Below are 115,343 nucleotides of genomic sequence, written 5' to 3'. Positions count from 1 at the left end.
TGCACCAGCCCCGCGCGCTCGCCGGCATCGACGCGGCCCGGCAACTGCTGCCCGACGTGGCGCAGGTCGCGTGCTTCGACACCGCCTTCCACACCACGATGCCGGCCGCGGCGACGACCTACGCCGTGCCCGCGGCGTGGCGGCGCAAGTGGGACCTGCGCAGGTACGGGTTCCACGGCTTGTCTCACGCCTACGCCTCTCGCCGGGCAACCGAACTCGCGGCCAGGCCCGGCGCTCGCGTGGTGAGCTGCCACCTCGGCTCCGGGGCGTCCCTCGCCGCTGTCGCCGACGGACGTTCGGTCGACACGACGATGGGCTTCACCCCGCTGGCGGGGCTGGTGATGGCCACCCGCAGCGGCGACGTCGACCCCGGCCTGCTGGTGTGGCTGCAACGCTCCGGACTGACGCTGGACGACCTGGAGGACGGCCTCGAACACCACTCCGGGTTGGCTGGCCTCTCCGAGATCGGCGGTGACCTCCGAGACGTGCGCAAGGCTGCGAACAACGGCGACGAACGCGCCGTGCTCGCGCTGCAGGTCTACGTCCACCGGTTGCGGCAGAGCATCGCCGCGATGACGACCTCCCTCGGCGGAATCGACGTGCTCGTCTTCACCGGCGGAGTGGGCGAACACGACGCCGCGCTCCGAGCGGACACCGCCGCTGGACTTGCGTTCCTCGGCATCGACCTCGACACCGGACGCAACGCGGAAGTGGCGGCGGACAGCCGCGTCAGCAGCGACGCCTCGACCGTGGAGATCTGGGTCGTCGAGGCACGAGAAGACGTCGAGATCGCCACACAGACCCGCGCACTGTTGAACAAGAACGAATGGAGGAAACGATGACTGGGATCAGCAGGCCGGTGGTCGTGGGAGTGGACGGATCGAGCTCTGCCTCGCACGCGGTGCGCTGGGCCGCCGAAGAAGCCGCCAGGCGCGGCACAAACCTCGTGATCACGCATTCATGCATGGTCGTCCCGGTCCACGCGCCACACGTGGCCCCATCGTCGGAAGCCTTTGCCGAGGCGGTGTACGACCACGGCCGGGTGGTGCTCGCCGAGGCCACCACCGTGGCGAAGGAGGCGGCCCCGGAGGTCGAGGCGACCACTGAGCTGACCAGCGGTGGTGCGGCCGAGCAGCTCGTCGGCCGGTCGGCGTCCGCCCAGCTGGTGGTGCTGGGGTCACGCGGACTGGGAGGGTTCACCGGGCTGCTCGTCGGCTCCATCGCAGTCGCTGTGACAACCCACGCGTTGTGCCCGACCATCGTCGTGCGCGAACCGTCCCCTGACGCAGTTCCGGACCGCGACGCGCCCGTCGTGGTAGGTCTGGACGGATCGCCCTCCAGCGACGCCGCTCTGGCGTTCGCGTTCGAAGCAGCCACACTGCGCGGTGTCGCCGTGCACGCGGTGCGCACCTGGTGGGACCTCACCGCCGAGACCGCGTGGCAGCGAGGGCTGACCGCGACGAACCTCGCGTCGATCGAGGCCGCAGAGCAACGGCTGCTGGCTGAACAGCTGGCCCCCTGCACGACCAAGTACCCCGACGTGCCCGTGCACCGGTCGCTCACCCGCGACCGGCCGGCGCACACCCTGGTCGAACAGTCCGCGAAGGCCCAGTTGGTCGTCGTCGGCACCCGAGGACGCGGCGGATTCCGCGGCCTGCTGCTGGGATCAACGAGTCAGGCGCTGATCCACCACGCGCACTGCCCGGTCGCGGTGGTCCCGTTGGCACGGCACTGATTTCGAGGACCTTGGTCCCTGAACTCCAAGCCGCTGGCAGCGCATCGTTGAGTCATGAGCACACTTCGAACATCCAGCACCACTGCGACGCGCCCGTTGCGGGCGTGGTGGACGAACGGGGTCACGTGGCTGCTGGCGCCCGTTCTCGTCACCGCGACGCTGTACGGCCTGTTCTCCGACCGCGCCTACCGGCTGGACCGCACGGTGCACCTCGAGTCGCTGGCGCAGGACGTACTGACGCTGGCGATCGTGCCGGTTCTGGTCTGGGCGGGCCGTCGCAGCAGCGCGGGATCGCTGCGCGGACACCTGCTGTGGCTCGGGCTTCTCGGCTACATCGCCTACACATACCTGATCTACGCCTTCGGCGTGCCGCACAACTCCGCGTTCCTGCTTTACCTCGCGGCGCTGACGCTCTCGATTGCCGCTCTCATCGACGGCATCGCACGCATCGACGTACGCCGGGTTCCGCTCAACGCCCATGCCGGCGTCGGCTGGTTCCTGATCGTGATCGGCCTGGCGTTCGCAGGCTTGTGGCTGTCCGACATCGTGCCGACCATCGGTGGCGGTCTGCCCGGCACGCTCAACGTGGGTGAACTGCCGTACCCGGTCTACGTCGCCGACCTCGCGGTCGCGCTGCCCGCCGTCATCGCCACCGGTGTCGCGCTGGTCAGAGGTCACGTGGCCGCGCCCGTCCTCGGTGCCGTTGTCCTGATCAAGGTGCTGACCATGGGCCTCGCCATCTGGGCGATGGCCATCGCCTTGCTCATCAACGGTCAGCAGCCCAACTGGCCGGTCGCGGGACTGTTCGCCGTCATGATCGCCGTGTGCGCGACCGTGCTGTGGCGTGGCGCTCGAGAGCTCGGAACTCCAGCTCCTGATTGGCTTCGTCCCTCCCTCTGGAACTGAACAACCGGCCCAGGAACGCACGGTATTGCGCACCGGTCGAATGGGGACGTTGGTCCCTCCACTTAGAACGCTTCAGCGCGCAACGTTGGTGTATGAGAACTGAACTGGCCACAAGCACGGTCTGGCGGTCGTGGTTCCGCTGGACGACAGCGGGAGAGTTCGCGGGCTTCCTCGCGCCCGCACTCGTCGGCGCACTCACATCGTCACCGCAGCTTCTCGTTCTCGCCGGAGTGGTCGAGGGTGCCGTTCTCGGCGCGGCGCAAGCCGTGGTGCTGCGTCGCGTCGATCGCACCCTGAACAGCTACAGCTGGATCAGCGCCACCGCCCTGGCAGCGGGATTCGCGTGGGCGCTCGCAATGCTCGTCGTGCACAACGGCGATCGGCTCAACGCGCTGCCGCTCACGGCCGTGCTGCCCATCGCCGCGGTGGCGGGCATCGGTGTGCTGCTGTCGCTGGGAACCGCGCAGTGGCTTGTGCTGCGCAACCATCTCCCTCACGCCCATCGGTGGATCTGGGCCAACGCCTTCGCGTGGGGAGCTGGCCTTCTGGTGTTCACCGCGGTCACCACTCCCCTGTGGCAGCCAGGTCAGCCACCAGAACTCATCGCGCTCATCGGCGCCCTCGGCGGCTTGCTGATGGCGGCCACGATGGCGGCCGTCACCGGCGCAGCACTGACCCGCATCATGAGGGATCGTGGTGCACAGGAACGGCCTGAGGGTGTTCCCGCCAAGGCCGTCCGGTCGTAAAGCCACGGGACGATGGTCCCGACTCGGAAGCGACGTTCTCACCTGCGTTCGCCTGCCCCTGATCGCGCAAGCTCAAGAGGTGATCGCGCGCCACCGCGCCGTCAGTTCCACCTCGGATTTCGTCCTCAGGAGCTACTTGTGCTTTCCGCTGCGTCAGCTGCCGTGGTACGTGCGACCTTGCCCGTCGTCCGCGACCACGCCGCCGAGATCACCGCCGAGTTCTACCCGTCGATGTTCGCCGCGCACCCGGAACTGCTGAACCTGTTCAACCGCGGCAACCAGGCCAGCGGCAAGCAGCAGATCGCGCTGGCCGCCGCGGTGGTCGCCTACGCCCAGCACCTGCTCGAGGGCACGCCGTTCGGCCCGATCGCGGAACGCATCGCCCACAAGCACGTTTCGCTCGGAGTGCGGCCCGACCAGTATCCGATCGTCGGCAAGCACCTCATCGGCGCCGTCGCCACCGTGCTCGGCGACGCCGTCACGCCGGAGGTCGCGGCCGCCTGGGACGAGGTCTACTGGCTGTTCGCGGTCTCGCTGATCGCCGCCGAAGCAGGTCTGTACCAGAAGGCGGGCGTCTCCCCCGACACGCTGTGGCGCCCTTGGCGCATCGCCAAGCGCGACGAGGAAGCAACCGACACGGTGTCCTTCACCCTGCTGCCCGACGACGGCGGACCGGTCCCGGCGTTCGAGCCGGGGCAGTACGTGTCGATCGCCGTCGACCTGCCGGACGGGCACCGGCAGCCGCGCCAGTACTCCCTGTCGCAGGCACCCGGCCGCGGCGAGCTCCGCATCACCGTGCGACGAGTTCGCGGCGCGGACGGCGCCCCGGACGGCGCGGTGTCGAACTTCCTGCACGACCACGTGCACGCGGACGACGTCGTGCTCGTCGGCCCGCCGGCCGGTGAGGTCACGCTCAAGCCCGGCGACCGGCCCGTGGTGCTGATCAGCGCCGGCATCGGAATCACCACGATGCTGTCGATGCTCGACCACATCTCGGCCGCGGAGCCCGCTCGCGCGGTCGTCGCCGTGCACGCCGAGGCTTCGCCCGATCGGCACGCACATCGCGCCGAGTACGCCCGCCTCGCCGGCTTCCAGCACCTCACCTGGTACGAGAACGGCGGTGACGGCGGGCAGGCAGGACTCGTCGACGTGAACGCGATTCCGTTGCCGCCCAATGCCATCGCCTACCTGTGCGGGCCGATCACGTTCATGCGCGACATGCGCGCGGGACTTCTCCGCCGAGGCGTGCACACCGACGACATCCGATATGAGGTGTTCGGCCCTGGCATGCTGGACAGCACGTCATGACGGTTCTGTCGTGCACCGGCCTGAGTCGCCGGTTCGGCGAGGTGCTGGCCGTCGACGACGTGTCGTTCACGATCGCCGAAGGCGAGACCTACGGGCTGCTCGGCCCGAACGGCGCGGGCAAGACGACCACCATCTCGATGATCACGGGCGTCCTCTCGCCCGACGCCGGTGAAGTGCTCATCGCCGGCCAGCCGATGTCGACACGTGCCACCGCCGCCAAACGACTCGTCGGCTACGTGCCCCAAGAACTCGCGCTGTACCCGGACCTCAGTGGACGGGAGAACCTGCGGTTCTTCGCAAGCCTGTACGGCGCCAAGCGGTCCCGCGTCGACCACGTCCTCGACGTCGTGGGCTTGAGCGACCGCGCCAACGATCTGGCACGCGAGTACTCGGGTGGCATGAAGCGCCGGCTCAACGTGGCGATCGGACTGCTGCACGAGCCGAAGTTGCTGGTGCTGGACGAGCCGACAGCAGGCGTCGACCCGCAGAGCCGCAACCAGATCATGGACAACGTGCGGGCACTCGCCGCGGACGGCATGGCAATCCTCTACACCACGCACTACATGGAGGAGGCCGAACGGCTCTGCGACCGCGTCGGCATCATCGACTCCGGCCGGCTGGTCGCCGAAGGAACGCAACGCCAACTCGTCGAGCGCCTGGGAGAGCACGACCGGATCTCGTTGCAGCTGGACGGAGACCTCTTGCACGCCGCCACCATGCTCGGAGCCGTTCAGCACGTCCGCCAGGTGGCCGCGCACGGGCAAGGCATCGAGCTAGTGGTCGACGACGCACGTGAATGCCTGCCCGTGGTGCTGTCCGCGATCTCGTCCAACGGTGTCGTGGTGCGGTCAGTCGAGGTGACCGAACCAGACCTGGAGACGGTCTTCCTGCACCTCACCGGCAAGGCGCTACGGGAGTGATCATGCGCCACGCACTGCTGATCGCCGCCCGAGACCTGCGCGAGCGGGCGCGGGACCGGACGGCGTACGTGCTCGCCTTCGTCCTTCCGCTCGGGCTCGCCGGCATCTTCACCCTCATCCTGGGCAATGTCGGCGGCGACAGCGAACTGTTCCGCTACGCCGTCGTGGACTCCGACCGCGGCGCGATCGCCACGACGTTCACCGGCGAGGTGCTGAGAGGGGCCGCGAGCTCGGGCGCGATCGAGATCCGGACGGTGTCGTCCGAGCAGGAGGCCCGCGCGTTGGTGGACAACGGTGAGGCCACGGCGGCGTTCCTGCTGCCGGCGGGGCTGACCGAGGACGTGCTCGCGGGCCGCGCGGCCCGGATCGGGGTCGTCGGTGACGTGGATGCCCCGACCGGCACCCAGGTCGCCCGGTCCCTGGCGCAGGCCTACGCGGACCGTCTCACCGCGGCACGCCAAGCGGTCACCGCGACCCTCCACTCCGGACTCGCCGCGTCACCGGCCGAACTCGCCGCCGAAGCCGCGGCCTCCCTGCCGCGCGTCGTCGTGGCAGAGGACACCACAGCCACCCGGCAGCTTGACCCGAAAACCGGCTATGCCGCGGGTATGGCGGTGTTCTTCCTGTTCTTCGCTGTGCAGCTGGGGGTGACCGGTCTGTTGGAAGAGCGTCGCCTCGGTACGATGGCACGTTTGCTCGCCGCACCGGTGCGTCGGTCCTCAATCTTCGCGGGCAAACTGCTGACGAGCGTGGTGATCGGCGTGCTCAGCATGACCGTGCTGGTCGTGGCGAGTTCGTTGCTCATGGGCGCTCACTGGGGAAACGCCGCAGGTGTCGCCCTGCTCGTCGTCTCCGGCGTACTGGCCGCTACCGGGGCGATGGCGGTGGTCGCGTCGATCGCGAAGACCGCGGACCAGGCGGGTGGTTGGCAGGCCGTCGTCGCGATTGTGCTCGGCTCGCTCGGCGGCGCGTTCTTCCCGGTCGGCCAAGCCGGAGGCTTCCTGGAGATGGTCAGCTTGATCGCACCTCACCGGTGGTTCCTGCGCGGCCTCGCCGACCTGGCGGGTGGCGAGGTCACCGCCGTGTTGCCCTCGGTCGCAGCAATGACCGTGTTCGCCGCGGTCACGTGCACAGCAGCGGTGCTGCTGTTCCGAAAGGCGGTGCAGCGGTGAAGATCTGGGCGATCGGCTGGATCAACGTCCGTCGCGCTCTGCGTGATCGCACCGGATTGTTCTTCCTCGTGGCGCTGCCCCTGATGCTGGTGTTCATCATCGGCATCGCGTTCGGGGGCACGAGCACGCCGGTGCTCGGCGTCGTCGGCCAGGCCGGTGCGCTGAGTGCGGAACCCGGACTGCGGGTGAGGGACTTCACGAACGAGGCCGATTTGCGCACAGCAGTGGAACACGGCGAGGTCAGCGCCGGCCTGATCCGTTCCGCACAAGAGACGCCAAGACTGCTCGTGCGCGCTGATCGGACCGGTCAGCAACTGCAGATGCTCGTCACCACGGTGCTGACGAGCGAGGCGAACCGGCTGGCAGTAGGCGAGTTCGTCTCATCGCGTACCGGGCTCGACCGCGGCTCCGCACTGTCCCTCGTGGACTCGACACGGGTGGAGCCGATCGAGGTGAGCACGACCACGGCCGGCGCGGCGCTGTTCCCCGAGGGTTACTCGGGGTTCGACCTCGGCGCGGCCAGCCAGCTGATCGTGTTCACCTTCCTCAACGCGCTCACCGCGGCGGCCGCACTGGTGGAGACCCGCACACTCGGTGTCACACGGCGGATGCTCGCCACCCCGACTCCCCCGCGGACGATCATCGCGGGCGAGGCACTCGGCCGAGTGGCGATCGCGCTGTTGCAGGGCCTGATCGTGGTCGCCGGCTCGGCGTTGCTGTTCGGTGTGCAGTGGGGCGACCCGCTCGCTTCGGCCGCACTGGTGTGCGCGTTCGCGCTGGTGTCCGGCGGAGCAGGACTGCTCCTCGGGGCGATGTGCCGGACACAGCAGCAGTCCGCGGGTGCGGGAATCCTGCTCGGACTGGGCCTCGCCGCCTTCGGCGGGTGCATGGTGCCGATCGAGTTCTTCAGCCCCGCCCTGCGGACAGTCGCTTTCGCCACCCCGCACGGCTGGGCCAACGACGCGTTCGCAGCGCTGACCCGGCGCGGCGGCGACGTCCTCACGGTGCTGCCGCATTTGGGTGTGCTGCTGGGGTTCGCGATCGTGCTGTTCACGTTGGGCGCGTGGCGGCTGCGCCGCGCCGTGACGACGTGAGGTCCGACCACCTCTGACGGCCTTACCGGATCGGGTCCTACGACTCTGAGCAAGACGAACTCGCTGAAGCACCGTAGAAGTCATGAGGACAAGCAAAATCGCGGTAGTAACAGTGGGTGCCGCCCTCGCGGCGGTGGCGTCGTATCCGCTGTTGTGGCGCGAGTGGTGCCAAACCTGGGGCGCGACCGAGCAGGAGGCCCAAGCCGCGTTGCCCGGTGACGAATTGCTGCCCCGGCCCGACCTGCTGACCACCCGCGCGATCACCGTCGAGGCGCCTCCTGGCCGGATCTGGCCGTGGCTGGTGCAGATGGGCAGCGGGCGCGGCGGTGCCTACACCTACGACTGGATCGAGAACCTGTTCGGCCTGAACATGCACAGCGCCGACGAGATCCTCCCGCAGTTCCAGGACCTGCACATCGGGGACGTCCTGCCGGTCGGCGAAGGAGGCCCCAAGCTACTGGTGGAGGTGCTCGAACCCGATCACGCGCTCGTGCTGCGCTCCGACGACGGGCGGTGGATCTGGTCGTTCGTGCTGCACGAGGTCCCCAGCGGCACCAGGCTGATCAGCCGCAACCGCATCGCCGTCCCTGACGCGTCACTGCTCGTCCGGTGGTTCAACCAGCTCGTGATTGAGCCGGGAAGCCTGGTGATGGAGCAGAAGATGTTGCGCGGCATCAAACAGCGGGCCGAACGGCATGGCCGATGATCGACCGGGCGAGTTCCGACGACATGGTGTCGCTGGCCTCCGGTATGCAGGTCGGCGCGATAGTGGTGCTGGAACGAGATCCCGGCAGCGTCGAGGCCCTGCTCGCCGACCGTGTCCGGACTGTCCCGCGGCTGCGCCGGCGCCTGGTCAGAGCGCCTTTCGGCTGTGGCCGTCCCATCTGGATCGACGACGCCGAGTTCGACATCACCCGACACGTGCGCCGCGTGGTCTGTCCAGCTCCTGGCGACGAGGCGGCACTGCTGGACGTCGCCTCCTCGCTGGTGATACGCCCGTTGCCCCACTCGTCACCACTCTGGTCAGCGACGCTGGTCACCGGGCTGGCAGAGGCCGGAGCGGCGCTGATCCTGGTGTTCCACCACGTGCTGTCCGACGGCATCGGCGGCCTGGCTGTACTGGCAAACCTGGTCGACGGTGCGCCTCATGCCGAGATCGCGCCCTTTCCCACTCCCGCGCCTTCCGGTCGTGAGCTCGCGAAGGACGCCTGGACGGCCCGGCTGAGACTGCCTGGGCATGTCTCGTTCCCCAGGTTGCGGTGGCCATCACGCGGTACGCGCTGTTCCCTGAACCAACCGACCGGCCCACGGCGGCAGCAGACCACGGCACGGGCCAGCGTTTCCCGCCTGCACGCCGCCGCACACCGCTACGGAGGCACGGTCAACGACGCCCTGCTCACCGCCGTCACAGGTGCACTGGACACGGTCTTGACCGGACGAGGTGAGCACCTCGACGAGCTGGTCGTCTCGATCCCCGTGTCGACTCGTCGCTCGACCACCGCCGCCCACCTCGGCAACAGCACCGGCGTCATGCCCGTCGCACTGCCGACCGGCGGCGACCGCTGGTTACGCCTGACGCGAATCGCCGCCATCACGCGGTCACACAAGAAGTCGGTGGTGTCGGCCACGCCGATCTTCCGGGCGTCGAAGGCCTTCGGAATGGCGGACTGGTTCACGAACCACCAACGCATGGTGCACACCTTCGTGACCAACTTGCATGGCCCTGACCACCCCGTGCGCCTAGCCAGCGCGCAGGTCGTCGGCCTCATCCCGCTATCGGCGACCACTGGCAACGTGACGGTGGCGTTCGCGGCACTGTCCTACGCCGACGCGTTCACCATCACGGTGGTCGCCGACCCTGACCACGTGCCCGACCTGTCCGCACTCGCTGAGGCGCTGCAGACCGAGCTCGACCTGCTCGCTGAACGCGACCAGCATTCGAGATGTCCGGCCACGGCATGCCCGAGCAGCGAGCCCCTGCCCTCTGGGCAGTCCTGTACGCGCGGCTTGCCATGATGACCCGATGGACGTGAACGAGGTTCTGCTGCCCGGCGTCGGCCTGCGCTACGAGTTCACCAACGCCGACGGTGACCGCATCGGCATCATCGCGCGCCGCGAGGGCAACTTCGAAGTGATCTCCTACGCGGCCGACGACCCGGACGAGGCGCAGCCGCTGTTCCGGCTCACCACCGCCGAGGCCGACACCGTCGCCGAGATCCTCGGCGCCCCGCGCATCGCCGAGCGGTTCGCCGACCTGACCAAGGAGGTCCCGGGGCTCAGCGCCGGCCAGGTGGTCGTGCCCGCCGAGTCCGCGCACGCGGGCGCACCGCTGGGCCACACCCGCGCCCGCACCCGCACCGGGGCGTCGGTCGTCGCGATCGTGCGCGGCGAGGACGTCATCGCCTCCCCCAGCCCCGACGAGGTGCTGCGCGCGGGCGACGTGCTCGTCGTGATCGGCACCCACGACGGCATCAACGGCATGCGCCGGATCATCGAAGGCTGACTGTGCACACGTCTCTGGCGCTGCTGCTCGAACTCGGCGTCATCCTCGTCGGGCTCAGCGTCCTCGGCGCGGCCGCGAGACGGTGGTCGTTCTCCCCCGTCCCGCTGTACCTGCTCGCCGGTCTCGCGCTCGGCAACGGCGGCATCGCGCCGGTGCCGGCCGCCGGCGACTTCGTCGAGGTCGGCGCCTCCATCGGCGTCGTGCTGCTCCTGCTCACCCTCGGGCTCGAGTTCAACACCGCCGAGCTCACCCACAGCCTGCGCCGCCACGTTCCCTCCGCGCTGGTCGACCTAGTCCTCAACGCGGCACCAGGGCTGGTCGCGGGATGGCTGCTGGACCTGCCGTGGCCCGGCGTCCTGGCGCTCGCGGGCGCCACCTGGGTTTCCTCCTCCGGCATCATCTCCCGGCTGCTGGGCGACCTGCGCCGTCTCGGCAACCGCGAGACGCCGGCGATCCTCTCCGTCCTGGTGATGGAGGACTTCGCCATGGCGATCTACCTGCCGGTGCTCGTGGTGCTGGCCTCCGGCGGGAGCTGGTGGCAGGCCCTGCTCGGCGTCGTCATCGCGATCGCCAGCGTGACGGCGGCCTTCGCCGCTTCCCACCGCTGGGGCCACCACGTCAACCGCTGGCTCGCCCACCCCGACGACGAACAGCTCATGCTCCGCGTCCTGGGCAGCACCCTCGTCGTCGCCGCACTCGCCGAACTGGTGTCCGTCTCGGCCGCCGTCGGCGCGTTCCTGGTGGGGCTCACCCTCACCGGCGCCACCGCCGAACGGGCCCGCGCCGTCCTCGCGCCCCTGCGCGACCTGTTCGCCGCGGCGTTCTTCCTCGCCATCGGCTTCGCCGTCAGCCCGGCCGAGCTGCTCCCGGTGCTGCCCGTCGCACTCGCACTCGCCGCGGCGGGCATCGTCACGAAGATCGCCACCGGCTGGTACGCCGCCCGCCGCGACGGCATCGCCCCACGCGGCCGCCTGCGCGCCGGCACCGCGCTGATCGCGCGCGGCGAGTTCTCCGTCGTCATCATGAGCCTGGCCGGCGCCACCAGCACCGAACTGGGGCCTGTGGTCACCGCGTACGTACTCCTCCTCGCCACGCTCGGACCGCTCCTCACCCGCTGGGCCGGCAACTGGCTTCCGCCACAACGACCACAACCACCAGACAGCTCCTGAAAGGAGCACCTTGCACAGTCGCCGCAGGTCAGGCAGCATATGAGAAGTCAGAGCATGACTCACCGGGCTTACCTGAGCACGCACGAGCCGCCGGTGATGCCGGAGTCCGGCTGTCCGTCGGCCGTAAGGGGCAATGCTGGGACAACGCGGTCGCCGAGTCGTTTTTCGCCACCATCAAGACCGAACTGCTCGACCGGCAGTCCTAGCCCACGAAAGCCAAGGCGCACAAGGCAATCTTCGAATACATCGGGCTGGTACAACACCCGCCGCCGGCACTCCAGCCTCGGCTACCTCAGCCCCGCCACCTACGAAGCCACCCAATACCAACCAGTCGATCAGGTAGCGTGATCACACCTCATCGACCCTGTCCGTCAAAACGGGGCAACCCCACACCGACACGGCGCAGGTCGGCAACACCACCCGGTCCGGTGCCGGTGCCGTGGAGGCCGAGGGACAATTCGAAGCCTTCCGTCCGGCCTGCTGACGAAGCGCGAGCAATCGGATCAAACGCTTGTGGTCACACCATCTCGTGGTTGTCTGCTGATTCGATCGACGCAGAGTTCAGCGCATCCGCCGTGTCAGGACGAGCGTGATCGGACGCGCAAGCGTCATCGATCTACGCGAGCTCGTCCGGATCGCAGCACGCGGCACTTCGTGATACCCCGCCGTACGACGCTCTGACTGCTGGGAATCGGCGGGTGCTCGACGGTGACGCCAGTTGGTCGTGTGCTCTTCGAGGTCTACGGTGGGATGCCGGGCTGGCCGGTGCGCCTTGAGTCAACAGGGCGGCAACCGTGAGGCGGTCCGCGCGTGAGCGTCGAGAACGATCCCGAACCGCTGATCCTGGGCTTGACGACCGAACAGATGCCGCCACTGGTGCAAGTACGGCGGTGGACGGCCATCGCCCTGGCGGACTTGGACGACGACCACCTGCAAACGGTGCTGCTGATCAGCACCGAGTTGTTGACCAACGCCTACGAGCACGGCAGCAGCCCGTACGGGGTCCGCCTCAGACGCGGCCGGTCGCCGTGCCGGGTGCGGGTCGAAGTCGACGACACCTCACCGGAGCAACCGGTGGTCGGACGGTCCAGGATCGCCGACACCCGCGGCAGAGGCTTGATCATGGTGGACAAGCTGTCCTGGAAATGGGGCGTTTCCCCTCTGCCCGGCGGAGGCAAGACCGTGTGGGCGACGATCTCCTGTGAGCAGGAAGGCTGGATCCCCTGCGCCGGGAGCACATGAGCGCGCCGAGCTCGGCGAGGATGTCGGCCGGAGTGGGCTCTTCGTCCGGCTTGGCTTTGTCGGCGCACTCGATGAAGCCGGCGACGCGCTTGCAGGCGTGAGGCCTGCAGCGGAAGGCGTGGAAGGTGCGGCGTCCAGCGGACGGAGAACCGGTCGTGCGGCACCAAGTCCGATGCGCCGTGTGCGCGCGTGAGTTGACGTTCACCGTGCACAGCGTCGCGGCGACCGAGCGCAGGCGCGTGCGGTGGCGGTTGGGGTGTGGGCAGGTGGCGTTATGCGTGCCGAAAATTACGTCCGCACAGATCAAGCGGCCTGCCGATACTCGTGGAGGACTCCACCGGGACGGTCCCGTCGGAGTACCGCGTGTGGGGTGCCAAACACGAACCAACGGGCCTGACCTGCGGATCAAGCAGCTGCAGGTTCGTACTCGTTGATCAATCCGCCGAGCACTCGCCGACGACGTACGGATCTACAACCTGGCCCTGCGATGGGGTGATCCGGTACCGGCGGAGTCTGGTCCCGCGCCCTGTGTGGCCGTCGGTGGTTGTAGTGGGACACGTAGCGGTTCAACACTGACGTCAGGTGACGCTCGTTGATGATCAGTAGTCGGTCTGTGAGCTCTCGCCGTACGGTGCCGACGAACCGCTCGGCGTAACAGTTGGCCCGTGGACATCGCGGCGGAATCTTCACGATGGCGATGCCGGCGTCCGCGAGAACGGAACCGAACGACGCCGTGAACTGGCCAGCCCTGTCACGAACCAGGAACCGATACTCGCTGGCCCGGTCATACAGCTCCATGACGAGGTTGCGAGCTTGCTGTGTGGTCCACGGACCGTCGGGGTTGGTGGTGGTGCCGAGAATGTGGACGTAGCGGGTGCCGACCTCCATCACGAAGAACACGTACACCCGCTTCAACGTGACGACGCAGTCGACACGGAAGAAGTCGCACGCCAGCATGCTCGCCGCCTGAGCACGCAGAAACCGCCGCCACGACATGTCGGTGCCCCGAGTCGGCGAAGGCGGAATCCGAAGCCGCGTGAGCACCCGGCGAACAGTCGACGCGGCCGTCCGGTGGCCGAGCTTGAGCAGTTCACCTTGGATACGGCGGTAACCCCAGCCCGTGTTCTCCCGCGCCATGCGCTCGATCAACACCACGACAGTCTCATCGACCCGCGGTCGACCAACCCGCTCGGATACGTCCATTTCTTCGCGACCAATCGCCGATGCCACCGCAGCACGATGCCCGGAGACACCAACCGGTGCTCTCGCAGCCAAACCGGTAACCGCCGCGTCAACGCGGACAGCACCGCGCGATCAGCCCGATCAAACCTCGGACGCCGATCGCCACGACGCAACACCGCGACCTCATGCCGCAACACCAGCAGCTCGACGTCCTTGGCTGCCGAGGACCGGCCGAGCAGAACCAGCCAGCCACCCAGCTGGATCAGAACGACCGAGCCCGACCACCGCAGGTCAGCGCGTGAGTTCTGGCACCCCACAGGACAACTGATCCGCGGACGGTCAGTCGTCGGTTCCCGCGACGAGGGACTCCAGCCGCACCTCGGGGTGCAGGCGCCGCAGGACACCCAGCGCGGTGGAGTCGGGGAACAGGGCGAGATCAACGCCGTCGGTGCGGGTGAGCACCTCGGTGCGGTTGCTGTCCACGATGGACCGCTGCCTGGGGTCGGCCAGGCGGCGCACGACGGTGTAGGGCAACGGTTCGAGCCGCACCGGCGACTTGAACTCCGCGTCGAGGCGATGTGCGGCGACCTCGAACTGCATGGGGCCCACCGCGGCGAACACCGGTGCCCCGTCGCCGCGGCGCAGTGAGCGCAGGATCTGCACGATGCCTTCGGACTCCAGTTGTTCGATGCCCTTGCGGAACTGCTTGGAGCGGCTGAGGTCCGCCGGTCGCGCGACGGCGAAGTGCGCCGGCGCGAAGCTGGGCAGGCCGGGGAAGCGCACCACGGGTTTGCCGGCGTGCAGGGTGTCGCCCACGTGCAGCGCGTTGGCGTTGACCAGCCCGATGACGTCGCCGGGAAAGGCGGTGTCCAACGTGGAGCGTTGCTGGCCGAACATCTGTTGCACGTACTTGGTGGCGAACGGCTTGCCCGTGGCGGCGTTGGTGACCACCATGCCTCGCTCGAACACACCGGAGCACACGCGCGCGAACGCGATCTGGTCGCGGTGCGCGCGATCCATGCCCGTCTGCACCTTGAACACGAACGCCGAGAACGGTGTGTCCAGCTCACGCGGATCGCCGGCGGCGTCCAGCCGCGCGGTGGGACGTGGTGCGATCTCGACGAGGAGATCGAGCAGCTGCCGCACACCGAAGTTGAGCACGGCCGACCCGAACAGCACCGGTGTCGCCGTGGCGTCGAGGAACCGCTCGAGCTCGAACTCGCCGCCGGACGCGCCGAGCAGCTCCGCTTCCTCGCTGGCGCGCGTCCAGCCCGCGCCCTCCTCGGCTTCGGCCTGGCTCGGCGGCAGGTGCTCCTCGCCCGCGGCGGTGGCTCCGCCCGCGGTGCGCTGGTAGCGCACGAACTGTCCGCTGCGCCGGTCGAGCACACCGCGGAAGTGGCCCGCGTCGCCGACCGGCCAGGTCAGCGGCATCGCCTGCAGTCCGATCCGCTCACCCAGCTCGTCGCACAGGTCCAGCGCGTTGCGGCCAGGGCGGTCCCACTTGTTGATGAACGTGATCACGGGGATGCCGCGGTACCGGCAGACGTCGAACAGCTTGAGGGTCTGCGGTTCCAGGCCTTTGGCGGCGTCGAGCAACATCACCGCGCAGTCCACCGCCGACAGCACCCGGTAGGTGTCCTCGGAGAAGTCGGCGTGGCCGGGGGTGTCGAGCAGGTTGATCACGCAGTCGCGGTAGGAGAACTGCAACGCGGCGGACGTGATGGAGATCCCGCGTGCCTTCTCCATCTCCATCCAGTCCGACACCACACCGCGGCGGCCGGCCTTGCCGTGCACCGCGCCCGCCTCGGAGATCACCTTCGCGTGCAGGGCCAGCGCCTCGGTCATGGTCGACTTGCCCGCGTCGGGGTGGCTGATCACCGCGAAGGTGCGCCTGCGTCCCGCTTCCGCGAGCACGGTCGCGGACGAGGCGGTCACCGGGGTGGCGGTGGTCATTCGCGGTCCTTCGGGGTAGGCGACATCTCGCCGAACCCTACCCTCACGTGACGGTAATCTGGGCCTGACCCCGGAGGCACGAGCGGGATACGAGCACCTGGCGTGGTGCCAGAATGGCCGGTGATCGTGGCGCGGTTCAGAAGGGATGTCGTGGGCGGGCACATGCAGATCGGGGAGGTGGCCGAGAGGACCGGTCTGTCGTTGCGCACGATCAGGTACTACGAGGAGGTCGACCTGGTGGTGCCGAGCGCACGCAGCCAGGGCGGGTTCCGCCTCTACACCGAGCCTGACGTGCAACGCCTCGACGTGATCAAGCGGATGAAACCGCTCGGCTTCCAGCTCGAGGAGATGCGCGAGCTGCTCGGCATCCTCGACGCGCTGTCCGCCGGTGACGATCCCGATCGCGACAAGCACCTCGACCGCCTGTCCGGGTTCTGGACCGCCGCCGACGAACGGTGCCAGCAGCTGCGCGCGCAGCTGCGCATCGCCGAGGACTTCGCCACGACCCTGCGGTCCCATCTGCCCTCGAACTGACGGACGTCACGCCTGGCACGCGCCGCCGATTTCCTCTCACCAGGAACTCTCACGTAACGTGAGGGTGTGACCATGGCTCGAACGTCCACCCCTCCGCCCGCACTCGCCCCGGATGCCCTGCGGGTCATCGCCCTCGGCGGCCTCGGCGAGATCGGCCGGAACATGACCGTGTTCGAGCACGAGGGCAAGCTGCTCATCGTCGACTGCGGGGTCCTGTTCCCCGAGGAGCACCAGCCCGGCGTCGACGTGATCCTCCCGGACTGGAGCTGCATCCGGGACCGGCTGGCCGACGTGGTCGCCATCGTGCTGACCCACGGTCACGAGGACCACATCGGGGGCGTGCCGTACCTGCTGCGGGAACGACGTGACATCCCGGTCATCGGCTCCCGGCTCACGCTGAAGTTCCTGGCCGCCAAGCTGGCCGAGCACCGGATCAAGCCCGTCCTGGTCGAGGTCAAGGAAGGCGAACAGGTCACCCGAGGGCCGTTCGACCTGGAGTTCCTCGCCGTCAACCACTCCATCCCCGACGGCCTGGCCATCGCCATCCGCACCAACGCCGGTCTCGTGCTGCACACCGGCGACTTCAAGATGGACCAGTTCCCGCTCGACAAGCGGATCACCGACCTCCGGGGTTTCGCCCGCCTCGGCGAGGAGGGTGTCGACCTGTTCCTCGTCGACTCCACCAACGCCGACGTGCCGGGCTTCACCACCTCCGAACGCGATCTCGCCCCCGCGATCGACGAGGTGTTCCGCACCACGCCGCGCCGCGTGATCGTCTCCAGCTTCGCCAGCCACGTGCACCGCATCCAGCAGGTGCTCGACTCCGCCGCGGCACACGGCCGCAAGGTCGCCTTCGTCGGCCGCTCCATGGTCCGCAACATGGGCCTGGCCTCGGAGCTTGAATACCTGAAGGTGCCCGACGGGCTCGTCGTGGACGTCAGGGACGCCAACCGGCTTCCCGCCCACGAGGTGACCCTGGTGTGCACCGGGTCGCAGGGCGAGCCGATGGCCGCCCTGTCCCGCATGGCGGCCGGCGAGCACGAGATCGTCATCGTCGAGGGCGACACCGTCCTGCTGGCCAGCTCCCTGATCCCCGGCAACGAGAACGCCATCTACCGGGTGATCAACGGCCTGACCGACCTCGGCGCCAACGTGGTGCACAAGGGCAACGCCAAGGTCCACGTCTCCGGGCACGCCAGCGCCGGCGAACTGGTCTACTGCTACAACATCGTGCAGCCCACCAACGTCCTGCCCGTGCACGGCGAAGCGCGCCACCTGCGAGCCAACGCCGAGCTGGCCGTCCGCACCGGCGTCGACCGCGACCGGGTGCTCGTCGCCGCCAACGGCCACGTCGTCGACCTGCACGACGGCCGGGCCTCGGTCACCGGCCAGGTCGAGATCCACAACATCTACGTCGACGGCCAGACCGTCGGCGGCGTCACCGAGGACTCCCTGGCACAGCGCCGCACGCTGGGCGAAGAGGGCATGATCACCGTGGTCGCCATCATCGACACCGACACCGGCCGGCTCGACGACGCACCCGACTTCATCGCCCACGGCTTCGAACACGACGCCTCGACGTTCCAGCCGGTGATCCCCGCCATCGAGAAGGCCCTCGTCGGCGCCGCGGAGAAGAACATCAGCGACGTGGCGGAGCTCGAACGCCTCATCGCACAACAGGTGCAGATGTGGGCGCAACGCACCTACCGCCGCCGCCCGGTCGTCATCCCGATCGTCATCGAAGCCTGATCCGCACGCGGTGATGACGACCGCGGTCGTCATCACCGCGGCCGCCGCGGCCCGTCATGTGAGCGAACCCGAGAAGTTCGCGGCACCAGGACACAACACTTCACGCCGACGACGACGGCGGTGTCGGCGTCGGCGTCCTTCCGCGCGCCCCGGGGCGCGCGGACCCGAGTCCCGTTCATCACGCGAGCCTCCTGTCTGCTCGCGCGCACAACCCTGAGGTGTCGCTTGTCCTCACACGTGGCTGCGCCGCGTCCCTCACTGCTGTCGAGGGTGCGCACGACCTGGTTCTCCAACCCCCGCGCCGACCTGCTCTCCGGCCTGGTCGTCGCACTCGCGCTGATCCCCGAGGCGCTGTCGTTCTCCATCATCGCGGGCGTCGACCCGAAGGTCGGCCTCTACGCCTCGTTCACCATCGCGATCATCATCGCGTTCGCGGGCGGCCGTCCCGGCATGATCTCCGCCGCGACCGGCGCGATGGCCCTGGTGCTCGTGGGGCTGGTGCGCGACCACGGTGTCGAGTACATGTTCGCCGCCACGGTCCTCACCGGCGTGTTCCAGATCCTCTTCGGCCTGCTCGGCGTGCACAAGCTCATGCGGTTCGTGCCGCGCACCGTCATGGTCGGCTTCGTCAACGCCCTCGCGATCCTGCTGTTCGCCGCGCAGGTCCCCCACATCACCCAGGGCGGCTGGCCGGTCATCGCCCTGGCGCTGCTCGGCCTGGGCATCATCTACCTGCTGCCGAAGCTGACGAAGGCGATTCCCGCGCCACTGGTGGCCATCGTGGTCATCACCTCGCTCACGGTGTTCCTGCACATCGCCGTGCCCACCGTCGGAGGAATGGGTGAGCTGCCCACCGCGCTGCCCGGTTTCGGCCTGCCGATGGTGCCGTTCACGCTGGAGACCCTCACGATCGTCGCGCCCTTCGCGCTGACGCTGGCGGTCGTCGGACTGATCGAGTCGCTGCTCACCGCTCAGCTGCTCGACGACCTCACCGACACCCCGTCGAAGAAGGGCGTGGAGGTGCGCGGGCAGGGCATCGCCAACATCGCCACCGGCTTCCTCGGCGGCATGGCGGGCTGCGCGATGATCGGCCAGTCCATCATCAACATCAAGTCCGGCGGCCGCACCCGGCTGTCCACCCTCGCGGCCGGCGTCTTCCTGCTGGTCCTCGTCTTCGCCCTCGGCCCGGTCGTCTCCCTGATCCCGATGGCGGCACTCGTCGCGGTGATGGTCTTCGTGTCGATCAGCACCTTCGACTGGACCAGCGTCAAGCTCTCCACGCTGCGCCGCACCCCCAAGACCGAGACCGCCGTGATGGTCGTGACCGTCGGCACGGTCGTCGCCACCCACAACCTCGCACTCGGCGTCATCGCGGGCGCCCTGCTCTCGGCGATCTTCTTCGCCCGCCGCGTGGCACATCTGGTCGACGTCTCCAGCGTCCTCGACCCGGACGGCACCATCCGCGTCTACGCCGTCACCGGCGAGCTGTTCTTCGCCTCCAGCAACGAGCTGATGCACTCCTTCGACTACACCGACACGGTGTCCAAAGTGGTCATCGATCTCTCCGGCGCACATGTGTGGGACAGCTCCGCCGTCGCCACGCTCGACGCCGTCACCGCGAAGTTCACCTCGCGCGGCATCGAAGCCTTGATCATCGGGCTCGACCCGCACAGCGAACGACTGCACACCCGCCTGTCCGGCCAGCTCACCGGATCACACTGAGAACGCGGAGGAGCGGGCATTCAGTGGCTGTCGCGCGGGGTCGGCGTGAACTACCCTGTGCGAAGGTGTGCCGGGAAGTCTGGTCGGCGTGACGTATCCCCGTTCGGAAGGGAGCGGTCATGCCCACCAGAAGGGCTCTTGTCGTCGGCGCGGGCATCGCCGGACTGGCCACCGCGCTGCGCTTGTGCCGCAGCGACTGGGACGTGGTTCTCGTCGAACGAGCCGAGCAGTCTCCGGACCCCGGATTTCCCCGTGCGCTGCGCGGCATCGGCCATGACGCGGCCACCAGGCTGGGACTGATGCCGGCGTTGATCGCCCACAGCCAACCGCGGTGCGACACGGTCGTGGTCGACGTGGCGGGAACTCCGTTCGCGTTGTACTCCAAGCCGTCCACGGCGACGCCCGTGCTCCGCCGCGCCGACGTGGTGACCGTCCTGCGGGGCGCGATCGGTGGTGTCGAAGCGCGCAGGAGCACCGGCGTGCTGGGACTGGCCGAGGACGACTGCGGAGTCACGGTCACCTTCTCCGACGGGGACGAGGACTGGTTCGACCTCGTCGTCGGCGCGGACGGTGTCGGTTCCGCGGTGCGTGGTGCCGCCTTCGTGGAACGCCGAGAGCACAGCCGGGCCGAGGTGTCGGTGTCGAGCCGCCTGGGAACGGCCTCGGCGAGCGCGGTCCGGATGGACCTCGCGGGACGATCGGTCCGCGTCCACCCGTTGAGCGACGGCAGTTCCGCGGCGCTGTTCGCCTGGCACGGCGACGCTTCCCTCCCCCTGCGGAAGGCTTTCGGTGATCTCCCCTGGCTCGCGCCCGATCTCCTGTCCCAGGTGGACGCCGGCCCGGTGACGCGGCGCGCGAGCTTTCAGGTGCATGCGGACCGGTGGGTGTCGGGACAGATCGCGCTGGTCGGCGACGCCGCGTGGTGCACGGGCCGGCCCGGTGGCGAGGGCGCGTCGCTCGCGATCGGCGGCGCCGAGCTGCTGGGCGACGCGCTGGACATCTTCCCCCGTACCGCCGAGGCGTTGGTGTGGTGGGAGGAGCAGATGCGGCCGATCGTGCGGCACCGGAAACAGCACTCCGCAGACAGGACGACGAGACGAAGGCTGCCGTAGAAACAACCAGTGCCAGCGCTGAGCCGCGTTCGGCCAAGATCACATCAACACAGCCCGATGCCCGAGCGTGGGGTACGGTCGGGCTGTTGCCGTGACGAGCGGCATGGTGTGCCGGGAAGTCTGGTCGGCGATGCGGCCGACGACACCCGGAGTGAGCTGTGGAACCCGTGAAGACCCGGCTGTTCAGCCGCGCGTCCTGGCCCGAGGCCAAGCGCATCGCCGACCTGCTCCGCCTTGAGACCGTCGGCGGCGTAATCATGCTGGTGGCGGCGGTGGTAGGCCTGGTGTGGGCCAACTCGCCCTGGTCGTCGCTCTACGAGACCTTGCGCTCGGTGGAGATCGGCCCCGAGTCGCTGCACCTGCGGCTCAGTCTCGCCGAATGGGCCTCCGACGGCCTGCTGGTGATCTTCTTCTTCGTCGCGGGCCTGGAGCTCAAACGCGAGTTCGTCGCCGGCGACCTGCGTGATCCTCGTCGTGCCGCCGTTCCGATCGCGGCGGCGTTCGGCGGCGTGCTCGTGCCGGCGTTGATCTACACCGCGGTCAACCTCGGCAGCGGGCCCGCGCTGTCCGGCTGGGCCATCCCCACCGCCACCGACATCGCGTTCGCACTCGCGGTGCTCGCGGTGATCGGCAGGTGCCTCCCGTCGGCGCTGCGGACGTTCCTGCTGACCCTCGCGGTCGTCGACGACCTGATCGCGATCGTGATCATCGCCCTGTTCTACACCGACGACCTGGCACTGCAGCCGTTGCTGCTGATGTTCGTCCCATTGGCGTTGTTCACGGTGCTCGTGCAGCGACGTGTGCGGTCATGGTGGCTGCTGATCCCCTTGGCGGTGGCGACGTGGGCACTCATGCACGCCTCAGGCGTGCACGCGACCGTCGCCGGTGTGCTCCTCGGGTTCGCCGTGCCGGTGATCCGCCGGTGCGGCGAAGGTCCTGGTCTGGCCGAGATCTTCCAGCACCGGTGGCAGCCTCTGTCCACGGGTGTCGCCGTGCCGATCTTCGCCTTCTTCGCCGCCGGTGTCTCGATCGGAGGCCTGAGCGGCTTCGTCACCTCGCTCACCGACAGCGTGACGCTCGGCATCGTGCTCGGCCTGCTGGTGGGCAAACCGATCGGCATCACCGCCGCCACCTGGCTGGTCGCGCGGTTCACCAAGGCCGATCTGGACGACGACCTGGCGTGGATCGACGTGGTCGGCCTGTCGATCCTCGCCGGCATCGGTTTCACCGTCTCGCTCCTGGTCAGCGAACTGTCGTTCGGCGAGGGCAGCGCGGGCTACAGCAACGCGAAGGTGGCCGTGCTGCTGGGTTCCGTTCTGTCCGCGTTGATCGCGACGGTGGTCCTGCGCGTGCGCAACAGGGTGTACCGCCGGATCTACGAGGAAGAGAACCGCGACGCGGACAACGACGGCATCCCGGACGTGCACCAGGCCGATCAGCCGCGCGCGGACCGGTCGGGCTAGTTCTGGAGACCTCCCTGCGACCTGGCGGCGATCTGCCCTGCTCATGTCCTCTTTCGGGTGGTCGTGGCGTCGTCGGTGAGGATTCGGCTCTCCACCGGCTACCCCTCGTGCAGTGAGGCGGACCACCTGTTCACATAGGACGGTTGACGTGCTGGAACGCGCTGATCACAGGTCTTCTGGAGCCGTTGCGCCGGTGCGGAAGCGCTGGCACCTCGCCGTGGTGATGTCCGTGCTGGTGTCAGGCTGCACCGCGGGGCCGTTCGGACTCACGGCCGAGGGGCCGGGCGGTGCGCTGAGGGCCGACGTGGCCGCACCGCCTGAGAAGACCGTCGTGCTGAACGCCGAGCCTGGTGCGGAGTCGGCGATCGCCGTGAGTTCAGCCCTCTTTCGCAGCGCCCCCGTCGTGGTGGTAGCCGCGGAGACGGACCGCGCGGCCTCCGCCGGAGCGGGCCCCCTCGCCGAGCGGCTGGGGGTACCGGTGCTCCAGGTCCCCGCCTCGAAGGACACGCCCGAGCGGGGCGGCCCGTCCGTGCGGGACGAGGTGGGGAGGCTGTCGCCGCAGGTGGTGCTCGCCGTTGGCGCCGACGCGCGCCGTGAGGTCGAGGCGTGGTCCGGCAAGGCCAAGGTCGTCGGGATCGACGCACCGGCGGACGGTGCCACGATCACGGATCTGCCCGCCGGGGTGCCGGCCGTCGAGCCCGCCCAGCCGGCGGACGTGACGGTGCTGGCGGACACCCGCCGTGACGACGTCGCCGCGGTCGCCACGGCACGGGCCGCGGGCGCGCAGATCGTCGCGCTGCACGGCGCCGATCCGAGGAGCGACGCGGCAGCGATCGACGCGTTGCGCGCGAAGCCGTCCGCCGCGGTGCTGGCGCTGGGCGAGGACTTCGGTCCGCCGGATCGGCTGCGCAAGCGGGTCGACACGGTGGTCCGCGGTGGCCTGCTGCCCGGCGGCGGGCAGGTGCTGTTCCCCGGCAGGCTGCTGGTCTGCCTCTACGGCCATCCGGACGGGCCGGCGCTCGGCGCGCTCGGCGAGCAGGACCTCGAAGGTTCCATCGCACGCGCCAAGAAGCTGGCCGCCGAGTACGAGCCGCTCAGCGACGTTCCCGTCGTGCCGACCCTGGAGATCATCGCCACCGTCGCCCAGGGCTCCCCCGGCCCGGACGGCGACTACTCGGGCGAGACCGATGTCGAGGTGTTGCGCCCGTGGGCGGAGAGGGCCGGGAAGGAGGGCGTGTACGTGATCCTGGACCTGCAACCGGGCAGGGCCCGGCTGGTGGACCAGGCCAAGCGGTACGCGTCCCTGCTGGAGATGCCCCACGTCGGCCTGGCCGTCGACCCCGAGTGGAAGCTCGGGCCGGACCAGGTGCCGCTGCAGCAGATCGGCGGTGTCGACGCCTCGGAGATCAACGAGGTCTCGGCGTGGCTCGCCGAGCTGACCGCCGCGAAGTTCCTGCCGCAGAAGTTGCTCGTGGCGCACCAGTTCCAGCTGTCGATGATCCGCAACGAGCAGTCGCTCGACACCACCCGCGACGAGGTGCAGCTGCTGATCCACATGGACGGGCAGGGCACGACGGGCCAGAAGGTGTCCACTTGGGACTCCGTGGTGGGAGCCCGGCCCGGTGACCTGCCGATGGGCTGGAAGAACTTCTACGACGAGGACAAACCGATGCTCACGCCGGAGCAGACCATGACCTATGAACCGAAACCGTCGATGGTCTCCTACCAGTGACCCTGGTCAGTCCGTCTGGGACTGGGTGCGGCGGGCGTAGGCACGGGCGGCTCGTGCGCGGTCGCCGCACCGGGTGGAACACCACTGGCGCCGACCGTGGCGGAGCAGGTAGCGGTTGCACGGACTGGACTGGCAGGCGGTGAGCCGTTCCGCGTCGAGGCCCGTGAGCAGGTCGGCCGCGTTGGCGGCGAGGGTCGCGAGGGCGTGGTCGACGATCTCCGTGGTGGGGTGGGGCGTCGCCCGGTAGGGACCGTTCTTCTCGTCCCAGTGCAGCAGCGGTGCCGTGGGCACCCTGGTCAGCGCGTCGTTGACCGCCGACAGGGCGGCGGGAAGGGCGGGCAGCCCGGCGACGCGGGCGTCGAACAAGGCCCTGATCTGTTCCCGCAGCGAACGCAGCTGCGTCGCGCACATCTCCCGCATCCCGATGTCGACCGGCGCGAGGCCGTGTTCGGTGAGCCAGAGGTTCGTCTGCGCGGGAGTGCCGAGGAGGTCCAGCACGCGCCCGCCCGGCAGTGCGATGGCGCTGTTGGCCAGAGCGAGCGACGAGTACTGCTCCTCGCCCGGCACGGGCGGCCAGGCGGCTTCCGCCGTCGTGCTCTCATTCACAGACCTCATGGTACGGCTTGCTTCAGTCCGTGAGAAACACTACCGTCAGCCTCACGGATAACGCATACCCAAACCGTGAGGAACCTTCTCGTGACTTCCGCTCCCCTGGCCGCAGACCAGTTCCCCGTCCAGACCTTCGGCGGCCCGACCGCCCTCTTCGAGTACGGCGGCCTGCGGTTCCTGACCGACCCGACCTTCGACGGACCGGGCGACTACCCGGCCGGCGGGGGCGCGGTCCTGACCAAGACCGGGCACTCCCAGGTCGCGCCCGCCGACTTGGGCCGCATCGACGTGGTGCTGCTCTCCCACGACGAGCACGCCGACAACCTGGACAACGCCGGACGGGCCCTCCTCGCCGACGTCCCGCTCACGCTCAGCACTCCCGGTGCCGAGCAGCGCCTCGGGGCCGGGACCAAGGGGCTGGCCGACTGGGAGTCCGTCCAGCTGGACCGTCCTGACGGCGGCACGGTGACCGTGACCGGCGTGCCCGCCGTCCACGGTCCCGGCAGCCGTGAGGACATCGAACCGTTCACCGGCCAGGTCGTCGGTTTCGTCCTGACCGGGGACGGCCTGCCGGCGGTCTACGTCAGCGGCGACAACGCCTCGCTCGACGCCGTCGAGCAGATCGCCGAGCGGTTCGGCCCGATCGACACCGCCGTGCTCTTCGCGGGTGCCCCGCGCTTCGCCGGTCTCTTCGACGGCCGACCGCTCGTCCTGGACAGCGCCCAGGCCGCACAAGCCACCAAGACCCTCGGCGCTCGCCGGGTGGTTCCGGTCCACTACGAGGGCTGGGCCCACTTCACCGAGGGCCGCGACGACCTCACCGCCGCCTTCGCCGCCGCGGGCCTCTCCGACCGTCTGCAGTGGAACTGAGCGGACCGGACGCGGGACGGCGACCATCCCGGCTGGTCGCCCGAGGCCGCCTCAGTTCAGGACGAACGTCCTGATGCTGCGGGCAGGCAACTGAGCGTTGAACGACCCGTTCGACATGGTGAAGTCGTTGTAGTGCGCGAGAGTCGCGCTTGCGCTCGTCAGCCAGGTCGAGATCGTCGCGGAACCGGTGTCCCGGATGGTGAACACGTGGTCCACCGGTGACGTGTTCTTGTTGATCGCGACGATCACGATCCTGGACCCGCTCCTGAACGCAGAGATGTAGACGTTCGACTGCGGGTTCGCGGTGGCGGTGATCCGCGAGTAGCCGGGGCGAACCCACTTCGAGAAGTGCGCCATGTTGGCGCCGCGCTTGCTGATCTGCCCGTCCTCGCGCATCGGACCGTAGGAGCGGCGGATGTACCACCACACGTAGGTCTGGAACCGGCCGTCCACCAACGCGCGGTGGACGTGCTCGCCCACGTCGAGCGCCTGCGGCCACAGGTCGGCGGAGTCGCTGCTGTTGGGGTGGTAGACCTCGGTCATCCACAGCTCCTTGCCGTTGCCCTTCTGCCGGAAGAGCGGGTACGGGAAGTCCGCGGTCTGGGTGCCGTAGAGGTGCGCGCCGATGATGTCCACGTTCGCCAGCGCGGCGGGGTCGTTGAGGATGGGGTCGGAGAGGTTCTTGCGGTACTGGAACGACTCGGGGGCGATCACCCTGGTGTTGATCGCGCCCGCGTTCTCGCGCAGGAACCTGACGATCTCGCCCGGGGTCCACGCCGTCCATTCCTGCGCGTAGTCCGGCTCGTTCTGGACCGAGATGCCGTACAGGTTCACCCCGTTGTTCGCCATGAACGCGGAGAAGTCGTTCAGGTGCTGCGCATAGGCGCCGTAAGAGGCGTAACGCAGCCGCTTGCCGCCGGAGAAGGTCTCGGTCATCGAGGCGGGCGGGTTCCACGGCGAGGCGATGACCTTGGCCCCGAGTTCGACCGCACGCCTCGCCGTGGCGACCTCACGACTCCAGTTGGCCCGGTCCTCGTGCACTGGAATGCGCAGCACGGTGAATCCGAGCTGGCCCGCGCCGTTGCCGAACGCCGTTTCCCGTTGAGCGGCGGTGAGATCGTTGATCCAGACGGTGTGGTTCATACCGCCGAAACCCAGGATCGTCTGCTGCACGTTCGACGGCTCGACGACCACCGAGGTGGCCGCCGCGGCAGGTGTCCCCACCGCCAGCACCGGTAGCGCGGCGCCGGCCGCGAGCAACGTCCGCCGGCTCAAGGGCTGCGAACCAGGGGTTTTTGACTCGTCTCGACGTGCTGTCATGGCATCTCCACGAAGTTGATCTCGCTCAGGGTTGAGACAACATTCCGGGAGCGCTCCCAGCGATCAGTCCTAACAGTGCTCGTCCCTCACGGTCAAGAAACGACGATCGAACGCATCGAATGGTGGGAGCCGGCTCGGCGGGTGCCGGCGAGCTGATCCGCACTACCGGCCGGCTGTGCTGTGGGACGCTGACGATCTCGTCGGCGTCGGAAGGATTCGCCAATGGCGTTACTCGACCGGGATCGCACGCCGGCGCGCTTCACCGTGGTGACTTCGGTGGCGAGCGGGCTCATCGTCGCGGGAACCGTCGCGCTGGCTCGCAGCGGACTGCTGACGAGCTCGGTGCCGCTGTGGTCCTTGGCCGTGGCCGCTGCGCTGGTCGCGATTTCCCTCGTGCTGCTGCGAAAGGTGGGCCGCGGACGTGGCCGGGCGCGGCAGGTCTTCGTGGTGGTGCCCGCCTTCGAACAGAAGTACTGGCTGGCCGGTCTGGTCCGGCGCCTGCACGGCAGGCTCGACCGCGATGGCGTCGACATGGTGCTCAAGCTGCCCGCCTGTGACTACGACGCGTCGGCGCAGACCCATCTGCTGAACAGGGTGCAGGACCGCCGCACGGCCTACATGGGCGGCATCGTGGTCGCCACAGCGGTGGACCAGCAGCGGGCGACGCTGACCGAGTTCTGCGCGGCGTCGGGTCTGCCGGTCGTGTTCACCGACATCGAGCCGTTCGAACACGAAGACGAGTATCCCGCCAACGCCGTGTACGTCGGGTACCGGAGCGCTCAGCTCGGTGACCTCGCGGGCACCTGGCTGGTGGAGCACCTGCGGCAGCGCGGCCTGACGCGACCTCATGTGCTGATCATCGCCAGCCGGGAGCACGCCGCCAGGCAGGAGCAGTGCCGCAAGGTGCTGCAGAGCGCCATCCCGGACGTGTCGATCACCGAACTGCCCGACTGCAGCTTCCAGCGTTCTCGCGCACACGACGCCGTTCGTGCCCAGATCCGCCGTCTCGACGCGCGGGAACTTCGGCTGGACGCGGTGTTCTGCACCAACGACGAGATGGCGCTGGGCGCGGTGGACGCCATCGCATCGACTCCGTCGACAGCCACCCGGGACACCGCGGTGATCGGCATCGACGGCATCGCCGAGGCCAAGGCGCTGATCGACAAGGGCACCAGCCCGTTGCGCGCCACGGTGGTCCAAGACGCCGACCGGCTGGCGGAGACGACGGTGCTGATGCTGGAAGCGATGCACAGCGGGAAGAAGGTCGCGAAGCGGACCTACTTCCAGGGGCAGCTGCACCCCGCCGGATGACGCCGCGAGCGGGCCCCTTGCTCAGAAGGCGTACCGGACCCGCAGGTACGGGGCGTGTGCCTCGGCCAGTGCGAGGAAGGAGTCGAGGAGTTCCCGCTTCAGTCCCCGCCGGTAACGGACGTTGACCCCGCCGCCCTCGCTGCGTTTGACCTCCTGCAGCTCGGGGCGCCACAGGAGGTCCTCGGCCCGCGGGTGCCAGCGCAGGTTCACCTCGTGCAGCGGCCGGTTGTGGGTGAGCATGATGACTTCGGCGGCCAGCTGCTCGCGAGTGGCCGCGGAGGTCGCGTCCCCGAGCGACTCGAGCAGCTGCCGCCAGTCCTCGAGCCAGCCGTCGTACACGACGATCGGGCTGAGGTTCACGTGCACCTCGTAGCCGGCGGCGTGGAAGTCGTCGAGAGCGGCGAGGCGTTCCGCGACGGGGGTGGTGCGGATGTCGAGCAGTTTCGCGGCGCGTTCGGGCATCAGTGAGAACCGGATGCGGGTACGGCGCCGCGGATCCCACTCCAGCAGGTCGCGGTTGACGTACTTCGTCGCGAAGGACGCCTTCGCGGTGGGCAGGTCGCGGAACAGCCGCACCAGGTCCCTCACGTTGTCGCTGACCATCGCGTCCACCGAGCAGTCGGAGTTCTCACCGATGTCGTAGACCCACGCCTGGTCGTCGATCTGGCCGGGCTCGGTCATCGGGCCCTGCCTGGCGACGTGGCGGGTCAGGTAGCCGGTGATCTGCTCGATGTTCGCGAACACCGTGATCGGGTTCGAGTAGCCCTTGCGCCGGGGCACGTAGCAATAGGCACAGGCCATCGCGCACCCGTTGGCCGTGGACGGGGCGATGAAGTGCGCCGAGCGCCCGTTGGGCCGCGCGCTGAGGGACTTCTTCACCCCGAGCACCAGCGCCTCGCTCTTGATCCGCACCCAGCGCCGCGCGTTGGCCTCGTCGCCGTGCAACTCGGGAATGCGCCAGTGGCTGTCGACCTCGACCCGCTCCGCGCCGGGGAACCTGTCGAGCACCTCACGACCTCGTGGCAGCAGCGCCGCGGCGGGCTCCACGTAGATGCGGGTCGGGTTCAGCAACGGTGTCGAGGTGCTCACTCCTCCAGTGTCCACACGACACTGACAAAAACCACCGCCGACGCATCCGCTCGACCCGTTCCGGTGAGGGTCCGTGGCGCAGCTCACCAACGGCTCGTGGGTTCGCGCTCGTCGACCAGTCGCGAGGACCGGTCAACGAGTACCGACCGCCTCGTCGAGGAAGCCGCCGGACTGGTGGCGCCACAGCTTCGCGTACGTCCCCTCGGCGTCGAGCAGCTCCGCGTGGGTGCCCTGTTCGACGATCCGCCCCCGGTCGAGCACGATCAGCCGATCCATCCGCACGACCGTGCTCAGCCGGTGCGCCACGACGATCGCGGTGCGGCCCTCCATGAGCCGCCACAGCGCCTCCTGGACCAGCACCTCGCTCTCCGAGTCCAGCGCGCTGGTCGCCTCGTCCAGCAGCAGGATCGGCGCGTCACGCAGGATGGCGCGGGCCAGCGCGACCCGTTGCCGCTGTCCGCCGGACAGTTTGATGCCGCGCTCGCCGACCATCGTGTCGAACCCGTCGGGCAGCGCGTCCACGAACTCGGTCACGTGCGCGGCGTGCGCGGCGCGGTGGATCTCGGCGTCGGTCGCGCCAGGCCGTGCGAACGCGATGTTCTCGCGCAGCGTCCGGTGGAACATGGCCGGGTCCTGGGGCACGTACCCGATCAGGCCGCGCAGGTCGGCCTGACTCAGGCGGGCGATGTCCTGGCCGCCGATGAGGACGCGGCCCCGATCGACGTCCATCAGCCGCAGGAGCAGCCGGGTGAGCGTGGTCTTGCCGCCGCCGGAGCGGCCGACGAGCCCTATCCACGTGCCCGCGGGGATGTCCAGGTCGAGCCCGTCGAACAACGGCTCGCCACCGCCGTGCGTGAACACGACGTTCTCGAACCGGACCTGGGAGTCGTTCACGCGCAACGGTTCCGGGTGCTTCGGGTCGAGCACGGTCGGCGGGTCGAGCAGCAGTTCGGTGAACTGAGCCGCCTCGGTGAGCGCACTCTCCACCTGCCGGTAGATCTGGTTGAACTCGAACATGATCCGCGTCGCGTTCCCGAAGTAGGCGAACGTCACCACGATCGCCTCCACGCCGAGCCCGTCGCTGACCCCGATCGCGACCACGAGGCCGAGCACGTTGGTGAGCACGGACAGCGGCGCGATGACGGTGTCGATGCGCAGGTTGTTGTAGTCCCACGACCGCAGTGCCAGCGTTCGCTGCCTGGCGGCACGGGTCCGGTGCTCCGCGCCCTCGCGCCGCTCGGCGGCGAACGCCCGCACCGTCTCCATGTTCGTGAGCGTGTCCGAGACGTGGCCGGACACCTGGGCGATGGCGGCCTCGCGCTGGTCGACCAGCCGCTGGCGGTGGCGGATGAGCGGCGCGACCACACATCCCGTGACCAGGATCAGGCCGATCAGCACCGCGACGAGCACCGGGTTGTAACTCCACAGCACGACGCACGCGAAACCCAGCGGGATGACGTTGGCGAAGATCTTGAACGCCAGCGTGTCCACGAAGTCCTCGAAGCGGAACGCGAAACTCAGCACCCGTTTGGTGAGCGACCCGGCGAAGTTGTCGTGGAAGAACGCCGCGTCCTTTCCCAGCAGCTCGTCCATCGCGAGGGCGGACAGGTTCTCGATCCCGCGGCCGTCCACGCGGTTGAGGCAGTGCAGACCTATGCGCCACAACAGTTCCGACAGCAGCATGAAACCGCCGAAGGCCAGCACGTACGGCAGGACGGCGCCGAGGCTCGTGTCGCCACCACCCGCGAGCTTGCCCACGAGCCCGCCCACCGCCAACGGCGCGAGATAGAGCTGACACGTGACGCCCAGCGCGGGCGACACGAGTGCTCCCGCGGACATGAAACCGTGGCGCCGCAACTCCTTTGCGTACAGCCGCAGAGCGAGCGGCACCGCGTTCTTGCGGACCGGCCTCTCCGATTCTGGCACCACCATCCGACCCCCTCCGGACACCCCAGCTTCCTCATGCTGCCGCAGAGGGCCGGGTGGCAGCGATCGAATATCGCCGCGTGGACGCGGCCGGTGGAGTGCCTCGCGATGCCGTGCACGAGCACGACTTGTCTGTGTCGAGGAGCGATCAAAATGCGTTGCGGCTCGGGTCGCGCGTGGCGAAGAGGTGCAGTCCCGCCCGACCGGATCGTCAATGGTGCCGTTGATCCGCAGCCGCCAGTGGGTGACCGTCGCTCCGGTGGACACGGCCAAGCTCGACCTGGACGGCGTCCTGCGCAAGAACATCGAAGGCAAGGCCGTTCACAGCGACCCGGCCGACAACACCTGACTCATTCTTCCTTTGCCGCAGGTCATGTGCCGGCTGATGTGCGTGCGGGGCTCGGGATCGCAACAGCGATGAGTTTCGCCGTGGTGTCCCGTCTGTCTTCCTGTACACCCGATGCGTGACTCTCTGGCAGCGCGTCACGACGGCTACGTACAGGAGGCAAACGTGAGGCTTCTTCTCACGTCCGCAGGCGTCACGAACCCGAGCATCCGCGATGCGCTGGTCGACCTGCTGGGCAGGCCGATCGCCGACTCCAGCGCTCTGTGCATTCCCACGGCGACGTACGGCAGCCGTTACGGCGGGCCGGCCTCGGCCTGGAACTTCATCACCGGCCAGTCGCCACTGCCCATGTGCGATCTGGGGTGGAAGTCGCTGGGCGTCCTGGAGCTGACGGCGTTGCCCAGCGTCGGTGAACAGCGGTGGGTCCCCTGGGTGCGGGAGGCCGACGTCCTGCTGGTGGGCGGCGGTGATGCGCTGTACCTGTGCCACTGGATGCGGCAGTCCGGGCTGGCGGACCTTCTGCCGTCGCTGCAGGACACCGTGTGGGTGGGGCTGAGTGCCGGCAGCATGGTGATGACTCCCCGGATCGGTGACGACTTCGTCGGGTGGACATCACCTGACGGGGGTGACGGCACTCTCGGGGTCGTCGACTTCTCGATCTTCCCGCACCTGGGTCTCGTACCGGAGAACACCATGGCCGCTGCCGAGAAATGGGCAGCCGAGATCGCGGGTCCGGCGTACGCGATCGACGACCAGACGGCCATCAAGGTGGCCGGCGGCACCGTCGAGATCGTCTCCGAGGGGCACTGGAGGCCGTTCCCCTCATAGCCGCGGCCAGCGCGCTCCGAGGCGGACCGAGTCCAGGGCCGGAGTTGCGGCGGCAGCGGGCGGTCGCGCGATGTACGGTCCCCTCCGGAGCCGACTTCAGGTCATCATCGCGAAACCGCTGAGGCGAGCGCGGCCGACTCGCTAAGTTGGTGTCCGTACTTTCGGGATGCGTGCGTGTGTCCTTCGACAGTCAGGGGAGGGGACACATGAGTGACGCTGCCGCGCGTAGGGCTGAGCTGGAAGCGCGCAACGCCGCCATGCGGGAGAACGTCGACAACTTGATGGCCGACCTGCGTCGCCGCACGAGCGAGTTCGCCGGTGCGCAGGCCCGTGCGGCCGCCGTGACCGGGGCGGCCACCTCGCCGGACGGGCTGGTCCAGGTCCAGGTGAATCCGGCCGGGGTGCTCACGGACCTCCGGTTCGCTCCTGCCGCGTTTCAGCGGTCGACGCCGGAGAAGCTGGCGCGCTCGGTGATCGAGACCGCGCAGACCGCGGCCCGGTCGGCGCGTGAGCAGGTCGAGGGCGTGCTCGCGCCGCTGCAGGGTCAGACCGACCTGTCCGAACTGGTCGAGGGTGCGCCCTCCTTCGCCGACCTGTTGCGGCCGCCTCCGCCTCCGCCCGGTGCCGAGGCACCGCCGCAGCGGGGCAGGCGAGCGCGCGATGACGATCCCGACGACGACGAAGGCTTCGGCAGCGTGCTCAAGGGTCCGCGATGACCGGCTCTTTCCGGATTCAGCACGACGAGGTCCGGGCGGGCGCCGGCGCGTTCGGAGTGGCCGCGGAGATGCTCTCCGAGGCGGGCGGCACGCTCTCCAGCGCGCTTTCCGCGCAGGGTGCCTGCTGGGGCGGCGACGAGTCAGGGCAGCAGTTCTCCAAGGAGTACCTGCCCGCCGCGGAGGGCACGCTCAAGGCGTTCAGCCAGCTGAGCGAGGCGATCCAGGCGATCAAGACCGCGCTGAACGAGACCGCCAACACGCATCAGGACACCGACAAGAACAGCAGCGGTGGCCTCGGCGCGCTGTAGGGGGTTGAACGGGGATCATGTCGATCACCATTCCATCGGAGATCACCTGGCTGTTCCCCATCGTCGTCGGCGAGAGCTGGCCCGAGGGCGATGAGGACAAGCTGAGAGCACTCGGCGAGGCCTGGCGGGCGGCGTCCGCCGACATCGACGAGGTCATCACGCAGGCCGGAAACGCCGCCACGAAGTCGTTCGGCGCCATGGAGGGCCAGGCCGCCGACGCCTTCCAGGAGTACTGGAAGAAGTTCGTCGACGGCGCGGACGCCTACCTGGTGAAGCTGAAGGAGTCCTGCGACGGCCTCGCCGACTCGTGCGACAACACCGCGCTGGAAGTGGAGTACGCCAAGTACGCCATCATCGCCGCGCTGATCATGCTCGCCATCGAGATCGCGGCTCTGATCGCGGCGGCCTTCGGCACGTTCGGCGCGTCCACGGCGGGCATCCCGATCGCCCAGGCGGCCACCCGCATCACCGTCCAGATGATCTTCCGCAAGCTGATCACCGCGATCCTGCGCGAGATGCTCACCGAGGTCGCCATCGACGCGGCGATCCAGGGCATCCAGTTCGCCAAGGGCGACCGCAAGAGCTGGGACTGGAGCAAGACCGGCGGCGCCGCGCTCTCCGGAGCCATCTCCGGCGCGATCGGTGGCGGCATGGACTTCGTCCCGACCAAGGCGACCGGTCTCGGCGGCAACGTCGTCGAGGGCGCCGTGCGCGGTGGCGTCGAGGGTGTCGCTTCCACGGTGGCGAACGCGGCGGTCACCGGCCAGGACATCACCGCGGGCGACCTCGCGCGCAGCGGCGTCTCCGGTGGCGTTTCCGGCGGCATCGGCGGGGCGAAATCGCACTACGACACGCCGACGGCACCGAACATCGGTGACGGACCGGGTGAGCCGCCGGGAGGTCCGCCCGGTGGGCCGTCCGGTGGGCCGCCCGGCGGACCGCCCGGCGGGCCTTCCGGTGGACCCTCGGGCGGGCCGTCCGGCGGCCCCTCTGGCGGCCCCTCTGGCGGACCGTCCGGCGGGCCGTCGGGCGGGCCTTCCGGCGAGCCATCGGCGCCCTCGAACGCTCCGAGGGGTACCGGCACGCATTCCGAGACCAGTGCCGCGGCCGCTGCTCCACCAGCTCCGCCCGTTCCGCACGCACCGGCATCGCAGCCCCAACCCGGCTCCCCCGCCTCCGGTGGACCCGCGCCGTTCGGAGGTGGCGGGATGCCCGTGGGCGGCGTTCCGTCCGGCGGTGCGCCGGGCGGGAACCCGGCCGGTGGCAGCCCGTCGGGTGGCAGCCCGTCAGGCGGCAGCCCGTCAGGCGGCAGCCCGTCAGGCGGCACCTCGCGACCGGCCGGCTTCACGCCGACGGGTCCGAGCGGCCTCGGCGGTCCCACGCCGGGCGGCACCGGGGGCGGCGCACACGGACCCGGCACTCACAGTGCTCCGGGAAGCCACTCCTCGTCAGGTGGTCCCGGCCCGAGCGGACACGGAAGCCACGTCTCGAACGCACCGGGCGGCCCTGGTGGCAGCGCTCCGGGCGCACCGGGTAACGCGGCCTCGTCGAGCACGCCCGGATCTCACGGCACCGGCGGACCTGGCTCGTCAGGCGGATACGGCTCCCCTGCGCCGGGCAGCCACGGGAGCCTGCCCGGACACGGCGGGCCGGGCACCCCCGGTGGCTCAGGCGGCCCGAGCGGCACCGGTGCACCCGGAGGCCCAGGCGCACCGGCCAACTTCGGCGGACCGGGCAACTCTGGTGGGCCGAGCAATCCCGGTGGTCCAGGCAACTCCGTTGGACCGGCCAACTTCGGTGGGCCAGGCAACTCCGGTGGACCGGGCAATCCCGGCGGACCCGCCAACTTCGCCGGGCCAGGCAACCCCGGTGGACCAGGCAACCCCGGTGGACCAGGCAACCCCGGTGGACCAGGCAACCCCGGTGGACCGGGCAACCCCGGCGGACCGGCCAACTTCGCCGGGCCAGGCAACCCCGGTGGGCCAGGCAACTCAGGTGGACCGGGGAACTTCGGCACGGGCGGACAGGGCGTTCCCGCGGGGCCTGCCCCGGCCGGTGGGCCGGGCAGCGGCGGGTTCGGTGGCACGGCAACGCCCGGCAACGCGCCAGGACCACTGGGCGGCGGTCCGGGATCGGGAACAGCCGGTGGAGGAGTCCCGGCGAACGGTCCCGGCGCCCACCCGGCGCCGAGCGGCAACGGCCCGCAGGGCGGGTCGCCCACGGGTCCGGGTACCGGTTTCGGGATGGGTGGGCCCTCCCCCTCCTTTGCCGCGGCGGGCGGGTCGCCGCGCCCGGACGCGGGCGCGACCTCCAGCAGCCGAGCGGACACCACGCCGCCGCAGGCCTTGTGGAACACGGGACGCACCGACGGCGGGATGCCGCCCACCGGAGCCTCCGAGCAACGCGGTGGCGCACCGGGCACGTTCGGCGGGCCGAATGCCTTCGGCGGGCCCTCTGCGTTCGGAGGGTCGCCGACGGCACCTGGGACGCCACAGCAGGGTGGCCCAGCTCGCCAGTCCCCCCACCCCGACGCGGGCGGCCACCGCCCCGAACCGCGCCCGAACCAGCTCAGGCCCGACACCACGAGGGCACCGGACGGTCAGCGGCCGATCTGGACCCCGCCTGGCTCCACTCGGCCCGACGTGCCCGCAAGGCACGACACCGCTGGTCTGCCGGACGCCGGCCGCTCCCCTGAACGGACGGACGGCACCACCAGGCCCGCACCCGCTGCCCGCCCGGACACCGTCTCGCCCACCCGCCCGGACACGGCCCCACCGACCCGGCCAGACGCGGTCTCCCCCACCCGGCCCGACACCGTCTCGCCCACCCGGCCGGACACACCCTCGTCTGCTCGCCCGGACACGACCCCACCTACCCGGCCAGACGCCGTCTCCCCCACCCGGCCCGACACCGCCCCGCCAACCCGGCCCGACACCGTCTCCCCCACCCGAGCCGACACCGCCCCGTCTCCCCGCCCGGACACCCCCGCGCCTGCCGAGCCCGCGCCAGCGACCCGACCGGCCGAAACGGGTACGAGCGAGCCTGGCCGGGACCCCGCGGCCGGACCTGATCAACCGTCCGGCGTCCACACGGGACCGTCTCCGGACGGGCTCGGTGACGTGGACCGGTCCGCACCGGACCTGTCCGGAGAGGCCGGAGACGGGCCCGCGCCCGACGCGGACGCGGACGGTCCGGCCACGGACAGCGCCGACGGCCCCGCTCCGACGCCCGGACCGCGGGTGGACGAGAACGGCGTTCCGCTCACCTATTTGGGGACGCGCCAGGGTGAGCACCCCTTCGCCGACATGGGCGAGTACGTGCCGATGGGCGGGGACCGCTCCAACGGCATGGGCAGCTACGACCAGCGCACCCGTGACCTCATCGGCGACCACGACCCGTGGGGGTCGCACAGCGATCGGGACGACTTCAACCAGCACCACCGGCCGGACGGGACGTACCGGACGAACCAGTGGCCGCCGCACGGTGGCGCGGTTCCGGGGTCGCAGCGCGACATCACCCTGCCGCCGGGGACCGTGCTCGACCGGTTCGGCGGGGAGACCGGCCGGTTCCTGTCGCCGATGAGCCCCGACGGGCAGCCCTACCACTACCGCGACCGGGCGATCTTCCCGGACAACGCCGAAGCCGGGTACCACATCTACGTCGTGGCGGACCCGGACGGGTTGCGCGGCGAGCTCGCCGACGTGGCCCCCGCGCTGGGACAGCCGGGTGGCGGGCGCCAGTTCACCCTGCCCGACACCGCGAGCGTCGAGCAGCTGCTCGCCAGTGGCGCGATCCGGGAGGTGCACGTCGCCCCGCCGGGCAACCCGATCCTGCCCGCGGACTTCGGCGACACCCACGGCACGCCGACACCGGACGCCCTCGCGCACACCACGCCGGACAGTCCCGCCGACCCCGGCACGCCGTCCGGCAACGACCCCGGCACGCCGTCCGGCAACGACTCGGGCACGCCCGGCGACACCGACCGGATGCCGAACCTGGACGCCGTTCCCGAAGGGCTGCGGCCGCTGGCCGAGTCCAGCGGGTTCGCCACCCCGGCGGGCGGGGCGCTGTTCGACCCGTCGGACGTGCGCACCAGGAACGCGGCGAACGCGGTCGCGCCGATCCCCGGTCACTTCGTGCTCGACGTGCACAGCGACGGCAGGAGCGCCCACGTCGGCGGGCAGCAGCTCCAAGGTGCCGACCTGGCCGCGCTCGCGAGAGGGCTCGGCTGGAACGGCACCGACCCGATCGTGCTCGTCGGGTGCGAGGCGGGACGGCACCCGGACGGCCTCGCCGCCGACCTGGCGCGCAACTCGGGAGCCACGGTCATCGCGCCCACGGAGCGGGCCTGGTCCGGCGAGGGCAACACCACGCCGTACTCGTCCAGCCCCGACTACGTCGACGCGGACGGGCGCACCTACCCGAGGATCCCGCCGGACGGTGGCTGGAACGCCTTCTCCCCCACCGGGGACATGGCCCCGACCGGGTCGGGCGGGTTGCCCGTCGGCACCCCGTCGGACAGCGTCACCCCGCAGGCCACTCCGGGTGCTCCAGCAGACCCGTCGCGCGGGCTCATCCAGTCGAGCTTCCTCCCGCCGAGGGTCGGCAACCGCAACGACCCGATCCCCATCCCGGTCGACGACCGGGGTGCGGCGGACCCGGCCGCGCAGGGTCAGCCGTTGCGGCCGCTGGCGACGAACGAACCGCTGGTCGGCAGGCCGGGCCTCACCCCCAACACCGCGTACCGAGTGGACGGCCGAGGCACCTACTACACCGACAACCGCGGTGTGATCACGCACGCCGACCTCGAGTCGCCCAACACCCGCGACGGCGGCAACCCCGACGTGGAGCACCCGGCGCCGAACACGACCTACCGGGTGGACGTCGACGGGGCCACGCACCAGTACACGACCGACGACCACGGGTTCCCGCCGCGGTACCAGGAGTGGACGGCGCCCTACACCGTCAACCCGAACAACCCGGTGCAGGTCCCGGCCCCCGGCGCGCAACCGGGCGACCCGCTCGGGCCGCTCGGGCACCGGGAGGCCTTCAGCGATCGCACGAACCTGCCGCCGGACACCATGTTCGAGGTCCCGGGTCGCGGCACGTTCTACACAGGACCGCCGGACGCCAACGGCTTCGGCCGGGTGGTGGCGGTCGAGGCGGTCTCGAGCCCCGGCGGCGTGCGGGACAACGCCAACCCGGACCTCAACAACTTCCACCCGAACTGCCAGTACGTCCTCGACGGCGACTACGTGATCGTGACCAACGACCACGGCATGCCGGGCGAGGCGACCGACGAGCGCACCTACGGTCCCAGCAGGAGAGCGACCCGCAGCGAGTGGTCGCAGGGCATCGTCGCCGACGTGGGCGGCGCCGGCTACGACGGCGGCCACATCAAGCCGAACCAGGTGACCCGGCCCACCCCGGACGCCGTCGGCCAGTTCCCGCAGCTCACCACGCAGAACCAGGGCAAGGGCACGCCGGACAACCGCCAGACCTGGTACGGCGCGGACATGCAGGCCGCCAGGGACCAACGCGCCGGCGACAGGGTCGCCTGGCATGATTTCCAGGCTGACGGCGGCCCCGTCCCGCACACGGTGCACTCGCGCTTCGTGATGGTCGACCGCAACGGATCCCCGCGAATCAAACTCAGGAGATTTGACAATGTCTGATGTGGACCACGCGGCGACCGACGCCGAGAAGGCGCGTCGGTACGAGGAGCTGGTCCAGCAGATCGGGATCGCACTGCTGGAGGCCGCACCGCAGGGGTGGGCCAGGCTCGACCTGATCGCGACGCTGGCGTCCAGCGCGCAGGACTTCGGCCTGGTGGTGTTGCTGGGCAACGGAACCACGGCACAGGTGGATCCCCCGGCCGAGGCGGCGGACGCGTTCGTGGCGCTGCGCGAGCTCATGTACCTGCCCGAGCGGGGCGCGTGGTTCTCGGCGCGGTTCATCATGAACCCGCCCAGCGAGTACCACGTGTACTACAACTTCCAGCACGACCCGTTCTGGAACCCGCCGGTGCCCGACGAGGTGTGGCGCAAGGACCTGGAGCGCTTCCCCAGGCCGGAGGAGGAGATCCCGAACTGGTTGCGCCGCAGGCTCGGCATGCCCGGCCTCCCCCCGGAGACGGAGCCCGCGGGCGTCGGCTCGATGCGGGACCTGGAGAGGCGCGTCGCCGACCTGCTGCTGATGCACGCGCCCAGCGACTGGACCCAGCTCCGGGTCGGCTACCGCGCCGCGGGGTCGTTCGTGGAGATGCCCGGCAAGGTGCTGGGCCTGGACGGGCAGCTCCGGCCGTGGAACCCGCCCGCCGCGGCGGCCGAGGAGTTCGCCTCGATGCGGGCCAGGATGGTCCCCGCCGGCAAGGGTCCGTGGTCCGGCACGCAGATGATCATCGAGTTCCCGGTGCGCACCTCCACGAGCTACACCCTCGAGGACCCGGGCTGGAACACCAGGCCGCCGATGCCCGCCGTGCTGGACGACCTGCGGCGCTTCCCCCGGCCGGCGGAGCTCGTGCCGGACTGGATGCGGGCGATCGTGCCGGACGTCGAGCAGGTGCTGGCCGCCCGCGCACGGTTCCGCGAGGCACGGGTGTTCGATCGCCGCGAGGCGAACGGCCGCCCGGTGGTCGACCGCCCGCCGGTACCCGCCGACGAGGTCGCGGGTGTGCTGCGGTACCTCAACGAGGCCCACGTCGTGCTGGGTGGCCGAGGACACGACACCGACCTCTTCGTGCCCGACAGCGCGGCGGACGTCCCCGCGGGTTTCCACACCGACGGCACCTGGCTGTGGCCCGCGTCGATCCCGCACTACCTGGCCAAGCACGGCGTGCCGCCGGAGCCCGAGCTGGTCGACCACATCCGGGCGGCGAACTTCACCCCGCCGCCGGTCGACACCGCGACCGCGGCACTGGCGCACACCGCGCTCACCGGCGAGGTGCCCGCCGAGCCGGCGCCGGCCGAGCTGTCCGAAGGGGACCGCAAACAGCTGGCACAGATCGCCTTGGCGCTGTCGGAGGCCGGGATCCATCCGAGGGCGTACAGCCTCGACGGACCCGTGGACGAGAGCTGGTGCCTCGAGCGCGCCGGCGACGAGTGGCAGGTGGCGCAGTACGAACGCGGGCGGAGTTTCGCCGCGCGCCGCTTCCCGACCCTGTTCGAAGCCGGGGCGTACCTGCTCGGCACGCTGACGATCCTGCCCGCTCGCCTGCGCGCGGGCGGTGCCGACACCAACACCGTCGCCGCCCTCAACGACTGGCCGATCCAGCCCCTGCCCGGCGAGCCTCCGCTGACCCTGTTGACGCACAAGCGGATGGTGACGCTGATGGCGGGCCGGGAGGTCGTCCGGCACGGCGGTCCCGGCGGGAACCTGGTGTTCACCCCGAACACCGAGTTCCCGGAGATGTCGTTGCGCGCCGAGCGGGAAGCCGAAGGATCACGCCGCTACCGGGTGACGCGCGACCTGCGCGTGCTGGCCGGGACGACGGTGCCCTGGCACGGCCAGCCCGGCGGGGGTCGCGGTTACCTGTTGCCGCGCTCGGTCGGCGAGCACCTCGCCGACGGCAGCCTCGCCGACATCACCGGCGGGGAGTGAGCCGCGCTCCGGACGTGCGTGACACGCCGCAAGTCATGCGGCGTGTCAGTGCTCGACCTGGACAGATCAGTGCGCGCCGGGCCGGGCTGGTGGGATGACGCCGTGCACTACAACGAAGTGGAGCAGGTCGTCCGCGAACTCGTCACGGCCGCCGCCGACGAGAAGCGCCACCGGTTCGGCGCGGAGACCGTGGTCCGGCTGACCACGGGCGGCGACCTCGCGGACGCGGCGGAGGCCGAGTTCGACGGCGACATGGAACCGCAGGTGCTGTGGGCGCTGGAGGCCCTGGAGCACTGGGCGAGCTTCCTGGTCGACCGCGGCCCCGAGTTCGTCGTGCAGCTGGCGATCCGGTCGCTGGAAGCGGTGGACCACGAGGTCTCCGCCCCCTTGGACGACTTCCTCGCGTCCGCGGAGATGGCAGCCGAGTTCGACCGGATCGGCAGGCGCCTTCGCCAGAACACAGCGACGACGTCGAAGAAGCCGAGCTGGAAAGTCGCCCGGCTCTTCACGCCCGCCCGTCCGGCGTCGACCGGCTGAGGCGGCGTCACGACCAGGCGATCTCGCCCTCGCGGAAGACGAAGCGTCCGGTCCCGGCGCCCGGACCTTCCGTGGCGAGGGCGACGATCGCGTCCGTGCCCTCCGTGACGGTCTGGAAGCCGCTGTGTCCGTTGAGGTCGGTCGCGGTGTAGCCGGGGTCCGCGGCGTTGACCCGGACGTCCTTCAGCCCCTTGGCGTACTGCGTCGTCAGCATCGTCAGCGCCGCCTTCGACGCGGTGTACAGCGGTGCGATGACGCGCGACTCGGGCCGGTCCGGGTCGTGGGTGAGGGCGAGGGAGCCCATGCCGCTACCGACGTTGATGATCACGGGGTCGTCCGAGCGCCGCAGCAGGGGCAGGAAGGCGCTCGTGGTGCGGACGACACCGATGACGTTGACCTGGAAGACGGCCAGGGCATCGGCACCGGTGAGGTCTCCGAGGTCTCCCCCCGCGGCGCCGTGCACCCCGGCGTTGTTGATCAGGACGTCGATCCTGCCCTCGTGGCGGCCTACGTCGGCCGCCGCGGCGGCCACGGACGCGTCCTCGGTCACGTCGATGGGAACGTGGCGCGCACCGAGCGCGGCGGCGGCCTCCTCGCCACGGGCCCGGTCGCGAGCTCCGATCAGGACGGTGTGGCCGAGCTCGATCAGGCGGCGGGCGGTCTCGAGGCCGAGCCCCTTGTTGGCTCCGGTGATGAACGTGATCGTCATGCTTTCGATGCTGGCCCTGCGCCGCGCCGTGAACCAGGAACGTCTCGACGGTAGGAAGACCAGTACCAGGACGACCGGCCTCGCAGGCGGAAGGATGGACGTCGTGGCGAGGACATCCGGAAGCGAGCTCGGCGCGATGATCCGCGTGTGGCGGGATCGCCTGCCGCCGTCGGCCGCCGGGCTGCGCTCGGCTCGTGGACGGCGGGCGGCGGGACTGCGGCGGGAAGAGCTGGCCGACCTCGCCGGGGTGTCGGTCGACTACGTCGTGCGCCTCGAGCAGGGACGGGCGACGATCCCTTCGGCGTCGGTGGTGGCGTCCCTGGCGCGCGCCCTGCAGCTGTCCACCGCGGAGCGGGACCACCTGTACCGGCTCGCTCAGCTGGTCGCACCGACGACGGGCCTGATCTCCGACCACCTGCCACCCGGCGTGCAGCGGGTGCTCGCCCGCCTCGGCGACACGGCGGCCGCCGTGTTCGCGGCGGACTGGCAGCTGGTGTGGTGGAACCGCGGGTGGGCGGCCCTGCTCGGTGATCCCGCCCTGTCACCGGCCGGATTGCGCAACTTCGCGCGGGACAGGTTCCCGTTGGACGGCAGCGCCCCTCACCTCGCGCGGTGGCCGGTGAGCGAGACCGACCGCGACGCCACCGATGCCGCGGTCGTCTCCGACCTGCGCCGCGCCACCGGCCGTTACCCGCAGGACCGCCGCCTGGCTGCGCTCGTCGGCGAACTGAACGCCGGCAACAGCCGGTTCGCCGCACTGTGGGCGACCGGCGAGGTCGGCGCGCACCGCGAGGACCGCAAGACGATCCACCACCCGTCGGTGGGCCCGGTCACGGTGGACTGCGACGTGCTGTCCGAAGGCGACTCCGAGCTCAAGATCGTCATCATGACGGCCGCACCCGGTAGCGAGGACGAGACCAAACTGCGGCTCGCGGCCATCGCCGGCCACCCGGCCACCGCGCGGTCCGGTGCCAGGTGAGGGCCGGTCCGGGAGCGTGAACCCCACGAACCGGCCCCTGGCTCGAGCCGTGTCAGATCAACACGGTTTCTCCGATCTACGCCCTGGTCACCTCGCGTAGTGGACGTCCGGCCACGGCGGGGTGACCATGCCGCCGCCGATGTGGAAGCTCGGGTGCGGCGGCTGGTTGTAGGCGGTGTTCTGCCAGGCGATCGCGACCCGGTACTGAGGATCGTGCATCAGCGTCGGGATGCGGCGGTCGGTCTGGTTCGGGGTGCTGTAGATGCGCAGCGCCCGGTTGTCGCTGGTCGGCCAGATGACTTCCTCGCGCCAGTCACCGAGGATGTCGCCGGACAGCGAGGGAGTGGACTTGGTGCCGTTGTTGGAGTGCACGTTCGCTCCGGTGAGCAGGCGGGTGTCGCCACCGGTGCCGTACTTGTCGATGTGGGTGCCGTCGAGCAGCTCACGGGTGGGGTCGCCGTCCCACCAGATCAGGAAGTTCGCCGACGACGGCTTGCGGCCGACCGTCTCTCCCCTGGTGTTGCGCAGCTGGCTGTCCGCGCTCGACCACGACTCGGCGCCGGGGCTGCCGGCGTGGACGTCACCGGACACACCGCGGCCGTTGTCGCCCGCCGGCGCGGTCCGCCAGAGGACCTGACCGGTGCGCGCGTCCGCGAACCACGAACCGGGCTGGCTGCCGTTCTCAGACACCTTGTAGTACTCCAGGCCCGGCCGGGACGGGTCGAGATCACCCAGGTGGGCCGCGTCACCGTGACCGAAGCGGGTGTTCCACAGGCCGCGGCCGTTGTCGTCCACGACCGCCGCGCCGTAGACGATCTCGTCGCGGCCGTCGGCGTCCACGTCACCGATGGTCAGCGAGTGGTTGCCTTGTCCCGCATAGGTTCCGTTGCCGGTGGCGTTCGAGTCGAACGTCCACCGCTTCACCAGCCGGCCGTCGCGGAAGTCCCACGCCGCGATCACCGCGCGGGTGTAGTAGCCGCGAGCCATGATCAGCGACGGACGAGCACCGTCGAGGTAGGCGGTACCGGCGAGGAACCGGTCGACGCGGTTGCCGTAGCTGTCTCCCCACGACGCCACGTTCCCGCGTGGCGGGTCGTAGTTCACCGTGGACAGTGCGGCACCGGTGAGGCCGCTGAACATCGTCAGGAACTCCGGGCCGGCCAGCACGTAGCCGTCACCGTTGCGGTGGTCGGCCGAGGCGTTGCCGATGACCGTTCCGCGGCCGTCGCGGGTGCCGTCGGCGGTCTTCATCGCGATCTCGGCACGGCCGTCACCGTCGTAGTCGTAGACCTGGAACTGGGTGTAGTGCGCGCCGGAGCGGATGTTGCGGCCGAGGTCGATGCGCCACAACCGGGTGCCGTCGAGACGGTAGGCGTCGATGAAGGTGTTGTCGGTGACACCGGCCTGCGCGTTGTCCTTGGCGTTGTTCGGATACCACTTCAGGAAGATCTCGTACTGCCCGTCGCCGTCCGCGTCGCCCACACTCGCGTCGTTCGCGGTGTACGCGCTGCCCGGCGGGGAGATCGGCACGTCGAGATAGCCCGCTCCGAACGACAACGACGCCGCCGAAGCCGGCTGCTCGGCGCCGTTGACCACCGCTCGCACGGTGTACGACGCACCGACGGGACCACCGGAGTCGAGGTAGTTCGTGGACGCCGTGATCGGCGCCGAGTTGAGCTTCGTCCCACCCCGGTAGACGTTGAACCCGGTGTCCCGCGCGTCCCCGGCGAGCAACCGCCAGCTGACCAGGTTCCCAGTGCCCGACCGCACGCTGACCACACCGCGGTCCAGCCGCTCGACCTGCTTGCGCCCGGCCGGATCACCTGGGCCCGGCTCCGGTCCCTGGCTCGTCGTGGTCGTGGTCGTGGTGGTCGTCGTGGTCGTGGGTGCTACACCGCCATCGCACAGGACTCCGTTGAGCGTGAACGCCTCCGGTTCCCCGACCTCGGAACCGGACACCGTTCCGCTGAAGCCGAACGACACGGTCCCGCCGGTCGGGATCGCCCTGTTCCAGTCCACATTGGACGCCACCACGTCCGCACCGGACGGCGCGAACGTGGCGTTCCAGCCCTCGCCGTAACGCTCAGAACCCGGAAATGTCCAAGCAAGCCTCCACCCGTCGATCGGATCGCCGAGATTCTTGATCGTGACGTTGGCGGAGAACCCGCCCTGCCACTTGTTCTGCACCAGGTAGTCGACCTCGCAGCCGGGGGCGGCCGAAGCCATCCCCGCGGCCGCGAAGCCACCTGCAACCACGCAGAGCGCCGTTCCCACGGCGAGTGCGCGCGCGCCAACATTGCTGAGCACCATTGCTCCTTTTGTCCAGTTTCTGGGAACGCTCCCAGATCTGCCGCGCATTCATGACAGCACCGGACCCCAGGACCGGTCAATGGTTGAAACGTTTCATTTCGATGCTCTCGGTAAGCGCTTTCCACCTTGCAGCGCACCAAACAGATCTTCATCGTCGCACCTCGGAGGGCGTACGGCACACGGCCGGGGGGAGAACCTGCTCGGCCGTTCTGGGCGCGAAGCCCCGCCGAGCCCGCGCCTTCACCGTCGAACAGTTCGACGGTTCGAAGGACAGCAGTGGACGAGTGACGAGGCGTCCGCGATCCTCATCCAGGCAGCGCGCATGGCACGGCGATTGGACATCTCATGACAGTGATCATGGCGCACGACCGTCATCGGTCAGGGCCGTCGCGGAAGCTCCGGTCGTCGCGTCGATCGCTGATCGCCCTCGCGGTGGCCGCGCTCACCGCATCGCTGGGCCTCGTCGTCACCACACCCCCGGCCGATGCCGCCACCAGCCAGTTCCGCGGCGTGAACTGGGCCGTGCTGGGCGACAACTTCAGCACCACCGCGCTCGTCGTCCAGGGCCTGAGCAAGTCCGACAGCAACGCCACCGTGCGGGCCAAGGCCAACGCCCTCTACGACGACATGGCCTCCACCTTGGGGATCAACACCGTCCGGTTGCCCATCAACACCCACACCGTGGCCGACACGACCTGGTGGAACGCCTACCGGGGCGCCATCGACGCCGCCACAGAACGCGGGTTCAAGGTCATCCTCGCGTACTGGGAGGACGGCGCCGCAGCCAACGGCAGAATCACGAACATGGCCGCGTGGAACAGCATGTGGTCCAGCGTGACCAACACCTACGGCTCCAACGGCAACGTCTACTTCGAGCCGATGAACGAGCCGTTCGGCTACACCTCGGCGGACTGGCGCACCGTCGCCGCGAACTGGCTCAGCCACCACACCTCGGCGGTGCCCTCCCGGGTGCTCATCGGCGGCATCGGCTACAGCCAGGACCTGCGGGACGTCTGCAACGACAGCCGCTTCAACTCGACGCTGTTGTCCTTCCACCACTACGCCTTCTTCTACGACGCGATGACGTACGACCAGTTCCGCAGCCACATCCAGACGCGGCTGGGCGACTGCGCCTCCCGCGCGGTCGCCACCGAGTTCGGCGCGCCGATGTCCACCGGCCTCGACTACGGCGACGCGAACAGCGGCGACAACTTCGTGCGCCACATCCGCGCCATGGCCCAGGTCATGCGCGACAACCGGATGGGCGGCACCTACTGGCCGGCCATCGGCGGCAAGCCCGGCAACATCGGCTACGACTACTACTCGATGTACTCCCTGAGCGGCAGCGGCACCAACCTCGACCTGACCATCCGCAACGCCTCCGGCGCCGATCGGCTCCGGTACGCCTGGGGCGACGGTACGAACCCGCCCGTGGCAACGTTCTACCGGATCACCGCGCGCCACAGCGGCAAGTCCATGGACGTCCAACAGCCGAACACCGACAACGGCGCGCGTGTCGGCCAGTACACCTACAACGGCAACGCTTGGCAGCAATGGGAGTTCCGGGACGCCGGCGGCGGTTACTGGCGCATCGTCAGCCGGCACAGCGGCAAGTGCCTCGACGTCGTGAGCGCGTCCACCGGCGACGGCGCCGAACTCGTCCAGTACGCCTGCGGCACCGGCACCAACCAGCAGTTTCAGATGGTCGCCAACGGCAGCTACTTCCAGCTGCGGGCGCGACACAGCGGCAAGTGCGTCGACGTGCCGGCCGCGTCCACTGTGGACGGCGCGATCCTCAAGCAGTACACCTGCAACACGGGCACCAACCAGCAGTGGTCACGCACGCCGGTCTGACGGGTCATGCCTGACGTGATTCAGGCGGGCTCGGCGCCGGCCAGTTCCGGCACGCGGAAGTCGAGGACGAAGCAGCCGACGGCGCCGTCCTCGGTACGTCCGATCCACACGGGGTACGAGCCGTCGCTCCACCCCGGCACGATGATCAGGTCAGTGCCGGTCTTCTGGTCCGAAAGCCGGTGGAACACGGCCTCCCCTGCCGTGGCGGCGTCGATGTCGGCCTGCGGGTAAGCCTTGACGCCGGCGTGATCGAGCAAGGCGAGCGTGGCGGTGTCCACCGGGTTGCCGAAGAACTCGCCGTCGCCCAGGTCCAGTTCGTGCTCGCCCTCGAGCAACGCGAGGTCCCACGACGTGACGGGCACGTCCTTCACGGTCACCCGGCAGGCGACCGTCCAGGCCGGCTCCCCGTTCTCCGCCAGCTCGAACACGTCCACCGGGTACTCACCGGGCGGGACGGTCGCGGTCAGCGGTGTGGGATCGGTGTGGAGCCAGCCGGGATCCGCGACGAGCACCTTGCCGCTGGGCAACCTGATCGTGCCCGCCGGGACCCGCTTGATGACCGGGACGCGACCGTTCTGCGTGCGGAAGCGCGAGCCGTCGGTGACGACCTTCTCGATGTGGCGCGGGCGCAGCGGCTGCGGTGGGCGCCACGGGAACGTGGCGGGGACGACGTCCGGGCCGGGGCGGACGGTCACGGGACCGGTCATCCCCGCGAGCGCGGGCCAGCCAGCTGTCGCGGGCACGGCGACGTCGTCCGGTGGACGCGTCGGTTCCGGCCAGTTCTGCCAGTCGCGCCTGGTGTCGAGCTTGCCACCGCTGGACAGTTCCGCCGAGACCGCGACCTGCTCGACCGTCGCGGTCTCGGTGCGGTGAACGCGAGCCCGGAACGTCGGGTTCTCGCCGGCGAACTCAGGGGCGTCCTGCTCGTCGTAGTGCCAGCCGCGGATCTCGAACAGCCGCAATCGCCCGTCCGGCCAACGACGGTAGGCGACGCCCCGGTAGCGACGGCCGGACTCGTCGATGTGCCACACCTCGGCGTGGTGCGCCGACCAGCACACCTCGACGACCGCCCGAGCCACCCCGCCGACGGACAGGACCGCGGCGTACTGCTCGCCTGCCTCGTCCCGCGCTCGTGCGACCGACTCGGACATCGGTGAGGCCGCGGAGCGCGCGGCGGGGTCCCATCCCGCGCAGTGCACGACCTCGACCGGCTCGTTCGTCTCGGCGGGCGCGGGCACCGGCTGCCAGTCGAACGGATCATGCCGCCGCGGACCGCGGGAGGTCAGCACCGCCTGCAACCCCAGGCCCGCCACCGACGCGGCAACGGTGCCGGCGAGGAGCAGCGATCTTCGTGAAACACGCGTCGGTGCTCTGTCCCCCGCAGTCACGGTTCGCAATGCTACTTGCGCTCGAAGACCAGGCGGTACCGCCCCGACCACGCTGCCCGTCCGTCGATTGTGGACGGCTGACGGCGCCGGGTACCTCTCATGCCACCTTGATGACGACCTTGCCCGAAGCGTGACCGTTCTCGACCGCGGCGAGGGCGGCCAGGGCGTCGGAGAACGGGTGGACCGCGGTGATCACGGGCGCGAGGACTCCGTCGAGGGCCAGCCTGGCGGACCGCTCCAGGTTCTCGCGGTCGAGGCGGCGCTCGACGAAACGCCCACCGAGATCGGACACAGATGCATCACCCACGGCGATGACGTTGCGGGGGTCCCGGGCCAGCGGAGCGACCGTCCGCAGCGACGTGCCGCCGACCAGGTCGACGATCCCGTCGAAGCCGTCCGGAACCAGCTCGCCCGCCGCGGCGGCGACGTCCCCGGCGGTGTAGTCGACGAACCGCACCCCGATGGCCTCGGCGGCCTCGCGCTTGGCGGTGCTCCCGGTGCCGACCACGCGCAGCTCGCGCCCGGCGGCCAGCCGGGCGACGGCGAGGCCGACCCCGCCGCCGACCCCGTTGACCAGGATCGTGGCACCGGCCGGGAGGCCGAGCTGGTCGAGCGCGTCCACCGCGGTCGTCCCGGCCACCGGCAGCGTTGCCGCCACCGTCGCGGACAGACCCGCCGGGATGCGCGCGGTGTTCGGCGCGGACAGCACCGTCGTCTCGGCGTAGGTGCCGCCACCGGTGAGCGCGAAGCCGAAGACCGCGTCCCCCACCTCGAGCCCGTCGACGTCCTCCCCCAGGGCGAGAACGGTTCCGGCCGCCTCCATGCCCAGCACGCGGGGGAACGGACGCCCGCCGTCGAGCCCGTCGACCAGGCCCGAGCGCACGATGTGGTCAAGGGGGTTCACGCCGGCGACGTCGACCCGGATCAGCACCTCGCCGCGACCGGGGACGGGATCGGGACGATCGAAGAACTCCTGCACCTCGGGCCCGCCATACCTGCCGAAACCCCACGCCTGCCCCATCTTCTGCCGCCTCTCGGGTGACCGGCCCGGTGGTTCCGGGCTCTGCGGCAATCCTCACCGTTGACACCGATGTGAGGGGCAACCGGCTGAGGTGCAGGTCACAGCGTCAGGCCGGCTGCGCCACCGGTTCCAGGGCCGCGGACAGCTCCGCCCGGTGCCGGCTGTTGGCCCTGATCACCACGTCGAGCGCATCCCGGGTCGCGATCAGGTGCGCGATCTCGGCGTCGATCCGGTCGCGCTCGCGCATCATCGCCGTGAACGTCTCCTCGGCGACGCTGATGTCGTCCGGGAGGTCCACACACGGCAGCAACGTCGCGATCACCCGGCTGGACAGACCCGCGTCGAACAACTGCCGGATGAGCGACACGCGCTGGACCATGGCATCGGAGTAGTGCCGCTGCCCCGCGCCGGAGCGCGAGCTGGTCAGCAGGCCCTGCTCCTCGTAGTACCGCAGTGAGCGCGGACTCACGCCCGTGCGCTTGGACAGTTCGCCGATCCGCATCCCGGAAAGCCTACGCCTGCGTGCTCCGCGAGGTGGCGTGACCGCTAGCCGGGGAACAGGTGCCCGAGCCGGGTGTCGAGGTGCGCCGGAACGCCGCCGCGCTGCTGGGCTTGGTCGAGCCGGTCGGCGAGCAGGCGTACGAGGTGGGGCAGCACGGCCTGCTGGTCCGGAGCTTGGCCGCCGCGGGTGACGTCGACGGCGAAGTAGGCGATCTGCACCGCGCACAGCATGCGGCTGCGTTCGTCGGTCGGCAGCACGTTGAGCAGGCACGCGCGGACGACGGCGCGTTCGTCGCCTGTCCGCAACGCCTCGGCGATGTCTCGTCCTGCCCGCTCGCCGCCTGATTCGATGATGCGGTGCCAGGCGTACTGCGGTCACGATTCCCCGTAGCCGAGCCGGTCGAGGTTGATCGAACCGGTGTCGCCCGCGCCGAAGGACAGCGTCACCACCGGGTCGCGGCCGCTCAGCACGACGTTGTCGAAGGTCACGGTGCCCCAGTCGTCCCAGCTGCCGGAGACCTTCGGGAAGCTCACCTGGCGCACAACGCGTCCGTCCACGGAGAGCGTCATCGTGCGCGCGTCGCTGTTGGCGTTCGCGTACCGGACGGTGATCGCGCCCGAGCCCTGCCCCTCCGACGCGCGGTGCAGCGTGAACGACGACGCGGCGCCTTGCGCCCAGAGGCCGTCGACGAACGCCCTGCCCGAGTAGCCGGTGTGGTTGACGTTCGTCTTGACGCCGCCGGTGTTGTGCGCGTCCTCGGCTTCCAGGTGGGCGGGGGCCGGGCAGCCGGAGACGGTGCCCGCGGTGTCGGCGCAACGGTCCCCCGCGTCCGGCACGCCGTCGCCGTCCCGGTCGCCGCCCGCCGCTCCGGTCAGGGTGATCTCGACGGTGTGCGCGCCCTCGAGCGTGGCGGGGATCTCGGCGCGTGACGGCCGGCCGTCGACCGTGACCGAGCGGATCCTCGTGCCCGCACCGCGCAGGGTGATCGTCAGGTCGGCGTCGCGGTAGCGCAGGTCGCGAAGGGTGACATCACCCCAGCCCGCGGGCAGGTTCGGCGCGAACGACAGCCCTCGGTCGCCGTACCTCAGCCCGAACAGTCCGGTGTGGACCATGTCGAGGAACGCCGTGGCCGACCAGGTCTGGTCCGGCTCGGAACCCCAGTGGAACTTCACCGTGTCGCCCAGCCGCTGCCAGCCGCCGTCGACCACGCCGGTGGTGCCGTTGTAGATCTCCCAGAACCCGCTGTTGTTGTTCGCGAGCTTCGCGAGCCTCGCGGTCTCCGCGGCGAAACCCCTCTGGTCGCCTTGCAGCGCCTGGGCTTTGGCCCACAGACCCTGGACGAGCGGCCAGACGATCGCGTTGTGCCGGCCGGGCTGCGCCTCGGAGTACCGGTCCCAGTGGGGGTAGGTGTCGGGCATGCCCCAGGTCATCACGCGGGCTTTCGCGAGGATCGACCGCGCCTGAGCCGGGTTCGCGATGCCGAAGAGGATCGCGAACGCGAGCCCGGTGCCCTCCTGGTGGGCGCCGGGTGTCCCGTCGGCGAGCAGCTGGTAGTTGTACAGGCCCGTCGCCGGGTTCCAGAAGTACCGGTTGATCGCGGCCTTGAGCGCGAAGGCCTTCGCGCGGTGACTCGCGGCCTCCTGCGGCTGCCCCAGCCGGTCCGCCATGTTCGCCGCGTTGACGTAGGCGGCGTAGTAGACCTCGTTGGTGCTCAGGTACATCCCGCTCGCGATGCCGGGCCACGGCATGCTCCCGGTGCTGATCGACTCGGTCGCGTCCGCCGGAGGCGCGGGATAGCCGGCGATGCCGTCGTTGAAGAACGACGCGCCGGTGAACAGCCCGTAGGCGGCGTTGAAGCCGGCCGTACCGGCGCGCTCCCGGATGGCCAGGGTGTTCTTGGCGGTGCGGTAGGCGTCGCCGAGGAACTGCTGGTCTCCGGTGACGAGGTAGTGGTGCCACGCGGCGGTGAGCCAGATGACCTGGTCCCACTGCTGGTCGTCCTGCTGCACCCGCAGGGCGCCGGCGGGATCCTTGTCGACGACGGCCCACAGCGTGTTCCTCGCCAGGGCCGGGGACAGCAGGCTGGTCGCGTTCCAGCTGTTGATCGACGCGTCGCGCGTCCACGGCTGGGCGTATCCGCCACCCGCGCGGACCATGCCGGTGGCCGGGTCCATCAGACCGCTCGTGTTGTAGTGCGCGTCGTAGCCCACGGTGTTGACGCGCAGCAGATTGTCCAGCGCGGCAGCGTAAGCAGCGCCGAACAACCCTTGGCTGTGCGGGTTCGCGAAGGTCAGGGACGGCGGGGTGGCCGGTGAGGCACCGGTGACCACGCCGCACACCGTCGTCAAGGCCACGAGGACACGAGCGATCCGCCGCCGGAGACTCATTCCGTGCACCTCTCCCGGCCGCCGGACCCGACCGGAGCCGACCTGCAGTGCACCATGGAACCGCTCCCACGGAGAACGCCCGCCGGAGATCCTGTCCGCTTTTGTAAGAGCTCGATGCGATCGCACTAGTGCCACATCCGGCTGATCGGCCCCGCACTCGCGGCGTTCGGAGCATTCGGCTGCGTCGGCGCCACCGCATCTGATCTGTCATGGCGTCGGGTTCGCCCAAGGACCCTGCAGCGCAACGACCCACAGGACGTTCTGGTCGTCGCAACGCCACTGGATCCACCGGCCCAGCATGACTCCTGCTGCGCCTGCGGCTTCGCACAGCACCATGCTGTCGAAGCGGCGATAGCGTGTCCAAGCAGCCTCACTGGCGACGCCGTCCCGCGCGGTGGCCGTTTCGGGTCCGGTTGTCGCCTGAGCGTTCGCGGGAGCGGAGGCCACGAGTCCGGAAGTGACGGCGACGGTGAAGGCGGCGATGACGGGCAGCGAGCGGTTCACAGCGGTCTCCCTCTGACAGGTGTGGTTCACAGTTCGTCCCACCACCAGGTGATGGCGGGGATGGGCAACGGTTCCGCCGTGACGTCGCACGGATCGGATGTCCAGGTGGCTTCGGCGCGGGGTGCGGGAACGGTCGGTGGTGAGCCGTCCGCGGCGGTGTAGCGGGGAACGTTCAACGCCCAGTCGATGTTGCCGCGGATGGCGTGCCCCAGGCAGGCGAGGTACTCCCGCAGGGCAGGACTGCACGGACGGGTCAGGACGGTGTCGCGCAGCTGCAGGAAGCGGGCCATGACGCGGTCCCGTAGTGCGCGGGCCCGGTCGACCGCCGTGCTCTCCCCGACCCCGTACTGGTGCATCAGGACGTTGACGATGTTCTGCTCCGCCTCGCGCTCCCGGCTCTCCTTGACGTGGGAGTGCAGATCGTTGTCCCAGGAGGCGATCAGGATCGTCATCTCGGTCAGGGCGCGGATCGGTGGTGAGTCCATCTCCGCGCCGGGGATCTCGGCGCCGTTGGCGATCTCCAGCAGCGCCAGCGTGGGTTCTCCTCCCGCGGAGTTGCTGCGCATGATGGTGTACTCGTCGAGCCCGGGCATGCGGCCCTGTGCCCTGTTCGCGGTCTGCCAGGCGACCGCGTAGAGCCACGACCGGTGCGCGTGCACGAACCTCTGTGCCTGTACCGGCGTGGCGCATTCGCGCATGCTGCGGCCGATGTCCTGCAGCGCCAGGGCGAGCGGGTCGTCGACCACCGCGTGCCACGGAGACTCCAGGGCGCGTTGGGTTTCGCCTGCCATGCGCAGGAACTCGTGCGGTCTGGTGCTGAATTCGCCCGCGTCGCAACGCAGGTCGTCGAAGATGAAGCCCCAGTAGACCCACCTCACGGCGACCTGCAGTCCGTCGTCGCCGGCGCGGGGAGCGAAGCGGGAGAAGAACTCGGCGCTGTTGGTGCCGATGAGCCGTCTGCGTTGCTTGTCGTCCGCCCACAGTCCTATGTGATCCATCCAGGCGATGGCATCACGTTCCGCTTCGGCGGCGCGTGGATGGATAGCCGTGTCCTGGGGGCAGTAGAAGAGCCTGTGCTCGACGGGATGGTCGAGGGAGGTCATGCGGTCTCCTTGAGAAATGGTGCCCGGCGAAAGGAATCAGCCATTCACGGCGTTCTGTTCCACCGGATGTGAGCGAAGTTGCCGCAACCCGCAGATCGACTCAAGCGATGGACGCCGTTTCATGCCAAAGAGGGCGGCGCATGCACTCGATAGAGGTGTGATTTTCGCGCACAGCGGGGAAGTCGACCGCGGATGGTCCGATCGCGACACATCCGGGTGTTCACCGCGCCACGAGCGATACGGTCCACCTGGGTTTGAGCTGCCACCGACACCGGAACGGGTGATCTCGCGGTCTCTGTCCGGCTCTTGCTCGCCACCACCGGCGACCGGTGTTAATTTCGAAAAGCCTCGACGGTAGAGCGATTCCCGTCCGGCTTCCCGCGGCGTCATCCGCACTCGGCTCACGCTCCAGCACACACGGAGACAAGATGACCAGCGATCTCCTTGCCCTGTCCACACCTTCCACGGCGGACTCGGGGTGTCCGGGCGCAGGCCGGCTACGGGAACGGGTCGACTCGGCCCTGGCTGCTTTCCTGGCGGGCAAGTGCGGCTCCGCTCCGGACCCGTGCCTGCCACCGCTGGTGGCGGTGCTGCGCGAGTTCCTGGAAGGCGGCAAGCGCGTCCGGCCGTTGTTCTGCCACTTCGGATGGCTGGCCGGCGGCGGCGATCCCGACGCCGAACAGCCCGCCGTCCTGGGTGCGGCGCTGGAGTTGTTCCACACCTTCGCCTTGGTGCACGACGACATCATGGACGCATCCGGCCTGCGGCGAGGCAGACCGACGGTGCACCGGGCGCTGGCCGCGGGTTTCCGCGGTCCTGGCGGCCGGCAGGCCGCCGAGCGCTTCGGCACCAGTGCGGCGATCCTGCTCGGAGACCTGGCTCTGGTGTGGTCGGAGGAACTGCTGTCGGTGCTCGACGCCGACAGCGGTCGCAAGAGGGCTGTGCGGGAGCTCGTCGCCACCATGCACGTCGAGCTGATCGCCGGGCAGTACCTCGACCTGCTCGGCGCAGCCGAGTCCGGCGTCGATCCCCTGCGGCGGGCGTGGCGGGTGATTCGCTTCAAGACCGCCCGCTACACCGTGGAGTTGCCGCTGCGCATCGGCGCGGTCCTGGCGGGCGCCGATGCCCGCGTCCTCACGGCGTGCGGTGCCTACGGACGCCCGGTCGGCGAAGCGTTCCAGCTGCGGGACGACCTGCTCGGCGTGTTCGGTGACCCGGCTGTGACGGGAAAGCCGGACCTGGACGACCTGCGTGAGGGAAAGCAGACCGTCCTGATGGTCCTCACGTGGAGACGAGCCACCAAGGCGCAACGCGAGATCATCACCGCCCTGCACGGCAAACCGGACCTGGACCAGCAGGAGGCGGACCGGCTGCGGGAAGTCGTCCGGGACACGGGTGCCGTCGCCCGTGTGGAGAAGCTGATCGCCGACCGCGCACAGCGGGCTCTGTCGGTCCTGAACTCGCCGGCCTTCGCCGCGCAGGCGAAGCAGGGCTTGACCGAGCTGGCCGTGTCCGCCACCTCCCGTACGCGTTGAGCCGACTTCGAAGGGAGCGCGGTGTCCTCTGAGGACTTCGCCTTGCGAGCCGTGGGCCTGTACAAGGCGTTCGGTTCGCACCAGGTGCTACGAGGTGTCGAGTTCTCCCTTCGACCAGGAGAGATCATGGGGATCATCGGCGAGAACGGCGCCGGCAAGACGACGCTGTTGCGCGTGTTGTCCGGCGAGCTGAGAGCCGACAGCGGCAGCGTCGTGCACAGGGGCCGCCTCGGCTACTGCCCGCAGCGCATCGTCGTCAACAACGAGCTGACCGTGGAACAACATCTGCGCTACTTCCAAAGCGCCTACCAGCTCGCCACCCTCACCCGCGCCCACGAACTGGTGGAGCGGCTGGACCTGTCCCGCTACCTGAACCGCAAGGCCGGTCTGCTCAGTGGCGGTACCAAGCAGAAGCTCAACCTGATCCTCGCGCTCATGCACGATCCCGGCGTGGTGCTCATGGACGAGCCCTACCAGGGTTTCGACTGGGACAACTACCTCGCTTTCTGGGCCATCACCAGGGAACTGTGCGACCGGGGCCAGTCCGTGCTGGTCATCTCCCACATCGCCCACGACATCAAGCGGTTCGACCGGCTGCACAGGCTGCGGGAGGGACAGGTCGTCGCCGAGAAGACCACCGCGCGTCACCTCACCGCCGGCCGGAAGGCGGCGCCGTGAGGCCGCCCACCGCCGTGCTGGCGGACGTTCGCGCGGCGGCGCGGTCGCTGGACGGGCGCACCACGTGGTGGGCCAAGCTGCTCAAGGCCATCGGCTTCGAGATCACCCAGCACGCCCGCAACCACCTCGCACTCGGGCTGGTGGTGTGCTTCATCCCCGTCTGGCTGGGTGTGGTCCACACCGTCATCCCCAACAACACCGTCGAGTTCCACTCCCGCGTGCTCGGCCACGCGATGCGCGTCGACGCCAACGAACTGGCCATGATCTCGGCCGTGATCAACGCGGTCACGCTGATCATCGGCTTCATGCAGTTCGCCTCCGTGCGGCGGTCCAGCGATTTCGACCAACGGCTGGTCCTCGCGGGACATCCCCGCTTGAGCATGCTGGCGGCCAAGTTCGTCGCCCTCGTCCTCGTCTCCATGCCGACCGCCGTCTACGCGGCGGTCGTCATGGACCTGTTCTGGGAACCGCGTCAGCCCGCGCTCGTGGGGTTCAGCCTGTTCACCAGCGCGCTGACCTACGGCGGTCTGGGCATGGTCCTGGGCCTGGCGCTGTCGAGCGAACTGGCGGGCATGTTCGTCATCATCATGGTCAGCCTGATCGACGTCATGGTGCAGAACCCCATCATCAACCCCTCCGCCGACCTCGGCCCGGTGCGGCTGCTGCCCACCTACGGGTCGATGCAGGCCGCGGCCGTCGCCGGGTTCACCGACGAGGGCGCGATCGGCCACGCGCTGCTCGGCCTGCTGTGGCTCTCGCTGTTCGGCCTCGTGAGCGTGACCGTGTTCCGCTGGCGCACCAAGGACCACGCCGGTCACATCACCTCACCCGCCACGCAGACCGCGTCGGTCATCGTGACGTCCCGCGCCGACGGGACCCTGTCGATCGAGTCGACGGCGGGCCCGATCCTGCTGTGCTCCCAGCTGCCCGGCTGTCCGGCGTCCTGCGGCAGGACCGTTCCACAGCAGCGTGTCCGCAAGGCCCGCGCGGTGCGGATGACGACACCCGACGCGTCCTGACCATTCCACGTTCGACCCTCCACTCGGGAACGGTGATCAGATGTCAGCGGATCGGTTCAACGGGCAGCCGTGGGACGTGGTGGTCGTCGGGGCGGGCCCCGCCGGAGCGACCGCCGCCAGGGTGGCGGCGGAAGCGGGATGCCGTGTGCTGTTGCTCGAACGTGCCGCGGTGCCGCGGTACAAGACCTGCGGGGGCGGGTTGATCGGGTGTTCGCAGGCGTTCCTGCCCGCCGGGCTCGCGGTCGCGGTCCACGACGAGATCGACGCCGTGACGTTCGGCTGGAACGGACGCCGTGAACGCACCGTCGCCTCCTCCGAGGGAGCGCGCTGCAAGATGGTGTTCCGCGACGAACTGGACGCCGCGCTCACCGAGGCGGCCGCCCGAGCCGGTGCGGTGGTGCGCGACCAGACCCCCGTGTCGGCGCTGGAGGACGAGAACGGCGAGGTCGTCGTCCGGACCGGTGGTGGCGAACGGATCCGCGCGCGTGCGGTCGTGGGCGCCGACGGCAGCGCCGGCCGGGTGGGCCGTCACGTCGGTGTCCGCTGCGAACAGGTGGACCTGGCGCTGGAGGTCGAGGTGCCGGTCGGCCCCGGTGACGCGGCGAGGTGGCGCGGCCGCATGTTGATGGAGTGGGGGCCGCTGCCCGGGTCGTTCGGGTGGGTCTTCCCCAAGGGCGACATCTGCACCGCCGGAGTGGTCGCCACGCGCGGGCGGGGCGAGGCCACGAAGGCCTACCTGCGGGAGTTCCTGCAGCGCCACGGTCTGGCGCACCTGACCCCGTTGCACGACACGGGACATCTGACGAGGTGCCGCCGTCCTGATTCACCGCTGGGGCGCGGCCGCACGCTCGTGGCCGGCGACGCCGCCGGGCTGTGCGATCCGTGGTCCAGGGAAGGGATCTCCTTCGCGTTGCGCTCGGGCACATGGGCGGGGAAAGCCGCCGTCGGGATCGCACGGGCGGAGCGCCCGGCGGACGCGGAGCGGGCGCTCGGTACCTACACCAGCGACGTGCGTTCCACCCTGGAGGTCGAGATGCTCGCCTCCCGCGAGGTCATGAACGTCTTCACCAAGCGTCCCGGCGTGGTCCACACCGCGTTGACCGCGTTCCCGCCGGTGTGGCGAAGGGTCGACTCGTACCTCGGCGGTGACACCACGATCCCGGCGCTGCTCGGCACGCCCATCGCACGCACGGCTCTCAAGGTGGCGGGCCTCTTCGCCTGACCGCGGAGAGCCCTCCTCCGAAGTTCTCCGACCGGGGACCGAAACACCAGAAGGATCCACCATGCACCAGGACGACGCGGGCAACGACCGGCAGACGCCGGTGGCGATCATCGGAACGGCGTGCCGCGCCCCTGGTGGCGTCACGTCGGCGGAGGAGCTGTGGCAGTTGCTGCTGGATCGGCGCGATGTCGTGACCGGCTTCGATCCCGGCAGGCGGTGGTCCGACGACGAGCGCGTGGTTCCCGCCGACCTCGTGGGCTCGGGAGCGCTGGGCAGCGGCTCCTTCCTCGACGGCGTCGACCTGTTCGACCCCGGCTTCTTCGGCGTGCCCGCCCGTGAGGCGGCCAGCGTCGACCCGCAGCACCGGTTGCTGATGGAGACGACCTGGGAGGCGTTGGAGGACGCCGGGGTGCCGCCGCGCTCGCTGGCGGGGTCCCGCACCGGCATGTTCATCGGCATCTCCGGCGCCGACTACGCCAAGCGGTTCACGATGGCGGACTTCAACGTCTACCACGGCATCTCGGCGATCCCCTCGGGTGCGCCGGGCCGGATCTCCTACATCCTCGACGTCAACGGGCCGTCCCTGGCCGTGGACGGGGCGTGTGCCTCGTCCCTGATCGCCGTGCACCTGGCATGCCGCTCCCTGCACGACGGGGAGGCCGACCTCGCCCTGGCGGGCGGCGTGACCGTGCAGCTCGAATGGGGCGGGCTCATCGGTTTCGCCCGCGCCGGCGCCCTGTCCTCGCGCGGCCGGTGCGCGGCGTTCGACGCGAGCGCGGACGGCTTCGTGCGCGGTGAGGGCTGCGGGATGGTGGCGTTGAAGCGGCTGGCCGACGCCCAGCGCGACGGGGACCGCGTGCTCGCGGTGATCGCGGGGACGGCGATCAACCACGCCGGGCGGGTGCAGGGCATCACCCAGCCGTCGCGCGGCGCCCAGCACGCGGTGATCCGGGCGGCGATGCGCTCGGCGGGCGTCACCGCGGACGACATCGGCTACGTGGAGGCGCACGGCACCGGCACGCCGGTCGGTGACCCGATCGAGTTCGCCGCGCTGACCGACGCCTACGGCACCTCGGGCCGCCCCTGCGCGCTGGGTTCGCTGAAGACCAACATCGGCCACCCGGAGAGCGCGGCGGGGGTGCTCGGGCTCATCAAGGCCGCGCTGGCGGTGCAGCGGGGCACCATTCCGGCGAACCTCCACTTCACCCGCTGGAACCCCGCGATCGACGCGGACGGCACCCGTTTCACCGTACCCACCGCCACCACCGCCTGGGACAGCCCCGGCCGTCCTCGTCGCGCCGGGGTGTCGGCGTTCGGCGTCACCGGGACGAACGCGCACGCCATCGTCGAACAGGCGCCACCCGCGCCCGCGCCGTCCTCGCGAGGCCGGCAGGACGGGCTGGTGGTGCACGCGCTCTCGGCCGCGTCATCGGGAGGGCTCATGGCCACGGCTCGCCGCCTGGCCGACCACGTGGAGTCCTCCTGCGACTCCCCCGCCGACGTCGCGCACACGCTGGCCGCGCACCGCAGCCACCTGTCCACCCGCGCCTGCGTGGTGGCGGCCGGACGCGACGATCTGGTGGACGCCCTGCGCGCGGTGGCCGCCGGGCAGGACCACCCCGGTGTCCTCACCGGACCGACGACGGATCCCGGTATGCCGGTGTGGGTGTTCTCCGGCCACGGCTCGCAGTGGCCCGGCATGGCCCGTGATCTCCTGGACCGGGATCCCGCCTTCAGCCGCATGATCGACCGGGTCGACGCCGTCGCCGCACCCGCGGGTGTGCCCGTGCGGCGACTGCTGGCCTCCGGCGCACCGCTGGAACGGATGGACGTGGTCCAACCGGTGATCTTCGCCGTCCAGACGGCGCTGGCGGAGATGTGGCGGGACCGGGGCCTGCGCCCGGCCGCCGTGGTCGGCCACTCGATGGGGGAAGCCGCCGCCGCGGTGGCGGCGGGCATGCTGACCCCCGAGGAGGGCATGCGCGTCACGATCGCGCGCTCCTCACTGCTGCAACGCGTCGCCGGCGGTTGCATGGCCGTGGTCTCGCTGCCCGTCGAGCGCGTCGAGGCCGAGATCGCCGGCGTCCCCGGCGTGTCGGTCGCGGTGGTGACCGCCCCCGCGTCCACCGTCGTCGCGGGCGACGGCCCCGCTGTGGCCGGGCTGATGCGCCGCTGGCAGGACGGCGGCGTGTTCTGCAAACAGGTCGCCGTCGTGGTGGCCGCGCACTCCCCGCAGGTCGAGCCGATCCTGACCGAGGTCGCCGAGCGGACGTCGTGGTTGCGGGGAGCACCGGCGGTGGTCCCGTTCTACTCCACTGCGGGAGATCCGCGGGAACCGGTGGTCTTCGACAGCGCCTACTGGGCGCGGAACCTGCGCGCCCCGGTGCGTTTCGACCTGGCCTGCAAGGCGTTGGTCGAGGACGGGCACCGGGTGTTCCTGGAACTGTCACCGCACCCGCTGCTGACCCAGGCCGTGGAGGAGAACGCCTCGGCGCTGGGAGCACCGGTGGTGGCGGTGGGCTCGCTCGACCGGGATCGGGGCGGGCACGGGTCGATGGCCCGCGCCGCCGCCGCGCTGCAGGTGGCGGGCGTACCGGTCGACCTCGTCGCCGTCAACGGCGGTGGCGCGCGGATCCCGTTGCCGCCCACGGCTTTCGACCGCTCCCGCTACTGGCAGGAACCCGTGCGCGGGGCACGCGGTGCGGCGTCGCACATGTGGCTGGGCGAGCGGTCGGCCGTGCCCGATCCCGAAGCCGAGGACGGCACCCGCCACGTGTGGAGCGCGGACCTCGGCACGGATCGCGTCGAATGGCTGGCGCAGCACACCTTGCGCGGCACCCCGCTCGTGCCGGGTGCCGCCCACGTCGAGCTCGCCCTGGCCGTGGCCACCGACCTGCTGGGCTGCGGCACGGACGAGATCCACCTGACCGGTGTGCGGTTCGAGCGCGCGCTGCCACTGGCCACCTCCGTGCCCCTGCAGGTCGCCGCCACCAGGACCGGGCACCGCGTGGACGTCGAGGTCGTCCAGCACACCGGCGGCGGGTGGGACCGGATCGCCACGGCGACGGCCACCCGCAGCGACGGAACGACCGACCTCCGCCCCGCACTGTCCCTTCCCGACACCCCGGAGGATCCCGGCGACCTGTACGAGGCGTTCGACCGACTCGGCCTGGACACCGGTCCGGCCTTCCACTCGATCACCGCCACCACGGACGACGGGGTGGTCCGCCTGCAGGTGCCTTCCGACGCGGAGATCCGCACCGGAGCCCCGCGCGTCCACCCCGTGCTGCTCGACGGATGTGTGCTGTCGGTGGCCGCCGGCCTGGTCCGCGGCGAGGAGAACGACGACGGCGACGGGCCCTGGCTGCCCACGCGCATCGGCGAGGTCGTGCTTCCCGCCCGTCCGGACCGCATCACGTGGGCACGCGCCGAAGTGCGGCGCGACAACACCACCGCGACCGGTCGTGCCGACCTCTACGACGAGACGGGAGAGTGGGTCGGCGCGATCGAGGACGTCGGCTTTGTCCGCAACACCAGAGCCGCCGCCGACAGCGCGCGGCTCAACACCAGGCTGTTCGAGATCTCCTGGCGCCAGATACCCCTGCCGGAACAGCAACCGGCGAACCCGGACGGTGCGTGGGCGGTGATCGGAGAACCCGGTGACCACGACGACGTCGCCGGACAGGTGGCCGGTGCGCTGACGGCGGCAGGGCTGCGCGCCGCGGTCCACCGCGACCCGTCCGCGGTTCCGGCAGCCGCCGCCGTCGTGTGGTGCGCCACGGGTGACCTCGACGACCTGGAGCGCGTGACGAAGGTGACCGCCCTCGTCCGCGAGCACGGGCGGCACGACTCGCCACCCAGGCTGTGGCTGGTCAGCCGCAACGCGCGACCGGTCCTCGACCACGACCCGGCCGACCCCGCCGTGTGCGCGCTGCGCGGGCTTCTGCGCGTGGCCGCCGTGGAACAACCCGAGTCGCGGATGAGCTGGGTCGACGGCGACACCGGAACGGCGGAGGACCTGGCCGACGTCGTCGCCGAACTGCTGGCCGGAACGGCCGAGACCGAGACCGCCTGGCGGGCCGGGCAGCGGTACGTGGCCCGGCTGACCCGCGCGCCGCTCGCCGGGCACCCACCCCGGACCACCCGTCAGGTCGACGCGGTCGCGGGCGAGGACGAGTTCGTCCTGTGCGCGCACCAGGACGGAGGCCTGGACAGGCTGGGCCTGGTCGCGACCGGCGAGCCGCTGCCCACGCCGGGGCCCGGACAGGTGCTGCTGCGACCGCAGGCGTGCACCGTGCACTTCCGCGAGGTGCTGATCGCGCTGGGGATCTACCCGACCGACGACGGCGTCTCCCCCGCCCTGGGCTCGGACGCCGCCGGGGTGGTGCTGGCGGTCGGTGCCGGCGTCGAGCACCTCGAGGCGGGTGACCTGGCCACCACCGTGATCACGGACGGCAGCGGTTCGATGGCCTCGCACTGCCTGGCGAGGGCCGAACTGACCGCCCGCATCCCCGACGGCTTCGACCCCGCCGGCATCGTCGCGTCGGTGCTGACCTACATCACCGCCTGGCACTCGCTGCACGACCTCGCACGACTGCGCGAGGGCGAGACCGTGCTGGTGCACTCCGCCGCCGGAGGCACCGGGCTCGCCGCGATCCAGGTCGCCCGGCTGCTGGGCGCCACGGTCATCGCCACCGCCGGTACCGAGTGCAAGCGCCGCTACCTGCGTGAGCACGGCGTGGAGCACGTGTTCGACTCACGCACCCTGGACTTCGCCGAGCAGGTGCGGGAAGCCACCGGCGGGCGCGGTGCCGACGTCGTCCTGAACTCGCTGACCGGACCCGCCATGCGCGCTTCGCTGGACCTGCTCGCCCCGGCCGGGCGCTTCGTCGAGATCGGCAAGCGCGACCTGTACGACGGCGCGCGCGTGGATCTCGGCACGTTCCGGCACGGCAACACCTACATCGCCCTCGACCTGGTGCTCACCGCGAACGAGCAACCGGCCGTGTTCCGCGCGGCGATGCTGCGGGTGCTCGACGAGATCGCGGCCGGCCGGCTGCCCCTGCTGCCCAGCGCGGCGGTCCCGCTGCCCGAGGCCGCGAAGGCGTTCAAGCAGCTCGCTTCCGGCGACCTCATCGGCCGCGTCACCCTCACCTTCCCCCCGGCCGGACAACGGCTGCGGGTGCACGCGCCCGCCCTCAGGACCGTGGTGCGCGAGGGAGCCTCCTACATCGTCACGGGCGGCACACGCGGCCTGGGCCTGGAGGCGGCCCGGTGGCTGGCGGAAGCAGGCGCCGGCCGCGTTGTCCTCGGTGGACGCGGCGACCTCGCACCCGGCGCGGCCGCCGTGCTCGACACCGTCGCGGCCACCGGGTGCGAGGTGGAGGTCGTGCGCGGCGACGTGGCCGATCCGGAGACGGCCCGGCGCCTGGTCGCGGCGGCGGGACCGGCCCTGCGGGGCGTGCTGCACACCGCCGTGGTGCTCGACGACGCCCCGCTGGAGGCCATGACCCAGGACCACCTGACCCGCACGTGGCACCCCAAGGTCACCGGCCTGGTGAACCTGCACCACGCGACCGAAGGCCTCCCCCTGGACTGGCTCGTGATCTTCTCGTCCATGTCGGCGCTGCTGGGCAACGCCGGACAGGCCAACTACGCGATCGCGGGCTCGTGGGTGGACGCCTTCGCCCGGTGGCGGCACGACCAGGGGCTGCCCACCCTGTCGGTGAACTGGGGAGCCTGGGGCGAGGCCGGGCGGGCGACGGACTTCGCCGCACGCGGCTTCGACACCATCTCCACCGCCGACGGGTTCGCCGCGCTGACCGCGTTGCTGCGGCACCAGCGGGTCAACACCGGGGTGCTCGACTACCAGCCCGAACTGCTGTTCCGCGCCTTCCCGCACGCGGTGGACAACCCGCTTCTGGCCGATCTGCGCACCAGCGACCCGTCCCGGCGCGAAGCGGTGCCGGCCGTCGACCTGCGCGCGGTGCAAGCCGGTCCGGCACGAGCCCGCATGGCGCAGGACGCCGTGGTGCAAATCCTCGCCGCACTGCTCGGCACACAACCCTCCGCCGTCGCCACGCACGCGAAGTTCACCGACCTCGGACTGGACTCGTTGCTGGCCGTCGCCTTCACCCGCAGGCTCCGCAACGACCTGGACGTCCCCATCAGCCCTGCCGAGGTGTGGGCGCACCCGTCACCCGCCGAACTGGCGGGCCACATCGACTCGTCCCTGGAGGTGTGCGCCGGCACGGGGTGAGACCGGCACAACGCCGGGTTCGTCTGCGGTGGTCGACTCAGCGGCGTCCACCACAAACGAACCCGGCGCCGGACGCGGCGAATTTTCACGATTTGCTCCGAGACGTCTTCCGGCAGTTTTTGGCGGCGAAGACGAGCTCTTCAAAATATGGGTCCAAACAGGTGATGTGTCCGTTGTCGCATCACGTAATGGCATCCACGTATTGAATGTGCCTTAGGTTAGCTTTACCTTGTCGGCACCCGTTCTGACCTGGGGGTTAGCCAAGGAGGACCGCTGGTGAGGCGTCGTGCACGCACCGTGACGCTGGTGGCAGCACTGCTGGCGTCGACGTTGACTGCTTGCAGTTCAGCGGACGACCTGATCATTTACTCCGGCCGCAACGAACAATTGGTCGGGGCCCTCCTGGACCAGCTCGAGGACGCCGTCGGAATCGATGTCGAGGTCCGCTACGGCGGCAGCGGAGAAATGGCCGCGCAGCTGCTGGAAGAAGGCCAGGGCACCGAGGCGGACCTGTTCTTCTCGCAGGACGCCGGCGCGCTGGGCGCGGTCGGGGCGCAGGGCAGGCTGGCCGAGCTGCCCGCGGACGTGCTCGGCATGGTGCCGGAGACCTACCAGGCGCGTGACAAGCGGTGGGTGGCGACGAGCGCGCGAGCCCGCGTGGTCGCTTTCGACCCCCGCGTCGTCAGCGAGGACGAGCTGCCCAGGTCGGTCGAGGAGGTCGTCGACCCGAAGTGGAAGGGCAAGATCGGCTACGCGCCCGCCAACGGGTCCTGGCAGGCGTTCGTGACGTCGGTGCGGGTGCTCAAGGGCGAGGACTTCGCCAGGGACTGGCTGAAGAAGTTCGCCGCCAACGAGCCGAAGCGCTTTGACAACAACAACAGCATCCTCAAGGCGGTCGACGACGGTCAGCTCCCCTTTGGACTGATCAACCACTACTACTGGTACGCCATGGTCGCGGAGAAGGGCGGCGAGGCGAACGTCAAGGCCAGGCTGCACCGGGCCGGCGGGGGTGATCCGCTCGCGCTCGTCAACGTGGCCGGTGTCGGGATCATCCAGGGCTCCAACCAGAGCGAGGCCGCGCAGAAGGCCGTGCGGTTCCTGCTGTCCGAGCAGGCGCAGCGGCACTTCGCCGACGTCACCGCCGAGTACCCGGCGAATCCGGGCGTGAAGCCGGGCAAGCACCAGTTGCCGCCGATCACGGACCTGCAGGCGCCCGACATCGACCTCTCCAAGCTGTCGTCGTTGCAGGAGACGGTGAAGCTGTTGCAGGAAGCGGGGTTGTCCTGAGGCCCGGCCACCGGGCCGCCCCCGCTCTCACCACGCTTTCGCTCCTCGTCGCCGCGGTGGCCGTGCTGCCGCTGGCGTACCTGGCCGTGCGTTCGTTCGAACGCGGCGGAGGTGTCGTGTGGGACGTGCTGGCCCGGACCCGGACGGCGGAACTGGCGCTGCGCAGTCTCTCGCTCGCGGTGGCGGTGACGGCCGCGTGCATCGTGCTGGGCGTGCTCAGCGCGTGGCTCGTGACGCGCTCTGACCTGTTCGGGCGGCGGGCTTTCGGGGTGCTGCTCGTGCTGCCGCTCGCGGTGCCGTCGTACGTCGCCGGGTTCACCTGGATCTCCGTGGCGCCGCGGCTCACCGGGTTCGCGGGCGCGTTCGTGGTGCTGACGCTGGTGTCGTACCCGTACGTGCTGCTGCCGGTCGCCGCCGCGTTGCGCACGGCCGATCCGGCGGTGGAGGAGGTCGCGCGGTCGCTCGGCAGGACCAGCCGGCAGGTGTTCCTCTCCGTGACGCTGCGGCAGATCCGGCCCGCGGCGCTCGCCGGCGGGCTGCTGGTGGCGCTGTACGTGCTGAGCGACTTCGGCGCGGTGTCGCTGATGCGGTACGAGGCGTTCACCCTCGGCATCTACACGAGCTACCGGGCCTCGTTCGACCGCACGCCGGCCGCGATCCTCGGGCTGGTCCTGGTGGTGCTGGCGGTCGCGCTGACCATCGGCGAACGCCGGGCGCGCGGGGTCGTCGCGCTCCGCGGGCGTCGTCAGCCGCTGATCGTGCCGCTGGGGCGGGCTCGGGTGCCCGCGCTGGCCGGGACAGTGGTGTTGCTCGTGCTGACGCTCGGGGTGCCGGTCGTCAGCCTCGTGTGGTGGCTGGCGGCGGGCACCTCGACGTTCGAGGTCTCCGACCTGCTGGCGACCACCGGGAACACCGTCGCGGTGTCGGCGTTCGGGGCGGTGCTGACGCTGCTGCTGGCCCTGCCGGTGGGGGTTCTGGCGGCGCGGCACCAGGGACGGCTCGCCAGAGGGGTCGAGCTCGCCAGCTTCGCGGGGCACGCTCTGCCGGGCATCACCGTCGGGCTGGCGCTGGTGTTCTTCGGGATCAGGTTCGCGCCGGCGCTGTACCAGACCATCCCCATGCTCGCGTTCGCGTACGCGGTGCTGTTCCTGCCTTTGGCCGTGGGAGCTGTGCGCACCGGCGTGGCGCACGCACCGCCGGTGCTGGAGGACGTCTCGCGATCGCTCGGCCACGGGCGTTGGCGGACGACGATCCGGGTCACCGTGCCGCTGTCCGCGCCGGGCGTCCTGGCCGGCACCGCGCTGGTGTTCCTGACGTGCGCCAAGGAGTTGCCGGCGACGTTGCTGCTGCGGCCGACCGGGGTCGACACCCTGGCGACCCAGCTGTGGACCCGCACCGAGGTCGCCGCTTATGCCGCGGCGGCGCCCTACGCGGCGGTGCTGCTCGTGGTGGCGGCGATTCCCGCGGTGGTGCTGGACCGGTTCCTGCGCCAAGACGATTCGGCAGGTGAGCGATGAGCGGCTTGACGGTGAAGCGACTGGTCGCAGGCTACGGCGCAGAACCCGTGCTGCGCGAGGTCGACTTCGAAGTGCCGGAAGGCGGGTTGCTCGCCGTGCTCGGGCCTTCCGGGTGCGGCAAGACGACGCTGCTGCGCGTCCTCGCCGGATTCCACCCGATCACCTCCGGCGAGGTGTGGCTGGGCGAGCGGCAGCTGACCTCCGACGTGCCGCCGGAGCGGCGCGGGATCGGGATCGTGCCGCAGGAGGGCGCGTTGTTCCCGCACCTGAGCGTGGCGGGGAACGTCGGGTTCGGGCTCGGCCGGGGTGAGCGCGGTGACCGGGTCGAGGAGCTGCTCGACCTGGTGGGCCTGGGCGGGTTCGGTTCGCGGATGCCCGCACAGCTCTCCGGCGGCCAGGCGCAGCGGGTGGCGCTGGCCCGCGCTTTGGCGCCCCGTCCCGGGGTCGTGCTGCTCGACGAGCCGTTCTCGGCGTTGGACGCCGGTCTGCGCGACGAACTGAGGGCCGACGTTCGCGCGACGTTGAAGGCGGCCGGTGCCACGGCGTTGCTCGTGACGCACGACCAGGAAGAAGCACTGGGTGTCGCGGACCACGTGGTGGTGCTGCGAGACGGCGTCGTGGCCCAGTTCGCCCGGCCGCAGACGATCTACACCTCGCCCGCCGATCTCGGGGTGGCGTTGTTCGTCGGTGAGGCGGTGACGTTCGCCGGCGTCGCCCGCTCCGGCCTGGTGGAGACACCGCTCGGAACCTTGCCGACGTCCGGCGACGGTCCCGGCACGGTGTTGCTGCGGCCCGAGCAGCTGATCCTCGGCAGCACCGGCGTTCCGTCCACTGTGGACGACGTGCTGTTCCACGGGCACGACGCGACGGTGCTGCTGCGGCTCGCCGACGGCACGCGGGTGCGGGCACGCGTGCAGGGCCGGATCTCGGTGCGGGCCGGAGACGCGGTCTCCGTGTCGGTCGACGGGACCGCCCTGTTCTTCGAGGGCACGCCGTGACGGCCACGGCGGACCTCGGGTTCGCTGATCGTCTCGCGGAGCACGGTGACCGGCTCGCCCTGGTGACACCCGGCGGCTCGCTGACCTATCACGAGCTGGACCAGCGGGTGACCGCGGCGGCGGAGAGGCTCGGCACGACGCGGCGGTTGGTGCTGCTCGCCGCGGAGAACGACGTCGACTCGGTCGTGGCCTACCTGGCCGCGTTGCGCGGCAGGCACCCGGTCGTTCTCGCGTCCACCGCGCAGATTCCCGCCCTGACCTCCGCCTACGACCCGGACGTGGTGATCTCGGGCTCGTGGACGGAACGGCACGAGGGCACCGTGCACGCGCTGCACCCCGAGCTGGCGCTGCTGCTGTCGACGTCCGGCACGACCGGGTCACCGAAGCTGGTGCGGCTGAGCGCGGACAACCTCGCCGCGAACGCCGCCGCGATCGGCTCGTACCTCGGCATCCGGGACACGGACCGCGCCGTCACCTCCTTGCCGCTGCACTACTGCTACGGCCTGTCGGTCGTGAACAGCAACCTCGCGCGCGGCGCAGGGCTGGTGCTCACCGGACGATCGGTGATCGAGCCGGAGTTCTGGGATCTCGTGCGTTCCCACGGCGTGACGAGCCTGCACGGGGTGCCGCACACGTTCGGGCTGCTGGACGGCATCGGCTTCGAGTCCATGAATCTTCCGAGTCTGCGCTACGTGACGCAGGCCGGCGGCCGGCTGGCCCCTGCGGACGTGGTCCGGTACGCCGAACTGGGCGCCGCGCGCGGCTGGCGGTTCTTCGTGATGTACGGCCAGACCGAGGCCACCGCGCGCATGGCCTACCTTCCGCCTGAACTCACCGCCTCGCACCCGTCCGCGATCGGTGTCGCGGTCCCCGGCGGAAAGCTGCGCATCGACGACGGCGAGCTCGTCTACAGCGGCCCCAACGTCATGCTCGGGTACGCCCACGCGCCCGGCGACCTGGCGCTGGGACGCACGATCTTCGAACTGCGGACCGGTGATCTGGGAGTGGAATCCCACGGCCTGTTCTCGGTGACCGGCCGCAAGAACCGGTTCGTGAAGCCGTTCGGGCTGCGCGTCGATCTGGACCAGGTCGAACGCTCGCTCGCCGCCGACGGCCTCCGCGTGGCCTGCACCGGTGACGACAGCGGCCTGGTCGTCGCGGTGCTCGGCGACGCGGACCGAGCGGCGAGGTTGGTCCGCGCCCTGACCGGCCTGCCCGTGACCGCCGTTCGCACCTACGCCGTGACGTCACTTCCGTTGCTGTCCAACGGCAAAGTCGACTACCGGGCCGTCGCGGCGCCGTCCGGTGGCGACTCGAACTCGGTGCGTGAGGTGTTCAGCTCGGTTCTCGGTGTGCGGTCGGCGCCGTCCGACGCGACCTTCACCTCGCTGGGCGGCGACTCGCTGCGCTACGTCCAGATGACCGTTCAGCTGCAACGGTTGCTGGGCGACCTGCCGTCCTCCTGGCCGACGATGCCGGTGTCGTCGCTGGAAGAACTCCGCACCAGGCACCGCCGCGTCCCGCTGATCGACACCACGATCGTGCTGCGGGCGTTGGCGATCCTGCTCGTCGTGGGCTCGCACGTCGGTTTCTTCAAGCTGCTCGGGGGCGCGCACCTGCTGCTCGTGGTCGCGGGCTGGAACCTCGCCCGCTTCCTGCTGCCCGCCGATCCACTGCGGATCCTGCGGGCGGCGGCGTTCATCGCGGTCCCGGCCTCGCTCTGGCTCGTCTACCGGATGGCCGTCACCGATGACGTGACCATCGACAACGTCTTGCTGGTCAACAACTTCACCCGCGTCGGCGCGGCCGGGTACTGGTTCGTCGAGGTCGTCGTGCACGTTCTTCTCCTGTGCGCTTTGGTCTTCGCCTTACCGGCGGTCCGGCGTTGGGAACAGCGGCACGGCTACGCACTCGCGTTCCTGGTGCTCGGCCTGACCATGGCGCTGAGGTTCACCGTCGACGGCGACTTCTTCGCTCGCAACATGACCACGCTCGGCGCGGCCTGGTTCGTCGCCCTCGGCTGGCTCGCCCAACGCTCCCCCGCGTTGTGGCAGAAGTGCTTCGTCGTGGTGGTGCTGGTCCTGATGGTTCCCGGCCGGATGGAGGACCTCTCGCGCGAGATCGTCGTGATCGCCGGCGTGGTCCTGCTGCTGTCGCTGGCCCGCGTGCCGGTGCCGCGCAAGCTGCTCACCCCGGTGAGCCTGCTGGCCAGCGCGTCACTCGCCATCTACCTCACGCACTACGCCGTGTTCCCGCACCTGCAACCACAGGTGCCGTCACCGATCGTGTGGGTCGTGTGCATCGTGGTGGGGTGCGCGGTGTGGCTGGGAATCGACCGCGCGATCAGAGTGGCGCGCTGATGCGGTGAATGCGCCACCCGCCGCCCGGCGGAACCTCGTCTCGAGGCGGTCGAACGCCACCGCGAGCTCGTCTCCGCCGATCACCTCGATATCGACGTCGAGCTGTGCCATCCACAGCGCGAGCCGGTCCGGGTCGTCGGACCCCACCGCGACCCGGCACGTGGATTCATCGACCACCTCGATGTCCACCGGGATGTGGATCTTCGCGGCGACCGTGGCCGCGGGAGCGTGGAGGAGTACCTGTGCTCGGTACTTCCAGGCACCCTTGCTGACGCGTGCGACGACGTACTCGACGACACCGTCCTGCGGGATCACGCGCGGCAGGAACCGCGCACCCGTCGGTGCGCGCGGAACCATGCGGTCGACTCGGAAGACCCGCCAGTCGTCCCGGTCGAGATCCCAGGCGAGCAGGTACCAGAGCGCTCCCCAGCTCACCAGCCCCTGCGGCTCCGCGTGGCGCGCCTCTTCGTCGCCCCCGGGCTTCGTGTAACCGAACCGGAGCCGTTCGTGGCTCCGAATCGCGGCGGCGACCGCGCCGAGAACCGAGGGATCGAGCCGCGGCCCGGCTCCTGGAACAACGCTCATCGCCTCGCGCACGGCCTCCACGCGCCGGCGCAGACGCGAGGGCAGCACCTGCTCCAGCTTCGCGAGCGCGGTCAGCGAGGTCTCCTCGACCCCGAGCCTCTGGGTCGCGACCGCGCCCAGTCCGACGGCGACGGCGACGGCCTCGTCGTCGTCGAGCAGCAGCGGGGGCATCGCCGTCCCGGCGGCCAGCCGGTACCCGCCCGCCACGCCGGGCCGCGCGTCGACGGGATAGCCGAGCGACCGCAGCTTGCCGATGTCGGCGCGCACGGTCCTCGTGCTCACGTCGAGCCGGTCAGCGAGCTCGGTGCTCGTCCAGTCGCGCTTGAGCTGGAGCAACGACAGCAGTTCGAGCAGGCGGGCCGAGGTCTCCAGCATGTTCTCGATCATTCCAGCAATTGCGGAAGCAAGCCTGCCGCAATTGCTGAAAACGTCCAGGTCATGAACGAGAACAACGCACTCACGCCGTTCCGCGTCGACATCCCGCAGGCGGACCTCGACGACCTGCGCGACCGGCTGGCACACACGCGCTGGCCGATCCCCGTGCCGGGCCGCGACGACCGCACCGACTTCAGCCGCGGCATCCCGCAGCTGTACCTGGAGGAGCTCGCCGAGTACTGGCGCGACGGATTCGACTGGCGTGCGCAGGAGCAGAAGCTCAACGAGCAAGAACAGTTCACGACGATCGTCGACGGCCAGACGTTCCACGTCGTCCACGCTCGATCGGCGAACCCGGAGGCCACCCCGCTGATCCTGAACCACGGCTGGCCGGGATCGTTCGTCGAGTACCAGCGGCTCGTCCCGCTGCTGACCGACGAGTTCCACGTGGTCGTCCCGGCCCTGCCCGGATTCGGGTTCTCCACCCCGCTGTCCGGGACCGGCTGGGAGCTGGCGCGGACGACGGAGGCCTACGCCGAGATCATGACGCGTCTCGGCTACGAGAGGTTCGCGGCCCACGGCACCGACATCGGCGCGGGCACCACCGGCCGTCTCGCGGCGATCCACCCGGAGCGCGTCATCGGCACGCACATCGGCGTCGACCCCCGGTTGCTCGGGTTGCTCGGCGACAAGTTCCCCTTCCCCGACGGCCTGTCCGAGGACGAGATCGCCCAGATCGAGGCGGTGCGCACCGCGGACGCGGCCGATCACGGGTACCTCCTGATGCAGGACCACCGTCCCGACACGATCGGCGCGGCGCTCACCGACTCGCCGGTCGGTCAGCTCGCGTGGATCGCCGAGAAGTTCAAGACCAGGACCAGCGGCGACCGCCGGACACCGGACGAGTCGGTCGACCGCGACCAGCTCCTCACGAACATCAGCCTGTACTGGTTCACGCGCAGCGGCGCGTCGAGCGCGCAGTTCTACTACGAGTCCGAGCACTCCGGACTCGACCTGGTCATGGCGTCCGGCGTGCCGTCCGGATGGGCCGTGTTCGACACCCTCCCGCTCGTGCGCCGCGCGATGGACCCGTGGAAGGCGATCGGTCACTGGAGCGAGTTCACCGAGGGTGGTCATTTCCCCGCGATGGAGGAGCCGAAGCTGCTCGCGGACGACATCCGCGCCTTCTTCCGCGGCATTTCCTGACCGACGCGTCCGGCGCGCACGCGGCAGTCAGCAGGCGCAACACCGCGTCCGGTGACCGGTCACGGCATGGTCGGCAGGTAGCCGGGTGCCCGTCGTGCCGAGGCTGCGCGTTCGAAAGCCGCCGCGAACCGCAGGACCGCCACGTCCTCCCCGTGTCCGCCGATGAACGACACCCCGATCGGCAGCGGCCCGGCGAACCCGGCCGGGACGGTGACGTTCGGGTACCCCGCGACCGCGGCGGGCGTGGCGGTGCTCGGTCCAGGCGCGTCACCGGCGTCCACGGCACACGCGGGACCGTTGGTGGGCGCCATGATCACGTCCAGGCCGTGCGCGGCGAGCACGTCGTCGATCGACCGGCGCGCCAGGTCCGTCGCCGTCCGCCGCTGCTCGAGGTAGCGCGAGTCGGTGATCGGTGGCGCCTTCTCGGCGTCGTGGAACAGCTCCTGCCCGAACGCGCTCAGCTCGATCGGGTCGGCCTCGTTGAACTCGATCAGCTCGCGCAAGGTCTGCGGCACGCCGGGCCGGGTGCGGAGGTACTGCTCCAGGTCGTGCTTGAACTCGGTGAGCAACGCGGACCGCCCGGTGGCGCCGATGCGGTCCAGGCCGGACAGTTCGACGTCGACCACCACGGCGCCGTGACGCCGCAGGAGGTCCACCGCGGACTCCACGACCTGGTCCGTCTCGGCGCCGAAGCCCGTCTGGCGCCACACGCCCACGCGCGCACCCATCAGCGTGGCGGGCCTGAGCAGGTGGTGCACCTCGCGACCTCGCAGGACCGACATCAGGATCGCGGCGTCGACGACGTGCCGCGCCAGCGGACCCGCCGTGTCCTGCCTGGCCGAGATCGGCACGATCCCGGACCCGCTGACCGTGCCGAGGGTGGGTTTCAACCCGACGACGCCCGCGTGGCCCGCCGGGGACACGATCGAGCCGTTGGTCTCGGTGCCGACGGCGACCTGGGCCAGTGACGCCGCCACCGCCACGGCCGAGCCGGACGACGAGCCGCTCGGGTTGCGGTCCAGCACGTGCGGGTTGGCGGTCTGCCCGCCGACCGCCGACCAGCCGGACACCGCCCACGGCGAGCGGAAGTTGCCCCACTCCGACATGGCCGTCTTGCCCAGCACGACGGCCCCGGCCGCACGGAGGTGTGCGACGAGCGCGGCGTCCTGGCGCGGCGGCACGTGCAGCGCCCGGGACCCGGCCGTGGTCGCCAGGCCGGCGGTGTCGATGTTGTCCTTGAGCAGCACGGGAATGCCGTCCATCACCCCGCGCGACTGTCCGCACGCCCGCCGCAGGTCGCTCTCCTCCGCCTGCCGCAGCGCTGTCGGGTCGACGGCGAGCACCGACCGCACCAGTCCGTCCACAGCGGCGGTGCGGCGCAGGTAGGCGCGGGTCAGCTCGACCGAGCTGAGGGTGCCGTCCGCCATCCGGCGGGCGAGCAGGGGGATCGTCGCCGAATCCAGATCCAGATCCGCACCGGCGTCGGTCGCCGGTTCGCCGGCGGACAGGAGCTGCATGAAGCCATTTCGAGGTTTGAGAGCTGCCACGTCAAGCCGCATGAGGCAGACGCAAACGTGCTTTAGCTCACACCGCTGTTGTGCTCGTCACGCTTGATCGTTCGCACTCGGGGTATTCGGCTGCCACCTGTCAGCCCGAACGTTCCCGAGGAGGACGCCATGTGCGGGATCGCCGGTGAGGTGGTGACGGACCAGGCGGACGCTCCGGACCTCGGCGCGGTGGAGCGCATGACGCGGTCCATGTGGTCGCGGGGCCCGGACGGCGTCGGCCACTGGTCGGAAGGACGGGTCGCGCTCGGGCACCGAAGACTGTCGATCATCGACCTGTCCGACACCGGCACGCAGCCCATGGTGGACGACGAGCTCGGACTCGCGGTGGCGTTCAACGGCTGCATCTACAACTACCAGGAACTGCGCGCGGAACTGTCCGACCGGTACCGCTTCACGTCCACAAGCGACACCGAGGTGGTCCTGAAGGCCTACGACCGCTGGGGTGAGCGGTTCGTCGAGCACCTCGTCGGCATGTTCGCGATCGCCCTGGTCGACCGGCGGCGTGACCGCGTGCTGCTGGTCAGGGACCGGCTGGGCATCAAACCCCTCTACGTGGCCGAGGTGCGCGGGCGGACCCGGTTCGCCTCCACGCTGCCCGCGCTGCTGGCCGGTGGCGGCGTCGACACCGAGCTCGACCCGGTCGGCCTGCACCACTACCTGACCTGGCATTCGATCGTCCCGGCGCCGCGGACGATCCTGCGCGGCGTGCGCAAGCTGCCGCCCGCCACCGTCCGCGTCCTCGAACCGGGCCGGGCACCGCGCGACCACGTCTACTGGCAGCCGTCGTACACGCGGCGGTCCGAGCACTCGGGGTGGACCGCGCAGGACTGGCAGGACGCCGTGCAGCAGGCGTTGCGCGTCGCCGTCCGGCGTCGCACCGTGTCGGACGTCGAGGTGGGCGTGCTGCTCTCCGGCGGGCTGGACTCCAGCCTGCTGGTCGCCCTGCTGGCCGAGGAGGGGCAGCGGCCCAGCACGTTCAGCATCGGCTTCACCGGCCGCGACGGCGTGGACGGCGACGAGTTCGTCTACTCCGACGCCGTGGCGCAGAAGTTCGGCACGGACCACCACCGGCTGCACATCGGCGACGAGCAGATCGCCTCGGCGGTCGAGGCCGCCGTCGGATCGATGAGCGAGCCGATGGGCAGCCACGACGTCACCGCGTTCCACCTCGTGTGCCGCGAGGTGTCCCGGCACGTCAAGGTCGTGCAGTGCGGCCAGGGCGCCGACGAGGTGTTCGCCGGGTACCGCTACCACCAGCCGACGGCCGGCGCGCCACGGCACCGGGCGACCGAGGTGTTCCGCGAGGCGTTCCACGACCTGACCCACGACGAGCTCTCCCAGCTCGTGGAAGCCGGCCGGCTGCCGGACCACGACGTCAGCGGCGAACTGATCGCCCGTCACCTGGGCGCTCCCGGCGCGGAGACGGCGCTGGACGCGGTGCTGCGCACCGACACCCACCTCCTGATGCCCGACGACCCGGTCAAGCGGGTGGACAACACGGCGATGGCGTGGGGCGTCGAAGCGCGCGTGCCGTTCCTCGACCAGGACCTGGTGGAGCTGGTCGCGGCCTGCCCTCCCGAGCTGAAGTCCGGCCAGGGAGGCAAGGGGATCCTCAAGGACATCGGACGCGACGTGCTGCCCGTCGACGTGGTCGACCGGCCGAAAGGCTACTTCCCGGTGCCCGCGCTGACCCGACTCGACGGCGAGGTCCTCGACCTGCTCCGCTCGGCCCTCTGCTCCCCCGCTGCCCGCCGCCGCGGCCTGCTGCGCCCCGGTCACGTCGACGCCCTGCTCGCCGACCCGAACGGCCAGGCCACCAAGACCGGCGGGAACGCGCTGTGGCATCTCGGCGTGCTGGAGATGTGGCTGCAGCAGCACGGCATCGGCTGAACGCCCGCCGCCGGCGATCACCCGGCTGCCGGAAAGGGGACCTCGGGGCGCGCTCGGAGGGGCAGGAGCGTGCCCATGGCGGTGGCGCGCAGCATGTGCTCGACGGTTCCGCTGGCCACCAGGCTGATCGGCACGGCCCACTCGACGCCGAGCTCGCGGATCCGGGCGAGTGCCGTGATGCCGGAGGAGCCGAAGAACGTGACCTCGGACAGGTCGACCACGACCTCGTGGGCGCCCGCGCCCAACGCCTCCAGGCAACGCCGCTCGAGCACGTCGCTGTTGGAGATGTCCACCTCGCCTGCCATCCGCACCACGGTGACGCCGTCGTGCGGTGGACGATGCGGCGCGTCGGCGTCGAGCAGACCGAGCAGCGGCTCCACCTCGCCGCCGTCGTACGCGCGGCGCTGACGGTCCGCGCCGCTTCCGCCGCTGTCCAGGAGCTCCAGTCCGCCCTCCACCAGAGGGAGATCGCCGTTGGCGTCGAGCACCGGCATCAGCCGGCGCACCAGCTCGTCCAGCAACTGCCGCACCGGCAGCGCCCGGTCGGAGAGCACGTCCCAGACGCGTCCCCTCACACCGTCCCTCGCGGCACGCCAGCACGCCTGCCGCAGCATCTCGGCGGGGACGGGCACGGCCCGCACACCGCGTTCGACGTCCATCACCGCCGTGGCGACCAAGGCACGCACCAGCGCCGCCAGCAGCGCCGCGTCGTCGGCACTCGCGGCGACGTCCGCGACACGCACCTCGACGGTCGGCAGGTGATGCGAGGGCCGGACGTCCCAGTAGATCATCGCCCGGTCCAGTGCGGTGCCTGCCTCGATCACCGTGTCGCACACGGACTCGTAGTGCTTCCACGAGGTGAAGTAAGGCGGCGGGCCCGACACCGGCCATCGCGACCACACCATCGAACGCCAGCTCGCGAAGCCGGTGTCCACGCCCCGCGAGAACGGCGAGTTCGCCGTGACCGCGCCGAGCACGGGCAGCCACAGCCGCACGTGGTTGCAGACCTGGACCGCGGTCTCCCGGTCCGGCACGGCGACGTGCACATGACATCCGCAGATCAGCTGTTGCGCGGCCAGCGCTCCGAACTCACGGGCCAGCCGCCGGTACCGCAGGCTGTCCGTGATGACTCCGGTCGCGTCACCCAGCGGCGGCGCACCGACCGCGAGGGCACGGCACCCGACCGTGCGCGCGGCCTTGGCGACCGCGGCGCGCGTAGCGAGCAGTTCACGCCGAACCTGCCCGGCGTCGCGGCAGATCGGGGTCTTGGTCTCCACCTGCGCCCTGGTCAGCTCGTAGTCCAGCTCGAGCCCGCACGACTCCCGCGCGACGGAGACCACCTCGTCCGACCGGTTCACCGGCACCCCGGTCACCGGGTCGACCAGGAGGAACTCCTCCTCCACACCGACAGTCGGACTCCACACGTCAGTCGAGCGTGCTTGTTCCACGTCTCACCGCCTTGCTCGTGGCGCGAACACCGAGGTGGTTCCGGCGCCTGCTTCACCGGCGGATGCTGCCGATCGTCGTCACGAGCGGGTATGAGCCGAATTCCCGTGCCCGCCGCCGCGAAACGTCGTTCCGATCGTCCTGTTGGGACTGACCGGCCACGTCGGACTCGGGTAGTGGCCGGAGCAGCTCAAGCCGCACGGCTACCAGGGCACGCCCGCTCGTTGGCCGCAGTTTGCCCTGCCGAAGCAGGGGTAGCCGGGCCACGACCGAAGCGGTTCCCCACCTCTCATCGGGAGTCGGCATGTCCAGAACCGAGATGACCACCCGCACGCCGGCGCAGAAAGCGGCTCTCGCCGTCGCCGCCGTATTCGCACTGGTCGGCATCGCCGGGTTCATCCCCGGCCTCACCACGAACTACGACACCATGACCTTCGCCGGCCACGAGTCGCAGGCGTTGCTGCTCGGCGTGTTCGCGGTGTCCATCCTGCACAACCTCGTGCACCTCGCCTTCGGCGTCGCCGGGTTCCTGATGGCCCGCACGGTCAACGGCGCGTACCGGTACCTCGTCGGCGGCGGCGCGGTCTACCTCCTGCTGTGGCTGTACGGCCTGGTCATCGACCACGACAGCTCAGCCAACTTCGTCCCGCTCAACAACGCCGACAACTGGCTGCACCTGCTGCTCGGCGTCGGCATGATCGGCCTCGGCCTCGCGCTGCGCCGGTCCGGCCGCAGGCACTGATCACTGCCACTCCTCAGGACCACTCCGATGAACACCCGCCGGCGCGGATGCCGATCCCGCGTCGGCGGCTTCGTGGCCGACGCGGTACTGGTTCATCTACGCGCGCGTGCGGCCTGGGTCAGTCGGTCGCGGGTTCCAGCCGGACGGTGAGGCCGCGGACCGCGAGCACCGTCGCCTCCGGGTTGTCCGGCAGCACGAAGTCCACGTCGACCGCCTCCGAGTCCCACCGCACCGGCTCCCGTGCGGTGAGCCGCACCTCGCCGTCCGGCTGGGTCACGGTGGCGCCGTCCTGGTTCAGCACGACGGTGCCACCGTCCTCGGGGCCGCCGGCGTCCGGCAGTTCGGCGGCCAGCCGGAGCCCGGTGAGCCCCTCACCGTCGCAGTCACCCGTGAAGTCGAGGATCATTGTCTTGGAGCGCAGCGTCACCTCGGCGCCCTCGGCGCGGCAGCGGGATTTGGCCATGCCTGGTTCCTACCCGCGCGGAACCGACCTCAATCGGGGTCCACGTCTCCTGCCCCGTTCGATGACTGCTCTGGAACGATCCCGGCTTGCGACTACCTGAAGTGCGGCTAAACTCGGCAGGCAAGCGGTTCAGCCCGTAGCTGCTTCCTTCGTCCGGCTCACGGCCCGACACCTCCGCCGAGCTTGCCACGGCAGTCGGACGCAAAGCCCTCGTGCGTGCACGAGGTGAGGAGGCGCTGGCTGCCATGTCGAAGATCTCCATTCAGCCGCTCCACGTGCAGCGAGAAGTGCACGGGCTCGCAATCGTCGTACGCGCCGCCGGGGAAGTGGACCAGGAAACCGTTTCCCTCCTGCGCACCGAACTGCGGACCGCCATCGCGATGGCGACGCCGTCCTTCCCGGTAGTGGTCGACCTGACCGAGGTCAGGTTCTTCGGATCGGCCGGGCTCAACCAGCTCCTGATCCACCAGCGGCGGGCCGCCGCCGAGAAGATCCCTCTGCGCATCGTCGCGGCGCATCGTGCGGTGTTGCGCTCGATCGAGATGACAGGACTCGACCAGGTCCTGGAACTGCACCCGAACGTGGAGCAGGCCCTGTCCCTCGATCGGTACGCCCGCACGGCGAGCTGAACCGCCCGCGACCGAGCCGTGGTTGGTGGACGTTCGTCCGGGTGATCGCGGGCCATGGTGAAACGCGCGTTGTGGCAGGGCTTGGTCGCGGGTGTGGCCGGAACGGCCGTGATGACGGTGGGCGAGAAGATCGAGCAGCGGTTGACGGGGCGCCCGGACTCCCACGTGCCCGGCCGCGTGCTGGCGCGGCTGACCGGGATGCCGGAGCGACCGGCTGATCAGCCGAGGCCGGTGAACCTCGCCATGCACTTCGGTCAGGGCGCGCTGGCCGGTGTGGTGCGGTCGCTGATGGCGAACGCGGGAATGCGGGGGCCGGTCGCCTCGGCGATGTTCACCGTGGTGCGGTTGAGCAACGACCAGATCCTGGAGAACGCCACCGGAGCCGGTGCACCGCCGCAGACCTGGCCCCGCAAGGAGCTGCTGGTCGACGTGCTGCACCAGGCCGTCTACGCGTTCATCACCGGAGCGGTCGCCGATGCACTGGCCGCACGGCGGGGACCTGGGCCTGGCCGGACGCCGAGAACCTCGGCACTCGACGCACGCTCGCGACATCTGCCCACCGTCGAGGTCCGGGTGTCCGATGTCCCCACCACGGTCGACGAGACCGTTCTGCTGGCGGCTCTCGTGCGCGCGCTGCTCGTCACCTCGGTCCGCGCCGTCACACCGGCGCTGCGCCAGACCGACGGCTGTCCTGAACCGCACGACAGGCCAGGATTGTCAGCCCGAGACCGCGGCATGAGGTCCCAGGCCCAGTGCACCGGCAAGTCGCCCGGATGGACTCGTTCTCGCATGTGTCGCCCCGCTTTCGCAGGGTAGTCAACGCGGTGCACGGCGGACTCACCACTCGGCGTCGAAGGGGAATCATGACCACGTTGAAGCCGGCACCGGTCGTGCCGCTCGCCGGCGCGGCGCCACGGGGCCGGAAGGGCTCCACGTTGCTGAAGCTGTTGAACACCACCGATCACAAGCTGATCGGGATCATGTACATGATCACGTCGTTCGGCTTCTTCATGATCGGCGGCGTGATGGCGCTGCTGATGCGCGGTGAGCTGGCGCGGCCGGGGCTGCAGTTCCTGTCGAACGAGCAGTACAACCAGCTGTTCACCATGCACGGCACGGTGATGCTGCTGCTCTACGCCACCCCGATCGTGTTCGGGTTCGCGAACTTCATCGTGCCCTTGCAGATCGGTTCGCCCGACGTCGCCTTTCCCCGGCTGAACGCTTTCTCGTACTGGCTGTTCCTTTTCGGCGGGCTGATCGTCGTGAGCTCGTTCCTCACACCGGCAGGCGCGGCGGACTTCGGCTGGACCGCCTACACGCCGCTGTCGAGCGCGGTCCACTCGCCGGGCATCGGCGGCGACTTGTGGATCTCCGGGCTGATCGTCGGTGGCCTTGGCACGATCCTCGGCGCCGTCAACATGATCACCACGATCGTGTGCCTGCGCGCACCCGGCATGACCGCCTTCCGCATGCCGATCTTCACCTGGAACATCCTGGTCACGTCGATCCTGGTGCTGGTGGCCTTCCCGATCCTCACCGCCGCACTCTTCGGCTTGCTCGCCGACCGGCACTTCGGCGCCCACGTGTTCGACCCCGCCAACGGCGGCGTGATCCTGTGGCAGCACCTGTTCTGGTTCTTCGGCCACCCCGAGGTCTACATCGTCGCCCTGCCGTTCTTCGGCATCGTCAGCGAGATCTTCCCGGTGTTCAGCCGCAAACCGCTGTTCGGCTACAAGGGACTGGTCTACGCCACCATCGCCATCGCGTTGTACTCCGTGGTCGTGTGGGCCCACCACATGTTCGCCACCGGCGCGGTGCTGCTGCTGTTCTTCTCCCTCACCACGTTCATCATCGCGGTGCCCACCGGCATCAAGTTCTTCAACTGGATCGGCACGATGTGGAAGGGACAGCTCACCTTCGAGACGCCGATGCTGTTCAGCCTCGGGTTCATCGTCACGTTCCTGTTCGGCGGTCTCTCCGGCATCCTGCTCGCCTCACCGCCGATCGACTTTCACGTCACCGACACCTACTTCGTCGTCGCGCACTTCCACTACGTGCTGTTCGGCACCATCGTGTTCGCCACCTACGCCGGCATCTACTTCTGGTTCCCCAAGATGACCGGCCGGATGATGAGCGAACCGATCGGCAAGCTGCACTTCTGGACCACGTTCCTCGGCTTCCACGCCACCTTCCTGGTCCACCACTGGCTCGGCAACCAGGGCATGCCCCGCCGCTACGCCGACTACCTCCCCAGCGACCAGTTCACCAACCTCAACACCATCTCGACCATCGGGTCGTTCGTGCTCGGCGCATCCGTCCTGCCGTTCGTCTACAACGTCTTCCGCAGCTACCGGTTCGGCGAACCGGCCCGGCATGACGACCCGTGGGGCTTCGGCAACTCGCTCGAGTGGGCGACCACCTCTCCCCCGCCCCGGCACAACTTCCACGAACTGCCGAGGATCCGCTCCGAACGCCCCGCGTTCGAGCTGCACTACCCGCACATGGTCGAACGCATGCGCGCGGAATCCCACGTCTCCATCACCAAGCCGGGACCGGCGGGTATCGACCAGACCACGGAGAAGGTGCTCGCCCCGACCGACCGCGAAACGGAGCACTGAGCCGTGGACGCCGCCCGCGAACTCAGGGAACTGCGGCGGATCGAACGCTGGCTGACGGTCAACGACCCCGAGCTGGCTGCGGCGTTGTCCGCACACGGCGCCGAACCGCGGACGGCGAACGGCCGATGGACACGGCTCGCCGTCGACGTCCTCGGAGCGGTGTGCGTGATCATCGGTGCACTCACCGGCCTGTTCATGTTCGTCTTCGTGGGGGTGCTGGTGCTGATGACCGGCGCATGCCTTCACGCCACATGCCTGCGTCGGCACCGTCGGCGTCCGATGGTCTGAGGGTTTCCGGCGCGCACTGGCCGGGACATGTGCACACGATCGGGGTTGAACCGGGTTCCCGGTGGTGGCCCTGCTGCGTTGCGCGAAACCGCGCAGTGCCGTCAACATTGGAAGATGCCGAAGCCCGAAGGCCGAGTCCGGGCCGGTCGCGCGGAAGACTCCTCGCCGTGACACGAGTCGGCTCGATGACGTTCGCGCTCCCGCACGCGGATCTTCTCCGCGCGCGGGGGACGGCGGTGGACTTCGACCCGCACCTGCACGGCACGTACTCGGTCGTGGCCGTCACGAGCGGAACCGCGCACATCTGGTCCAGCCGCTGGAGCAGGACCGTCCACGCCGGCGATGTGTTCTTCTTCAACCCCTACGAGGTGCATGCGGGCAGGAGCGCAGGCGGTCACGCGCAATACGACGTCCTCTACCCGTCGGAGGCGTTCCTCGACAGCTGTACCGCCACGCTCCGGCCGGACGAGATCCGCACCATCCGCACCGAGGTGCTGACAGGAAGCCGAACAACCTGCGAGCTGGTCGATGCGCTCTCAGCACCGGTCATCGACAACGCGTCGATCGAGGAATCCCTCCGGAAAGTGTTGCAGGAATGCACTTTCTCGGTCGAGTCTCCCGCGCCGACCTCGATGTCGATCGCGCGAACGGTGTGCCGGCTCGTCCGGCAGGACGGCCTGCGCTCGACCCGGACGGACGACCTCGCGCGCGAGATCGGCGTCAACCCGAGCCACCTCGTCCGCTCCTTCAAGAAGACGATCGGTGTCCCCCCGCAGACCTACGTCCGCCAGGTCCGCGTTGCCAGGGCACGGGAACTCATCTGCGCGGGATTCGGGCTGAACGATGTCGCGCAGATGGTGAACTTCGCCGATCAGCCACACCTCACCCGCGAGTTCAAGAAGGTGTTCGGCGTGCCGCCGGGCGCGCTGTCACGTGGCGTGTACCGCGACAGGTCGCGCTGAGCGGCCTCCTCGACAGCGTGCACATCCTGTTCAAGATTTCGGGGTCGTCCGCGGCCTAGCGTCGGTCTGCCTGAAAGGTGGTCACGATGCCGCACAGCGGAAGCAAGCACGCCAGCCGTTATCCCGATGCCCACGGCTACTACGGAGAGTTCGGCGGCAACCACTGGCCTGCGCACATGGGGCCGGCACTCGAGGAGCTCGCCGGCGCGTACCGGGAACTGCGGTCGTCGCCGGACTTCTTGCGGGAGCTCGACGAGGTCCGCACCGGTCTGCAGGGCCGGCCCACGCCGGTGCACCACCTGGAGAACATCTCGGACCAGCTGGGTGGCGCCGCCATCTACGTCAAGCGCGAGGACCTCAACCACACCGGCGCGCACAAGATCAACCATTGCGTGGGATTCGCTCTCCTGGCCAGGAAGATGGGCAAGCGGAAGCTGATCGCCGAAACGGGCGCGGGCCAGCACGGCGTCGCACTCGCCAGCGCGGCCGCCCGGTTCGGGCTCGACTGCGAAGTCCACATAGGCGCGATCGACGCCGACAAGGTGAACGCGAACGTGAGCCTCATGCGCCTCCTGGGTGCGCGAGTCGTTCCGGTGGCTTCCGGCCAGTCGACGCTGAAGGAGGCCAGCGACTCGGCGTTGCACGCTTACACCGAGCAGCACGCCCATGCTCTCTACGCGATCGGTTCGGCCATCGGACCGCATCCGTTCCCGATGATCGTCCGGGACTTCCAGTCGGTGGTCGGTCTGGAGGCCCGCGCGCAGTTCCTCTCGATCACCGGCGGAACGTTGCCCGACCACGTCGTCGCCTGCGTCGCCGGTGGCTCGAACGCTCTCGGGTTGTACTCCGGTTTCCTGGACGATCCCGAGGTCACCCTGCACGCGGTCGAACCCCTCGGCAGGAGTGCTCACCCCGGTCAGCACGCGGCCACACTGACGTTCGGACGTCCGGGAACCTTGCACGGGGCCTCGTCCGTCGTGTTGCAGGACGACGACGGCGGACCGGCCGCGGTGCTGTCGATCGCCTCAGGCCTCGCCTACCCCGGCGTCGGCCCCGAGATGGCCATGCTGGGCAAGTCCGGCCGGTTGTCCGTCGACACGGTTTCCGACGACGAGGCGGTCGCCACCTATCTCCGCGTCGCGCGGTCGGAGGGGATCGTCCCGGCTCTCGAGAGCGCGCACGCCCTCGCATTCGCGATCCGGCTGGCGGCGACGAGGCCGCGCACCGAACGCATCCTGGTCAACCTGTCCGGGCGCGGCGACAAGGACGTCGACTTCGTGCTGGCCAGATGAGCGCGCGGCTCGTCACGTTCGACCGGAACGCGCCTGCCTAGGGCGTGTCCCGTAAGTCTCGTCCGCGATAGTCGCGGCCGAGGGCCGTGACTCTCATCGAACGGACTTACGGGACACGCCCTTGGCCCTGGATCACCGCAGCGGCACGGCGCAACTCGACGAAGACCGTTTGAACGGCCTTCCGCGCTATGCGTTCGGGCCGGTGCAGCACATCGATGTGACGGCTGGCCTGCACACCGCTCAGCGGTCTGAGCACCACGCCGGGATGTGGGCGGCCGGTCCACCGCGGCATCAGTCCGATTCCGCCGCCGGCGGCCACCACCTCGGCGCTCACCGTGAAGTCGTTGATGCGATGGGCGATGTGGAGGCGACGGTGGGCGACACTGGCGATGGCCTCGATGATCGCCATGAGGGGAAAGCCCTCGCGGACGGTGATCCACGGCTCGTCGGCGACGTCCTCCGGCGAGAGTTGCGGCTTGCAGGCCAGTGGGTGCCCCGTGGGCAGGGCGACGTCGAGAGGTTCGTGCAACAGCGTGGTGGCGACCACGGTCCGCGGCCACGGCGGCGCATGATCGAGACGATGCGCGAGCACGAGGTCGTAGTCACGGGTCAAAGCCGGGAAGCGTTGCTGGGTGACGTCTTCATCGCCAAAAGCCACGCGCGGGCCGCCTGGGCCGGTGAGACTCCGCAGCAGCATTGGCCAGAACACCGAGGCCGCGCTGTGGAAGGCGGCCACCGCTACTTCGCCGTCCGGTTGTTCCACGAAGTCGGTGACGGCGCGGCGCGCCCAGGCCAGTGCGCTCTCGACCCCGATGGCTGCCGCTGCCAAGGCCTGCCCGGCGTCCGTCAACGACACTCGCCGGCCGGTGCGTTCGGTCAGCGGCACGGGAATCGAACGCTGGAGCAGTCGCAGCTGCTGCGAGATCGCGGACGGCGTCACGCGGAGCGCCTCCGCGACTGCGGTGACACTCCCCAGTTCACCCAGCTCCCGCAGGATCCGCAACTGCCTCTCGTCCACCGCGACAGTGTAGGGCCGCTACATGTTCGTTGAAGAGTTTGGTCATTTTCTTCAACGACCTGGTGATGCAGCGTGATCACATGTTCGTCACCCGCCGCGCCGATCTCGTCCTGCTTCTGGTCGCACTCGTCTGGGGCTCCAGCTACCTGTCGGCCAAGACGGCCACCGCCGTGCTGCCGGTGCTGGCGGTGCTGTTCGCCCGGTACGCTCTCTCCGCTCTCGCGTGCGGCGCGTTGATCGGGCTTCGACGACGGCCGCGACGCTGGACGCGTGACGAGGTCCGCAGCGGATCCGTCCTCGGAATCACCCAGGCAGTCGTTCTGGCGGTGGAGACCTACGGGGTCGCGCACACCAGCGCCGCCAATGCCGGCCTGATCATCAGCCTGACCATCGTGCTCACTCCCCTGCTCGACCGTCGTGGGGGCCGCCGCCTGCCTCCGACGTTCTTCGTCGCAGCGGGTCTGTGCGTCCTGGCCGTCGGGCTGCTCACCTCGAGCACCGGACTGCACGCACCCCGTCTCGGCGACGCACTGATGCTCGCGGCCGCCGTCATACGAGCCGGCCACGTCGCACTCGTCGGCCGGCTCACCGTGGGACGCCCCGTCGACCCGTTGCACCTCACGACCATCCAGACCGTCGTCGGCACCGCGCTGTTCCTGCCGCTCGCGATCCCCCACCTGCCCGAGCTCGCCCACAGCAGCGCCACGACCTGGTACCAGCTGCTCTACCTGGCCTTGTTCTGCAGCGTGTTCGCGTTCCTGGCCCAGACGTGGGCCGTGCAGGGCACCTCCGCCAGCCGGGCCAGCCTGCTGCTGGGCACCGAACCGATCTGGGCGGTCGCCATCGGGATCAGCCTCGGCGGCGAGCGACTCACCGTGTGGACAACGCTCGGCGCTGCCTTGATGATCGCCGGAACCTACTGGGGGCAGTCCGTCGAACGTGCCCACCGCACGTCGGTGTCAAAGTCGAGCAGCGTCATCGTGTCCCGCTCGGGACAGAACTCCTAGCCCTGCCGACGCGAGCCCGACTCCGGCGACGAGCACGGCGACCGGGTTCCACCACCGGCTGGACATGACCTGATCGATGCCGACGCGATTCGACGCGGTGTTCGACGGTTCGCGTGAGAAAAAATAGACGGAATTACTGCCCAAGAGGCCGAGTGACCAGCTATTTCTCTTTTATCAGCACGGTTAAACTCTCATTCGACAATCAGCCGGATGATTGACACCTCGGTACATTGGGAGCGCTCCCATATCCCTGTCCCAGGAGTCATCATGCGAAGGACCATCCGTGCCGTCGCCGCCGCCGGCCTGCTGGCCGCGAGCACGTTCGTCGCGACGGCGAGTCCGGCTCACGCCGACGTGACCATCTGCGACCAGTACGGGTCGACCACCATCCAGGGCCGCTACGTGGTCCAGAACAACCGGTGGGGCACCTCGGCGCAGCAGTGCATCAACGTCACGTCATCGGGCTTCCAGATCACCAGCCAGCAGGGTTCGTCCCCGACCAACGGGGCGCCGGTGTCGTACCCGTCGGCGTTCCTCGGTTGCCACTACACCAACTGCTCCCCCGGCTCCACCCTGCCGATGCAGGTCAGCCGGATCCGCAGTGCCACGTCGTCGATCAACTACCGGTACGCCGGCGGCACCTACAACGCCTCGTACGACATCTGGCTCGACCCCACACCGAAGACCAACGGCGTGAACCAGATGGAGATCATGATCTGGTTCAACCGCCAGGGCTCGATCCAGCCCATCGGCAGCGCGGTCGGCACGGCGAACGTCGGCGGGCGCAGCTGGCAGGTGTGGCGCGGCAGCAACGGTTCCAACAACGTCATCTCCTACGTCGCGCCGTCACCGATCAACTCGTGGTCGTTCAGCGTGCTCGACTTCATCAACGACGTGCGCAACCGCGGTGCGATCACGAACTCCTGGTACCTGACCAGCATCCAGGCCGGATTCGAGCCCTGGAACGGCGGTGTCGGCCTCGCGGTCGACAACTTCTCGGCCTCGGTCAGCGGCTGAGCCGCATCAACAAAGGCCGGTCGACACTCGAAGGCACCTATCAGGTGCGAGTGTCGACCGGCCTTTGTTGGAGCGGGTCTGCGTGCCGCTCCAAAGATCAGCAGGTGACCTTGACGGTCGCGCTCGCCTGGAACGACACGTGCACGTGGTCCATGTGGTTGGCCGTGGGGCTGCCACGGTCCTCCATCGGCGTGTAGCCGCTGCCGTCGTTGTAGCGCTGGCGCCAGATCACGTAGGTCACGCCGAACGCCTTGCGGTTGGCCAGCACGTAGTCGGCCAGGGCGTTGCCGGTGGCGGTGTCGACCATGAAGTCGAGCGCCAGGCCCGTGGGGTGGTCGCCGGAGCCTCCTCGGCCGGCGGCGCCGCCGATGTCCTCGACACCGAACTTGCCCGCGATGTGGTGGCCCACCTGCGCCACGTGCGGCTTGACGCCGTCCAGGGTGGTCGGACAGGGCGGCGGCGGTGGGGGCGGCGGCGGGGGCGGTGGGGGCGCCGGAGGCAGCGTGGTGGTCGTGGTCACCGGGGGCGCCGTGGTGGTCGCCGGGGGCTGCGAGGACGGCGGCGTGGTGCTGGTCGGCGTGTCTTGGCTGGAGGAGGTCGAGGCGGCGGCCAGCTGGGCGGCCGCTCCGGTCGGATCGACCTGCTGGTCGGAAGTGCGGACCACCCAGAAGGTCGCTACGAGGCCCACCGTGAGGGTGGCGGCGACTGCGATCGGGAGCTTCCGGTTGGGTGTCTCAGGTTGCGTTCTATGTCGGCCCGGCATTCGGGAACACCTTGCGTTGGGGACAGGGCATGCTCACACGGGGCGCCACATTACGAAATGAACACGAGAACGTCACAGCCGAGTGTTCATGGTCACATCTCTGCTGGTGAGCGCGTCGCTACAGCTAGTGACAGCCCTGAGGTCGTGGGAGGTCACCGCTCCCTGCGGCGCCTGAGGCCAACCAGGACGGATCTTCGAACGGTCGGGCCGACTTGTCGGTGTTCGAGGCTAAAGTCCGGTGCATGACGCGGTACGTCGACGAGGATCTGCACGGTGCGGAGTTCCGCGAGTGCGATCTGACCGGGGCACGCCTGATCGGCGTCGTCATGCAGGACGCCGTGATCGACGGGCTGGTCACCAACCTCGTGGTGAACGGTGTCGAGGTCACCGAGTACGTCGAGGCGGAGCTCGACCGGCGTCATCCGGTGCGGGTGCTGATCCGCTCCGACGACCCCGCCGATCTGCGCGAGGCATCGCGTCGGCTCCATGCCGGCTGGGCCGCCACGATCGAGCGGATCCGCCGCACGCCCGGCATCGAGCGCCGCAGCGTGAACGACGAGTGGTCGGCGGTGCAGACGTTGCGCCACCTGGTCTTCGTCCACGACTCGTGGTTCCGCCGTTGCTGCCTGGGCTCGACGGAGCTGTTCACGCCGATGGGCATCGGGCCGACCGTCGAGCCCTACCGCGAAGCGCACGGCCTCGACCTCTCGCTCGATCCGTCCCTCGACGAGATCGCGAGCGTGCGTGCCGCACAGACCGCCGAACTCGAGGCCTGGCTCGACGAGGTCACCGCTGCGCGGCTCGCGGCGCGGGCGCCGGTGCCCGACGACGACGTCTGGCCGCCGTACGCCCGAGGCCGCTCGGTGCGGCAGTGCCTCCGCACGGTGCTCAACGAGACCTTCGAGCACCACCGCTTCTGCGTCCGCGACCTCGGCCTGATCGAGGCGCGGGACGCCGAGTAGGACCGGCTGCGGACTCAGCACCCGCGCTGTCGCGGTGACCTAGACGGGCGGGCGCAACTGCCCGAGCAACGTGAGCGCGGCCTCCGCGGCCGAACCAGGTTGCGCCGTCACGACGGTCAGCGTCTGGTCCGGGGCGTGCGGGAGGCGGAGCGTCTGCTGCTTCACCAGGAGCTCCCCCGCGACGGGGTGGTGCATCTGGTGCGCGGTGCTGTCGCAGGCGCGCACTCGGTGGTCGGCCCACATAGTCGCGAACTCGGGGCTGCGGGTCGCCAGTTCACCTATGAGGGCGCTCAGTTCCCGGTCTTCCGGGTACCTGCCGGCGGTGAGGCGGAGGTTGCCTACCACCGCACGGGCCTTGGCCGCCCAGTTCCGGTAGAGGGCGCGGGTGTGCGCGTCGAGGAAGACCAGCTTGGTCATGTTGGGACGGTCCGCGGGGCGTTGAGGGCTGGACTGGTCGAGGTGGCCCGCGAAGAAGGCGTGGCCCAGGGGGTTCCAGGCCAGCACGTCGCCGCGCCTGCCCAGCAGGATCGCCGGTTGGGCCAGCGTGGCGACGAGTTCGGCGGTGTCGGGCCAGACGCGTTCGGGTGGTGGCTTGGGCGCGGTCCGGTGGCGTCGCGGCTGGGCCAGTTCGCGCAGGTGGGAATGTTCGTCGGGGTTCAGCTGCAACGCTCGGGCGAGTGCGGCCACGACCTCCTGCGACGCGTGCAGCGCCTGTCCTTGTTCCAGCCGGACGTAGTAGGAGGCGCTGACGCCCGCCAGACCGGCGACCTCCTCGCGACGCAGACCGGGGACCCGTCGCCGTTCGCCGTAGGTCGAGAGGCCGACCTGGTCCGGTCGCAGGCGCGCCCGGCAGGCTTGGAGGTACTCGGCGAGCTGTCCCTGTCCGCTCATCCGGTCAGTATGCGCATGCCGGTCACGCCGAGCCTGACCACGCGAGTGGTAGGCAAAGGCGGGTCTGGTTGCCCACGGCCGGGGTTCGCAGCATCGACGGCATGGACACGATCGAACTGGGTGACGTCTCCGTCACCCGCGTGTGGGAGTACTACGGCTCGGTGGAGATGACGCCCGAGGTGTTCTTCCCGGAGAGCTCACGGCAGGTCTGGGAGGACGTGGCGCCGGAGTTCCTCGATCCCGCCACCGGGAACGTGCGTGCCGCCGTCCAGACGTGGCTGTTGCGCAGCGAGGGCAGGACGATCCTGGTCGACACCGGGGTCGGCAACCACAAGGAGCGCCCCTACGCCCCGGTGTGGAGCCACCTCACCACGGACTTCCTCGGCAACCTCGCCCGCGCCGACGTCCGCCCCGAGGACGTGGACGTCGTCGTCAACACCCATCTGCACATCGACCACGTCGGCTGGAACACCCGCCTCGAGGACCGCGCCTGGGTGCCGACCTTCCCCAACGCCACCTACCTCATGCCGAAGGACGACTTCGACTTCTGGAACCCCGCGAACAACAGGACCGCCGTGCTCGGCCGCGGCAACCAGAACGTCTTCGAGGACAGCGTCGCCCCCGTGCACCAGGCCGGTCTGACGCGGCTGTGGGAGCACGGCCACCAGATCGACGCTAACCTGCGCCTGGAACCGGCACCCGGCCACACTCCGGGCTCCAGCGTCCTGACCCTCGCCTCCGGCACCGACCGCGCGGTGTTCGTGGGCGACATGGTGCACGCCCCGGTGCAGGTCCTCGAACCGGACGCGAACAGCTGCTTCTGCGAGAACCCCGCCGAGGCCCGTGCCACCCGGCGCAGGATCCTGGGCGAGGCCGCGGACACCGGCACGCTGGTGTTCCCGGCGCACTTCCCAGGCGGGGGCGCCGTGGAGGTCGCGCGCGACGCGGGCAGGTTCGCCATCAAGGACTGGGCGTCCTTCTCCCCCTACGAGCAGAGGTGAGGCCGATGGAGGTCGTCACCACCCGGGGTGCGGTGCGCGGGCTGAGCCGGGACGGGATCGCCGCCTTCCTCAACATCCCCTACGCCGCCGCACCCTCCGGTGCCGGCCGGTTCGCGCCGCCCGCGGAGCACGAGCCGTGGCGGGACGTGCGCGATGCCACCGAGTTCGGTCCCACCGCCCCGCAGGCGCCGCGCCGGCTCGGCAGCATGGACCTGCGCGCCTACTTCGGCGAAGGCCGGCACCGCGGCGAGGAGTACCTCACCGTCAACGTCTGGACACCGGATCCCGCCGCCACCGGCCTGCCCGTCATGGTGTTCGTGCACGGTGGCGGCTTCGTCGCGGGCTCCGGACGCGCGGAGCTGTACGACGGCTCGGCGTTCGCCCGTGACGGCGTCGTGCTCGTCACCGTGAACTACCGCCTCGGTGTCGCCGGGTTCCTCGACGTTCCCGGCGCACCGGCCAACCGCGGCCTGCTCGACGTGGTCGCGGCCCTGCGCTGGGTGCGGGAGAACATCAGCGGGTTCGGCGGCGACCCCGGCACCGTCACGGTGTTCGGCCAGTCCGCCGGCGCGACCGTCGTCGGCGGGCTGCTGGCCACGCCCGGGGCCGCCGGTCTGTTCCGGCGCGCGATCGTCCAGAGTGGAAGCGGTCTGGGCGCCTTCTCCCCCGAGCAGGCGTCCCTCGTCACCCGCGCCGCCGCCGATTTCCTCGGCATCGAGGCGAGCGCCGAGGCCTTCGCGGGAATCTCCGACGAGCGTCTCGTGGAGACGGCGTCCAAGCTCGCGGGCATTGACCTGCGCACGGCGACGCACACCGATCCGCTGGTAGGGCTGAGCCCGTTCAGCCTGGTCCTCGACGCACAACCGGCGGACGCCACCGTCGCCGAGGTCGATCTGCTCATCGGAGCGAACACGGAGGAGGGCAACCTCTACCTGGTCCCGTTCGGCAACTACGACAGCTCGACCAGCGCGGACGTGGACGCCGTCGCGGCCAGGGCGCACCCCGACCCCCTGCGGCTGGTCAAGACCTACCGCGAACAGCGGCCAGCGGCCACCGACGGGGAGATCCGGTCCGCCGTCCTGGGTGACGCCCTGTTCGGCGCGGGCACATGGGCGCTCACCGACGCGTACGCCCGTCACTCCAGGGCTTTCGCCTACGAGTTCGCCTGGCGGTCACCCGCGCTCGACGGCGCGCTCGGCGCCACGCACGCGGTCGAGCTTCCGTTCGTGTTCGGGCGCGCCGACCTCCCGTCGCTGCGCGGGCCGAACAGGCTGCTCGGCGACGGCGAAGTGCCGTCGTCCCTCGTCACGCGGGTCCACGACAGCTGGGTCCGCTTCGCCCGCACCGGAGATCCCGGCTGGCCGCGCTACACCCGGGACCGGCGCACCACCATGCGGTTCGACCTGGACAACGGCACGGTCGACGACCCGCGCGGAGCGGAGCGCCAGGCGTGGGAGCGGCCCCTGCCGAGCTGACGGCTGTGACGCGAGCGCCTCGAAGACGATCAGTCCTTCGAGCTGATGGCGCACCGCGCCCGATCAGGAGGGTCCCGGCTGACGCCCGAACGCTCTTTGGGCCGATTCGGGGCCCGGCCGAGTCGTTGCCGTGATCACGGCAACGCAGGCTGGCCTCATGCGAGCTGGGGTGTTCCTGCGCTGGGTGGCGCATCCGCTGACCGTCGGGGCCACCGCGGTCCTGCTGCTCAACGACCACGTGTTCAAACAGGCCTGGCCGGGCCTCGTCACCGGCAAGCTCAGTGACGTCGCCGGGCTGGTGGTGGCGCCGGCGGTGCTGGGGCTGTTGTCCGGTCTGTTCCGCGCCGGCCGGATCGGCGCCGCGGTGGCGACGCTGCTGACGGGAGCCGGGTTCACGTGGGTCAAGCTGACCGGCACGGGAGCCGAGGTCGCGTCGGCGGCGTGGGCTGTCGTCAACGGGCCCTCGGTCGTTCTGGCCGACCCGAGCGACCTGATCGCGCTGCCCGCGCTGGGCCTCGCCTGGTGGGCCTGGCGGCGGTCGGCGGCGGCTCCGCCACTGCCGGACCGCCCGGCTCACCGGTTGCGGGTGGTGCTCGCGATGCCGTTCGCGGTGCTGGCGATCGCCGCGACTTCCCCGCCCTCCACGAGGATTCCGGCGGTGGACTCCGTGGAGGTCGTGGACGGGCAGGTGGTCATCGAGGTGGATGAGCGGTTGTACGGTTCCGGCTCCGGTGTCGGCGACTGGACGCCGCTGCCGGACACGCCGCCCGGACAGTTGCTGGAGCGTCAGCAGGCCGAAGCCTGCGTGTCTGATGACACCGCACACTGCTATCGGGTGCACGGTGGCGGTCACGTCGACCAGGAAGGATGGCCGCCGCGCGGCGGCCGGCTGCTCGGCGTCGACGAGACGACCGACGCCGGCCGGACCTGGCACACCGCCTGGGAGGTGCCGGCCGCCCGGTGGCCGTTCGTCCAGCGCCAGCACCCGTTCCCCGGCGGAATCCGCCGCGTGTCCAAACTGGCCAGTGTGGACGTCCAGGTCCGTGCCGTCCCGAGTGGACACGAAGTGATCGTGGCCAACGGCGTCGAAGGGCTCGCGGTTCGCGGCGCCGACGGCGCGTGGCGACGCGTGCCGGTGGTCATCGCGGCGACCGGGCTCGAGCTCCGTCCCGCGCCGCTCACCGCGTTCGGCCGGGTGATCGGAGACGACGTGAAGGAAGCCGGAACGATCACCCTGCTCGCCCTGCTGATCGGGATGTCGGTCGCGGTCTGCCGGACCCGCGCCCGGCTTGGACACGTGCTCATCGTGGTGCTGCCACTCGTCTTCCTTCTCGTGGCGGTCGTCCCGATCACCGGCGCGGTGGTGTTCTTCATGTCCAACCACGGGATGTCGACCGTTCCCGCACTGGTGTTCGCGCTGTGTCTCATCGGCGTCGGCATCGGTCTCACGATGGCGCAGGGAGCGGTGCGCCGGTCACGTGCGGCGGTCGTGAACGCCGCCGCCGTGCTGACCGGTCTGGCGTTCCTCGGACCCTCTCTCGGCTGGACCCTGGGCTTTCCTCCCGAACGCGGGTCCATCGGCCAACTCGGCCTGATCCTCGCGGCAGGAGGCATGGTCCTGGTCGTCGCGGCCGGCTGGTGGGCCGGCCGCTACCCGGCGGACACCGACGACCTGGTCGCCGACGCGCCTTGGCCGCCTGTTCCCGGCTCAGCCGGGTGAGTGCAGGCACAATCACATCACCGGTCCGGTGAAGCATTGGGGCCGAATCCAATTGAACCTTTTACCTCGTTGACGACCCGTTTGCCAGCGGTAACACTGCCTTGGCGGCGACACGGACCCCCGCACTGCCAGGCGAAATGCCGAAGACGTGGCCTCGGTGAAGGTCGACGTGGGCTGCCTGTGCCACAGCCACGTCCGACCCTCAGCGAGGCGGGATCGCCATTGCCCAGCTCAGCAACGTTCATGATCAGTCCAGGGTTCGTGCGCCGCTCCTGGTGGCGCTCCAGCCAGACCGCGAGGCTCGCGGTAGCCGGCTTGGGCGTCGTGACCACGGTCGCCACCACGGGAGCGATCGCCTTCAACGGTGTCGCGGTGCCGGGGATGCGCGCGGGCTCCGGCCTGGAAGCGAACCTGCGCAGAGGCGACTCCGTCGAGGTGACGGTCCACGCGGTGTCCGAAGTGGACTCTTTCGAGGGCGCGGAGCCGGGCACCGGTCTCCTCGTCCGCGCCCGCGTCACCGGGGTGCGCCGGGTCGGCGACTGCTGGCAGGCGGAGTCCCGCGCCGCCGCCCGGAACCTGTTGCTCGGCAAGGAGGTGCGGCTGGTCATCAGGAGGGACGACAGTTCCGGCGGTGATCAGATCATGGTCGACGTCCTGCTGCCGAACGGCGACGACTACGCCCGGACCGTCGTGCGCGACGGCGCGGCGTCCGCGGATCCGTCGACCCGCGAGGACCTCGCGCCGGTCGAGTCCGACGCTCGCCACGACCGCCGTGGCGTGTGGGCGACCAGCTGTGCTCCCGCCGGAACCGAGGTGACGGCGACCAGCGCACCTCCGACGGCCGCGCAGACCACGACCGTCACCGCGACGACCGTTCCGGCACCGGCGGAGTCTCCCCCGCCGCGGCCGTCCTCGGCGGCACGGTCCTCCACGCCACCTGACGATCTGTGGGTGGGCATCCTCAGAGGCAGGCGGTGCACGTCCGAAGGTGAGCGGCGAACGTCCATCACCGGCGGGGAAATGGTGTGCGCCCACAACGACAAGGGCGAACTGAGGTGGCGGCGTGAGTGATGAGGATCGTGTCGATCTGTTCGGCGGGCCGGTCCACGTCGTCGAGCCGGCACCTCGCCCGGAGGACGGCAGGCCGCCGCGTGGCCTGACGGCGCAGGGCTGGATTCGCACGACCGGCTGGCTTCAGATCGGCGACCGGCCGGTGAGTTCCGCCTTCGTCGCCGCGGCGGCCGGTTTCCTGTGGGCGCCGATCGTGGCGGTCACGCTGATGGCCGAGTTCCCGGTCGCGGCCGGGGTTCTGGTCGTCACCACTCCCGCGGTGGCCGGTGTGGCGTGGTGGTTCTTCACCACCTGCGTGAAGCCCGCGTCCTCGGCACGGAACACCGGCCAGAAGCACGCGAGCGATCTGCACGCAGGGGACGTCGTCCGGCTGTGCGGCTCGATCGGACCGGTCGGCAGGGTGACCGCGGTGGCGCACGGCGACGTCGTCCGAGTGGACTTCCACGGCGGAGGACGGCAGTCCTGGGCCGCCTCGCGCGTTGTGCACGTCGCGGAGTTGCTCAGTTGACGCACAGGGCATCGCCAGTGGCGCGTGTTGAGGCACGACCGGCAACGATCACGATGCCGCCGTGCCCCGCGAGCCTCCTGCTCACGGGGCCGGGAAGGCGTCAGCCCGCGGCGCGGAAGATGAGGTCCGCGACCGCGTTCGGACGCGAGACCGCCACGGCGTGCGAGGCTCGCTCGACGGTCGCAGTCGTGCGTGAGCCGGCCCGGTCGGCCATGAACTTCTGCGCCTGCAACGGAATGTTCTTGTCGGCACCGGCCAGCAGGAACCACGAGGGGATGCTCGCCCAGGCGGGTGCGCCGGACGCCTCGTTCAGGGCGACGTCGCGGATCGGGCGCTGGGTGCTGGCCATGAGGGCGGCCTGTCGCGCCGGGACGTCGGCCGCGAACTGCTGCCGGAAGAGCGAGGGCTTGATGAACAGGTCCTGCGAGCCGTCGGGCAACGGGACCGGTGCCAGCGTCTCACCCAGTGTGCTGCCGGGGTACTTCCCGGCGAGCTGTGCCGCGGCTTCTCCCTCGGCGGGGGCGAAGGCGGCGACGTACACCAGTGCCTTCACCTTCGGCGAACGCGCCTTCACGTTGGTGATGACGGCACCGCCGTAGGAGTGGCCGACGAGCACCACCGGTCCGTCGATGGCGGCGAGACGCGTGTCGAGCGCCTCGGCGTCGGAGCGGACTCCGCGCAGGGGGTTGGCCACGGCGACGGCGGTGAAGCCCTTGCGCTGCAAGCGCTCGATGACGGGGTTCCAGCTCGCGCCGTCAGCGAAGGCGCCGTGGACGAGGACGATCGTGGGCTTCTGCCCCGTTGCCGGGTGGGCGGCCACCGCGTTCGACATGCCGAACAGGGCGAGCCCGGCGGCAGCGATGAGCACGGCCAGCAGAGCGGTGACGCGGTTCTTGAGTCTGTGCATGTCCGGTTCTCAGTCTGTGAGGAAGGCGAGCAGGGCGGCGTTGACCTCGGCCGCGTGGGTGAGCAGCAGGCCGTGCGGAGCGCCGTCGATCTCCACGTAGCGCGCGTCGGGCAGGCGGCGGCGGAACTCGCGGGCGGTGGCGTCGATCGGCAGGATGCGGTCGGCGGTGCCGTGCAGGATCAGCGACGGCACGTCGATGCGCTCCACGTCGGCCCGGAAGTCCGTCAGCCACGCCGGGACGCACGCGTACGCCGCCACGGGCGCCGAGGCGATCGCGGTGGCCCAGTTCGCCCGCAGCGCGGCGTCGCTGAGACGGGAGCCGAGCGTCTCGTCGGTGTTGAAGAAGTCGACGAAGAAGTTCTCGTACCAGGCGTAGCGGTCGGCCTCGGCCTGCTCGGCGATGCCGTCGAACACCGACTGCGGCACGCCGGTGGGGTTGTCCTCCGTCTGCAGCAGGAACGGCTGGAGCGCGCCGAGGAAGGCCGCCTTCGCCACCCGCTGGGAGCCGTAGGTGCCGAGGTAGCGAGCGACCTCACCCGAGCCCATCGAGAAGCCGACGAGGACGACGTCGTTCAGGTCGAGCCGGGTGAGGACCTTGTCCAGGTCACCGGCGAAGGTGTCGTAGTCGTAGCCCGTCATGGTCTTGCTCGACCGGCCGAAGCCCCGGCGGTCGTAGGTGATGACCCGGTAGCCGGCCTTGACCAGCGCGTCGGTCTGCTTCTCCCAAGACTGCCCGTCCAGCGGGTAGCCGTGGATCAGGACGACCGGCTGGCCGGAGCCGTGGTCCTCGTAGTACAGCTCGACGTCGGTCGAGCCCTCGGTGCCGACGGTGATGGTTCCCATGGTGCCTTCCCGCCCGTCCGCCGTGTGCGGACAGGGCATGGCACGAACCTAGGGAGCGAGCAGGGCCGGCCGCGTCCGTCGGACTACGTCTTCGGCGTACGTCATCGTGCCGCGCAGCACCGCGGCGAGCTCGCCGCGCGACGTCACGCCCAGCTTGGGGAACATCCGCTGGAGGTGCGTGCTCACCGTCCGGGGCGAGACGTACAGCCGCTCACCGATCTCCCGGTTGGTGAGCCCCTGCGCGGCGAGCTGGGCGACGTGCAGCTCGGTCGACGTGAGCCGGTCGACGGCGACCGGGTCCTGGCGGGGCGAGGACGTACCCGCCGCGCGCAGCTCCTGACGCGCCCGCTCCGCCCACGCTGACGCACCGAGCGCGTCGAACACCTCGCGCGCGGCCTGCAGGACGACTCGGGAGCCCGCGGGCCGCCGGTGCCGCCGCAGCCACGCACCCAGCGCGAGGTGCACCCGCGCCCGCTCGAACGGCCAGTCGACGGGGACGGCGTCGAGGGCCTCCCGGTAGAGCTGCTCGGCGGTGTCCGGCGGACTGAGCAGGGCACGGCCGAGGCGCACCCCGCAGAGCAGGGCGGGCGAGGGGGTCCCCTCCGCGAGTGGCGTCAGCTCCCGCAGGACGTCCCGCGCCGCTTCGGTGGACTCGCTGCGCACGGCCGCCTCGACCAGTTCGGCGACCCCGTAGAACCGCAGCCAGGGGTGGAAGGCGGGATCGGCCGGCTCGAAGACGCGCTGCAGGTGCCCGAAGGCGTCGCCGTAGCGCCCCTCGCAGAGGGCTGCCTGTCCGCGGGCCATCTGCACGATGGCGAGCGCCGGGCGCGCGCCGACGGGCAGCGCGGTGCGCTCCGCCTCCGCTGCCCACGCCTCCGCCTGCGGATCGCCGCAGACGGCGGCGACCTGGGCGCGAATGGCGTGCACCATCGCGTGCACGAGGGACTGGCCGGTCTCGCGGGCCAGCTCGGCGGCCTCCTCTGCGGCGAGGAGGGCAGCACGCACGTCACCGAGCCGTGCGGCGCTGCCCGCCTGCACGCACAGTGCCCTCGCCAGCATCGACAGCCGGCCCTGGGCCCGCAGGGCGTCCAGCGACCGCGCCGTCAGCCGGTTCGCCAGTGCGGGAGCACCCACCGTCACCGCGGCGGCGCCCAGGAGCTGGTCCCCCTCGGGGTTCTCCGACGACCGCTGCAGCTGATCGGTCAGGGCCTCCAGGACGGCTCGTCCGCGTTCGACCGGTGCGCAGTACGCCCGCAGGGCCACCAGGTCGGCGTCGTCCGCGTCCACGGGCATCCGCTCGGTGGCGGCGGCGACCCGGCGGCGGGCGGCCGGTCCCGGTTCTCCCCAGAAGCAGTGCAGGACCGCGCCCCACAGCATGCGCAGTCCCAGCAAGGGCTCACCACCGGCGGCGATCCCGACGGCCAGCTCCGCCAGTTCGGCGGTCGCGGTGCCCTGGCCCTGCGCCGCCCCCTCGACCAGGGCGATGCCGACCCAGGCCGCCCGGCCCTGGTCCCGGACCGACAGGTCCAGCGAGCGCGCCTGATCCAGCAGGTGTGCCGCCGCGTCGCACTGGCCCGACTCCAGGGCGTGCTCGGCCGCGCGCAGCAGCCGGTCCGCGCGAGCGGAGGGGTCGGCGGTCAGCTCGGCCGCTCGCCGCAGCGCTGCCGCGGCCGCGGCGACACCGCCCCGCCGCAGGGCCCTGCCCGCCGTGGAGTCGAGGTCCCGCGCCGCTTGCTCGTCGGAACCGGCGGTGGCGGCAGCGCGGTGCCACGCCTGCCGGTCGGGCTGCCCCTGGAGCTCGCGGGCGAGAGCGGCGTGCGCGGCCTGTCGTTCCGCGGCCGTCGCGGCGTGGTGCATCGCCGAGCGGACGAGCGGGTGCCGGAAGACCATCCCCCACGGCTCCAGCAGACCGGCGTCGACCGCGGGCCCGAGTGCGGCGGCGTCGACCGCCGTGCCGAGCATCCCGGTAGCGGCGGCGAGGCACTCGTCCATCGTCCCGTCACCGTTGAGAGCCGCGAGGAGCAGGACGGCGCGGGTGTCGGCCGGAAGCCGGGAGACCCGTGCCGTGAAGGTCCGCTCCAGCCGCTCGGTCAACGGCAGCGGGCCCGGCGTGAGCGCGTACGCCCCGCCGACCGACCGCAGCGCGACCGGCAGCTCGGTCAACGCCAGCGGGTTCCCCGCCGCCTCCACCAGCAGCCGCCGCCGGACCTGCTGGCCCAGACCGGGGGCCACCGCGTCCAGCAGCTCACCCGACACCTCGTCCGTCAGCGGGTCCAGGTGCAGCACGGACAGCCCGGCGCCGCCGAGCCGGTCGTCGAGGGAGCGGGTGACGGCGACCAGTGCGAGGGGGTCGGACTCGATCCGCCGCGCGACGAACCCGAGCACGTCGAGGCTGGCCCGGTCCATCCAGTGGGCGTCCTCGACGACCACCAGCAGCGGTGCCTTCACCGCCGCGTCCGACAGCAGCGTCAGCGCGGCCAGGCCGACGAGGTAGAGGTCGGGCACGGCCTCGTCGACGAGACCGACGGCCGCGCGCAGCGCCGCACGTTGCGGTGCGGGCAAGTCGTCGATGCCCTCCCGCAGCTGGTGGACCAGCTGGTGCAGGCCGGCGCAGGGCACGTCCTCCTCGGACTCCACCCCCACCGCCGTGATCACCCGCGTCCCGCGGTCAGCCGCGCGCGCCGCCGCCTCGGCGACCAGCGCCGACTTGCCGATTCCGGGTGAGCCGAGGACGACCACCGCGCCGCCCGACCCCGAGGCGGCCTGCCCGACCAGGGCGGCCAGTGCACGGCGCTCCGTCTCGCGCCCCAGCAGCGCCCGTCGTTGCATTCCGTGCTCGCTTCCGTGTCACTCCCCGCTGCGGCGACCGGAAAGCGGGGGTTACAGCTCGTCCGCGAGTATTTGAGCACCAACTTGAACAATCAAGGGACTTGTTGCTCACCGAGGTGGTGCGCTTCACAGCCGCGCTTCGAACTCACCGCGCTCACCCACGGGACCGAGGTGCAGCCCCCTCTACCTGGAACCGGGAAGCCTGCGGTATCGGCGAGGCCGGCGAACGCAACCAACTTCGTTGCCATGAACCAAGAAGCGAACCTCTCCCCCACCCGCAGCCGGACCCTGCTCGCGGTGGTGCTGGCCGGCAGCCTCGTGGCCAACGCCGCCGCTCAAGCCTTCGGGCTGAGCCTCTACGTCAGTGCCGCTTTCGGACTGATCGCCATCGCCAGCGGTGTCGCGCTCTTCTCGGCCTACCGCAAGAACCGCGCGGACTCCCGGAACTGAAGCGGCCGGCGAACGGCACGGCATGGTGCCGTGGACAGCGAAACGGGCGGGATGGGAGACCCGATCCCGCCCGTTCCACCGATGATCACTCGGTCAGTCGTCCTCCGCCTCGGTCAGGTTCGTGACCGTCGCGTCGGCGTCGCCACCGTGGCCACCGTGGCCGGTGTCGCCGCCGTTGGTGGAGCTGTGGTTGGTGGCGTCGCCGGAGTCTCCCGTCGACGTGGTGCCGGAGTGGCCGGAACCGGTGCCGGCCAGACAGTTCGAGTAGACGCACATCACCCAGGCGTCGTTGTCGCCGGTGTCACCGGAATCGCCGGAGTGGCCGGTGTTCCCGGACAGCGCGGTGTTGGCGCTGACGGCGTGGCCGCCGTTGCCGGAAGATGCGCCGTTGCCGGCCGTCGCGGTCGCCGTGGCGTCGGTGTCGCTGTGGACGTCGTCGCCCTCGGTCTCAGTCGCGTTCTCCGTTGTGGCGACGGCATCTCCGCCGTTGCCGCCGTTGCCGGTGTCGCCACCGTTCGTGCTGCTGTGGTTGGCGGCGTCGCCGGAGTCCCCGGTCGACGTGGAACCGGAGTGGCCCGAGCCCGTGCCGGTCGTGCACGTGGCGTGGACGCACATCACCCAGGCGTCGTTGTCACCGGTGTCACCGGAATCGCCGGAGTGATCGGTGTTGCCGGACGTGACGGCGGTGTTGTGGCTGAAGGCGTTGCCGCCGTTGCCGGAGGGCGCGCCGTGGCCGGCCGTGGCGGATGCCGTGGCCTCGGTGTCACTGTGGACGCTGTGGTCGTTCTCGTCTTCGTCTTCGTCTGATTCGGTTTCGGTGGCGTTCACTGCCGTGGCGCCGGCGTTGCCGCCGTTGCCCCCGTGGCCGGAGTTACCACCGTTGGTGGTGCTGTGGTTGGTGGCGTCGCCGGAGTCTCCCGTGGACGTGGAGCCGGAGTGGCCGGAGCCGGTGCCGGTCACGCACGTGGCGTAGACGCACATCACGTGGGCGTCGTTGTCGCCCGTGTCACCGGAATCGCCGGAGTGACCGGTGCTCCCGGACACCGCGGTGTTGGCGCTGACCGCGTGGCCGCCGTGCCCGGAGTGCCCGCCGTGCCCGGCGATGGCGGACGCGGCGGCGTGGTGTCCGAACACATCACCGGACATCAGGTGTCCCGCACCGCTTGTGCGGAACGGGTGGAACGCGCTGATGTCGGCACTGGCGGTCGAACCGCCGGCCAGAACCAGACCACTGGCCGCGACTACGGCCAAGAGGCCTGTTTTGACGTTCTTGCGCATGGCCTTCCTTTCATGCGAGGCGTCTCCTGGTGCGGCCGTGCGGTTCGTCCACGGCCCGGAGCACGTCAGCGTCCGTTCCGCAGGCCCCGCCTGCCGCCGCGCCGGTGTTCCGTGCAGAAATCCCTCCGCTCTCGAACGGATCACCGTGGTTGCGCCGTTTGGAGTAGCCGCGTCGTCGTGGCGGAAACCTGCCGGACATCTGCCAGCTGAATGGGCGACAACCGGTACGTCTGCGCCGATGGTGACCACCACCTGACAGGGGAGGTCCACCTCGGACAGGGGATGCGTGATCGGATGACCGGTTACCGACGGGCACCGGCGCGCTTCAGCCGCACGACGAGCCGCGGACGGTGAGCACCGTCGACTCAGGACATTCCGGCGGGACGAGCTCGCAGGAGCGGTGACCGACGCGCCGGGTGATCACAGCGGCGTACACCCGCGTGGGTGAACCGCGGTGGGTTCGATTGGCGAATGGGTGCACCGCCACGGCCTGACGGCTCGGGAAGCGGGCACGAACATCCGCTGACCCCAAGACGATCACGCCACCTGCGCCGATGGGCGGGCTGTCGCGGACTTCTCCCCCGCGCGACGAGGCTGGTCGCGGACGGGAGACCACTGCGCACCTGTCCGGACGTTGTTGAAGTAAGGTCGTTTGGTTCGTCGAGGTGCGCTTGAAAAGCCAGGTGTCCCCTCACACCTCAGTTTCCGCCCCTGTCGTGGAGGCAGTAGGAATGAGTGGCACTACGGCCAAGGCCGACCGTTCCGCAGGTCAGACCGAAGCGCGAAGAGCGGTCGACATGCCGGAGCTGCGGCAGTTGCTCGCCGGGCTCACCGCGGTGCGCGACGGCGACTTCGGCATCCGCCTGCCCGACGACTCCGACGGCCTGCTCGGCGAGATCGCGACGGTCTTCAACGGCATGGTGGACCAGCTGTCGCTGTTCACCTCCGAGGTCACCCGCGTGGCCCGCGAGGTCGGCACCGACGGGCGGCTCGGGGGCCAGGCCGAGGTGCCGGGTGTGTCGGGCACGTGGAAGGACCTCACCGACTCGGTGAACGCCATGGCCGGCAACCTCACGAGCCAGGTGCGCGACATCGCCCAGGTCGCCACCGCGGTCGCGCGGGGCGACCTGAGCCAGAAGATCGACGTCGACGCCCGCGGCGAGATCCTCGAGCTGAAGAACACCGTGAACACGATGGTGGACCAGCTCTCCAGCTTCGCCGACGAGGTCACGCGAGTCGCGCGTGAGGTGGGTAGCGAGGGCAGGCTCGGCGGGCAGGCCGAGGTTCCCGGTGTCGGTGGTGTGTGGCTGGACCTCACGAACTCCGTGAACTTCATGGCGGGCAACCTGACCGACCAGGTCCGCAACATCGCGCAGGTGACGACGGCGGTCGCGCGGGGCGACCTGAGCCAGAAGATCACGGTCACCGCGCGGGGCGAGATCCTCGAACTCAAGAGCACCATCAACACGATGGTCGACCAGCTCAGCTCCTTCGCCGACGAGGTCACCCGCGTCTCCCGCGAGGTCGGCACCGAGGGCGCGCTGGGCGGGCAGGCCGACGTCAAGGGCGTCTCCGGCACCTGGCGCGACCTCACCGACTCGGTGAACTTCATGGCGGGCAACCTGACCGCCCAGGTGCGGTCCATCGCCCAGGTCGCCACCGCGGTCGCCAGGGGCGACCTGAGCCAGAAGATCAACGTCAACGCCCGCGGCGAGATCCTCGAGCTGAAGAACACGATCAACACGATGGTCGACCAGCTCTCCTCGTTCGCCGACGAGGTCACCCGCGTCTCCCGCGAGGTCGGCACGGACGGCCGTCTCGGCGGCCAGGCGGACGTCAAGGGCGTGTCCGGCACGTGGAAGGACCTCACCGAGTCCGTCAACGTCATGGCGGACAACCTCACCGCGCAGGTGCGCTCCATCGCCCAGGTGACGACGGCGGTGGCACGAGGCGACCTGAGCCAGAAGATCCGCGTCGACGCCCGCGGCGAGATCCTGGAGCTCAAGGAGACCATCAACACGATGGTCGACCAGCTGTCCGGCTTCGCCGACGAGGTCACCCGCGTCTCCCGCGAGGTCGGCACCGAGGGCAACCTGGGCGGCCAGGCGACCGTGCGCGGTGTCTCCGGCACGTGGAAGCACCTGACGGACAACGTGAACGTCATGGCGTCCAACCTGACCAACCAGGTGCGGTCCATCGCCCAGGTCGCCACCGCGGTCGCCAGGGGCGACCTCAGCCAGAAGATCACCGTCGAGGCCAAGGGCGAGGTCGCCGCGCTGGCGGGCGTCATCAACACGATGGTCGACACGCTGTCCGCGTTCGCCGACGAGGTCACCCGCGTGGCCCGCGAGGTCGGCACCGAGGGCATGCTCGGCGGTCAGGCACGCGTGCCGAACGTGGCGGGCACGTGGAAGGACCTCACCGACAACGTCAACTTCATGGCGAACAACCTGACCAACCAGGTGCGCAACATCGCCCAGGTCACCACCGCCGTCGCGCAGGGCGACCTGACCAAGAAGATCGACGTCGACGCCCGCGGCGAGATCCTCGAGCTGAAGACGACGATCAACACGATGGTCGACCAGCTGTCGAGCTTCGCGGCCGAGGTGACCCGCGTGGCCCGGGAGGTGGGCAGCGAGGGCCGGCTGGGCGGCCAGGCCGAGGTCGAGGGCGTCTCCGGCACGTGGAAGCGGCTCACCGAGAACGTCAACGAGCTCGCCGGGAACCTGACCCGGCAGGTGCGGGCGATCGCCGAGGTGACGAGCGCGGTCGCCGAGGGCGACCTGACCCGGTCGATCACCGTCGAGGCCTCCGGTGAGGTCGCCGAGCTCAAGGACAACATCAACTCGATGGTGGGCTCGCTGCGCGACTCCACCAAGGCCAACCAGGACCAGGACTGGCTCAAGTCCAACCTGGCGCGCATCTCCGGGCTCATGCAGGGCCGCCGTGACCTCGCCGTGGTCGCGGAACTGATCATGGACGAGCTGACCCCGCTGGTGTCCGCGCAGTTCGGCGCCTTCTACCTGGCCGACGACATCGACGACCACCAGGAGCTGCGCCTGATCAGCTCCTACGGGCACCCCGACGACGCCTCACGGCCGACGCGGTTCGAGTTCGGCCAGTCGCTCGTGGGTCAGGCCGCCCGCAGCCGCCGCACCATCGCCGTGGACGACATGCCCGCGGACTACGTCGCGATCTCGTCCGGACTCGGGCGGACGGCACCGGTGAACCTGGTCGTGCTGCCGATCGTGGTGGAGGACCAGGTGCTCGGCGTGATCGAGCTGGCGTCGGTGCACCACTTCACCGACATCCACCGCGACTTCCTCGAGCAGTTGATGGAGACCGTCGGCGTCAACGTCAACACCATCATCGCCAACGCCCGCACCGACGAGCTCCTCGCCGAGTCCCAGCGACTCGCCGGGGAGCTGCAGTCGCGCTCGGGCGAACTCCAGGTGCGCCAGGAGGAACTGCAGCGCTCCAACGCGGAGCTGGAGGAGAAGGCGGCACTGCTCGCGACGCAGAACCGCGACATCGAGGCGAAGAACCTGGAGATCGAGCAGGCGCGCCAGGAACTGGAGACCAGGGCGCGGGAGCTCTCGCTGGCGTCGAAGTACAAGTCGGAGTTCCTGGCCAACATGAGCCACGAGCTGCGCACGCCGCTCAACAGCCTGCTCATCCTCGCCCAGCTGCTCGCCCAGAACCCGAGCCGCAACCTCACGCCCAAGCAGGTCGAGTACGCGGGCATCATCCACTCGGCCGGCTCGGACCTGCTCCAGCTGATCAACGACATCCTCGACCTGTCCAAGATCGAGGCCGGCAAGATGGACATCACCCCCGAACGCGTCTCGCTGCGGCAGCTGCGGGACTACGTCGAGGTGACCTTCCGGCCGCTCACCTCCCAGAAGGGGCTGAGCTTCCAGCTCACCACCGCGCCCGGCACCCCGCCGGAGCTGATCACCGACGACACCCGCCTGCAGCAGGTGCTGCGCAACCTGCTGTCCAACGCGGTGAAGTTCACCGAGACCGGTGGCGTCGAGCTGCGCATCGAACTCGCCGACCCCGAGCAGCTGCCGGCCGCGGTGCGCGAGCACGGCCCGGCGATCATGTTCCGGGTCAGCGACACCGGCATCGGCATCGCCGAGCACCAGCTCGAATCGATCTTCGGCGCCTTCCAGCAGGCCGACGGCACCACCAGCCGCAAGTACGGCGGCACCGGCCTCGGCCTGTCGATCAGCCGGGAGATCGCCTACCTGCTCGGTGGCCTGATCACCGCGGAGAGCACTCTCGGCAAGGGCAGCACGTTCACGCTCTACCTGCCGGTGCGCCGCGAGGACTTCCCCGAGAACGCGCAGGACCTTCCCGAACAGGAGGCGTCGGCGCTGCCGGCGGCGGTGGCTCCGACCGTCACCAACGTCCACAAGCGCAGGCTGCTGGTGATCGAGGAGAAGTCGCACGGCCTGCTCGCACTGGTCGCGCAGAGCGCGGTGACCGATCTGTCCGCGAGCGATGATCCGCGTGGCCCGGTCGACGTGGTCACCGCGGTCGGGCAGGAGGAGGCGGCGGCGGCGCTGGCGACCGAGCCGTGCCACTGCGTGGTCCTGGAGCTCGACATGCCCGACGGGGCCGCGTTGCGGTTCCTGGACGCTCTCGACGGCGACGCGGCGACGAGCACGGTTCCGGTGCTCGCACACCACAACCGCAGGCTCGCCGCCGAGTACGAGCAGCGGCTGCACGAGCGCAGCAGCTCCCGGCCGCTGGAGATCCTGTCCAGTTTGGACGAACTGCGCGAGCGGATCGCGTTGCACCTCAACGCCAAGGGCCCGCAGGACGTGCTTCCGCTGGTGCGGCCGGAACAGCCGGGACAGCCGGTGGTCCACGAGGCGAACGGCCAGCTCGCCGGCCGCACCGTGCTGATCGTCGACGACGACGCCCGCAACCTGTTCGCGCTCAGCAGCATCCTGGAGCTGCACGGCGTGCGCGTGCTGCACGCGGAGAACGGCAGGGAGGGCATCGAGGCCCTGGTCGCCAATCCGGAGATCGACCTGATCCTGATGGACGTGATGATGCCGGAGATGGACGGCTACGCCGCCACCACGGCCATTCGCGCCATGCCGGACCACGGGCAACTGCCGATCATCGCGGTGACCGCCAAGGCGATGCCCGGCGACCGGGACAAGAGCATCGCGTCCGGTGCCAACGACTACGTCACCAAGCCGGTGGACGCCGACGAGCTCATCTCCTGCGTACGTCACTGGATGCGTCAGCGGTGACGGCCGACGGAACGGGCGTCGATCGGCTCGCGGGCCTGGTCGAACGCCTGCAGCGCGAGCTCGAGGAGAGCCGGGAGGCAGCGGACGGCCGGGCGCTCGTCGAGCTCGCGAAGGGCATGCTCGTCGAACGGCTGCGCTGCGGCCCGGCCCAGGCCGCGGAGCAGCTCGCCCTGCTCGCCGACCGCGCCGGCACCACCCAGCTCGAACTGGCCGTCGACATCATCAACGAGGCGTCCGGCGACGACTTCGTCGCACGGGTGCCGGCGACGGCGGACCCGGGCAACCGAGCCGCGATCCGCTTGCGGACGGCGGAGAGCGGTGCGCTGCAGGCGGACGACACCCAGGCCGTCGCTCAGTCGCTGTTCGCGCACGCGCTCTCCCCGCTGGGAGCGGTCGCGGTGGCGATCTGGTCGGCGGGCGCGGACTCCTCGCTCACCCTGGTCGGCCAGGCGGGATTCGCCGCGGGCGAGGCTCAGCGCTGGCGCTACGTGCCGCCCGGCGTCGCGACACCCGCACGGAGGGCGCTCCTCGACCGCGACGCGGTGTGGATCGCCGATCTCGAGGACTCCGGTCTGCCGTCCATCGGCGCGGATCTGCCCGGTCGCGTGGCGGTCCCCGCGGGCACCGGGGGCCGGATCACCGGTGTGCTGGAGATCTGCTGGCCCGACGTCCTCGAACCGCAGCCGCTGAGCGTGCACAAGCAGGTGGAGGCGCTGGCCGAGCTGTGCGCCGCCACGCTCGACTTCACCGCACCGCAGGGTCAGGTCGAGCACGTCACGACCGCGCCGGCCGAACTCGCGGACCTCGCCGACGGGCTGCTCGACCCCGCGCTCGTGCTGGGCCCGGAGATCTCCGCCGACGGCACGCTCGCCGACTTCCGGGTGCACCACGTGAACAACCGGTTCGTCGACCTCGCGGGCAGGCCGCGAGCCGCGGTGGCGGGAAGGCTGCTGCTGGAGGCGTACCCGCTGGCCGCCGCGGAAGGCGACCTGTTCGACAAGATCGAGCGCGTGCACGCGACCGGGGAACCGTTCCGGGCCGAGCGCATGACGCTGGCGGCGCTGGTGGACGAACTGCCGCTCGAGGTCACGGCCAGTGTGAGCGTCACCCGGCACGGCGTCCTCGTGCTGGTCGTGTGGCGGGTCCAGGACGAGGCCGCCCGGCTCGCCAACCTCCTGCAGCACGCCCAGCGCCTCGGCCGCATCGGCGGGTTCGAGGAAGAGCCCCAGCACGGCAAGGTCATCTGGAACAGCCAGCTGTACGCGCTCTACGGCCTCCCGCTGACCGCCGATCCCGTGCCGCTGGGCGACATCACCGAGCACGCCCACCCGGACGATCTGCCGTCCCTCAACGGTTTCCTCCGCAACGTCCAGCACCTGCACCGGCCCGCGTCGGCGGCCTTCCGGCTGCACCGCGCCGACGGCGTCACCCGGCACGTCCGCGTGATCGCCGAACCCGTGCTCGACTCGCACGGCGCGCTGCTCGCGATCCGCGGCGCCTACCAGGACGTGTCGGCGCAGCACTGGACCGAGGTGGCGCTGTCCGCGGCCCAGGACCAGCTCGCCATCACCGCTCAGGAGGTCGAGGAGCACAACAGGCTCACGCTGCGGCTCCAGCAGGTGATCATGCCGCCGACCCATCCCACCATCGACGCGTTCGGGTTGCGCGTCGCCGTGCGCTACCGGCCCGCTGCCCAGGAGGAACTGGTGGGCGGCGACTGGTACGACGCCGTCGTGCTGCCGAACAAGCAGATCCTGGTCTCGGTCGGCGACATCACCGGCCACGGCATCAAGGGCGCGACCGGGATGGTGGCGCTGCGCAACGCCCTGCGTGGTCTCGCCGCCACCGGCGCGGGACCCGGTCAGCTGCTCAAGTGGCTGAACCTGGTGGCGCACCACCTCACCGACCACATCATCGCCACCGCGCTCTGCGGCGTGTACGACCCGCACACCCGCGTGCTGCGCTGGGCGCGGGCCGGCCACCTGCCACCGGTGCTGATCAGGAACCAGCGTGGCGAGCTCCTGCCCATGCTGCCCGGCCTGCTGCTCGGCGCGCTGGCGGAGGTGTCCTATCAGGAGGGTGAGGTGCAGCTCGAACCCGGCGACACCTTGCTGCTCTACACCGACGGTCTGGTCGAGCGCAGGGACGTGCCGCTGGACGAGTGCCTGGAGCGCCTGTGCGTCGCGGTCTCGGGTCCTCCGCGTGATCTGGAGACGTTGCTCGACGAGTTGCTCGCGACCAGCGACTCGAACACCGACGACGACACCTGCGTCGTCGGCATCCAGTTGCTCTGAAGCCCTTTCAGGTCAGCTCTGGCAGCGACAGCGGTACTGCCGTCCGGCACCGAGCCGGTCGATCACGTCATGCGTGATCACCTGCTCGGCGCCGGACGGCGTCACGCGGTCGAAGCGGTCGCCGCCGCCGGGATCAGCGCTCGGTGTCCGCACGAACAGCTCGATCTCGCAGTCCGGGTGCTCGGCTCGCAGCCGTGCGGCGACAGCGTCGGCGGTGTCGACGCCGTCCTCCGGTGATTCGGCGGCGACGACGGCCACGAGGTGCGTGTCGTCCTCACGCCAGACGTGCAGGGCACGTGGTCCGCACCGAGGAGAGTCCGAGAACGTCCACTGCGGCTCGTCGCGGATCAGCGTCGCTCGCGGCTTGCCCGGCAGGACAAGGGTTCCGCTCGTGCCCCGAGCGCAACGCAGCCGCGCGAGCTGACGCAGCAGAGCGTGGCGGACGGGCTCCACGTCGGCGACGAGTTCGGCCAGCTCGTCCAGTCCGGGAGCGTGCGGGTGGTCGAGGCGCCACCGCGTCAGCTGACGCACCATCTGCGCGTGCCCGGCACCGACGTCGTGGTACTCGTCCTCGAGCTGATCGCACCACGAGCTGTCCGCCTGAGCCGGTGTCATCCCGGCCAGCTCGCGGGCCAGAGCGCGGGCCTCGCTCAGCTCGGCGCGCAATCCTGCCAGCGCGACAGGGAGCATCTCGATGCCCAGTTCCGAAGGCTCCTGGCCGCCCGCCCGTTCACTTCCCACTCACCGCACGATACGAATGTCCTGTCGACACGGACGAACGACACCCGCTTGACAGCGCAAGTTCGTCAATCCGGGCGACAAGACGTGCCCTGGGCTGCTTGACGAGCGAGTGGTCAGCAGGAGACCGACGCGAACACGGTCTTGCCGCCGCCGGCCCGTCGCCGGGTGCCCCACGCCTTCGCCAGGTTGTCGACGACCACGATCCCCCGTCCTCGGTTGTCGTTCGGCAGGCGGGAACGGCCGTACACCGGTTCCGTGGCCGAGTCGTCGTCCACCTCGATCGTCACCGCACAGGGCGTCCGGCTGCGCAGGACGCGCAGCCGGCCGACGCCGGGCGTGTGGTCCAGGACGTTGCTCACCAGCTCGGTCATCACGAGCAGGACGTCGTAGAGGTGGTTCTCCCCCAGGCCGTGCAGAGCCGCGGTGAGGTCACGGCGGATCGCCGACACCGCGACGCCCGGACGCACCGGCAGGTCCAGCACCAGCAGCTCGGGCGAGGTCATGAGCACGTCCAGGTCATCACAGCACGGTTTGATGGACCCGCCGGCGGCCGGCAAGACGGTCATACACCCAGGATAACGGCATTCGGATCGTTTCCGGACCTCCGGCTTGCGGCACTCAGCGGCGGCGCCGGCGGCTGAGCAGCAGGACGGCGACTCCACCGGTGGTGAGCAGGGAAGCCAGGAGAACCGCTGTGCCGAGGCCGCCGACGCCGGTGGAGGCCAGACCGCCGCGGAGGGGCGCGGGGGCGGTGGTGGTGATGATCGGCGGCGTGCCGGGCGGCTTGGTGGTCGTCGTGGGCGGAGTCGCGCACGACCGGCCGGCCGTGGGGTCGACATCGCCCACCGCGATGGTGAAGACGTCGCTGTCCGAGGCGGTGCGGCCGTCGGCGAGAGTCGCTGTGACGTCCACGGTGACGCGGTAGGTCCCCTCGGCGCTGAAGGCCCAGTTGGCGTGGGCGTGGGTGCCCAGCGGAACGGTGATGACGTCCGGGAGGCCGTCTGCCGAGTCGGCCAGGACGGTCGGGGTGAGGCCGGTGAGGAACACGGCCACGCGGCCCGGACCGTCCACGGCGGACATCCGAACGCTGACGTCGCCCGAGATGTCCCGCGGGCTCAGGGACTCGGTGTTCCACCCCGCCCAGACGACGCCGGGGATCTGGGTCTGCGGGATGAGCCACACAGGTGCGCCGGGTGAGCCGAGGAAGCCGTAGGCCGGGTCGTTCGGCACGGTGTTGCGGGCCGCGGGAACGAGGTGCAGCACCACGTCGGAAGGATCGCGCCACACCGCCGCGTCCGCCCCTGCGGTGCCGTCCTTGACCTCGGTGCGCAACGCGCCTTCGCGCAGACGTGGGGCGATGAGGTCGACATGGCCGTCGTTCAGCACGACGCAGGACGCCGGGGGGACGGTGGTCGTTCCCGAGGCGGTCGTCGTGGCGGCCGTGGTCGTCGTGGTCGTGGCCGTCGTAGTTGTGGTCGTGGCCGTCGTAGTTGTGGTCGGCGCAGTTGTGGTGGTCGTGGTTGTCGTCGTGGTCGTGGTGGTGGTCGGCACGCCTGGCTGGACCGTGCGGGGATCGACGTCGCCCACGGCGATCGTGTAGGTCGTGGTGTCGCGCAGAGGCGCACCCGCGGGTGTCGTGGCTTCGACCGCGAACGTGAGCCGGTAGACGCCCTGCGCCGAGAACGTCCAGTTCGCGTGGGCGTGCGTGCCGAGCGACAACGGGTGGTGTTGCGGCAGGGGCTGGGCGGTGTCGAAGACCCGGGGCAGCGGCTCGCCGAACGGGCCGGACTGGAACACCGTCAGCGTGCCCGGTGCCGGGGCGTCCCGCTGGTCACCGGAGATCGAGTCCAACGTCCAGCGCACGGAGTTCGGATCCACCTGCGCCGAGGTCAGGGACTCGGTGTTCCAGCCCGCCCAGACGACGTTGGGGTCCTGCACCTCGGGGATGAGCCAGAGGTCGCTGCCCGCGGGGCCGAGGAAGGCGTACTCGGGCAGGTCGGGCACCTGGATGCGGGACTCGGGTTTGACGTGGGTGACGACCTGCTCGGGATCGTGCCACGTCGGCGGCGTGGTGTTGCCGTCCTTGTAACGCACGTCCAGGACGCCCTCGGTCACGACCGGTGCGAGCAGGTCGACGTGACCCTGGTCGACGACGGTCGCGGTGTCCTGGGCGAAGGCCGTGGCGAGTGACAGCGAGGTGAGCGCGGCCACCGTCACGGTGGCGAGCGCGGCCCAGCCGCGGTGCGAGGTGCTCACGAGGTCTTCTCCTGGACGCGGCGACGGGTGATGACGAGCACGGCCACACCCGAGGCGAGCAGAGCGAGGCCGAGGGCGGTGACGGCGGACAGGCCGGCGGGGCCGGTCGACGCGAGAGCGGTGGCGGGCTTGCGGTCGGCGGTGCCCGGCTGCACGGGCGAGGGCGTGCCGTCGCCGATCGTGAAGGTGTAGGTCTCGGTGTCGGTCAGCGGTCCGCCGGTACCGGGGGCGGTGGCGGTGAACGTGAGGCGGTAGCGGCCGGGTTCGGCGAACACCCAGTTGGCGTGGGCGTGCGTGCCCAACGGCACGGACTGCGCGTCCGGCAGACCGTCGGTGCTGTTGAAGAGGACCGACGGCTCGCCGAACGAGCCGGTGGTGAACAAGCCGAACGCACCGGGGCCGTCGACGGCGGTCAGCGACCACGTCACCGGCCCGGACACGTCGGCCGGGCGCAGTTCCTCGGTGGACCAGCCCGCCCACAGGAGGTCGGCTCGCTGCGTCTGCGGCAGCAGGAAGACCTGTTTGCCCGCCGCGCCGAGGAACGCGAGTTCCGGGCTCGACGGCAGTGCGGTCCGGGCAGCGGAGGTGACCTTCAGCTCCACGTCGGCCGGCTCGCGCCACGTCGTGGTGCCGGCGACCGTGCCGTCCTTGACCTGGATGTGCAGTCCGTCCGGCAGCAACCGGGGAGCGACGGCGTCGACGTGTCCCCTGTCGATGACGACGCGGCCGGTGGCCGTCGGTGGTTGTTGCACGACAGCGCGGATCTGCGGGCTCGGCGCGACGACCTCCGGCCGGGGAGCCGGCGGAAGGACCTGCGGGAGGACCTGCGGCGCCACCTCGGGGCGAGCCGCCTCGGCGACCGACAGGGCGTAGACGCTCTCGACGGCCAGCGGCCGGCCGTCGAGAGCGTGCGCGGTGGCTTCGAGGCGGAGCTCGTGCCCGCCCGGTCCCGGCGGATCGACCTGGAGCGTTCCGGTGGACGCGACGGGAACCGCGACGGGCTCCCCCGCCGGTGCCCCGCTGTCCACAACGGACGCTCGCAGGGTGACCCTGTCGCCGAAGACGGTGCCGGGTTCGATGGAACTGGTGTCCCAGGTCAGCTCGACGGGCGCGGCCGGATCCGCCGCCTCCACCCGCTGCTGTGCGGCGTCGATCTCGAGACGATCTCCGGCCACGTCCAGGACGGCGTCCGCAACGGGGCCGACGGGGCCGACGGGGTCGGCGGGTTCGGCGAGCGCGGCGGGCGCACTCGCCAGCAGTGCTGCGACAACGGCGAAGAGCCCTGCCGTGACACGTGTGGACGCAGGCACGTGCATGTGTTGTTGAACCTCCAGGCACCAACGCCGGCGGATCGGCGATGCGGCTCGACCGTAATACAAACGACAATCGTTTCCAATAGTCCATTCGGCCCTGTTGCAAACGATTTTCATTAGCAAGACTGCGACGGGTGCCGCGGCCCGCTCGGGCCGCACCACCGCACGATTGGAGTCCACGTCCGTGCGCACCACTGCACACATCGCCCTGCTTTTCGCGGCAGCGACCGGGTTGACCACCCTCACCGCCGCTCCCGCCACCGCCGAAACGATCACCACGATCGACAGCGGTCACGTCGACGTCTTCGGCGTCGCCTTCGAGGACGGCGCCT

89 protein-coding genes and 1 pseudogene (2 of these 90 running past the window's edge) are annotated in these 115,343 nt (G+C 70.3%); 60 read left to right on the top strand and 30 right to left on the bottom strand.

The annotated features are described in order from the left end of the window. The 13 genes from AB0M48_RS25620 to AB0M48_RS25560 form a co-directional block, all read left to right on the top strand. Positions 1-842: the 3' portion of an acetate/propionate family kinase gene (locus AB0M48_RS25620; protein WP_363846508.1), read on the top strand. The gene continues 277 nt to the left of window position 1, outside the view; the window shows 842 of its 1,119 coding nt (coding positions 278-1,119); its start codon lies beyond the left edge, outside the window; the stop codon is at positions 840-842. After that, positions 839-1,735: a universal stress protein gene (locus tag AB0M48_RS25615; RefSeq protein WP_363846506.1), complete on the top strand. Its 897-nt coding sequence runs from the start codon at positions 839-841 to the stop codon at positions 1,733-1,735. Before AB0M48_RS25620 ends, AB0M48_RS25615 begins: the two co-directional genes overlap by 4 nt. Before the next feature lie 54 nt (positions 1,736-1,789). Beyond that, positions 1,790-2,641, top strand: coding sequence for a hypothetical protein (locus AB0M48_RS25610; protein ID WP_363846504.1), 852 nt, complete (start codon positions 1,790-1,792; stop codon positions 2,639-2,641). A gap of 92 nt (positions 2,642-2,733) precedes the next feature. Further along, entirely contained in the window at positions 2,734-3,387 is a 654-nt protein-coding gene (locus AB0M48_RS25605) for a hypothetical protein (RefSeq protein ID WP_363846502.1), read from the top strand. A 138-nt stretch (positions 3,388-3,525) separates the two neighbouring features. After that, entirely contained in the window at positions 3,526-4,695 is a 1,170-nt protein-coding gene (locus tag AB0M48_RS25600; protein ID WP_363846500.1) for a globin domain-containing protein, read from the top strand. After that, entirely contained in the window at positions 4,692-5,615 is a 924-nt protein-coding gene (locus tag AB0M48_RS25595; RefSeq protein WP_363846498.1) for an ABC transporter ATP-binding protein, read from the top strand. The genes AB0M48_RS25600 and AB0M48_RS25595 overlap by 4 nt, the downstream gene beginning before the upstream one ends. A gap of 2 nt (positions 5,616-5,617) precedes the next feature. Further along, the gene (locus AB0M48_RS25590; RefSeq protein WP_363846496.1) at positions 5,618-6,787 is read left to right on the top strand and encodes an ABC transporter permease; all 1,170 of its coding nucleotides are present in this window, start codon (positions 5,618-5,620) and stop codon (positions 6,785-6,787) included. Continuing rightward, positions 6,784-7,881 (top strand): ABC transporter permease, encoded by a 1,098-nt coding sequence (locus AB0M48_RS25585; RefSeq protein ID WP_363846494.1) that lies wholly within the window; start codon positions 6,784-6,786, stop codon positions 7,879-7,881. Before AB0M48_RS25590 ends, AB0M48_RS25585 begins: the two co-directional genes overlap by 4 nt. A gap of 82 nt (positions 7,882-7,963) precedes the next feature. Then, positions 7,964-8,587, top strand: a complete 624-nt coding sequence (locus AB0M48_RS25580; RefSeq protein ID WP_363846492.1) for an SRPBCC family protein — start codon at positions 7,964-7,966, stop codon at positions 8,585-8,587. Then, a complete protein-coding gene (locus AB0M48_RS25575) occupies positions 8,584-9,897 on the top strand; it encodes a wax ester/triacylglycerol synthase domain-containing protein (RefSeq protein WP_363846490.1) in 1,314 nt (437 codons plus the stop codon). The genes AB0M48_RS25580 and AB0M48_RS25575 overlap by 4 nt, the downstream gene beginning before the upstream one ends. A 7-nt stretch (positions 9,898-9,904) precedes the next feature. Then, a complete protein-coding gene (locus tag AB0M48_RS25570; RefSeq protein ID WP_363846489.1) occupies positions 9,905-10,384 on the top strand; it encodes a cation:proton antiporter regulatory subunit in 480 nt (159 codons plus the stop codon). A gap of 2 nt (positions 10,385-10,386) precedes the next feature. Next, a complete protein-coding gene (locus tag AB0M48_RS25565) occupies positions 10,387-11,553 on the top strand; it encodes a cation:proton antiporter (RefSeq protein ID WP_363846487.1) in 1,167 nt (388 codons plus the stop codon). A gap of 810 nt (positions 11,554-12,363) precedes the next feature. After that, the gene (locus AB0M48_RS25560; RefSeq protein WP_363846485.1) at positions 12,364-12,795 is read left to right on the top strand and encodes an ATP-binding protein; all 432 of its coding nucleotides are present in this window, start codon (positions 12,364-12,366) and stop codon (positions 12,793-12,795) included. Between the two features lie 405 nt (positions 12,796-13,200). Here AB0M48_RS25560 and AB0M48_RS25555 read toward each other — a convergent pair whose 3' ends face one another. Both AB0M48_RS25555 and AB0M48_RS25550 read right to left on the bottom strand, forming a co-directional pair. Further along, complete coding sequence (locus AB0M48_RS25555; protein ID WP_363846483.1) at positions 13,201-14,025, bottom strand: integrase core domain-containing protein; 825 nt, start codon at positions 14,023-14,025, stop codon at positions 13,201-13,203. Positions 14,026-14,316: 291 nt separating this feature from the next. Then, the gene (locus tag AB0M48_RS25550; protein WP_363846481.1) at positions 14,317-15,930 is read right to left on the bottom strand and encodes a peptide chain release factor 3; all 1,614 of its coding nucleotides are present in this window, start codon (positions 15,928-15,930) and stop codon (positions 14,317-14,319) included. 162 nt (positions 15,931-16,092) lie between these two features. On the opposite strand from AB0M48_RS25550, the gene AB0M48_RS25545 reads away from it, so the two are divergent. The 6 genes from AB0M48_RS25545 to AB0M48_RS25520 all read left to right on the top strand — a co-directional run bounded on the left by AB0M48_RS25545 (position 16,093) and on the right by AB0M48_RS25520 (position 24,242). Continuing rightward, the gene (locus AB0M48_RS25545) at positions 16,093-16,464 is read left to right on the top strand and encodes a MerR family transcriptional regulator (protein ID WP_030476194.1); all 372 of its coding nucleotides are present in this window, start codon (positions 16,093-16,095) and stop codon (positions 16,462-16,464) included. A gap of 72 nt (positions 16,465-16,536) precedes the next feature. Then, on the top strand, positions 16,537-18,213 hold the full coding sequence (locus AB0M48_RS25540; protein WP_363846479.1) for a ribonuclease J: 1,677 nt from the start codon (positions 16,537-16,539) through the stop codon (positions 18,211-18,213). Positions 18,214-18,438: 225 nt separating this feature from the next. Further along, complete coding sequence (locus AB0M48_RS25535; RefSeq protein ID WP_363846477.1) at positions 18,439-19,935, top strand: SulP family inorganic anion transporter; 1,497 nt, start codon at positions 18,439-18,441, stop codon at positions 19,933-19,935. A 119-nt stretch (positions 19,936-20,054) separates the two neighbouring features. Further along, on the top strand, positions 20,055-21,047 hold the full coding sequence (locus AB0M48_RS25530) for an FAD-dependent oxidoreductase (protein WP_363846475.1): 993 nt from the start codon (positions 20,055-20,057) through the stop codon (positions 21,045-21,047). Positions 21,048-21,205: 158 nt separating this feature from the next. After that, positions 21,206-22,510: a Na+/H+ antiporter NhaA gene (gene nhaA, locus AB0M48_RS25525; protein WP_363846473.1), complete on the top strand. Its 1,305-nt coding sequence runs from the start codon at positions 21,206-21,208 to the stop codon at positions 22,508-22,510. Between the two features lie 193 nt (positions 22,511-22,703). After that, complete coding sequence (locus AB0M48_RS25520; protein ID WP_363846471.1) at positions 22,704-24,242, top strand: hypothetical protein; 1,539 nt, start codon at positions 22,704-22,706, stop codon at positions 24,240-24,242. A gap of 6 nt (positions 24,243-24,248) precedes the next feature. On the opposite strand, the gene AB0M48_RS25515 is transcribed toward AB0M48_RS25520, so the two are convergent. After that, entirely contained in the window at positions 24,249-24,857 is a 609-nt protein-coding gene (locus AB0M48_RS25515) for an ABATE domain-containing protein (RefSeq protein WP_363846469.1), read from the bottom strand. Positions 24,858-24,938: 81 nt separating this feature from the next. Between AB0M48_RS25515 and AB0M48_RS25510 the strand changes: the two genes are divergently transcribed. After that, entirely contained in the window at positions 24,939-25,721 is a 783-nt protein-coding gene (locus AB0M48_RS25510; protein ID WP_363846467.1) for an MBL fold metallo-hydrolase, read from the top strand. A 51-nt stretch (positions 25,722-25,772) separates the two neighbouring features. Here AB0M48_RS25510 and AB0M48_RS25505 read toward each other — a convergent pair whose 3' ends face one another. Further along, positions 25,773-27,041, bottom strand: coding sequence for a glycoside hydrolase family 30 beta sandwich domain-containing protein (locus AB0M48_RS25505; protein WP_363846465.1), 1,269 nt, complete (start codon positions 27,039-27,041; stop codon positions 25,773-25,775). A 222-nt stretch (positions 27,042-27,263) separates the two neighbouring features. Here AB0M48_RS25505 and AB0M48_RS25500 point away from each other — a divergent pair, with 222 nt between their 5' ends. Then, positions 27,264-28,352, top strand: coding sequence for a substrate-binding domain-containing protein (locus AB0M48_RS25500; RefSeq protein WP_363846464.1), 1,089 nt, complete (start codon positions 27,264-27,266; stop codon positions 28,350-28,352). 21 nt (positions 28,353-28,373) lie between these two features. On the opposite strand, the gene AB0M48_RS25495 is transcribed toward AB0M48_RS25500, so the two are convergent. Next, positions 28,374-29,441 (bottom strand): spore photoproduct lyase family protein, encoded by a 1,068-nt coding sequence (locus AB0M48_RS25495; protein WP_363846462.1) that lies wholly within the window; start codon positions 29,439-29,441, stop codon positions 28,374-28,376. 132 nt (positions 29,442-29,573) lie between these two features. Further along, positions 29,574-31,373 (bottom strand): ABC transporter ATP-binding protein, encoded by a 1,800-nt coding sequence (locus AB0M48_RS25490; protein ID WP_363846460.1) that lies wholly within the window; start codon positions 31,371-31,373, stop codon positions 29,574-29,576. Positions 31,374-31,581: 208 nt separating this feature from the next. Between AB0M48_RS25490 and AB0M48_RS25485 the strand changes: the two genes are divergently transcribed. From AB0M48_RS25485 to AB0M48_RS25455, 7 genes are all read left to right on the top strand, one after another. Beyond that, positions 31,582-31,716: a hypothetical protein gene (locus AB0M48_RS25485; protein ID WP_363846458.1), complete on the top strand. Its 135-nt coding sequence runs from the start codon at positions 31,582-31,584 to the stop codon at positions 31,714-31,716. Positions 31,717-31,878: 162 nt separating this feature from the next. After that, positions 31,879-32,541, top strand: a complete 663-nt coding sequence (locus AB0M48_RS25480; protein ID WP_363846456.1) for a Type 1 glutamine amidotransferase-like domain-containing protein — start codon at positions 31,879-31,881, stop codon at positions 32,539-32,541. Between the two features lie 206 nt (positions 32,542-32,747). Then, positions 32,748-33,257: a YbaB/EbfC family nucleoid-associated protein gene (locus tag AB0M48_RS25475; RefSeq protein WP_363846454.1), complete on the top strand. Its 510-nt coding sequence runs from the start codon at positions 32,748-32,750 to the stop codon at positions 33,255-33,257. Then, the gene (locus AB0M48_RS25470) at positions 33,254-33,565 is read left to right on the top strand and encodes a hypothetical protein (protein WP_363846452.1); all 312 of its coding nucleotides are present in this window, start codon (positions 33,254-33,256) and stop codon (positions 33,563-33,565) included. The genes AB0M48_RS25475 and AB0M48_RS25470 overlap by 4 nt, the downstream gene beginning before the upstream one ends. A gap of 17 nt (positions 33,566-33,582) precedes the next feature. Then, positions 33,583-39,240 carry a glycohydrolase toxin TNT-related protein gene (locus AB0M48_RS25465; RefSeq protein WP_363846450.1) on the top strand — a complete coding sequence of 1,886 codons (5,658 nt, stop codon included), beginning with the start codon at positions 33,583-33,585 and terminating at the stop codon, positions 39,238-39,240. Continuing rightward, on the top strand, positions 39,233-41,164 hold the full coding sequence (locus tag AB0M48_RS25460; RefSeq protein WP_363846448.1) for a TNT domain-containing protein: 1,932 nt from the start codon (positions 39,233-39,235) through the stop codon (positions 41,162-41,164). Before AB0M48_RS25465 ends, AB0M48_RS25460 begins: the two co-directional genes overlap by 8 nt. Positions 41,165-41,206: 42 nt before the next feature. After that, a complete protein-coding gene (locus AB0M48_RS25455; protein ID WP_363846446.1) occupies positions 41,207-41,701 on the top strand; it encodes a hypothetical protein in 495 nt (164 codons plus the stop codon). Positions 41,702-41,708: 7 nt separating this feature from the next. On the opposite strand, the gene AB0M48_RS25450 is transcribed toward AB0M48_RS25455, so the two are convergent. Next, on the bottom strand, positions 41,709-42,410 hold the full coding sequence (locus tag AB0M48_RS25450) for an SDR family NAD(P)-dependent oxidoreductase (protein WP_363846444.1): 702 nt from the start codon (positions 42,408-42,410) through the stop codon (positions 41,709-41,711). A 94-nt stretch (positions 42,411-42,504) separates the two neighbouring features. Between AB0M48_RS25450 and AB0M48_RS25445 the strand changes: the two genes are divergently transcribed. Continuing rightward, entirely contained in the window at positions 42,505-43,389 is an 885-nt protein-coding gene (locus tag AB0M48_RS25445) for a helix-turn-helix transcriptional regulator (protein ID WP_363846585.1), read from the top strand. An 87-nt stretch (positions 43,390-43,476) separates the two neighbouring features. Here AB0M48_RS25445 and AB0M48_RS25440 read toward each other — a convergent pair whose 3' ends face one another. After that, the gene (locus AB0M48_RS25440) at positions 43,477-45,699 is read right to left on the bottom strand and encodes a cellulose binding domain-containing protein (RefSeq protein ID WP_363846442.1); all 2,223 of its coding nucleotides are present in this window, start codon (positions 45,697-45,699) and stop codon (positions 43,477-43,479) included. Positions 45,700-46,044: 345 nt separating this feature from the next. Here AB0M48_RS25440 and AB0M48_RS25435 point away from each other — a divergent pair, with 345 nt between their 5' ends. Further along, positions 46,045-47,553 (top strand): RICIN domain-containing protein, encoded by a 1,509-nt coding sequence (locus tag AB0M48_RS25435; RefSeq protein ID WP_363846440.1) that lies wholly within the window; start codon positions 46,045-46,047, stop codon positions 47,551-47,553. Positions 47,554-47,573: 20 nt separating this feature from the next. On the opposite strand, the gene AB0M48_RS25430 is transcribed toward AB0M48_RS25435, so the two are convergent. From AB0M48_RS25430 to AB0M48_RS25400, 7 genes are all read right to left on the bottom strand, one after another. Then, positions 47,574-48,941: a DUF4241 domain-containing protein gene (locus tag AB0M48_RS25430; protein ID WP_363846438.1), complete on the bottom strand. Its 1,368-nt coding sequence runs from the start codon at positions 48,939-48,941 to the stop codon at positions 47,574-47,576. A gap of 97 nt (positions 48,942-49,038) precedes the next feature. Next, complete coding sequence (locus AB0M48_RS25425; RefSeq protein WP_363846436.1) at positions 49,039-49,962, bottom strand: NADP-dependent oxidoreductase; 924 nt, start codon at positions 49,960-49,962, stop codon at positions 49,039-49,041. 106 nt (positions 49,963-50,068) lie between these two features. Then, a complete protein-coding gene (locus AB0M48_RS25420; RefSeq protein WP_363846434.1) occupies positions 50,069-50,464 on the bottom strand; it encodes a MerR family transcriptional regulator in 396 nt (131 codons plus the stop codon). Between the two features lie 44 nt (positions 50,465-50,508). Next, entirely contained in the window at positions 50,509-50,769 is a 261-nt protein-coding gene (locus AB0M48_RS25415; protein ID WP_363846432.1) for a hypothetical protein, read from the bottom strand. A gap of 69 nt (positions 50,770-50,838) precedes the next feature. Then, positions 50,839-52,851 (bottom strand): glycosyl hydrolase family 65 protein, encoded by a 2,013-nt coding sequence (locus AB0M48_RS25410; protein ID WP_363846430.1) that lies wholly within the window; start codon positions 52,849-52,851, stop codon positions 50,839-50,841. A 207-nt stretch (positions 52,852-53,058) separates the two neighbouring features. Next, complete coding sequence (locus tag AB0M48_RS25405) at positions 53,059-53,355, bottom strand: hypothetical protein (protein ID WP_363846428.1); 297 nt, start codon at positions 53,353-53,355, stop codon at positions 53,059-53,061. Positions 53,356-53,381: 26 nt separating this feature from the next. Then, positions 53,382-54,458, bottom strand: a complete 1,077-nt coding sequence (locus AB0M48_RS25400; protein WP_363846426.1) for a hypothetical protein — start codon at positions 54,456-54,458, stop codon at positions 53,382-53,384. A gap of 428 nt (positions 54,459-54,886) precedes the next feature. Here AB0M48_RS25400 and AB0M48_RS25395 point away from each other — a divergent pair, with 428 nt between their 5' ends. The 9 genes from AB0M48_RS25395 to AB0M48_RS25355 all read left to right on the top strand — a co-directional run bounded on the left by AB0M48_RS25395 (position 54,887) and on the right by AB0M48_RS25355 (position 71,333). Next, a complete protein-coding gene (locus AB0M48_RS25395) occupies positions 54,887-55,993 on the top strand; it encodes a polyprenyl synthetase family protein (protein WP_363846424.1) in 1,107 nt (368 codons plus the stop codon). A 21-nt stretch (positions 55,994-56,014) separates the two neighbouring features. After that, the gene (locus AB0M48_RS25390) at positions 56,015-56,671 is read left to right on the top strand and encodes an ABC transporter ATP-binding protein (RefSeq protein ID WP_363846422.1); all 657 of its coding nucleotides are present in this window, start codon (positions 56,015-56,017) and stop codon (positions 56,669-56,671) included. Continuing rightward, positions 56,668-57,690, top strand: a complete 1,023-nt coding sequence (locus AB0M48_RS25385) for an ABC transporter permease (RefSeq protein WP_363846420.1) — start codon at positions 56,668-56,670, stop codon at positions 57,688-57,690. The genes AB0M48_RS25390 and AB0M48_RS25385 overlap by 4 nt, the downstream gene beginning before the upstream one ends. Before the next feature lie 40 nt (positions 57,691-57,730). Continuing rightward, positions 57,731-58,912 carry a geranylgeranyl reductase family protein gene (locus tag AB0M48_RS25380; RefSeq protein ID WP_363846418.1) on the top strand — a complete coding sequence of 394 codons (1,182 nt, stop codon included), beginning with the start codon at positions 57,731-57,733 and terminating at the stop codon, positions 58,910-58,912. A gap of 61 nt (positions 58,913-58,973) precedes the next feature. Then, positions 58,974-65,171 carry a type I polyketide synthase gene (locus AB0M48_RS25375; RefSeq protein ID WP_363846416.1) on the top strand — a complete coding sequence of 2,066 codons (6,198 nt, stop codon included), beginning with the start codon at positions 58,974-58,976 and terminating at the stop codon, positions 65,169-65,171. Positions 65,172-65,447: 276 nt separating this feature from the next. Next, on the top strand, positions 65,448-66,458 hold the full coding sequence (locus tag AB0M48_RS25370) for an iron ABC transporter substrate-binding protein (RefSeq protein WP_363846414.1): 1,011 nt from the start codon (positions 65,448-65,450) through the stop codon (positions 66,456-66,458). A gap of 56 nt (positions 66,459-66,514) precedes the next feature. Further along, positions 66,515-67,975, top strand: coding sequence for an iron ABC transporter permease (locus AB0M48_RS25365; RefSeq protein WP_363846412.1), 1,461 nt, complete (start codon positions 66,515-66,517; stop codon positions 67,973-67,975). Next, the gene (locus AB0M48_RS25360; protein ID WP_363846410.1) at positions 67,972-68,973 is read left to right on the top strand and encodes an ABC transporter ATP-binding protein; all 1,002 of its coding nucleotides are present in this window, start codon (positions 67,972-67,974) and stop codon (positions 68,971-68,973) included. Before AB0M48_RS25365 ends, AB0M48_RS25360 begins: the two co-directional genes overlap by 4 nt. Then, on the top strand, positions 68,970-71,333 hold the full coding sequence (locus AB0M48_RS25355) for an AMP-binding protein (RefSeq protein ID WP_363846408.1): 2,364 nt from the start codon (positions 68,970-68,972) through the stop codon (positions 71,331-71,333). The genes AB0M48_RS25360 and AB0M48_RS25355 overlap by 4 nt, the downstream gene beginning before the upstream one ends. Here the strand turns inward: AB0M48_RS25355 and AB0M48_RS25350 are convergent. Further along, a complete protein-coding gene (locus AB0M48_RS25350) occupies positions 71,250-72,305 on the bottom strand; it encodes a WYL domain-containing protein (RefSeq protein WP_363846406.1) in 1,056 nt (351 codons plus the stop codon). The genes AB0M48_RS25355 and AB0M48_RS25350 overlap by 84 nt on opposite strands. A 51-nt stretch (positions 72,306-72,356) precedes the next feature. Between AB0M48_RS25350 and AB0M48_RS25345 the strand changes: the two genes are divergently transcribed. Beyond that, positions 72,357-73,499 carry an epoxide hydrolase family protein gene (locus tag AB0M48_RS25345; protein WP_363846404.1) on the top strand — a complete coding sequence of 381 codons (1,143 nt, stop codon included), beginning with the start codon at positions 72,357-72,359 and terminating at the stop codon, positions 73,497-73,499. Between the two features lie 59 nt (positions 73,500-73,558). On the opposite strand, the gene AB0M48_RS25340 is transcribed toward AB0M48_RS25345, so the two are convergent. Further along, positions 73,559-75,016, bottom strand: coding sequence for an amidase family protein (locus AB0M48_RS25340; protein WP_363846402.1), 1,458 nt, complete (start codon positions 75,014-75,016; stop codon positions 73,559-73,561). A gap of 159 nt (positions 75,017-75,175) precedes the next feature. Here AB0M48_RS25340 and AB0M48_RS25335 point away from each other — a divergent pair, with 159 nt between their 5' ends. After that, complete coding sequence (locus tag AB0M48_RS25335; RefSeq protein WP_363846400.1) at positions 75,176-76,957, top strand: N-acetylglutaminylglutamine amidotransferase; 1,782 nt, start codon at positions 75,176-75,178, stop codon at positions 76,955-76,957. A 17-nt stretch (positions 76,958-76,974) separates the two neighbouring features. Here AB0M48_RS25335 and AB0M48_RS25330 read toward each other — a convergent pair whose 3' ends face one another. Next, the gene (locus AB0M48_RS25330) at positions 76,975-78,381 is read right to left on the bottom strand and encodes a glutamate--cysteine ligase (RefSeq protein ID WP_363846398.1); all 1,407 of its coding nucleotides are present in this window, start codon (positions 78,379-78,381) and stop codon (positions 76,975-76,977) included. A 326-nt stretch (positions 78,382-78,707) separates the two neighbouring features. Here AB0M48_RS25330 and AB0M48_RS25325 point away from each other — a divergent pair, with 326 nt between their 5' ends. After that, the gene (locus AB0M48_RS25325; protein WP_363846396.1) at positions 78,708-79,145 is read left to right on the top strand and encodes a DUF4383 domain-containing protein; all 438 of its coding nucleotides are present in this window, start codon (positions 78,708-78,710) and stop codon (positions 79,143-79,145) included. A 118-nt stretch (positions 79,146-79,263) separates the two neighbouring features. On the opposite strand, the gene AB0M48_RS25320 is transcribed toward AB0M48_RS25325, so the two are convergent. Further along, positions 79,264-79,608, bottom strand: coding sequence for a hypothetical protein (locus AB0M48_RS25320; protein WP_363846394.1), 345 nt, complete (start codon positions 79,606-79,608; stop codon positions 79,264-79,266). A gap of 245 nt (positions 79,609-79,853) precedes the next feature. On the opposite strand from AB0M48_RS25320, the gene AB0M48_RS25315 reads away from it, so the two are divergent. From AB0M48_RS25315 to trpB, 6 genes and pseudogenes are all read left to right on the top strand, one after another. Further along, the gene (locus tag AB0M48_RS25315; RefSeq protein WP_363846392.1) at positions 79,854-80,237 is read left to right on the top strand and encodes an STAS domain-containing protein; all 384 of its coding nucleotides are present in this window, start codon (positions 79,854-79,856) and stop codon (positions 80,235-80,237) included. A gap of 54 nt (positions 80,238-80,291) precedes the next feature. Further along, positions 80,292-80,750 (top strand): annotated as a pseudogene (locus tag AB0M48_RS25310) (hypothetical protein); the annotation flags it as partial. 350 nt (positions 80,751-81,100) lie between these two features. After that, positions 81,101-82,855, top strand: a complete 1,755-nt coding sequence (ctaD, locus tag AB0M48_RS25305; RefSeq protein WP_363846390.1) for a cytochrome c oxidase subunit I — start codon at positions 81,101-81,103, stop codon at positions 82,853-82,855. Between the two features lie 3 nt (positions 82,856-82,858). Beyond that, on the top strand, positions 82,859-83,143 hold the full coding sequence (locus tag AB0M48_RS25300; RefSeq protein ID WP_363846388.1) for a DUF3040 domain-containing protein: 285 nt from the start codon (positions 82,859-82,861) through the stop codon (positions 83,141-83,143). A gap of 167 nt (positions 83,144-83,310) precedes the next feature. After that, positions 83,311-84,105, top strand: a complete 795-nt coding sequence (locus AB0M48_RS25295; protein ID WP_363846386.1) for an AraC family transcriptional regulator — start codon at positions 83,311-83,313, stop codon at positions 84,103-84,105. 86 nt (positions 84,106-84,191) lie between these two features. Next, positions 84,192-85,397 (top strand): tryptophan synthase subunit beta, encoded by a 1,206-nt coding sequence (gene trpB / locus AB0M48_RS25290; RefSeq protein ID WP_363846384.1) that lies wholly within the window; start codon positions 84,192-84,194, stop codon positions 85,395-85,397. Positions 85,398-85,503: 106 nt separating this feature from the next. On the opposite strand, the gene AB0M48_RS25285 is transcribed toward trpB, so the two are convergent. Then, positions 85,504-86,415 (bottom strand): LysR family transcriptional regulator, encoded by a 912-nt coding sequence (locus tag AB0M48_RS25285; RefSeq protein ID WP_363846382.1) that lies wholly within the window; start codon positions 86,413-86,415, stop codon positions 85,504-85,506. A gap of 80 nt (positions 86,416-86,495) precedes the next feature. Between AB0M48_RS25285 and AB0M48_RS25280 the strand changes: the two genes are divergently transcribed. Together AB0M48_RS25280 and AB0M48_RS25275 are read left to right on the top strand one after the other, a co-directional pair. Beyond that, positions 86,496-87,422 (top strand): DMT family transporter, encoded by a 927-nt coding sequence (locus AB0M48_RS25280; protein WP_363846380.1) that lies wholly within the window; start codon positions 86,496-86,498, stop codon positions 87,420-87,422. Between the two features lie 267 nt (positions 87,423-87,689). After that, the gene (locus AB0M48_RS25275) at positions 87,690-88,439 is read left to right on the top strand and encodes a glycoside hydrolase (RefSeq protein WP_363846378.1); all 750 of its coding nucleotides are present in this window, start codon (positions 87,690-87,692) and stop codon (positions 88,437-88,439) included. A 97-nt stretch (positions 88,440-88,536) separates the two neighbouring features. On the opposite strand, the gene AB0M48_RS25270 is transcribed toward AB0M48_RS25275, so the two are convergent. Next, a complete protein-coding gene (locus AB0M48_RS25270) occupies positions 88,537-89,103 on the bottom strand; it encodes a hypothetical protein (RefSeq protein WP_363846376.1) in 567 nt (188 codons plus the stop codon). 341 nt (positions 89,104-89,444) lie between these two features. Here AB0M48_RS25270 and AB0M48_RS25265 point away from each other — a divergent pair, with 341 nt between their 5' ends. Further along, on the top strand, positions 89,445-90,164 hold the full coding sequence (locus AB0M48_RS25265) for a DinB family protein (RefSeq protein WP_363846374.1): 720 nt from the start codon (positions 89,445-89,447) through the stop codon (positions 90,162-90,164). A gap of 39 nt (positions 90,165-90,203) precedes the next feature. Here the strand turns inward: AB0M48_RS25265 and AB0M48_RS25260 are convergent, their stop codons facing one another. Further along, entirely contained in the window at positions 90,204-91,055 is an 852-nt protein-coding gene (locus AB0M48_RS25260; protein WP_363846372.1) for a helix-turn-helix transcriptional regulator, read from the bottom strand. 101 nt (positions 91,056-91,156) lie between these two features. Here AB0M48_RS25260 and AB0M48_RS25255 point away from each other — a divergent pair, with 101 nt between their 5' ends. From AB0M48_RS25255 to AB0M48_RS25235, 5 genes are all read left to right on the top strand, one after another. Next, the gene (locus AB0M48_RS25255; protein WP_363846370.1) at positions 91,157-92,056 is read left to right on the top strand and encodes an MBL fold metallo-hydrolase; all 900 of its coding nucleotides are present in this window, start codon (positions 91,157-91,159) and stop codon (positions 92,054-92,056) included. A gap of 5 nt (positions 92,057-92,061) precedes the next feature. After that, positions 92,062-93,531 carry a carboxylesterase family protein gene (locus AB0M48_RS25250; protein WP_363846368.1) on the top strand — a complete coding sequence of 490 codons (1,470 nt, stop codon included), beginning with the start codon at positions 92,062-92,064 and terminating at the stop codon, positions 93,529-93,531. 157 nt (positions 93,532-93,688) lie between these two features. Further along, positions 93,689-95,251 (top strand): hypothetical protein, encoded by a 1,563-nt coding sequence (locus AB0M48_RS25245; protein ID WP_363846366.1) that lies wholly within the window; start codon positions 93,689-93,691, stop codon positions 95,249-95,251. 243 nt (positions 95,252-95,494) lie between these two features. After that, complete coding sequence (locus AB0M48_RS25240; RefSeq protein ID WP_363846364.1) at positions 95,495-96,322, top strand: thermonuclease family protein; 828 nt, start codon at positions 95,495-95,497, stop codon at positions 96,320-96,322. Next, positions 96,315-96,830: a hypothetical protein gene (locus AB0M48_RS25235; protein WP_363846362.1), complete on the top strand. Its 516-nt coding sequence runs from the start codon at positions 96,315-96,317 to the stop codon at positions 96,828-96,830. Before AB0M48_RS25240 ends, AB0M48_RS25235 begins: the two co-directional genes overlap by 8 nt. A gap of 100 nt (positions 96,831-96,930) precedes the next feature. Here AB0M48_RS25235 and AB0M48_RS25230 read toward each other — a convergent pair whose 3' ends face one another. The 3 genes from AB0M48_RS25230 to AB0M48_RS25220 all read right to left on the bottom strand — a co-directional run bounded on the left by AB0M48_RS25230 (position 96,931) and on the right by AB0M48_RS25220 (position 101,409). Then, entirely contained in the window at positions 96,931-97,662 is a 732-nt protein-coding gene (locus AB0M48_RS25230) for an alpha/beta hydrolase (RefSeq protein WP_363846583.1), read from the bottom strand. Between the two features lie 84 nt (positions 97,663-97,746). Further along, a complete protein-coding gene (locus tag AB0M48_RS25225; protein WP_363846360.1) occupies positions 97,747-98,619 on the bottom strand; it encodes an alpha/beta hydrolase in 873 nt (290 codons plus the stop codon). A 9-nt stretch (positions 98,620-98,628) separates the two neighbouring features. Beyond that, positions 98,629-101,409: an AAA family ATPase gene (locus AB0M48_RS25220; RefSeq protein WP_363846358.1), complete on the bottom strand. Its 2,781-nt coding sequence runs from the start codon at positions 101,407-101,409 to the stop codon at positions 98,629-98,631. A 246-nt stretch (positions 101,410-101,655) separates the two neighbouring features. Here AB0M48_RS25220 and AB0M48_RS25215 point away from each other — a divergent pair, with 246 nt between their 5' ends. Beyond that, complete coding sequence (locus AB0M48_RS25215; protein WP_363846356.1) at positions 101,656-101,859, top strand: hypothetical protein; 204 nt, start codon at positions 101,656-101,658, stop codon at positions 101,857-101,859. A 93-nt stretch (positions 101,860-101,952) separates the two neighbouring features. On the opposite strand, the gene AB0M48_RS25210 is transcribed toward AB0M48_RS25215, so the two are convergent. Beyond that, positions 101,953-103,137, bottom strand: coding sequence for a hypothetical protein (locus AB0M48_RS25210; RefSeq protein ID WP_363846354.1), 1,185 nt, complete (start codon positions 103,135-103,137; stop codon positions 101,953-101,955). Between the two features lie 797 nt (positions 103,138-103,934). Here AB0M48_RS25210 and AB0M48_RS25205 point away from each other — a divergent pair. Next, positions 103,935-108,407: a HAMP domain-containing protein gene (locus AB0M48_RS25205; protein ID WP_363846581.1), complete on the top strand. Its 4,473-nt coding sequence runs from the start codon at positions 103,935-103,937 to the stop codon at positions 108,405-108,407. Then, positions 108,404-110,701 carry a SpoIIE family protein phosphatase gene (locus tag AB0M48_RS25200; RefSeq protein WP_363846352.1) on the top strand — a complete coding sequence of 766 codons (2,298 nt, stop codon included), beginning with the start codon at positions 108,404-108,406 and terminating at the stop codon, positions 110,699-110,701. The genes AB0M48_RS25205 and AB0M48_RS25200 overlap by 4 nt, the downstream gene beginning before the upstream one ends. A gap of 12 nt (positions 110,702-110,713) precedes the next feature. Here the strand turns inward: AB0M48_RS25200 and AB0M48_RS25195 are convergent, their stop codons facing one another. The 4 genes from AB0M48_RS25195 to AB0M48_RS25180 all read right to left on the bottom strand — a co-directional run bounded on the left by AB0M48_RS25195 (position 110,714) and on the right by AB0M48_RS25180 (position 115,014). Further along, entirely contained in the window at positions 110,714-111,442 is a 729-nt protein-coding gene (locus AB0M48_RS25195; RefSeq protein WP_363846350.1) for a hypothetical protein, read from the bottom strand. Between the two features lie 113 nt (positions 111,443-111,555). After that, on the bottom strand, positions 111,556-112,008 hold the full coding sequence (locus AB0M48_RS25190; RefSeq protein WP_363846348.1) for an ATP-binding protein: 453 nt from the start codon (positions 112,006-112,008) through the stop codon (positions 111,556-111,558). A 52-nt stretch (positions 112,009-112,060) separates the two neighbouring features. Further along, positions 112,061-113,698, bottom strand: a complete 1,638-nt coding sequence (locus AB0M48_RS25185; protein ID WP_363846346.1) for a choice-of-anchor M domain-containing protein — start codon at positions 113,696-113,698, stop codon at positions 112,061-112,063. Continuing rightward, on the bottom strand, positions 113,695-115,014 hold the full coding sequence (locus AB0M48_RS25180) for a choice-of-anchor M domain-containing protein (protein ID WP_363846344.1): 1,320 nt from the start codon (positions 115,012-115,014) through the stop codon (positions 113,695-113,697). Before AB0M48_RS25180 ends, AB0M48_RS25185 begins: the two co-directional genes overlap by 4 nt. A gap of 181 nt (positions 115,015-115,195) precedes the next feature. On the opposite strand from AB0M48_RS25180, the gene AB0M48_RS25175 reads away from it, so the two are divergent. Beyond that, positions 115,196-115,343, top strand: the 5' end (the start) of a protein-coding gene (locus tag AB0M48_RS25175) for a choice-of-anchor M domain-containing protein (RefSeq protein WP_363846342.1). 500 nt of this gene lie beyond the right edge of the window; only the first 148 of its 648 coding nucleotides appear in the window; its start codon is at positions 115,196-115,198; its stop codon lies beyond the right edge, outside the window.

The sequence above is a fragment of the Lentzea sp. NPDC051208 genome (genome assembly GCF_040682435.1).
In the GTDB taxonomy this organism is placed as follows: domain Bacteria; phylum Actinomycetota; class Actinomycetes; order Mycobacteriales; family Pseudonocardiaceae; genus Lentzea; species Lentzea kristufekii.
The sequence above is the reverse complement of the archived record's forward strand: the minus strand, read 5'-3'. Positions and strand labels throughout refer to the sequence as shown.

Bases quoted from the DNA above. Each gene is read 5' to 3' on its own strand.
- AB0M48_RS25215 (WP_363846356.1), top strand. From the start codon at position 101,656: ATGAACCAAGAAGCGAACCTCTCCCCCACCCGCAGCCGGACCCTGCTC.
- AB0M48_RS25320 (WP_363846394.1), bottom strand. From the start codon at position 79,608: ATGGCCAAATCCCGCTGCCGCGCCGAGGGCGCCGAGGTGACGCTGCGC.
- AB0M48_RS25515 (WP_363846469.1), bottom strand. From the start codon at position 24,857: ATGAGGTCTGTGAATGAGAGCACGACGGCGGAAGCCGCCTGGCCGCCC.
- AB0M48_RS25615 (WP_363846506.1), top strand. From the start codon at position 839: ATGACTGGGATCAGCAGGCCGGTGGTCGTGGGAGTGGACGGATCGAGC.
- AB0M48_RS25505 (WP_363846465.1), bottom strand. From the start codon at position 27,041: ATGACAGCACGTCGAGACGAGTCAAAAACCCCTGGTTCGCAGCCCTTG.
- AB0M48_RS25260 (WP_363846372.1), bottom strand. From the start codon at position 91,055: ATGAGCGGACAGGGACAGCTCGCCGAGTACCTCCAAGCCTGCCGGGCG.
- ctaD (WP_363846390.1), top strand. From the start codon at position 81,101: ATGACCACGTTGAAGCCGGCACCGGTCGTGCCGCTCGCCGGCGCGGCG.
- AB0M48_RS25325 (WP_363846396.1), top strand. From the start codon at position 78,708: ATGTCCAGAACCGAGATGACCACCCGCACGCCGGCGCAGAAAGCGGCT.
- AB0M48_RS25340 (WP_363846402.1), bottom strand. From the start codon at position 75,016: ATGCAGCTCCTGTCCGCCGGCGAACCGGCGACCGACGCCGGTGCGGAT.
- AB0M48_RS25315 (WP_363846392.1), top strand. From the start codon at position 79,854: ATGTCGAAGATCTCCATTCAGCCGCTCCACGTGCAGCGAGAAGTGCAC.
- AB0M48_RS25580 (WP_363846492.1), top strand. From the start codon at position 7,964: ATGAGGACAAGCAAAATCGCGGTAGTAACAGTGGGTGCCGCCCTCGCG.
- AB0M48_RS25460 (WP_363846448.1), top strand. From the start codon at position 39,233: ATGTCTGATGTGGACCACGCGGCGACCGACGCCGAGAAGGCGCGTCGG.
- AB0M48_RS25360 (WP_363846410.1), top strand. From the start codon at position 67,972: ATGAGCGGCTTGACGGTGAAGCGACTGGTCGCAGGCTACGGCGCAGAA.
- AB0M48_RS25335 (WP_363846400.1), top strand. From the start codon at position 75,176: ATGTGCGGGATCGCCGGTGAGGTGGTGACGGACCAGGCGGACGCTCCG.
- AB0M48_RS25250 (WP_363846368.1), top strand. From the start codon at position 92,062: ATGGAGGTCGTCACCACCCGGGGTGCGGTGCGCGGGCTGAGCCGGGAC.
- AB0M48_RS25190 (WP_363846348.1), bottom strand. From the start codon at position 112,008: ATGACCGTCTTGCCGGCCGCCGGCGGGTCCATCAAACCGTGCTGTGAT.
- AB0M48_RS25265 (WP_363846374.1), top strand. From the start codon at position 89,445: ATGACGCGGTACGTCGACGAGGATCTGCACGGTGCGGAGTTCCGCGAG.
- AB0M48_RS25375 (WP_363846416.1), top strand. From the start codon at position 58,974: ATGCACCAGGACGACGCGGGCAACGACCGGCAGACGCCGGTGGCGATC.
- AB0M48_RS25465 (WP_363846450.1), top strand. From the start codon at position 33,583: ATGTCGATCACCATTCCATCGGAGATCACCTGGCTGTTCCCCATCGTC.
- AB0M48_RS25280 (WP_363846380.1), top strand. From the start codon at position 86,496: ATGTTCGTCACCCGCCGCGCCGATCTCGTCCTGCTTCTGGTCGCACTC.
- AB0M48_RS25395 (WP_363846424.1), top strand. From the start codon at position 54,887: ATGACCAGCGATCTCCTTGCCCTGTCCACACCTTCCACGGCGGACTCG.
- AB0M48_RS25205 (WP_363846581.1), top strand. From the start codon at position 103,935: ATGCCGGAGCTGCGGCAGTTGCTCGCCGGGCTCACCGCGGTGCGCGAC.
- AB0M48_RS25475 (WP_363846454.1), top strand. From the start codon at position 32,748: ATGAGTGACGCTGCCGCGCGTAGGGCTGAGCTGGAAGCGCGCAACGCC.
- AB0M48_RS25590 (WP_363846496.1), top strand. From the start codon at position 5,618: ATGCGCCACGCACTGCTGATCGCCGCCCGAGACCTGCGCGAGCGGGCG.
- AB0M48_RS25220 (WP_363846358.1), bottom strand. From the start codon at position 101,409: ATGCAACGACGGGCGCTGCTGGGGCGCGAGACGGAGCGCCGTGCACTG.
- AB0M48_RS25180 (WP_363846344.1), bottom strand. From the start codon at position 115,014: ATGCACGTGCCTGCGTCCACACGTGTCACGGCAGGGCTCTTCGCCGTT.
- AB0M48_RS25240 (WP_363846364.1), top strand. From the start codon at position 95,495: ATGATCAGTCCAGGGTTCGTGCGCCGCTCCTGGTGGCGCTCCAGCCAG.
- AB0M48_RS25425 (WP_363846436.1), bottom strand. From the start codon at position 49,962: ATGGGGCAGGCGTGGGGTTTCGGCAGGTATGGCGGGCCCGAGGTGCAG.
- AB0M48_RS25410 (WP_363846430.1), bottom strand. From the start codon at position 52,851: ATGAGTCTCCGGCGGCGGATCGCTCGTGTCCTCGTGGCCTTGACGACG.
- AB0M48_RS25610 (WP_363846504.1), top strand. From the start codon at position 1,790: ATGAGCACACTTCGAACATCCAGCACCACTGCGACGCGCCCGTTGCGG.
- AB0M48_RS25605 (WP_363846502.1), top strand. From the start codon at position 2,734: ATGAGAACTGAACTGGCCACAAGCACGGTCTGGCGGTCGTGGTTCCGC.
- AB0M48_RS25255 (WP_363846370.1), top strand. From the start codon at position 91,157: ATGGACACGATCGAACTGGGTGACGTCTCCGTCACCCGCGTGTGGGAG.
- AB0M48_RS25470 (WP_363846452.1), top strand. From the start codon at position 33,254: ATGACCGGCTCTTTCCGGATTCAGCACGACGAGGTCCGGGCGGGCGCC.
- AB0M48_RS25440 (WP_363846442.1), bottom strand. From the start codon at position 45,699: ATGGTGCTCAGCAATGTTGGCGCGCGCGCACTCGCCGTGGGAACGGCG.
- AB0M48_RS25540 (WP_363846479.1), top strand. From the start codon at position 16,537: ATGGCTCGAACGTCCACCCCTCCGCCCGCACTCGCCCCGGATGCCCTG.
- AB0M48_RS25275 (WP_363846378.1), top strand. From the start codon at position 87,690: ATGCGAAGGACCATCCGTGCCGTCGCCGCCGCCGGCCTGCTGGCCGCG.
- AB0M48_RS25380 (WP_363846418.1), top strand. From the start codon at position 57,731: ATGTCAGCGGATCGGTTCAACGGGCAGCCGTGGGACGTGGTGGTCGTC.
- AB0M48_RS25435 (WP_363846440.1), top strand. From the start codon at position 46,045: ATGACAGTGATCATGGCGCACGACCGTCATCGGTCAGGGCCGTCGCGG.
- AB0M48_RS25490 (WP_363846460.1), bottom strand. From the start codon at position 31,373: ATGGTGGTGCCAGAATCGGAGAGGCCGGTCCGCAAGAACGCGGTGCCG.
- AB0M48_RS25550 (WP_363846481.1), bottom strand. From the start codon at position 15,930: ATGACCACCGCCACCCCGGTGACCGCCTCGTCCGCGACCGTGCTCGCG.
- AB0M48_RS25500 (WP_363846464.1), top strand. From the start codon at position 27,264: ATGGCGTTACTCGACCGGGATCGCACGCCGGCGCGCTTCACCGTGGTG.
- AB0M48_RS25485 (WP_363846458.1), top strand. From the start codon at position 31,582: ATGGTGCCGTTGATCCGCAGCCGCCAGTGGGTGACCGTCGCTCCGGTG.
- AB0M48_RS25420 (WP_363846434.1), bottom strand. From the start codon at position 50,464: ATGCGGATCGGCGAACTGTCCAAGCGCACGGGCGTGAGTCCGCGCTCA.
- AB0M48_RS25400 (WP_363846426.1), bottom strand. From the start codon at position 54,458: ATGACCTCCCTCGACCATCCCGTCGAGCACAGGCTCTTCTACTGCCCC.
- AB0M48_RS25245 (WP_363846366.1), top strand. From the start codon at position 93,689: ATGCGAGCTGGGGTGTTCCTGCGCTGGGTGGCGCATCCGCTGACCGTC.
- AB0M48_RS25230 (WP_363846583.1), bottom strand. From the start codon at position 97,662: ATGTCGAACGCGGTGGCCGCCCACCCGGCAACGGGGCAGAAGCCCACG.
- AB0M48_RS25345 (WP_363846404.1), top strand. From the start codon at position 72,357: ATGAACGAGAACAACGCACTCACGCCGTTCCGCGTCGACATCCCGCAG.
- AB0M48_RS25575 (WP_363846490.1), top strand. From the start codon at position 8,584: ATGATCGACCGGGCGAGTTCCGACGACATGGTGTCGCTGGCCTCCGGT.
- AB0M48_RS25595 (WP_363846498.1), top strand. From the start codon at position 4,692: ATGACGGTTCTGTCGTGCACCGGCCTGAGTCGCCGGTTCGGCGAGGTG.
- AB0M48_RS25445 (WP_363846585.1), top strand. From the start codon at position 42,505: ATGGACGTCGTGGCGAGGACATCCGGAAGCGAGCTCGGCGCGATGATC.
- AB0M48_RS25530 (WP_363846475.1), top strand. From the start codon at position 20,055: ATGCCCACCAGAAGGGCTCTTGTCGTCGGCGCGGGCATCGCCGGACTG.
- AB0M48_RS25570 (WP_363846489.1), top strand. From the start codon at position 9,905: ATGGACGTGAACGAGGTTCTGCTGCCCGGCGTCGGCCTGCGCTACGAG.
- AB0M48_RS25450 (WP_363846444.1), bottom strand. From the start codon at position 42,410: ATGACGATCACGTTCATCACCGGAGCCAACAAGGGGCTCGGCCTCGAG.
- trpB (WP_363846384.1), top strand. From the start codon at position 84,192: ATGCCGCACAGCGGAAGCAAGCACGCCAGCCGTTATCCCGATGCCCAC.
- AB0M48_RS25350 (WP_363846406.1), bottom strand. From the start codon at position 72,305: ATGATCGAGAACATGCTGGAGACCTCGGCCCGCCTGCTCGAACTGCTG.
- AB0M48_RS25545 (WP_030476194.1), top strand. From the start codon at position 16,093: ATGCAGATCGGGGAGGTGGCCGAGAGGACCGGTCTGTCGTTGCGCACG.
- AB0M48_RS25225 (WP_363846360.1), bottom strand. From the start codon at position 98,619: ATGCCCTGTCCGCACACGGCGGACGGGCGGGAAGGCACCATGGGAACC.
- AB0M48_RS25210 (WP_363846354.1), bottom strand. From the start codon at position 103,137: ATGCGCAAGAACGTCAAAACAGGCCTCTTGGCCGTAGTCGCGGCCAGT.